Consider the following 115,343-nt stretch of genomic DNA (forward strand, 5'->3'; position numbering starts at 1 on the left):
ACACTCCGGGTGGCGACGTGTTGCTGGCACTTCATATTCTTCCTCATGATATTTATGAGATTCGCGATGGCGACTTATATGGCATGGTTGAAATCGCTCCTTGGCAAGCGGTATTGGGTGGAGAAGTGAAGGTTCCATTACCGGGGGGCGGCGCCGTGAAATTGAAGATTCCAGCAGGAATTCAGAGCGGCAAAACGCTACGTATCCCCGGCAAGGGCTTAAAACGTGAGAATGGTGCGAACGGCGATATTTTATTTGGAATTGAGATTGTTATCCCTGAACCTATCAGCGAAGCGGAGAAAAATCTCTACCGAAAGCTGGCAGACTCCAGCCCTTTCGAAGCCAGAGCTAAACGTCAAAGCACTGGCACCCAGCGGCAGAAGGCGAAAGTGGGTAATTAATAGATAGGTAGAAGAGGTAGAGGTGAGGTGATTTCACTCGTTTGTGATCAACTCTGGTTGGTGAATAAGGTGATTTGAATGCTAGTTGCAGAACAGTAACTTATTTAGCCACTAACTATAAATGAACGTTTCGCTCAAACGGTGAAAGTCGGAACTATGGTGGGAAAAGAGTGCCAAAAGTGCTTTCGAAAGTGCCTTCGAGAGTGCCAAACTGGGATCGATGGTCGAAAAGAAAGGCAAAAATGCCTTAGAAAGCGCTGAATTAAGCTCGTTGGTCGAAAAGAAAGGCAAAAGTGCCTTCGAAAGTGCCGAAATAGGCTCGATGTGCGAAAAAAGAAGCAAAAGTGCCTTAGAAAGCGCCGAATTGGGCACGATGGTCGAAAAGAGAAGCAAAAGTGCCTTAGAAAGCGCTGAATGAGGCTCGATGTGCGAAAAAAGAAGCAAAAATGCCTTAGAAAGTACTGGCGAGGGCTCATTGGTCGAAAAGAGAGGCAAAAGTGCCTTAGAAAGCGCCGGATGGAGATCGTTGGTCGAAAAGAGAAGCAAAAGTGCCTTAAAAAGTGCCGAATTGGGCTCGTAGGTCGAAAAGAACGGTATAAATCCCGTAGAATGAGCGCAAACCAGCCAGTTACTCGAAAAGAGCGGTAAAAATCCCGCAGAATGAGCGCAAACCAGCCAGTTACTCGAAAAGAGCGGTAAAAATCCCGTAGAATGAGCGCAAACCAACTAGTTACTCAAAAAGAGCGGTAAAAATCCCGTAGAATGAGCGCAAACCAGTTAGTTACTCGAAAAGAACGGTAAAAATCCCGTAGAATGAGCGCAAACCAGTTAGTTACTCGAAAAGAGCGGTGAAAATCCCGTAGAATGAGCGCAAACCAGCCAGTTACTCGAAATAAGCGGGATAAATCCCGCTAAATTAACCTATCCCCGACCAAAAAGGCCGATTTAATATAATCACTCTTAAATAGAAAGGTGAGAGAGCTATGGATTTCAATAAATTAACTCAAAAGCTGCAGGAAGCAGTAGCTGCGGCGCAGTCGCTGGCATCAGACAGCGGTCATCAGGAGATCGATAATCTCCATCTGTTAAAAGCGTTGCTCCAGCAGCAAGAAGGATTGCTGCCAAGATTGCTGCAAAAGATGAATATCCCTGTGGCTGAGCTGATGCGCAGCACAGATGAACTGCTTCAACGCAAGCCGAGCATCAGCGGGTCAGGAGCAAGCACGGTAAGGCGTTACGCCTCGCAATCGCTGATTCATCTACTGGAGCAGGCGGAGAAGGAAGCGGCGAAGATGCAGGATGAGTTTGTTTCTGTGGAGCATGCGGTGCTGGCAATGGTGTCGGATTCGAGCGGGGAGAATCGTGAGCTAAGGGATCTTTTTGTCCGCCGTGGGCTGACCCGTGAGAAGCTGATGTCGGTGCTTGCTGAGATTCGTGGACATCAGCGGGTAACCAGCCGGGAGCCAGAAGCTACTTATGAGGTGCTGGAGAAATACGGCCGTGATCTTGTAGCAGAGGTTCGCGCGGGCAAGATTGATCCAGTCATTGGTCGTGATGGCGAGATCCGCCGAGTAATCCGGATTTTGTCCCGTAAAACGAAAAATAACCCTGTGCTGATCGGTGAACCAGGTGTAGGGAAAACAGCCATTGTGGAAGGCTTGGCCCACCGGATCGTGCGCAAAGACGTGCCAGAGGGGCTGAAGGATAAGACGATTTTTTCACTGGATATGAGTTCACTTGTGGCAGGCGCGAAGTTCCGTGGTGAATTCGAAGAACGCCTGCAGGCGGTATTGAGGGAGGTTCGCGAAAGTAACGGCCGCATTATTCTTTTTATTGATGAGCTGCATACGATTGTGGGCGCAGGTAAAACCGAAGGCTCGATGGATGCGGGCAATATGCTGAAGCCGATGTTGGCCCGGGGTGAGCTGCACTGTATCGGTGCCACAACGCTCGATGAATATCGCAAATATATAGAGAAGGACCCTGCGCTGGAGCGCCGTTTCCAACAGGTGCTCGTGAGCGAACCCGATGTAGAGGATACTATCTCCATTTTGCGTGGTCTGAAGGAGCGGTTTGAAGTCCACCACGGGGTCAAAATCCATGACAGCGCCCTAGTAGCCGCAGGGGTATTGTCCAATCGTTACATTACGGATCGATTTTTACCGGATAAGGCGATTGACCTAGTGGACGAGGCTTGCGCCATGATCCGCACAGAGATAGACTCCATGCCGGGTGAGATGGATGAAGTGACCCGCCGCCTGATGCAGATGGAGATTGAAGAAGCAGCGCTAAAAAAAGAAACCGATGACGCCAGCAAACGCCGTCTCGAAATATTGCAGCGCGAGCTCGCTGACCTGAAGGAGAAGCAGCTAGGAATGACGGCGCGCTGGGAGAAAGAGAAGTCGGCCATCCAAGGGATTCGCGACCTCAAAAAACGGCTGGAGCAAGCACGTAAGGATCTGGTCGATGCACAGGAGGAATATGATCTTAATAAGTCAGCCGAACTGAGCTACGGCATTATTCCTGATCTGGAGCGTCAGCTGAAAACAGCGGAAGAAGCGGCACAGCAAGACCAGGATACAAGATTGCTACGTGAGGCTGTTACTGAAGAGGAAATCGCAGATATTGTCTCCCGCTGGACCGGCGTTCCAGTTAGCCGACTGGTAGAAGGCGAGCGGGATAAGCTCCTGCGTCTGGAGGATACGCTGCATGAACGGGTAGTGGGCCAAGACGAAGCTGTCAGCTTGGTGGCCGATGCAGTGCTTCGGGCAAGAGCAGGAATCAAAGATCCGAATCGCCCGATTGGCTCATTCCTGTTCCTTGGCCCGACGGGTGTAGGGAAGACTGAGCTCGCTAAGTCGCTTGCGGTATCTCTTTTTGACCGCGAAGATGGCATGATCCGTATAGATATGTCGGAGTATATGGAAAAGCATAGTGTCTCCCGTCTCGTCGGCGCACCTCCAGGATATGTTGGATATGAGGAAGGCGGGCAGCTCACGGAAGCTGTGCGGCGTCAGCCTTATACTGTAGTGCTGCTCGATGAAGTGGAGAAGGCGCATCCCGATGTGTTTAACATTCTGTTGCAGCTGCTTGATGATGGACGGCTGACTGATTCACAGGGCCGAATGGTTGACTTCAAGAATACAATCATCATTATGACTTCCAATATCGGTTCACCCCATCTGATTCAAGGCACCGATGAAAAAGGTCAGCTCACGGAAGCTGCCAAGGATAGAGTGATGAAGGAACTGAGTGGTCATTTCCGTCCAGAGTTCCTGAACCGGGTGAATGACATTGTAATGTTCAAGCCGCTGACACTGGGTGAGATCGAGAAAATTGTGGACAAACTGGTGGATGGATTGCGTCTACGTCTGGCAGAACGGGAGATCGGGCTGGCATTAACTGAATCGGCGGTGCGTTTTATCGCTAAGGAAGGTTTTGATCCTGTGTATGGGGCAAGACCGTTGAAAAGATTTATCCAGCGCAGCTTGGAGACACGTGTGGCGCGTGCGATTATTGCTGGTGAAGCCGCAGAGGGATCAGTTATTCAGGTGGATGAATCCGGCAACGAGCTGACAGTAACCATTCTGAAGCCAGAAGTCGATGGACCAGAGAGTTCTGAATTGAGTTCTGAATAAAAAAAGGCGTTCACAAAACCCTAATGGTTTTGTGAACGCCCTTTTTATTGTAAGCCTCATTCTACCCAAGGGATTAGATGAGGCTGTTCATCCAAGATGGACATATACTGCTCTTTCCAGCCGTATTTGCCGTCGGGGTCGAGGAGCATATAACGCAGATATTTTTCCAGCCGGAACTCGGCTTTGGACCAACCGAGATGCTTGAGCCGCAGATTGCTTAGCTGATGAGACAGCTCGAAAATATTTTCCGGGAACCGCCCACAGTGCTGTGGGGATTCATTCCATACATAGTTGAAGTCTTCTTTATAGCGAAGCAAAAAAGGGCGGTAGTTCAGATGAGAGCGCCAGTAGGTATCCTCCCTGTAATGGTTCGCGTTCCATAAATCGTAAAGGCGGAAGCAGAACAGATCGACCCCATCTGCATACAGCAAGGAATCTATATTTTCTGCAAAGCTGGCTTCAAAGATCTCATCCGCGTCCAGACTCAGAATCCACTCGGGATTTGTCTTTAGGACTTCCTCCCACTGCTGTTTTCGCAGCTCAATTTCATTGCTGAACTTGGATTCGGTATTATGCACGAGACGAACGGGAATGCCTTCAAGTGCTTCCAGACAGACAGCTGCTGTATTGTCGGTGCTGCCGTCATCAATAATGACAGCCTCATCGATATATTTGCGGTGTTCCTCCAGAACCTGTCGCAGGAAGCGCCCGCTTTCATTTTTTACAACCATGGTAAGGGTTAGCTTGGGACGCTTTTTGGTTATAGGAGCAGCTGCAACCTCATTGGAATTTTCCTCGATGGGTGTGGGTGCCGATTCAGCTTTTACTCCTGTTGTTTCTCTGATGAAATCTTCAACCTTGTTCAAATCACTATCTCTGTACAAATGAAGGGCAGGATAATGGGTGTCAACAAATTGCGGGATGCCAAGGGCCGCGGCACGAATGCAGAAATGGCGATCCTCGCCCCAGTATGATATGTTCCGGATCTGATTGTAGCTCACCCCGGCTTTTATCGCATGCTGGCTAATCAATGTACAAGCGCCGAGACCCCCCACTTCATAGATTCCAGGATTGCGGAGTTTGGCTATGAATTCATGAAATCTGCGGTTGATCTCCTCGGGTTGCAGTTTTTCGCCGGGAAGTATCTCCCACTGATTATATTCGTCATGCATCCAGACCTGCGGCTGAAACATGGTATCGGGCTGCCACTGTGTCCAAAATACCTCTGAAATAATATCTTTGTTCGTCCCTATTAGATGTCTTAGCGTAGCGGGGTGGAGGATGAGGTCTGAGTCGATCAGGAACAGGTAGTCGTAGTTCAGGGTTTGCGCTCGGTTAATCATGAGGTTTTTGAAGTTGGCGACTTTCCAGACTAAATCAGAATTCCAATAGTGAGTCGTATCATTGCGAATGTACGCATCGTTAAAGCCGGAGCTTTGAATAAAAATATGCTCGCCCTTGCTTTTGAATTCCTGGAGCAGCCGGCTGGATTCCTCATCATCATTGTCATCAATCAGATGGAAATCCAGTTCGATTTGCTCGATATTCAAGCGCAGCAGGGAATTCAGAAATTCCCGTAATACATTGGGCTTTTGATGGATCGGGCTGCCGATTAATACGCGTGTCTTATTCATTGCGGCCTCCTTGGGGGACTCTCCCTTTCTTCCGAGAGGTATAGGTATGTTCTCAATATATTTACAGTGAGAGAGTAATAATCCTTATTTCGCAAAGTTCTTATAGTAAATGAGAAATGAGAGTTGGATAAATTGAACTTTTTAGATATATTAATTTTGATGAATCTGCTGTACAATTACCGGATAATTAGATAAGAATGCAGCCAGATGAGTACAGGAATGAGACTATGGATAAATCACCACTAAAAGTTCAGTAGTTAATCAATCTGTTACTGGCCATGAATCCTCGTGCGGATGTGTTCTGGGATGATGGAAAGGGTGAATACCGACCTCTGCTGAATGAGGATGCTGAGGAAATTGATTGCACCGGAAGAGACAGCGAAGACTGAAGCTCATATTGGTGGCTGAACAGAGTTTGATTATTGCGACCCTTGGCATACTGTATTCGGAAGAGTCATTTCAGGTATGGACCATGTGGATACTTTAAGGCGTGGGGATGTCATGAAAAAGGTGGAAATTATCAGTTCCCTCAATATTACATTAATGTGAAATGCTATCCATTGTAATTCCTAGTATCCCGATATACAATATAAAAACAAACAAAGACAATATAGACACGGGGGAGAAACTTATGCGTAGAGGATTATCTGGAGTTATTACTTTGGTTTTGTTAACATTTTTGATTAGCGCGTGCTCCGGGGGAAATAACGCCGCTTCCACAAATACAAATCAGACGCCTACGGCTACTGAAGGATCGACAGCAAGCACTGAACCAAAAGATGGCGGCAACTTAATTATTGGGGTCGCTGCAGATCCTGTCATTCTAAATCCGAACTATGCAGGTGATCGTGTTAGTCTGACGATTGACCAAGCGCTCTACGCGCCATTGTTCCAAGTGAATAACGGAGAGAAGACCTTCTACTTGGCAGACAGCCTGACACTTTCCGAAGATAACCTGACTTATACATTGAAACTGAAAAGTGGACTAACTTGGCATGACGGAGAAAAGCTTACAGCTGACGATGTCGTGTTCACGATTGATAGCATCCTCGATGAGAAGCAAAACAGCATGCTGAGAGCGAACTTATTCATCGGTGATAAACCCGTTAAGGCAGTTAAGGTGGATGATCTGACTGTAGAGTTCAAGCTTCCGCAGGTCAGCCCAGCTTTTGAAGCTACACTAGTGCAAGTATTTCCGATTCCAAAGCATATTTTTGAGAATGAGACGGATCTAGAGAAAAGCACCAAGAATGCTGCTCCGGTTGGATCTGGCCCATTTAAATTTAAAGAATACAAAGCAGGCGAATATGTTACACTCGAGAGATTTGATAACTACTTTGGCGGCAAACCACATCTTGATTCTATAACGTACCGGATTGCTAAAGATACGAATGCTGCGAATCTCGCACTTCAGAATGGTGAGATCAACATTAAGTATCTAGATCCACAGGATGTTGGAACGATTGAGGCTTCGAACAATTTCGAAATCCTGCCTTATAGTGAAGGCCGATTGTCCTACCTGTTGTTCAATGCAAACAGTGATAGAGGTGCTCTTGCTAAAAAAGAAGTTCGTCAAGCCTTGTCTTTAGCCCTAAATCGTGATGAAATCATTCAGGCTGCTTATACTTCTAATGAGTATGCAGACCCGGCGAAGTCCTTTTTGACTCCGGATGCATTGTTCTATACTAATGACGTACCTTCTTTTGATAATGATGTAGAAAAAGCCAAAGAGCTTCTGCAATCGGCAGGGGTTAGCGATCTGAAATTGAGATTGATTGTATCGAGCGGTAATAAAGCTCAGGAAGCCATTTCACTATACGTGCAGCAAAAGCTAAAGGCCATTGGCGCTGAAGTTGAACTGCAAAATATGGATGCCTCGGCATATGGTCAGAAATTCAGTGATATGAATTCAACAGATTTTGAACTTGCGATTGCAGGTTATATTATGGGTTACGATCCTGATGCTTACAGAATTTTGTATACTTCTACTGCAGACTCTAACTACTCGCATTATAATAATGCTGAAGTCGATAAGTTGTTCAATGATGGTGCAGGAGAAGCAGATGTAACTAAACGTGGTGAGATCTATAAGAAGATCCAAGAGATCATTGCTGACGATGCACCGATTTATCCAATTGCTAATACTAAGACTATTGTAGCTGTCTCCAAGAACTACGGCGGTCTAGAAGAAGCAGTCTTGAAGCCTGTCGTTATTTTTGAAGATTTATCGAAAATCTACCTTAAATAAGAACGGGAAAAAATAAGCTGGTCAATCCAGCTTATTTTTTTACCGATATAGAACTGGGAGAATATACGTATGAGACAACTTATCGTCCGAAGATTACTGCAAACCCTGCCGATGCTGTTTTTTGTCTCGGTTGTGTGCTTTGCGATGATTAAGCTGGCTCCGGGGGATCCGGTACTATCCTTCGTTACGCCGAATATGCACGCGGATGATATTGAGCGCATCCGGCATAACCTTGGGCTGGATAAGCCAGCCTACATTCAATATTTTATATGGATCAAAGAAGTACTGCAGGGCAACTTCGGTTATTCCCTTGTGAATCATCAGCCTGTATTGGAGCAAATTCTAGAACGTTTACCTGCAACAGCAGGTTTGATGGGCAGTGCAATCGGCTTAGCCGTTCTGTTGGCGATCCCGATGGGTCTGCTTGCTGGAGCTAACCGGAACCGCTGGGTGGATAAAGTAATTAATTTTTTATCCTATATCGGAATTTCAGTGCCTTTATTTTGGCTGGCCATCTTACTTATGTACTTATTCGCAATTAAGCTGCACCTGCTGCCTATAATGGGGATGCGAACCATTGGTGTGGAATCAGCGGTTGATGTATTGAAGCATGGTATTTTGCCTTGCGCCGTATTGGCGTTTGGATTTCTGGCCGGTTACGTACGATACATCCGCTCTAGTACGATTGGACAGCTAAAAGAAGAATATGTGCAGATTCAATATGCTTTTGGATCCAGCAAGACAACGATTCTGTTCCGTCACGTGCTTAAGCATGTACTGTTGCCAGTAATTACATTGCTCGGGATGTCGATGGGTGATCTGGTGGCGGGTGCAATTGTAACGGAGACGGTATTTTCATGGCCGGGTATTGGCTCTTTAGGGATGACTGCGGTTAAAGGGATGGATTATCCCGTAATTATGGGAATAACTTTGTTCTCTTCTTTAATGCTGATCATCGGCAATCTGGTCGCGGATATTCTATATAGCTTCGTGGACCCACGAATTAAATTAACGAGGTGACCTCATGAATCGCAGTAAATGGAAAAGTGTTGGAGATGAGCTATTTACGAATAAATTGGGTGTCGCAGCCCTCATTACTTTAATCGTCTTCACACTAGGCTCTATATTTGCTTTTTTATCCGGACATGATCCGAATGCAATGGATGTTTTGGCACGTTTGAAAGCACCCGGGGCGGATCATTGGTTTGGTACGGATGATTACGGCCGGGATTATTTTGCCCGAGCTTTGTATGGTGGCCGGGTATCTTTGCTAGTTGGTTTTGCTTCAATGATCATCGCCACGGGTATAGGTGTGACGGTGGGCGTAATCAGTGGATATTTTGGCGGATGGATTGATAATCTATTGATGCGGATGCTTGATGTAGTGATGTCCATTCCATCTTTCCTTGTGCTGCTGCTGCTCAGCGTATTTTTGAAGCCGAGTGTAGGAAACATCATTTTAATCATTGCTCTATTAATGTGGATGAACATTGCCCGTGTGATTCGTGCGGAGACGATGACGATTAAAGAACGGGAATATGTACTGTATGCAAAAGCTTCCGGCCAGAGCAACTTCGGAATTATTTGGCGTCATATTCTTCCGGGGCTAGTACCTGTTGTGATTGTAGGTGCGACGAATAATATCGCTTCCGCGATTATGATGGAGTCGTCCCTAAGCTTCCTTGGGTTCGGGGTACAACCTCCGAATGCCACTTGGGGCAGTATGCTTAACAATGCGCAGGGATATATCGCTCAGGCACCTTATTTGGCATTGTTCCCGGGGTTATTGATACTATTAACGGTTCTGAGCTTTAATGTTCTGGGCGATATTTTGCGGGTTGGCTTTGAACCGAAGCTGATCCGAAGATAGGAGTGTGAAGACATCATGACGGAACGGCTATTGTCTGTTGAGAATTTGAAGGTTTCCTTCCAAACTCGGGATGGAGAGAATCAGGCAGTTCGTGGCGTTAGCTTTCATATAGATGCTGGAGAAACGGTAGGGATTGTTGGTGAATCCGGAAGCGGGAAAAGTGTAACTGCGAAGGCGATTATGTCGTTGATTACACCTCCGGGTAAAATTATCGCTGGAAATATTAATTTTCGCGGTGACAATTTATCTAACCTTTCGGAAAAAGAGTGGAGAAAACTGCGCGGTAACCGTATAGCGATGGTGTTTCAGGACCCCATGACTTCTCTTAATCCTGTGAAAAAAATCGGCCAGCAGCTTACGGAGGTCATCCGGCGGCATCGCGGCTTAAATAAGGAAGCAGCGTTTAAAGAGGCAGCAAGTATCCTGCGGCAGGTGGGCATTAATAATCCTGAGCAGCGGCTGCAGCAGTATCCGCATGAATTCAGCGGCGGGATGCGGCAGCGGGTCATGATCGCTATGGCTCTTTCCTGCCAGCCAGAGCTATTGATTGCGGATGAGCCGACAACTGCGCTTGATGTAACAATACAGGCCCAAATTCTTGATCTTTTTAAAGAGCTAAAAAATAATACCAGTACAGCTATAGCGCTGATCACTCATGATTTGGGTGTGGTGGCTCAGGTATGTACACGGGTTATCGTAATGTATGGTGGACTAGTGATGGAGGAAGGTACGGTGGAGGATATTTTTTATCGCCCACAGCATCCTTACACGAAAGGTCTGCTTCGCTCCATTCCGAAACGTGACGGCAAATCGCGTGAACGTCTAATTCCAATCGAAGGCACACCTCCGGATTTGTTGAATCCTCCTTCTGGCTGTCCCTTTATGGAACGTTGCCCTAATGCTTTTGCCCGTTGCAGTGAACGTCCTCCGGTAATCGAATTATCGCCCGGTCACCGTTCGATGTGCTGGTTAGCAGATGGCGTGCAGGAGACTCCAGCCGTAGCTGGCGTTGAAGGGAGCGGTTCGGTTGAGTGACAATAAGATTCTAGTGGACGTAAATAATCTCAAAAAACATTTCTCCAAAGGCAAGGATATGTGGGGACGCGATACATCGGTGCTTAAGGCAGTAGATGGCGTAAGCTTTCAGATACGACAGGGAGAGACCTTTGGGCTGGTTGGAGAGTCGGGAAGCGGCAAGTCCACGGTTGGACGCTGCTTGCTGCGCTTATATGACTACACAGACGGTGAAGTGTCTTTTGACGGGCAGCCGCTGAGCAAGCTTGGAGAGAAGCAGCTAAAACCTTTTCGCAGACGCATTCAGTCGATCTTCCAAGATCCCTATTCATCACTTAATCCAAGCTTAAGTGTGCTTGATCTGATCAGTGAACCGATGAAAATCCACGGCATCCACGAAGGTGAAGAACGCAAAGAAGCTGTTGCGGCATTGCTGGAAAAGGTAGGTTTAAAAAGAGAACATCTCTACCGCTTCCCGCATGAATTCAGCGGTGGCCAACGCCAGCGGATTTCGATTGCCAGAGCATTGTCCGTAAGACCTGAGTTTGTCGTGTGTGATGAACCGATCTCAGCGCTGGACGTGTCTGTCCAGGCTCAGGTAGTGAACATGCTGGAGGATTTGCAGTCCGAATTCGGCTTGACCTATCTCTTTGTCGCACATGATCTGTCGATGGTACGGCATATTTCTGACCGGATCGGCGTGATGTATGGCGGTCGTCTAGTAGAGGTAGCCGAAAGTGATGAGCTGTACGAGAATCCTATTCATCCTTATACAAAGGCGCTGCTGTCTTCCATCTTGGAGACGGATCCCCGGCGGGCCAATCAGAGAATTATTTTAGACGGATATTCGCAAGAGTATGGCAGAGCTGAGACTTCCACACTACAGGAAGTAAGTCCGGGCCATTATGTTGCTTATGATTTTACGGTATGATTAGACTCTATATATAGATTGGGAGGGATCAGAATGTCAGAGAACTTAAACCGGGTAAAGTTATCCCAGTGGGATGCGTTATTGGTGGAATCACTCCGCTCCTTGGGGTGGTCTGATGAGGATATTCTTCGTAAAGTGGCAGAGGGCGATTTGCCCGTTGACGAGAGCGAATACCAATTTGATTATAAGCAGCTGACTACGTTGCAGTCAGAGCAGCCGGAGTTGTTCGGGCAAGCGGTGAAGACAGGCTATCAGATTAAATACAACACGATTCGTGGGATTCGCAGCTGGATATGGGTAGCTCTGGGCAAAGAAGCGGCTCTGGAGCTTGAGGAAGGTAAGGAAGCCGCTGAGGTGGCTTTAACCTTGGCCGAGAAGGAACGTTTGGCTTCTGTGTTATCCTTCGGTTGGCAGATCGAGAGCGATACGAAGGCAGTGGTTGGAGATACAGCTGTCTACCGGATTGCACCGATTGGACGTTAAGCTGAATAGCTACAGTAAAAAACGATTGTTGCGGGGAAGGACTCCCTGTGCACAATCGTTTTTTTGTTATATTTCTCGCTTAAATGCTTATCTTTAATATACGCTTACCGCTGGGTAAAATACCTCATAGTGTGCAGCCTCAATCCAGCTTCCTGTCTTAAAATCTCTGCCCCGGACAAGCACTTTATCGCTATACACTTCTACATAGAAGCCTTGGCTGCCCTCTTTATGTTTATCTTCATTAGTCCAAAGATAGGCGACAGAAGCAGCATTAAACATCGTTGCGATCTCTCCATCGCCAGGGAACATAGTGTTGTCTACCTCCAGCTCCCAATGGGTATGTCCAGTGAATAACAAGGTCTGAGGGTATCTCGACAGGATTTCTTTTAATTCCGTATCTTGTGTGACACCATACCAATCTTGCGATTCCAGCGATCCGGCTACGGTGTCTTTAAGCGGTTGATGCAGGAAGAGAAAGATAGGCTGATCTGGTGAAGCTTGTTCTCCAAGCTTATGCTCCAGCCAATCAAGCTGTTCAGAAGAAAGATCACAGAATTTGGGCAATCCTTGTTCTGTCCCTAGCATAATAAAATGATAGCCATTGACCCAGTGATCATGATAGGGTCCGGACATTCCGGTCTGTGACGTATACATTCCTAAACGTGATTCCCAATTTCCGAGGCCCACATCATGATTGCCTAAGGTAAAGGTAATCCCGGGCAGTTCGGTTTTGTATTGTTTGAGGATACGAAGCATTTCTTCGTATTCAGCAGGGAAGCCGTGGTCTGTGACATCACCGATATGCATAATCCCGCTGCTGCCTTCCCCATGCGCTGCTATATCACGGAGAGCCAGCTCGAAGTTAAGATTGTACTCATGATTGCGGTCAGCAGTGACATGGGTATCCGTAATGATCTGAAAGGTGATAACTGGTTTATCTTCAGGTGATGTGTTCGTACTCATGTTTGGGCATCCTCCTTCATCTATGAACCTATCCAATACTGTTGCTGTTTGCTAATGCGTCTTGCCGCTAATATTCAGTCCTATGATCCCGACAATGATGACGGCTATCCAAAGTAGTGAGGATAGGGTTAGCTTTTCTTCAAAGAACAGGGTTCCTATGAAGGAAATCAGGATGATTCCCGCTCCTGACCATATCGCATAAGCTACGCCTACCTTAATAGAGGTGAGAGCATAATTCAGGGAGGTGAAGCTGGCTCCATAGAACAGGAACATAAGCACGGAAGGCCAGAGCTGGGTGAACCCTTGAGATATTTTCATTGAGAGGGTCCCTGAGAGTTCGAACACAATAGCCAGCGCCAGAAACATCCATGCCCATATTCCTTCTATTCTCACAGGGAAGTAACCTCAATTCTGAGCTCAGCGTAAGATTGTACAATGAGATCTGCATCCGGGAGAATATGTGTTGAAGCACTAGTACCGTCGCTTTCTGCTAGGCCGATAGCTACCTGTACACCCGCTGCTTTAGCCATTCGCATATCCCCATTAGTATCACCGATAACTGCTGTGTGCGCGGGTTCAACGGCCAACCTTTCGCAGGCAAGCTGCACCATGTCGGGGAAAGGTTTACCCTGATCCACAAGATCTGTTCCAATTACCTCGGAGAAATAATGCCGTATGCCAAGCCATTGGAGATGTTTGTCTGCGGCCTCTGTTTCATCTGCGGTCACCACGGCGAGAGGAATGCCTGCACTCACACACTCATCAAGAAAACGATGAAGTCCCGGAAGGGAGTGAACGGGGCGTTTCTCTTCTAACCTAACATCCGCTTCGAGACGGCATTGATGGACAAGCTCCATGGACTCCGCCCAAGATAAACCTTGCAGATAACCCTGCCATGACAGGATGGCATAGAGGTCACTCATAGTCCCCATAGCCAGGGGGCCGTTCCGATCATAATCGGTAATGCTTCCTTGGGCATTGTGTATAGTTCCCATTAATGCAGGGAGCTGCTCTTCTGCAATCTGTAGCCCTCTTTGCTTCATATACTTCGTGAATCTCTCTAAAAAACATTCGCCCCAGCTGCCCCAGAGGGATACGAACTGGAGCAGCGTACCATCCTTATCGAATAGAATAGCTGCTACAGCGTATCTGCCTTGCGGAGTGATGAGCTCAGACATGAAGTCCACCGCCCTTTATTTTAATTTATCAAGCGCTGCTTGTGCCGTTTCTTGTGCTTCCTTAAGTGCTTGTGCTGCTGGGATATTCTCAATTTGCACCTTATCTGCGGCGATTGTCAACGCATCGTTAATTTTGCCGCCAGTTGGGTCTTGGAAAGGTGCAGAACCATGAGAAGCTTGCATCAATGGGACCCTAATCTGTGGATTACTTTCGCTGAATGACACAAATGCCGGGTCTTGCAATGCGGATTGGCGCACCGAAATATATCCCGTATTAATGGACCAGGACGCAGTATTCTCAGCATTTGTGAAGTAGGTTAGCCATTTCATAGCTGCTTCCTTTTCACTGTCGCTGGCTTTGGATAGAATGCCGGCCATAAGTGCTTGGGCTACGGGTTTGCCCTCACCGATCCCAGCCCAGCCTGGCTGCTCCATAGCCGAAACAATGCTGAAGTCCAAGTCGCCCTGATCGCCGCTGGAGCCGGTGTAGCCTGCGGCTTGACCCTTCATTACATCGTCAATCGTCTTGTACCAATACTCCCAGCCTTGACCGCCGGAATGAATCCGCATGATCTTATCCTCGTGAATCCACTTGCGGAACAAATCCCAGGTTTCAATCCACTCTTTAGAGTCGACCATAACTTGTTTTCCATCCTCACTAAGGATAGTGCCTCCTTTGCTGAGTACGGCATCAATCATGTTCCCTGAACCCCACATAGGCTCCCAACCATAAAGGGTGGTTTTGCCGCCGTCCTTCACTGTCATTTTCGCAGCTGCGGCAGCCAGATCTTCCCAAGTCTTTAGTGTGCTCGCATCAATTCCATTCTTCTCAAAAACATCTTTGCGATAGTACATGACCTGCGTTGTTCCATACATCGGCAGGAAGTATTGCTTACCATCAACCTGGCCCTGATTTAGAAAGGTTTGGACAAAATCCTCTTTATTGAAATCTGGCTGCAGTGCCATAAGCTCGTCTATCGGAGCGAAATATCCTTTACGGGCCCAATCTACATTGGAGGAGAGAGCAGCCGCAGGCACTTTCCCTGTAGCGATAGCTGCTTGCAGCTTCTGTTCGGTTTCCGTGTAGTCTGCCTGCGCGATACCTTTGACAATGACCTCTTGCTGAGAGGTATTAAATTTCTGAATCAGTGCCTCCATATTCTCACCAAGCTTGCCGCCGAGACCATACCAGAATTCAATTGTTACCGGTGCATTTTGTGTGGGTGCAGCCTCTGTGGAGGGGGAGGAAGAAGCTCCATTCGCCGCTGTAACATTGCCTGTATTCGCATTTCCTCCGCAAGCTGTTAACATTGTAAATCCGGCAACCAAAGACAGGGTGGACAGTCTCTTCAATACGTTCATCATCATTCTCCTCTTATTAAAATAGAATTGTTAGCTTATCCTTTGCTGGAACCAGCGGTCATATTGACACTTTGCATGATCGTTTTCTGAGCTAGTAGAAATACTAGCAGCAACGGGGCGATGGTGAATGCGCTAGCGGCCATGATCAGCGGCCATTTTAATCCGTAGGCACCTCCTTGAGTAAAGAAACTACGCAGACCCGCCGAGACTAGCTGTAGATTAGGGTCTTTGGTGATCAGCATCGGCCAGAAATAGTTATTGTACTGATCAATGAAGGTGATCAGGGCTAGCACAGCAAAGGAAGAACGTGTAATGGGGACAAGAATGGTCCACAGAATCCGCATATGTGAGGAACCGTCCACTTCTCCAGCCTCCACCAGCTCATGGGGAACCTGAAGGAAGGCTTGGCGAATTAGAAAGATGGAGAAGACACTTACACAGTTGGATAGAATTAATCCGGCATATGAATCCAGTAGATGGAGCTGGGACAATACCAAATATCCGGGAAGATAAACAGCGGTGGCTGGAACCATATAGCCGAAAAGAATAACGCCTGAGAACAGCCCTCTGAAGCGGAATTTCATATGCGTAAGCGCATAGGCCATCATCCCGGAATTTATGACCTGCAGAATAACAATCGACACAGCGACAAATATGCTATTGCCCATATATCTGAAGAAAGGGGCTTCGTGCCAGGCGGCTGAAAAATTACTCCACAGCGCATCCTTAGGCCAGATTGTGGGCGGAGACTGCCAGATTTCATCATTGGTTTTTAAGGCGCTGGTGACCATCCAATAGAAGGGGAAGGCCATGATCAGTGCAATAGCTGTAAAAAATAGATGGCGGGTCAGCTTGCCCACGCGTACGATCGTTGCATTCATCAGTCGTTCTCCTTTACAGCAGTTGTTATTGATAATGGGTTGTCCGTTTACTAACCTCTAGTGAGATTACGGAGAGCAGCATACATATAAATACCAGAATCATTGCGACACTAGAGGCTTCTCCAATCTGAAAGGCTTCAAAGGCAGACTGATAATACATATAGAGCAAGGTACGTGTTGATCCCGACGGTCCACCTTGTGTAAGTACGTTAATCTGGTCGTAAGCCTGTAAAGCCCCGATGATCTGTACGATGAACAGAAACAGTGTCGTTGGCGAGATTAGCGGTAAAGTAATACGGCTGAATTTTTGAACAGCATTTGCTCCATCCAGTTGAGCTGCTTCCAGCAGATCCGTAGGGACATTGCGTAGTGCCACCAAGTAAAAAATCATCGCCCAGCCTACCGATTTCCATATTGTCACGAGCAGAACGCCGAGCAGCGCCCATTTAGGGTCTTGAAGCCAACCGATTTTTTCTAGACCTAAGAGGTCAAGTACAGTATTGGCAAGGCCGATTTCGGGTTCATAGATCCAGGACCAGACAATGGATACAGCCGCGGTCGGCGTGACCCAAGGGGAGAACAGCAATACCTGATAGAGGGTAGAGCCTTTCAGCTTCCCGTTCATCAGGAGTGCTAGTCCAAGTCCGATCAGAATAACGGGCAGCACACTTCCGGCACAGAATAACAGAGTCACTCTAAGTGCTTTATAGAAGGCAGGATTGCTGAACAGATCCAGATAGTTGGTTAGTCCGACAAAGGTTTTCTCAGGGCTCATGAAGTCCCATTCGGTAAAGCTGAGATAAAATACATAAAGTAATGGCGCTAGCCAAAATACAACGAATGGAATCATTGCCGGCAAGGTGAAGATCACCGGTTTCAACTCCCCTATAAATCTCGAACGTTTCATTATTCTGTCGATACCCCATTCCATCTTCTGTTTTTTGCGGTATAATTCTGAGGAAAGCTCTTCCGTTCAAAAAAAATTGTACACTCATCGAGCGGCTGCGTGGTCAAGTGGACGTAAAGATCGATGCGAGATTATGTAAAAAATTAAGAGATTAGCGCAGGTAGTTGCTATTTTGTGTAAAATAGAAGGGTAGATTCTAAGTGGAATGAAGGTGCAGCTATGAAACAGGTAGCCTTTGGTGAAGAGAATAAAGACTTATCTCCACGCGAGCAGCTGCTGCGTCCGATGATCGATGCGATTGCTCAGACGATGGACCTATATGGTGCGAATTATTCATTCGGGCAGCTGTATGGAATTATGTTCTTTGAAGACCGTCCGATGACGCTTGAAGAGATGAAGAATGTGATGAATATGAGCAAGAGTAATATGAGCTATGGAGTCCGTTCTTTGATGGCCTCCAAGATGGTCACTAAGCTGGAGGAGAAGCGGGACCGAAAGGATCTGTATGCAGTGGAAACAGATTTCTTTCAGACCTTTAAGAACTTTTTTGGGATGAAGCTACAGCGGGAGATTGATGTCATGAAGCACGCTTTAGACGTTGTCATTCCTGAGCTGGAGGGATTGGTTCAAGCCGTAGATACATCTGAGGAGGAGCGGAAATTCTGCCTGAAGGATCTGGAGAAGCTGGAGCATGCCGTCCAATATTATCATTGGCTGCAGCAGTTCGTGGACGAGCTTGGGGAAGAGAATTACTTCGCAGATAAGAGAAGGTCCTAGACCGTCTACAATCACATATAGATGTACATAATTGTATATAGATCTCCATTTTTGCGGGGTGTTCCTTAAGCCGGTTCAGGCTTGAGGTTCGCCCTCTTTTTTATGATAAAGAAACAAAAATAAGAAGAAAATGTAACCAATAGCAGGTGGAACTTCCATAAAATATATAGTTACATAGGGACAAGAAATGTTGTTAAGGAGATTCTGAGATTGAAAACAAAAAAATATATGCTGCTTGTTGTCATAGTTCTACTGCTGAGCCTTGCTGCTATTTTGAATACACAACGTGAACCTTCAACAATAACTATTAACGTAAATGGTCAAATGATAAAGACGATAGCTGCCAATCCAGCCTCGCCTGATGATCTTATGATCCCGAAGGCGGTAGCTGAACAGGCACTAAATACACAAATCGGCTGGCAGAAATCCGGACCTCTTCCAAAAGGTATTTACTACAGAGATCAGGTGGCTGTGCTGATGTATCATCATCTTTCTGAGAAGCCCATGCCACAGTTTCCTTGGGTGTTATCGGTTGATCGGTTTGATGATCAAATGAATCTGCTGAAGCAGGAAGGTTTTCATGTGATCACCATGGCGGAATACCGCGAATTTATGCTGAATAACGGCGCAGTTCCGGACAATGCAGTGCTGCTGACCTTTGATGATGGATATGAGAGTTTCTATAAATTGGCGTTCCCCGTTTTGCAAAAATACGGATATACAGCCGTCAATTTTGTTATCGTATCTACAATAGATCACCCAGATCCGAATAGCGTACCGAAGCTCACTTGGGAGCAAATGCGGGAAATGAAGCATGCTGGGATGGGATTTTATAGTCATACCTATGATTTGCACCATTATGGGATTGTCGATGCCGAGGGCGGGCAGCGGCCAGCTGCAAGTGCCTTGTTATATGTTGATGATGAGAACAGGAATGAGATGAATGTCGAATACTACAGCAGAGTTACACGTGATCTGGCTAAGGCGGAGCAAAGGCTGAAGGAAGAATTGGGCAATACGGATTCGGCGATTGCTTTTCCTTATGGGTCCTACAATGACAGATTGCTGGCTGTTTGTGATTCGCTGGGGATTTCACTGACCTTCAAAATTGAGGATGGGATTAACACCAGAGCGGATCGGAATGCCGCACGAATTAACGGGGGAAGTGAGACACTTACCGCTGCGTTGACGCTTGATCAGATGAAGCATATCGATTTGCCTATGGAATTGACCTTGAACAACCAAAAGGTGAATATGGTAAGGAATTCTCCTGAAATGAGGAAGGGAACCTTGATGGTTCCGTTTCATCAATTATGCAAAGATCTGCATATAGATATGAAATATGATCCGAAACGCCGAATCGTTGAATTGACTCATATGGATGCAGGAGCATGAAAAGTGTCACTTTTATAGATGATGAGATTACAAAAAGTGAGTAAATTCGTCATTTTAGGCGAATCACTAGTTGCTATAAGTGAATTCCTTACTGTAGACTATAAATAGAGTACTAATTGGTAAGCGAATGGAGAGAACTGATGGAATTGTTTAAGCGTTATTACGCAAATTTAACGGTCCGGCGTTTTTTGATTTTAGGATTGGTTGCTCTACTGCTATTCAGTATTAGAGATATGCTTAATTTGGTACTGTTGACGTTTTTGATTGCGTATGTAATGAATAGCTTTCAAGTGCTGCTCACGAAGCGCATTAACAAATATGTAGCAGTTAACAGCAAAGTAATTATTGTTATTCTATACCTTGCCTTAATCGCTGTAGTTGTCATAACCCTCGTTAATTATCTGCCTAAGGTTTTTATACAGATTAAACAGTTAACGAATTTTTTGACCAATTTGACCCCTGAGAACATCCCGCAAAATGATATAGTGCAGTATATATTCGCCCAGCTTAAGGATTTGAACTATCAGTCGTACATGAAAGACGGTATTGAATATGTCTTGAAAATAAGCAATTGGGGCACCAGCTTTGTTTTATCAACTATTTTGAGCTTTGTATTTATACTTGAGAAGAACAGGATCGTTAGTTTCACTTCCCGCCTTAAAGAGAGCAAAATCTCTTGGTTCTATGTAGAGCTTGAGTATTTTGGCAGAAAATTTATCTCCTCTTTCGGAAAAGTGATCGAAGCACAAATTCTGATCGCGTTGTTTAATACATGCTTTACGGTGATCGGACTCTGGATTTTAGGTTTTCCTTACCTTTTCGCATTATCCATTATGATCTTCTTGCTCAGTTTAATTCCGGTAGTAGGTTTTGTTATCTCGCTAATCCCACTTTGTATTATTGGTTACAATATTGGTGGCCTAGTCATGACGATATACGTACTGGCAATGATTGCCGTACTGCATTTTGTAGAAGGCTACTTCCTAAATCCTAAACTGATGTCATCCAAAATGAATTTGCCTATGTTCTATACGTTTATCGTGTTGTTATTCTCTGAGCATTATCTCGGGGTATGGGGTCTGATTCTGGGGATTCCGATCTTTGTATTCTTCCTTGATATTCTGGAGATTAACAGAGAGAACAAGATAGGAACTTAGGGATTCTGTTATAAAATAAGTGTTAAATATACAAAAACCGGCTAAATGGAAGATCCATTTAGCCGGTTTTTTTGTGTGTATGTTACAGCGTCGCTGTATGTATTCCCTTAACCGAAGGAAGTATGGACACTATCTGAAACGATGTCCCTCAGCTCCGCTTTATATGCCGCATACTGCTCGGTTGTTATGCTTCCAGCGGCTAACCGTGAATCCAATTGATCCGTTAGCTGGGCAACCTGTAGATCGATTACAGCTTCAATATCTTGGCCTTGTTCTGATGCAATATCTTGAAGTGACTTACCGTCATATATGGCCTCGTATAGATCCTCGTCCGTTGGCTGGTTAAGTACCTCCAATAATTCGTCTTGATCCGCGACCTCTGCCGTGGACCATTTAACAGGCGAACTTGCATTAGCGGTAAGACTAGTCCAAGCATTTCCGAAAGACATCACTACAACTACCGTTCCGACTATGATCACTCTTTTTATATCCATTAGAGTCCTCTTTTCTTGTTCTGCAATAACTTATCTTGCTTAAGCATCCGTCTAAAGTATCGTTTAAAATGGGTTCTAACTAGTTATATTGTAACCCGCGAAGCTGAACTGAAGCTTAAGCAATATTAAAAATAACCTAAAGATTTAACACGGCTATGATATAGCGATAATACACCGCAGGTATACTTTCCAGATGAGCTTCATTGCATATTTATGCATTGAATCACAATCAAACAAATGGGGAGTGTTCGGAGTTTTGAGAATAACAGCAAAAGCTAAACGTTTATTTTCCAGCATAATTGCCAGCAGTCTGATGTTGGGAATAATGGCTCCAGCAGGGTATGCCGAAGAGCAGCAACTGGAGACAGAGCAGACATCTTCCGAATTAGAGGCGCATTTTGATGAACAGGTTGAGCTCGACACGCTTTTAAGTCAACCGACTGTAATGGCAGATGTGTACGCGGTACCTAATAATCCAGGAGCGCTACTGATTACAGAAGTTGTTCCGGATACTAAAAATGTAAAAGGGACAGATGGAACCTCTGTAGATGGTTACGAGTTTGTTGAGGTCTACAATAATACGGACAAGCCGGTTAATTTTAAGGATTATTATTTCTTTTATAATGACAAAGATACATGGGCACCTAATGGTGATGCTGTAATACCGGCGCATGGAAATATTGTTTTCTGGATTATGAACGGCAATAATCTGAATGTTCCTACGGAGGATTTCATCAAAAACTTTAATCCTTCTGCAGCTTTGCAGGAAGGAGTGAATCTGTTCCGGATCAACGGTGGCGGGGGGATGGCTAACACTTCTGCGCGTAATTTACAAATTAAAAGCAAAGCAGGAGATACGCTAATTGTTTCTGCTTCCTATGGAAAAGAACAGGTGAAGGAGAATAACGGGATCTTCTATCAATATTTGCAAGCAGATAGCTCCGTTATGAACCTCATGGTGAATTCGGGAACGGTTGTGGCTACGCCTGGAACCGTAGAGGCAGAACAAGTGCCTGAGCTAGTTCCTGGGAACAAGCAGCCAGTAATTGAACATATTGCACAGAGTAGTGTCGATCCAGTCGATCTCCCTATCAGTGCGAAGATTACTAATCTGGAAAGCGGGGCAGATGGATCACTACCTGTAGTGAAGCTACAGTATGGCTCTCCTTCTCAGGCGAAAGATACGGTAATCACCATGACCTCAAAAGGTGGGGATGAATATGCGGCAATGATTCCTGCAGCTGCGCTGGAAGAGCCGGAGCTGCATTACAGCATCCGCGTTAATAATGTGACAGAGAGTTATTCTGTTCATGTGAACCTGCCGGCGTTTGATTCGAATAATGTGCCGCCGTTGTTAATCACAGAGCTGCTGCCGAATTCGACGAATGTAAAAGGAACGAGCAGCGACGCTTTTGAATTCATTGAGATCTATAACAATACTGATGCACCAGTTAATTTCAAGGACTACAAGGTCTATTATCGTTATCCTGATAAAGGTAACGCTTCCGATGTGAAGTGGCCTTCGACGCCAGACAACTTTCTGATTCCTGCACAGCAGTCCGTGGTGTTCTGGGTTATTAATAGTGCCAATAGTACTTACACTGCTAATGATTTCAATACAGAATTCAACACAAACTTAATTGAAGGCACCAATCTCTTTTTGATCAAAAGCGATGGTATGGCGAACTCTGGCCGCCGGGCAGTCGTAATCAAAAGTAACACGGAAAAAGAAATTTCCTCCGCGTATTATGATGCTGACCTCACCTACGATGGTGGAGCTAAAGGTGATGACACCAAAGAGAATAAAGCCCTTCTATATAAGTATCCTGTGAATGGGCTGAGCAAAATGCTCAAGATCAGTACGGGGTCAGCCGTTCCGTCACCAGGCCAGACGGATGTAACACAACTTCCAAACACACCGATCCATGTGGAGCCGGATACAGAGAAACCAACAGTAGAAGATCTGACCGGCGTAACGGAGATTGATCAGTCGCTGGGTCTCGATTTGAAGGCTTTTGCTGATGACAATAAAGCTGTTACTTCTGTGGAAGTTAGAGTGTCTTCGGACAAGCAGCCGGAGGCTGTTAGCCACAATCTATCCCAAGACTTCAACGACAGCTTGTATCACTTTAAATTGACCTCTGCGGATTTGATTGGCAGAAATGAAATCCAGTATTACTTTGTTGTTTCTGATGGAACGAATGAAACACAATCTCCAGTAATAAAAGTAAAAGTTACAGGAGGACAGGATCAATCACCCCTTCGTTTGAATGTGAAGGAAGGGCAGTTGATCAATGGCTCCGTGACCGTAAAGGGAACCTCTGCCACCGCTAAGGCTGATGTCTTAGGCTTGAGCATTGACAGTAAGTTACTGGGCAATAACGAGGCATATAATGCACTGGAGAATGATGCCTACTTTGTATTTGAAGCTAAAAATGTGGACTATTATTTTAAAAATGCGATCACGATGGGACCGGAAGAACTAGGAGATGCCAGTATTCTGTATACCTTTATGGACCCGATTACTACGTATACTACATTGACTTTTCCTATTTCTTCTGCCGCTTTAAAAAAGGGTACGGATAATGTGATTTACATTCGGGCGGGCTCTAAATCATCTCCATTTGATCCTCGTCCTGAGGAGAATAAGGATGATTTTGAAGTAAAAAATGTTCGTCTCCTGCTGGCAGATGGTACCGAAATTTGGGACCCGGCTTATGCAGAACGTGATAAGGAAATCAAGATGGGGGACAGCGCAGGTAAGCATGAATCCCTCGGCTTCCAGTTTGATCTAAAAGCGGATTTGTTCCGTTCAAAGGCGTACAACTGGAATACTAAGGAAGCAACTGACGGAGAACATAAAGTAACGCTTACCGAAGGTGGAACGAAAGTATCATCAAACGTAATTGTCGACAACACGCCACCATCCATCAAAGCATCCATAGAAGAAGGACAAACTTACCGTGGCAATTTTGAAATTGCTGCTGAAGTTAAGGATACTTATGCGGGTGTAGATAAGGTCAGCGTGAAGCTGGATGGTAATGTTATTGAACTGCCCTATGCTACTTCATCCGGGAAGTTGTCGGCTGGGGATCATACGCTTTCTATCACAGCCTTAGACAGGATTGGCAATCAGGCAGAAAAGGTCATTACATTCCATGTACCGAATGAGAATCCATTTGCGCCACTGCTTATTTCTCCTACAAACTGGGAGACCGCTGTAGGTACTAATCCGACTTTAAAGGTTAAGGTTGAAGATCCTAATCAGGATAAGATAAACGTTACCTTCTTTAGAGGATTTAAGTACGATGCTAACCATCCGGAGCAAGGCTTTGCTGGGTTTATAAATGCATCCGATACAGAGCCGCCGAAACAATCCGTACCTGCGGGCGAACAAGCGCTTAGCAGTGATGACTACAGTAAAATAAGTGCGGTGGACGGACAATATTTAATTAATGATGCTGTCGATCAATTCCCTTATCAGCGTTATGAAATTAAGCTGGATGAGTCGGTTAAGGCGTCAGATCGTGTAGATATTGAATGGAAAGGGAATTCGTTGCCGGGACGAAAAGTAAGTCTCTACGCATGGAGTCCAGCTCAACAAAAATGGGTACAGCTGGATCATTTAATCGCTGGAACAGAGGATTTTGAGCTGAAATCCACGGTTACAGCTGGAGAATATGCTAATGGAAATAGCATTGCCGTAATGGTTCAGGATGAAATTGCTTCTGTGGCTAAGACAGCACCTACAGTAACACAAGATACGTATGACTTCTCTTTTGTATGGATGTCTGATACACAATATTATTCACAGAGCTACCCTTACATTTACCGTAAAAATGTAGAATGGATAGCTGACAACAAAGAGAGCTTGAACCTGAAATACGTTATTCATACAGGAGATATCGTGGATAAATCCTATCAGGAGTATGAGTGGAAGGAAGCTGACCGGGACATGAAGGTTCTGGAGGAAGCTAACATTCCTTATGGTGTTCTTGCAGGTAATCATGACGTAGGTCATCAAACCGGGGATTACACGAAATTCTGGGAGTATTTTGGAGAGTGGAGATTCAAGAATATGCCGACCTTTGGTGGCTCTTATGACAACAACAGGGGCCATTACGATTTAGTGTCTGCGAACGGAAATGATTTTGTTATTGTATACATGGGCTGGGGATTGGCTGAGGAAGAAATCGAATGGATGAATGAGATCGTTGCCCGTTATCCAGAGCGTAAAGCGATTCTTTGTCTCCATGAATACTTGCTGGTTTCTAATAACCGGGCACCTATTGCGGATAAGATTTTTGAGATGGTTGTGAAACCTAATAAAAACGTAATCGCAGCACTGTCCGGCCATTATCATGATGCTGAGCTTAAAGTAGACGAGCTGGATGATAACGGTGACGGTATTCCAGACCGCAGTGTCTATCAAATGCTGGCAGATTATCAAGGCGCTGAAGAAGGGGGTCTCGGCTATATCCGACTGCTTCAGTTCGATGTTGCTAATAACAAACTTCGCGTGAAGACTTATTCGCCTTATTTGGATGATTATAACTACTATGATGAAGACGAATATCCAGGCAAAGATGAGTTCGTTCTGGATCTGGATTTACAGCCTGTGACTAAACGTGTGGCTACCGACTATATCGGAGTCAAGGTTTACAGCGATCAGGAAATTGCGGCCAATCCACAAGTAGAGAGTGGCGCGGAGACTCAGGTCACTTGGAGTAAGCTGAATCCGGATAGCTACTACCAATGGTATACAAAGGTTGAGGATGATCACTCCGGTAGTGTGCTTTCAGATATCTGGGGCTTTTACACTGGAAAAGAGGATGTGACGCCGACACCAGAGGTGACACCGACACCAGAGGTAACGCCGACACCAGAGGTATCGCCATTGCCAGAAGTGACGCCATCGCCAGAAGTGACGCCTACACCAGCACCAGAGGTGACAACGGCACCTCCGGTAGTTTCACCAGTGCCAACAGTGACTCCAACGCCTACAGCCACACCTGGAGCGGGAAAAGGAAACATTGAACTGGCATTAGGAAGTAATGGGACGTATACAGCTGATCCGTCAGCCTTGAAGAAACTGATAGAGGAAGCTGCTACAGGGGGAAGCCTAAAGATTAGCGCAGGCGGAGCAACCTCGGCTCAAGATCAGATTAGAATTGCTCTTGATGCAGCCGCTGTTCAACAGGCTGTCGATAAGAAGTTGAATTTGAATATTGTTTCATCTAACGTTACCTTGAGCGTACCAACAAGCTCCTTACCAGCCATTCCGGCAGGCAGTGATATGCTGCTACTAAGCATTGATACGAGTATGATATCTGTACAGGCCAATGACGCTGGAATGAGTCCATTCAGAGCTAACGTTACGCTGAACCTCAGTACATCTGCAGGAGGCAAAGAAACGGCTATCCACCAGCTTAAAGGTGCTGTTACGATTACCTTGACGCTGACTAAGGAACAGCTTGCTAAGCTTGATACAGATTTTGCGGGTGTCTATTATGTAAATGGCAGCACGTTGGAATATTTGGGTGGAGTGTTTAAGGATAATACCGTTACCTTCACAACAAATCACTTTTCCTCCTTTGCGGTGCTGGAATACCATAAGCAATTTAGGGATACTGCTGGTCACTGGGCAGAGTCGTATATTTCCAAGCTGACGGCTAAGCATGTGATTAAAGGGATCGACGATACGCATTATGGACCACAGGCGAATGTAACCCGTGCAGATTTTGTTACACTGGCCGTTCGTTCTCTCGGATTGGATGAAGCAAATGGGGCTATCGTACAGAGTGCTTTTGCAGATGTATCTAAAGATGCTTATTATGCACAGTCGATAGACAAAGCTGTCCAGCTTGGATTGATCCAAGGCAGTGATGGCAAGTTCCGACCTAAAGATGCGATTACTCGTGAGGAGGCGGCAGTTGTCCTGCAGAAACTGATGCAGTATAAAGCAGGATTGCAAGCTTCCGTTGCTGCTGCTGCAAGCTTTAAGGATATGAATAGTGTATCTGAGTGGGCGAAGCAAGCGGTAATTGATTTGCAAGCAAAGGGAATCCTTGACGGCAAGGGCGACAATAACTTTGACCCTCGTGGCAAAGTGACCCGTGCTGAAATCGCAAAACTGTTATATGGAATAATCAAATTATAAGATAGGTTGGCAAAGGCAGGCAGAGGTGACTCTGGCCTGCTTTTTGTCTTTTTTGCGTGTAGTCTCCTTTTTCTTCTATGTAAAAAGGAAATTTCCACTATTCATATGATTTTTCATATATAATATTTTTGAATTAATTTTTAATTTTCAGAATCTTTCAAAATAAAAGGTAGATTGCAAGGAGTGCAAGTGAAATTAAATATCTCCAATCTGCCAATTCAGGAGTCGGGTAAAATATATTTACCAGTTAGAGCGTTATTTACCGGCCGTATCATCTTTTATGCAGGTTTATGATGAAGACAGCCATGCGCTTGTACTGGAAAGTGGTCTATAAGCTTCCAAGTTGGAGGGCACCTTTGAGGGTGTTCTTTTTTTGAATATATAAAATACTTACTTGACAGGTAGGAATAAAGGGGTATATGATATCACCAATACTTAAACAGTAATTAAATGAACAGTGAAATAATTCAACTGAGCTGATTGGACCACCAAAGGCTCCCGTACTTTTCCCTTGTCAGGGGTAGGTGCTGGGAGTCTTTTTTTATGGGCTGATTGGGAGAAAGCAGAGGTAAGTAAGCCATGAGCGAACAATATTGGAGACAGCTGGAGGAGACAGATTGGGCATTTCGCAAGGCGGTTCGCAGATTCGTGAAAGAGCGGGATAAGGTCGCCGTAGCAGGCATCTCCTTACCAGGCATGCTGATTCTGCACAAAATCATTCGTGATGGTGAACAAAGGCTAGGAGACTTAGCGGATGAACTAGACTTCACCTCAGGTGCGATTACCGCATTGAGCGATAAGCTTGAGGCGGGTGGATATACCGTGCGCAGACGTAAAGAAGGCGACCGTAGAACGGTAATGCTGGATATTACGGATAAAGGCCGCAAGCTGGCGGAGCAGAACAGCAACATCGGAGAACGATGTATTTCGCTTTTGTTTGAGGGGTTTACGGAGGAGGAATTGGCGCAGCAAAATGACTTTTATCAGCGGATCATTAGCAATTTGGAAGGATTCTCGGATATCCTGCTGAAGCTCGCCAAGGAGAATGCAGAGACCTCTCCAACCCTTGAACAGAAGCCACGAACAACCACCAAAAAAAGTAATTATCTTAGCTACTAAAAATTGAACGTAGGAGAGATGAACGATGGGACATTCAACCATTTATCCAACTGGAGCAACCGTATATAACCCTAACAAAGCCTGGAGTGGCTATACCGTATTTCAAGCTGGTGAAGAAGGTGTTGTACTGATTGATATGAACGGTAAAGAGGTGCATTTGTGGAAGGGGCTGCTTGGATTTCCGGCTAAAATCTTCCCGGGTGGTTATGTGCTGGGCAGCACAGGAAGAAGAGATCCTAAATTCGGAATACAGGATAATGTAGATCTGGTACAGGTGGACTGGGATGGGAACATCGTGTGGAAATATAACAGCTATGAACATATAGAAGATCCGGGTTATGAACCCCTCTGGTATGCCCGCCAGCATCATGACTATCAGCGCGAAGGCAATCCGGTCGGATATTTTGCACCGGGGCTTGAACCCAAGGTAGACAGTGGAAAAACGCTAATTCTTGCTCATAAAAACATCTACAATCCTCAAATCTCCGACAAACAATTGCTTGATGACACGATCCTTGAGGTGGACTGGGAGGGGAATATCGTCTGGGAGTGGGCTCCAAATGAACATTTTGATGAGCTAGGCTTTGATGAAGCGGCCAAAAATGTACTATTTCGTGATCCTAACTCACGCTCTTTCGGAAATCTAGGTGGTGGTGTTGGAGACTGGCTGCATATCAATTCGGCTTCTTATGTAGGACCCAATAAGTTTTACGATGCAGGGGATGAGCGTTTCCATCCGGATAACGTGATCTGGGATGCGCGTGAAGCAAATATTATTGCGATCACGGATAAGCGTACCGGAGCCATCGTTTGGAGAATCGGTCCGGATTACTCGCTGCCAGAAGTGAAGCATATCGACTGGATCATTGGCCAGCATCATGCGCACATCATTCCGAAAGGTTTGCCGGGAGAAGGCAACTTACTTGTATTCGATAACGGGGGCTGGGGCGGTTATGGTCTTCCAAATCCATCTTCTCCTTTTGGGCAAAAAAATGCACTCCGCGACCACTCGCGAATTCTGGAGATTAATCCCGTGACCCTTGAGATTGAGTGGCAATATACAGCAGCAGAAGCAGGTTTCTCTGTCCCAACCGATTCTTATAAATTCTACAGTCCATATATCAGCTCCGCTCAACGGCTTTTGAATGGCAACACCTTAATTACAGAAGGTTCTAACGGCAGACTCTTTGAAGTTACGCCAGAACATGAACTGGTATGGGAATATATTTCGCCATTTACGGACTCCAGAAATACCAACATGGTCTATCGTTCCTACCGTGTGCCTTATGCATGGGTACCACAGCTGGAAACGCCAGTTGAACAAGCGATTGAGCCAATAGACGTAACGCAGTTCAGAGTCCCGGGGTCTGCACCTAAAGGATCGGATTCTGTGGTAAGTGTGGCGACAACCCTGCCATTTGTTGAAGGAGCTGCTTGTGTGGCGACGACGGATGAAGGCAGCAGCCGCAAGGTAAATTAACAAATTTGAGGAGATGTGTCGGTTGAAAAAATCATGGATCAGCTCAAGCTTTCTGCTCTTATCTTTATCAGTGGTTATCCTTTTATCGGGCTGCAGCTCCAAGGGTGACGCGTCTGCCTCTAATGCCGCTAAAGAGGGAGCGGCGAACAGCAAAGAAGAGACATTAAAGATAAAAATTGCTGACATCAATACGAATCCCACTTTTCGGGTGGCACTAGATAAAGGCATCTTTGCCAAACACGGGATTGACGCTGAACTGGTCAACTTTGGTTCCCCTGCGGAAGGTGTAAATGCCCTTTTTATTAAACAGGTGGATGTGGCTTTCGGGGCAGACTTCCCCTTGCTGAATGCAGTGGCGAAGGGCGATTATGCTATTATCGCCTCGGCGGGATTAGCGACTGATGAAGCGTCCACTGAATGGAAATTGTTCGTACAGGACGATATTCAGAAGGCTGAAGACTTGAAGGGGAAGAAGCTGAGTTTCATACGCGGTACCTTCATTCCGTACCTTTGGGATGAATATTTGAAAGAGCATAATGCTGCTCTCAGTGATGTGGAGTTGATAGGACAGGGTGCCTTTGATGAAGCTTATACCGCTTTGAAGCAAGGTGCTGTGGATGGAGCATGGTTTTATGGTTCGGTTCTGAATGATAAGCTCTATGCACTTAAAGGTGTTCATGAACTGACGGATATGTCTAAAACCACGGTTCGATTGGGGATGGGGATTGTAACGGGAAATGATTTTGCGGCTAAGAATCCGCAAGGTATAGCGAATTTCCTAGCAGCGGTGGATGAAGCCGGAGCCTATGCTCAGGCTCACCCAGATGAGGTTGCTGATCTGATGTATAAGGAAGTGAAGCAGCCTAAGGAATCAACGATAAAAGATCTGCCGAATAATCCGTGGGCACTAGGATTTACTCAAGCAGCGTATGACAGTTTGACCAAGCAGAAGACATATATGGTCGACAACGGAATCATTGAGAAGGATTTCGATCTGGATAGCAAACTGAATCTCGAGCCGCTGGCGAAGGCATTGCCAGAAGAGGTTACGTACAAGAAATAGGGGGGTTCAGCATGTCATTACCTGCTAAGCAGCATACCATTCATATTGAGCAGCTCCGTAAAAGCTACAGCGAACCGACTGCTGGGGACGTTCACTACATTATAAAAGATGTAGATCTCGTAATTAAAGGTGGGCAATTCTTCGTTCTGCTCGGGCCGAGTGGTTGCGGGAAATCAACACTGCTGAATATGATCGCCGGGTTTGTCTCCAAATCCGGTGGGCATCTACGGGTGGATAATGTAGAGGTGAATAAGCCTGGCAGAGATCGGGCGGTGGTGTTCCAGCAGGCGGATTCCTCCTTATTCCCTTGGTTAACCGTTCGTCAGAATGTGGAGTTCGGATTGCGGATGAAGAAAATCGCAAAGGCGGAACGGCACACAATATCGGATAGGTTCATCGGGCTTGTTGGGCTGAACGGGCATGAGGAGAAGTTCCCGAAGGAGCTGTCTGGGGGGATGAAGCAGCGTGTTCAGCTGGCTCGGGTGCTGGCGAATGATCCAGCGATTCTGCTGATGGATGAGCCATTTGGTGCGCTGGATGCGATGACGCGCCGAACGATGCAGAAGGAATTGGTCAACATTTGGCGCCAGACACATAAGACGGTGATTTTTGTAACTCATGATATTCAGGAGGCGTTATTGCTGGGGGAACGAATTGGCATTATGTCCGTAGGACCGTCCTCTAATATTACGGATATTTATGATAATACACTGCCGTATCCGCGGGACGTAACCTCACCGGAATTCTACTCGTTATACAATCAAATTCAAGGTCATTTCGAAGAATAGGATAGGGTGAGACAGATGAGAAAATGGGTGGAGAAGAAGTGGGTTTCCGTAACCCTTCTATGGATTACCGCGCTCTGCGTCTGGCAGCTTGGAGCTGTAATCTATGGCCCCGATGTGATCCCCGGACCATGGAGTACACTTAAGGGCGGACGGGAGCTGCTGGAAGACGGAACCTTGCTGCAATATATCGGGATTAGCTTTTACCGGGTGCTCATTGGTTGGGTACTCGGCAGTTTACTGGCGATTCCCGTAGGGCTAATCATTGGGAAGGTGAACTTGATCCGTATTTTTGCGGAGCCTTTCCTGAACTTTATCCGTTTTATCCCGCCGATTGCATTCATTACATTGTTCTTAGTATGGTTTGGTATTGGGGAGCAGTCGAAGATTGCGTTAATTATGTACGCTACCTTTTTTATCGTGGTGCTGAATACTTTAACCGGTGTGATGTCCGTGGAAGAGGACAAAATCCGCTCAGCCCGCAGTATGGGCGCCAGTGAGTGGCAAATTCTGATTCATGTGGTCGTTCCGGCGACGATCCCTTATATTTTTACGGGTATCCGGTTAGCGATGGGCACCTCATATATGGCGATTATCGGCGCGGAAATGATTGCTTCGAACGAAGGTGTAGGTTATCTGATCTGGAATTCCCGGTTGTTTTTCCGTACGGATTGGATCTTTGTCGGGTTATTCTGCCTTGGCTTTATGGGCTTCTTTACGGATCGGCTTTTTGGCTGGTTCGGTAAGAAGGTGCTTTACAGATACGGTGTTGTCAGTGTGGCAGCGCGTAGACGGTAGTTATATTCATACATGTAAAACTGCCTGGAAATGTCGGGCAGTTTTTTACTTGGACTGAAGTTTATACGAATATTTTTTGTCATTGTAATTAAATTGGATGGAATCCAGTGATGAGGGATTAAGAGAATAATCATTTATTTTTTCTTTGTTGCCAGTCAGAAGATTATAAATATAAACTTCGTAACTATAGCTACCATCTGCATTTCCAGGAAGTATGGAAACCGATAGATAAAGTTTTTCTTTTTCATCAACTGCATAACTATAAAATTTACCTCCAGATGAATGGAATTGAGCAATTTCTTTATTAGATGTTGGATCGTCTACTTTCATCACCCAAGCTTGTTCTCGTATCGGCTGAGCTCCATCAGTGAAAATGGAAAAGGTATGATAGAGGATATAATCATCTAATCCAAAAACGCCGCTAACCAACAGAACAGCATCGCCATCATTTAAAGGTAACGTCAATAGCTTCTTGGACTTTTCTACAGCTAGTGATTTTTCATTAGGAGAACTTAAATAGAAAGTGAATGGCTCTGTTGGAAAATAAAATGGATTTGCTTCTGTTCCAGGGGCAATGTTCATTTTTGGGGCTGGCAACCATACGATACCGGCAGAGGTTTTGACAGCGTAGTTGTATTGTTCTGTATTCTGATCACGTAATGGGAGGGTGTAAAGATCACTGTTTATTTGAATGATTTTATTACTTGTATCTGGCGTGTTATTTTTAGGAGGAGTAGCTGCATTGTTGCAAGCTGAGATAAGCAAAGTACATAGAAATAAACCTGTTACCATCTGAATTTTTGTAAACAGCATTTTTCAAGCTCCTCTGAGGGTCATTTCTTATTATGAATAAATACTACTATACATCAGTAAAGTTCTATTTTAGTGTAATTATTGTAATTATTTTCATAAAAACATTTCTAAGGGAAACGGCGGTCATCTAAAAAAGACGACAGGTCGTTTCTTTTTATTTACAAATATTCCTATTCTCCTTAATGCCGCGAAAATAGTACACGCCTATACTGCAATTGGGTGCCTAACAGTTGGAGCATAAAGAGCCCGCAAATAAGAAATAGGAGTGAAGGGGAAATCATGAAAAAAGGGATCAACAATCAATTATCGATGGGTCTAATGTTATCCTTGCTCGTCCTGTTGCTTGCTGCTTGTGGAAATTCGGCCAAGGCTGAAGAAACAACGAATGGAAAGGCTGGCACCAAAGAATTAAGTCTGACTGAGATCGAGAGTAAAGCTAAAGAAGAGGGCAGTATCATCAGTGTAGGAATGCCGGATTCCTGGGCGAACTGGAAAGATACATGGAGTGATATGAACAGTAAGTATGGTCTTACACATTCGGATACCGATATGTCGAGCGCGGAGGAAATTGCCAAGTTTGATGCGGAAAAAGACAAACCAACGGCCGACATCGGAGATGTGGGGATTGCGTTTGGATCGGTTGCTGTGGATAAAGGGGTAACCCAGCCTTATAAAACATCCTACTGGGATGAAATCCCCGATTGGGCTAAGGATAAGGACGGGAATTGGATCGTCGGCTATCAAGGCACCATTTCTTTTCTGACTAACACTAAGCTCGTGGCGAATCCACCGAAGAGCTGGGAAGATCTGAAGAACGGTAACTACAAAATCATCGTTGGTGATGTAACCAAGGCTGCTCAAGCACAGATGGCTGTATTGGCCGCAGCGATGGCCTTTGGTGGCGATGAGTCGAACATTGAACCGGGGATTGCTTTTTTCGAGGATTTAGCTAAAAAAGGACGTCTCTCCAATGCAGAAGCTTCCCTTGCCAACATTGAAAAAGGGGAAGTAGAAGTTACCCTGCTGTGGGATTTCAACGCTTTGAACTATAGAGACCAGATCAACAAAGATGGCTTCGCAGTAGCCATTCCTCAGGAAGGCAGTGTCGTGAGCGGGTATGCCACGATCATCAACAAATATGCGCCGCATCCTAACGCGGCGAAGCTTACACGCCAATACATCCTTAGCGATGAAGGACAGATTAATCTTGCCAAAGGTTACGCTCGTCCGATCCGTGACAGTGTAACGTTGCCGGATGATGTTGCAGCTAAGCTACTGCCAAAAGAGGAATATGTTAACGCTAAGCCTGTTGGTGATTACAAGGTATGGGAAGAGACGGCAAAAACCATTCCTCAATTGTGGCAGGAACGTGTGCTTGTACATTTGAATTAGTATTCATTTCTCCCCAAAAAAGAAGCAGGGCGCCTTCGTCATGATGCCGTAAGGCGCCTTTGTTCTATTCCCGCGACAAGGAGCGAGTAAGATGAAACAAAGAAGCCGCGGTGTGATCCTGGCACTTATTCCATTTGCACTAATGGTGTTAGCCTTTCAACTGGTACCTATACTATCCATGCTGACGGGAAGCTTTCGCACAGCGGACGGAACGGGATTTACGTTAGGCAATTATCTGCATGCGTTGCAAAGTGCCTATTACATGCAGGCGATTAAGAACAGTCTGCTAATCTCCATAATCTCAAGTCTGATAGGGATCATTGTCGGGCTTTTTTGTGCTTATTGCATTACCCGGTTTACCCCGAGAGTACGCGATAGACTTCTGATGCTGTCGAATATGACCTCTAACTTCGCAGGTGTTCCGCTGGCTTTTGCTTATATCATTTTGCTCGGAAATAATGGGGTGTTTACACTCTTATTTAAACAGTGGGGCTGGAGTGTTTTTGCCGATTTTGATCTATATAGCTGGTCAGGTCTAATACTGGTGTATGTATACTTTCAGGTTCCGTTAGCCTTACTGCTTTTGTACCCGTCCTTTTACGGAATTCGTGAGCAGTGGAGAGAGGCAGCGTCCTTACTGGGGGCTGGGCCTTGGCAGTTCTGGAAGACGATAGGCCTGCCTATTCTAACTCCAGCGATCTTCGGCACACTTGGAATTCTTTTTGCTAATGCAATGGGGGCTTATGCCACGGCTTACGCATTGGTTGGCGGAAATTACAATCTGTTGGCGGTACGTATCGGTTCACTGGTTGCCGGAGATGTGGTTACACAGCCACAAATGGGGAGTACGCTTGCTGTTCTGCTTGGTCTGACTACGATTTTGGCGGTTTATCTGAACCATTTAATGGTGCGGCGTGCGGAGAGGTTCGGAACGAAAGCACTCAGTAAACCGGATGTGAAAATCAAAGCTTCCCGGCGTTTATGGACAGCTCGTGAGGAGGCAGGGCAATGAATATACGTAAAGCAGGCTTTGCTCCACGCACCTTCATGCTGCTGCTCATGGTGTATTTGCTGCTTCCTCTTTTGGCAACGGGTATTTATGCTTTTGCACAAGATTGGCAGAATACCTTGCTGCCCCGAGCTTGGACGCTGAATTGGTTTGGGGAAATGTTTGAGGATATTCGCTTTCTGGAGGCGCTTTGGACCTCGCTTTATTTATGCCTGATCAGCGTGGTGCTGAGTCTAGCCGTGATGCTGCCAGCTGTTTTTGTCATCACCCTCTATTTTCCGCGTTGGGAGAGCTTTATGAAAGGTATTGTTGTTTTGCCTTATGCGGTGCCTGGTGTTGTGGCTGCGGTAGGTCTTATTCGTACCTATTCCTCTGGTCCCTTTGATATCGCTGGAACAGCGTATTTATTAGTGGGGGCATATTTTGTGGTCATCCTTCCCTATATGTATCAGGGCATTCGCAATAGTCTGTTAACGGTTAATGCCGTTGAACTGCTGCATGCTGCGGAGCTGCTTGGTGCCCGCCGAAGAACGGCCTTCGTGAATGTGATTTTGCCTAATATATGGCCTGGGGTTATCGTCTCTACACTGTTATCATTTTCAGTTCTATTCGGCGAATTTGTCCTTACGAACATGTTAGTTGGCGGACATATTCAGACGATTCAGGTATATCTATATCAAAGGGTTGGTGAAAGTGGACATTTAGCCAGCGCGATTGCGATCTCTTATTTTCTGTTTATTCTAATTCTTTCGATGGTACTCATGAAGCTCGGTAAAAAGATGGGAGGGGGCGTTAAGGGATGAATGATTATCTAAAGCTGCAGGCTGTACGCAAAATGTTTGGGAATACCTGTGTGTTAGACGATGTTGATTTGGAGATCCGTGAAGGTGAACTTGTGACACTGCTAGGCCCCTCCGGTTGTGGAAAAAGCACATTGCTACGCTGCATAGCCGGTCTTTCAGAGCTGGATGGCGGCAGAATTCTTTTGGAAAATAAAGATCTGGGAAGTTTGCCGCCCCGTAAGCGCGAGGTAGGAATGGTGTTTCAGTCTTATGCCTTGTTCCCCAATCTGACGGTGAGCCAAAATATCGAGTATGGAATGAAAATGCGGGGATTATCGAAATCAGCCCGCCATCATCGCTGCGCGGAATTGCTGGCATTGGTCGATCTGGAGGATAAACGGGATGTATATCCGCAGTCCCTCTCCGGTGGACAGCAGCAGCGGGTAGCGCTGGCTCGTTCTCTAGCGGTGCAGCCCAAAGTATTGCTGCTGGATGAACCCTTAAGCGCACTAGATGCTAAGATACGCAAGAATTTACGTGCAGAAATTCGTGATATCCAAAAAAGGTTTAACATGACGACACTATTCGTGACGCATGATCAGGAGGAAGCGCTGATTCTTTCTGACCGCATCTGTATTATGAACGGTGGCCGGATTGTGCAGGATGGCACACCTGAGGGGTTGTACTCCGCACCACGGACAGAGTTCGTTGCCCGGTTTATGGGCAGTTACAATGTATTGACCCGATCAGAAGTGATGACGTTGTTCCGGGGGATAGATAGCACGAAGGACCGCTTTGCTATTCGGCCTGAGGCGGTTACGCTGCTGCATGAGGGTGCGGGACTTCACGAGGTTGCTGCCGGAGTGCAACTGGTGGATGGCATCATTAAATCTGTCTCCGTGTTGGGCAATATTATTAGGTGTACGGTAGAGGTAGAAGACATTTGCTTAACGGTTGATCTTTTAAATGACGGACGCTGGCTGAGGCTGGTGGAAGGGGCTAACGTCACCTTGGCTCTGAAACCTTCTGAGCTGCTGCATCTGGAACGAGAGGGAGCGTAATAAGATGACTGAAATGAACAATAAACTTATTGTGGTAGTGTTGGACGGACTTAGATATGAGGCCGCACGTGAATATATGGGGTATATGGAGCATTTGGTGGAGCAGGGGAAAATATCATGTCACCGAGTGAAGTCGGAATTGCCTAGTCTGTCACGCCCGCTTTATGAAGTGCTCTTGACGGGGACACCTGTGACCGAAAATGGAATTACGGCTAACCATATTGTGAGACCAAGCCATGAAGAGAGCGTATTCCATCTGGCAGTGACCGCTAATTTGCGTACAGCTGCTGTCGCCTATCATTGGGTCAGTGAGCTTTATAATTCGGCCCCTTTTGATCCGCTGGCTGATCGCCATCAGCACAATGTGATGAAGCCCATTCAGCATGGCAGCTTTTATTTCGAGGATCACTATCCCGACAGTCATGTGTTTGCCGACGCGGTGTATTTACGGAGTGCCTATGATCCGCATTTCCTATACATTCACTCCATGAATATAGATGACGCCGGGCATCGTTATGGCGGCGAGAGTAAAGAATATGAGCTTTCAGTGCGTAATGCCGACGGTCTGCTGGCCACTGTTTTGCCTATTTGGATGGAACAGGGCTATAAGATTATGATTACGGCAGATCACGGAATGAACGCAAATGGGTACCACGGCGGGATAACCCCTTCCGAGCGAAATGTGCCATTATATACGTTTGGGGTAGATGTATTATCTTCAGAAAAAGAGGAAGAAATGCTGCCACAGCTGCGAATGGCTCCTTTAATGTGCCACTGTTTGGGGCTGGCCCCTTCGGCAGCAATGAGTAAGGAGGGCTTGCCTCCACTTGTGCAGAAGCAATCTCATGACAAAGTGGAAGAACCTTTGCCGTTGGTATGAAATAAAATAATTAGCACGAGAAAAATCATATATTTTACCCAATTAGGAGGTTGTTTATTGAGCGCTTCTAAAGCTATGAAATGGATTACGGGTTCCTGTGAAATTATTTTGGCAATTCCAATTCTGGGTGCTGCTATTGTTATTGGCACGGGGTATTCCGTTCTGGGGTTGATGTTTATTCTACATGTGATTACATTGATTTTATCTTCAAGAGACCGTGAGTCTATCTACGGTTCAGTGCTAGGAATTATAACTTCTTTATTGGCATGGATTCCTTTTGTGGGCTGGTTCTTGCACTTAATTACTGGGATTCTGTTGATGGTGAGTGGAGGACAGAAGTCCCGTTATCCGTCGAACCATATCTATCCACAATGATGTAAAATGACTTCAATACAGCCCAATTCGGACGTTTGTCCGGTTGGGCTGTATTCATGTTATAATGAGGGCACATTTTAGCAGTAAGCACAGAGAGGAGGCGCATCCATATGGAAATAACCGCACAAGAAGTAGCAGAATGGATGGTGAAGGAGATTCGTTTTACGGGTACCTTGCATCAGACGGCGGCGATTGAATATGTGAAAGAGAATTTTGGAGAACAATTTGTATTTGTGAATGAGAACGGCAATGCCTCACTCTCCAAAGAAGTGAAGAAAGCTTTCCGGAAACTCCATGGCGGGAGAATTGCTTGGGATCGAGACGGGTTCTTGTGGGCTTGGACCTAGGTTTCGCGCTTAAAAAAATTTATAAACTGTTCAACTTATATAATGAGATAAAAAACGGACCATGCATGTACTGCAATGGCCCGTCTTTTTACATTCTTTGTTAGTTAGATATATTCGGTCATTCCCTGTTCCTTTAGAAGCTCCACGATATCTTTGACTGACTGCGCTTTGTCCTTGGGACAGATTAATAGTGCATCCCCAGTATCCGCAATGATGAACCCGTCTACACCAATGGTCGTGATCAGTCTGCCATTTCCATAGATGATTGAATTATGGGTATCTATCCCCACATGATTTGCTTTTATAATGTTGCCTGCATCATCCGGAGGGAAGATTGAACCCAGTGCATCCCAGCTGCCAATATCATTCCAGCCAAACTGCCCGGAAAGCACGACAACTTCATCAGAGCGTTCTAAAATGCCGTAATCAATCGAAATATTCTGAAGCGTTGGATAGATGGCATTAATAACTTCCTCTTCCTGATCTGTACCCAAACAATCACTGATGGGCAGCATGGTTTTGTAGAGTCGAGGTAGATAACGTTTGAAATTATCAATAATGACAGAGGTCTGCCAAATAAAAATCCCACTATTCCATAGATAATTACCGGATGCCAGATAACTCTGTGCATTCTGAAAGTTTGGTTTCTCTACAAATTCATCTACATCATATACAGCCACTGGGCTTGTCGCAATCGGCGTCTTATCAAAGGCAATATAGCCGTAGCCAGTAGATGGGAAAGTAGGCTTGATTCCGATGGTTACTATTTTGTCTGACTCCATGGCAACAGTACAGGCTTCGTCTAGTGTAAGACGGAATTGTTCCTCATCCGTTATATAGTGATCGGAAGGCAGGACGACCATTAAGGAATTGCCATGAGATTTCTCTATAGATAATGCTGCAAAAAGAATGCTAGCGGCTGTATTTCGCGCCACAGGTTCAATTAGAATATTAGCTTTGAGAACGCTGCTGTGCATAATACTCTCCAACAATACTGCTTGGGTACGATTAGTAACGATAACTGTATTCTCCTGAGGAATAATCCCTTTGAAGCGTTCAATCGTATCGTTTAGCATAATGTCGTTGCCACTAATATTCAGCAGCTGCTTTGGGATTTCTTGTCTGGACAGGGGCCAAAACCGTGTTCCGCCCCCGCCGGCTAGGATCGTAGCATATTTATTCATGATGCATCACCAACCGGGCAATTGTGAAGGATATAATGCTCTCCGAGCCTTGGTTCAGGTTGAGCCCCGCGGCATGGATGCCGTCATAACAAGCACCAGTCTGCGGATCGATCAGAGGGATTGCCAAGGAATTATGCCCTAGATACCAGTTGTAGCATAATTCTGCCTGCGCAAGATAGGCGGGGTCCTCAAGAACAACAGCTGCTTCCCGGCAGGCCAGCAGCATCTCGCAGGCTTCAATGGGCTGTTCATCATAGGGTGCAGCCAGCCCATCACGCAGCAGCCAGCCATGGCTGCCGATCGGTTTATAGTAACCTTTGCTGGAGAAGGTGGTGGAAGCTAGGAAATCCAGGCTTTCCTTGGCGGTCTCCCGCAGGTCTTTATTCCCGGAGATCAGGAAGGCCCGAAGCAGAGCCCAGGGCAGCATGGAATTGCCATAAGTGATGCTGTCCTCGAACCAATTCCAGCCGTGCCCCTTATAGCGGGTATATTGATTATGCAGCCGAACCGCAATATTTTCGATCAGACTCTCAATGGTTGCCCTTGGCAGAAAGGCGGCTTCTTCGGTCGTGTTTTCAGTATGCGGGTATGGAAAAGCATAACCTAATGAGCCCGGTGCTTCGGTAAGATAACTTAGGCCGATGATGGCATAGGCTCCAGCCCGAGGTGAGCCCAAGGCTTCCAGATGCGGCAGTGCCTGATTGATCAAATACCGGCAGGTATTCATCAGGTTATCGGGCAGGGAAGCAGCATGCGACAGGGCGAACCCGAGTGCCCACAAGGTACGTCCCTGGCAATCTTCAGAACCTTTATCCTCTATAAAGGAGCGGTTATAATCCATGAAATTGCGAAAATTGCCGTCCGCTGTCTGGGAATGATAGATAAAAGAGATATACGTATGAATGAGATCGAGTGCCACGGCATCCCGGGAATTCTCGTACATTAAGACCGCAGCAATCAGGGCGCGGGCGTTATCATCGGTAGTGTAGCCCTTGGAACGGTCCGGAACCCCAAACTTGGTATGCTGAAAGATTCCTGTATCGTCCGTGATTCTGCGGAGATAGCCTGGTTTAGCCTGTACTGTGGTGGAGGTTTCCATTAAATCACGCTCCGATCAGCGGACGCCGAGCTCTGGATATGGCTGTGGAACAAGGCGGCATAGATTTTGGCGATTTCGTTCCAGCGCATAGTGAGCCCGAGCTTCAACGTACGGTCTTCCATCGTTTGCACCAGGGCGGGGCTATTCAGCAAGCGCAAAATGCAGGCTTCCAAGGAAGCAGAATCATGAAAATCAGCCAGTAGACCGCGGCCTTCTGCCAACATTTCCTGGGCGTAGCGGTAAGGGGTCGACACGATGACCCGGCCATAACCGACTCCGTAGGCCAGGGTGCCGCTGACGGCCTGATCCTTACCCAGATAAGGAGTCACATAGATATCTGACATGACCAAGGACTCTATTACTTCTTCTTGGGTCAGCAACTTATCGACGAATTGGACATTGTTCTGCAGGTCAAACATTTCTACGAGGTCCGTCAGTTTCTGGCGGTAAACTTCGCCGGATTCCAGCTTGACGACCGGATGGGTCTTGCCCCAGACAATGTAAAGTGCTTCGGGATGGCGCTTGACCACGCCGCGCATGGCTTCGATGCTGTATTCAATCCCTTTGCCGGGACTGAGGAAGCCGAAGGTGGAGAGGATTTTGCGGTCTGGATAACCGTATTGTGCTTTGAGGCTGGAGCGTGAAGCTGTGCTCACTTGAGGGACACCGTGATGGATGAATGTGATTTTGGAAACTGGGATCTCATAAATAGTAGATAAATCAGTAAGGGTTGATTCCGCCATCGTCACGACCTGCACGCTACGCTCGGCCAGACATCGGATGATCTGATGCTGCTTAGGGGAGGGCTTGGTCAACACTGTGTGAAAAACAACAACATACGGAATGTTCAAACGATCGACAAAGGGCAGCAGGTATTCACCGCTTTCTCCGCCGTAGATGCCAAATTCATGTTGGATGACCAACAAATCGGCATCAGAATTGTTGAGGAAATCGGCCGTATCTATATAATCTGCGTAATTATGCTGGTCGATCTGCCGTATTACCTGCTGATCGTAAGCGTAGGTTTCATTGTTGTTTATGGCAATAATCCGGGGCGGGTTGAAGCCGGGAAGGTGGATAAGTTCATCTAGCAGATCCTGTGTGAACGTGGCGATACCGCACTCTCGCGGCAGACTGGTTCCCAGGAACACGATGTTGTGATTACGGACTGTATTTTTCATTCAAAGAGCCTCCCTAATGGTCTTGCGATTGGTCTGGATACAAAAAAAGAAAATAAAGAAGACTTTATTTTCTGAATAGGGAAAGGTATTTGTTTTTTCTGAAATTAGAAATGTTGCAAATTATTTCCTAATCCCACTGTAACATGACCGTTTTATCTTGTCAATTCGATTGACGCCTTGGGGTTAGTGCGGATATATTATTGGAGGAGGTGTAGGAATGCCAGTCATACGCAGTAAACTGAGTGAGGTCATGGAGAGGCATGATCCGAAATTATCGATCCGCAAGCTTGCTAAAGAGATCAATTACCATTTTGATTCGGTACGCCGAATGTATAAGAATGAGATGGTGCAGTATCCAAGGGATCTGTTGCTAAAATTATGTGTATACTTTAATGTCCAGCCCGGCGAGCTGATTGCCATGGATGCGGAAGACAACGATTGGGTGATCGATCGTTCAAATGATTACGAGGAGGACGGCGATGACAAGGAACCCGGCACGGACAGCCACCTGTAAGCAGCTTCTGGATACATATCATGCCGGACGCGGTACAACCACTGTAAATAAAATGACGTTCACGGGTGTTGGGCACCGGGATGTCTATAATATAACCGCCCCGTTTATGTATAACGGGGAAGAGGTACTAATGGGAAGAGTTGAGGAACGGGACAGTGAGTTCTCTCAAGTCTTCTTTTTTACATGCCATGATGGGGTTTGGAGACCTCGTGCGCATACGCATACGTACAATTTACAGGACCCGTGCTGGACCCGGATCAGGGGGGAACTTATTGTCGGCGGGGTGGAAGTGATTACGGCAGCGGATGATCCGCACCGGATTGTCTCCTGGGTGACCCAGTTCTACCGGGGATATCACATCGATTCTTTGACCCACTTTTCTTCAGGTCCCGGCACGATGAAGGATATCCGACTTATCGAGCTTGATAATGGCAGTGTAGGCGTATTTACCCGGCCGCAGGGCGAGCGGGGTGGGCGGGGGCAGATTGGGTTCACAGTGATTCCTTCGCTGGACGAACTAAATGAGCAGACCTTCATTGATGCCGAGGTTTTACATGATCAATTCGTGCCCGAAGAGTGGGGGGGAGCCAATGAAGCTCATCTGCTGCGGGGTGGAATGGTGGGCGTATTGGGCCACATTGCTTGCTTCGATAGTGCCGGAAACAAACACTATTATGCCATGGCTTTTTCGCTGAATCCTGAGACTTATAAGGCAACTCCGGTCAAAATAATAGCAGTCCGCAGTGATTTTCCGGCGGGCCCGGGCAAGCGCAAAGAACTGGAGGATGTCATCTTCAGTGGTGGCTTGAAACGTCTTGGAGGAGGCCGGGCGGTATTGTCTGTAGGGGTGAGTGACGCAGAAGCATATCAGATTGAAATCGCAGACCCATTTGACGAATATGAATCCTAGCGTTCTTCCAGTAAGTTTGACTAGATTATATGGTCATGTTACACTTGGTGTGACAAGAATTTATGGTCAAAGAGAGCGGGAAACCCAATGAATAAGTTTATTCAATTCAACACACGTAAGACTGACACCAAGTCCAACATCAATCAGGCGCGTAAGCAAGGACGTATTCCGGCTGTATTATATGGTATTGGTAAAGAGACTCTGACGTTGGAAGTGAATGAAAAAGAACTTCTGGACATTCTCAAAAAGAATCCGCGCGCAATTCTGCAAGGTAAGGTATCGGAAGAGCTAGAGGTTCCGGTCGTGGTTCAGAACATTCAGAAGGATACCCTGTCCGGCAAAATTCTGCATATTGATTTTCAACATGTAAATATGAAAAAGAGCATGGACAGCAAGGTGACTATTCATTTTGCAGGTGAAGCCGTAGGGATTAAAGCAGGCGGCACGCTTCAGGTTGAAATTTATGAAGTGGAAGTTCGCTGTATGCCTGAAGATCTTCCTACCTCCATGGAAGTGGATATCAGCGGACTGGATATTGGCGACCAGTTGCTCGTCTCTGATCTGATCTTCAAGGACGGTATTGAAGTTTTGACCGAACCGTCAACCGTAATGATCCAGATCAAGACTGTGCATGAAGAAGAGGAAGAAGAAGCGGTAGTAACTCCAGCTTAAACATATATTTTTATAAAAAAGGCAAGTTTCCAGGGAAGAGGAAACTTGCTTTTTTTGCGTTGAATCATACAGGAACTTCTCGTTGGTCCTTTGCCATAGGGGAACTACATAACGGGCAGGGCTTTGAGGTTAAATGATCCTCAGCTCCGCCCGCTTTCATGCGTGTCCAGCCAGGACAGGTACTGCTTGTACAATTCCATACCGCAACGACATGGGTTCTTGTCGCAGTTGTCCGGCTGGTAGGTAAGGATCTTGTTGTCACTGTTCTGCTCACCGTAGTCGTTGCTGTGGAAGAAACGGCAGAGCGGAAGGCTGATAACATGAAGCGGGAGACCTCTGCTTTTTTGCCCCGATGCCTCGCAGGTGAACTGATAAATAGCTCTTCCCGGGCTCTAGTAACAGCTACGTAAGCCAGTCTTCGCTCCTCTTCCAGGGCAGCCAAGCTTGAACTTCCACTATTTGCAGCGGCCAGCTTGCGGTCCTTGAGCCGGTCGCCCTCCAGGGCGGAGCTATGCGGGAGAATTCCTTCAGAGGCTCCAATCAAAAAGACCACAGGAAACTCTAATCCCTTGGATTTGTGAATGGTCATAAGCGCGATCCGATTCCCTTGTTCTTTGGTGCCCGGCTGACGATTATGTTCATTACGTTCCGTAACATTATCTATGAAATCCAAAAAGGCAGGAATACTATCAAATCGCTCTGCAGACGATTCTAGTTCATCTAGCATTTCTTTTAACGTTTCGCGATGCAAGGTTGCTTGATGCCGCTCATTCGCTTCGATGAAATAATCATAGAATTGCGTGCGGATCTGGCGGATCGCTTGGACTGGGGTTAACTCGCGCATATTGCGAATTAGATCCAGCCGCTCTCTAAGCTTAGTGCCCTTGAAATCCTCCATGCCGGGCATGGACAACAGATGGATTAGTGGGCCTTGCTTTGGTTGTCTGGCTTCCATCTGCCGGATGTGATTCATACCTTTTTCACGGTTCATATATAGAGTAGGCAGGATGTTCTCCATAGCCGCAAAATTCCGCCGATTCACGGAGAGACGCATATGATCCACGACCGGGGAAATTAGCCAGTGTTCGTACAGTAATTGGCCTTCTCCATAATCAATATAGGGAATATCGCGTAAAAGAAGTAATTCCAGAACGGCCCGGTTGCTGCTGGACGCTCTATATAACATGGCGAAGTCGCTATATTCTCTTTTGCCGCTCGAAACCTCGTTTAAAATATGCTCAACCATCTGCTCAGCTTCCTCGTCTGCTGTCTGCGGACGCATATACCGGGGCTGACTCCCGCTGCCTTTGGCAGCTTGCAGGGTTTTGGAACGCCGGCGCGTATTGTGCCGGATAATACCGTTACCGAGTCCGACTATAGCTGGACCAGAACGGTAATTAATATCAAGTGTAATAACCCTTGCTCCCGGGTACAGCTTCTCGAATTCCAGAATGAATTCACTGCGTGCCCCGTTGAAGGAATAAATCGTCTGGTCATCGTCGCCAACCACCATTAGATTATGCTGCGGGTGAGCAATCATTTTGACTAACTCGTACTGCAGGGCATTGGTATCCTGAAACTCATCCACCATCACGTATAGATATCTCATCTGCAATTCCTGCAAAAGCGTAGGACGCTCCTTCAGCATCCGATAGGCGATTAAGAGGACATCGTCGAAGTCGATTTTGAAATTGTCTAGTTTCCATTGTTCGTAGATTTCCAGAATGGATTTCATTTCTTTTTCAGCGGTGGTTCCTTCAGGCAAGCCTTCTACGGTACCCATGTTCATCTTGCAGGAAGAGAGCAGGGAGAGTAGCGTTTCCGGTGGATAGGCATCTTTAGGTAGCCCTAGCTCACGCATGATTTGTTTCAACAGGATGTGCTGGCGCCGCGTCTCACTGAAAATCTCTTGCTGCAATCCTTGTCTGCGCAAGAAAAATAAGAAAAAGGAATGAAACGTGCGGGCCTGCAGCCGCGCGACGTCCGCTGGGCCTACTCCCGGTAATAGGGCGATCCGTTCGCGCATTTCCGCCGCAGCTTTACTCGAAAAAGTCAGCAATAGCAGCTGACTTGGCGAGACACCGCGCACGGACAACAAATAACCAGTTCGGCAGATCAGAACCGAGGTTTTGCCGGAGCCTGCGCCGGCCAGTGTTAGAAGCGGCCCTTTATGATGCCGTACCGCGGAAATCTGCGGACGGTTGAGCAGGATGCCGCCTTCTTCCAGCCTGCGAAAAAAAGCGGAGTCCTCATCCTCCCGCTTCACCAGCTCTTGGCTTGTCTGCGCTGAGGCCACTGCCGCTTGCGGGATCCGCTCACCAGTAGCTCCCAGTGGGATATTATGAAATAAAAGCTTATTCAATAGATTCACCTTCATTATTTCTGTATAGAGTGGTCTCAACAAATCTAGTTCTATGATGTTTGAGTTCATCTTAAAATGTGCCGAAAATTTAGCCAATCTACAATATACCATCCCAGGCTTTTTACTGCACAGGAAAAGTGTTGGATATTGAGCCAGTAAAAATATGGGGATTGGTGTGGGAGTGGGACACAACGGTGGTATAAATCCCGTAGATAGGCTGGAATGTGACTGCGTGGGCGGAATGTACGGTATAAATCCCACAGATAGGCTGGAATGTGGCTGCGTGGACTGAATGTACGGTATAAATCCCACAGATAGGCTGGAATGTGGCTGCGTGGACTGAATGTACGGTATAAATCCCGTAGATTAGCTGGAAAGTGGCTGCGTGGGCGGAATGTACGGTATAAATCCCGTAGATTGGATGGATTGTGGCTGCGTGGGCGGAATGTACGGTAAAAATCCCGTAGATTGGATGGAAAGTGGCTGGGTGGGCGGAATGTGCGGTATAAATCCCGTAGATAGGGTGGAATGTGACTGGGTGGGCAGAATGTGAGGCAAAAATGCCCTAAATAAGGGCGAATCCGCCTCCGTAAGCGAAAAGAGAAGCATATATACCCTAGAAATGAGCAGAAGAGGAGCAGCGACGTGGAAGAGAGGCAAAAATGCCCTAAATAAGGGCGAATCCGCCTCCGTAAGCGAAAAGAGAGGCATATATGCCCTAGAAATGAGCAGAAGAGGAGCTGCGACGTAGAAGAGAGGCAAAAATGCCCTAAATAAGGGCAAATCCGCCTCCGTAAGCGAAAAGAGAGGCATATATGCCCTAGAAATGAGCAGAAGAGGAGCTGCGACGTAGAAGAGAGGCAAAAATGCCCTAAATAAGGGCAAACCCGCCTCCATAAGCGAAAAGAGAGGCATATTTGCCCCAGTAAACGGTGCCGGGTGCAGGTCGGTTTCTATTTTTATAATATAAAAATTTCTGCCCCGCGCATCGCAGGCTTGTCCAGCGCATATTTGCCACTCTCCTGAACAATTCTGTGATGCCCATTCCCTTTTCCTATCATGCTCATATCCTAAAGCAAAAACATGATATGGAGATGACCCTATGCCCTCGCCCAGTAAGGCCCGCATCAGACATGCCGTTACTATAGATGTACTGATTCCCGCGATTGAAAAAGATTTACAGACCCTTCCCCATGTGATTGACGCTGTTAGAAAGCAGGTTAAGCATCCCATCGGCCGGATATTAATTGTTGCTCCCAAAAAGAAACGGATGATTGAGTTCTGCCGCACAAAAGGCTGTACCTTTATTGACGAGAATACGGTGCTGCCGATTACGAAAAAAGACATTCATTACCGCTCACGCACCTGGGAACGTTCCGGCTGGCTATTCCAACAGCTGCTGAAGCTGAATGGCGACAAGCTCTGCACGGCGGATTATTTTTTGGTCATTGATGCCGATACCGTTCTGATCACCCCCCACCATTTTCGGGCCAATGGCAAGACACTCTTTTACAGCCGGAACTGGAGCCAACCACAGTATTTTGTAACCTATAGGAAACTCATGGGCCGCAAGGTGACCGCAAAATCATCATTTGTGACCCATTACATGCTGTTTGAACGCAGTCAATTGGCTCAAATGAAAAGAGAGATAGAAGCAAAACACCAAATGCCTTGGTATCGAGCTATTTTACACAGTATGAACCGCTCCAAGCAATTTGCCTTTTCTGAATTCGAAACCTATGCCAATTACCTGTATTCGAAGAATCGCGAGGGAATGAAGATTCAAAAAGCGCGTAATAAAGGTCTCCATATGAATGCAGGACAGCTATCCAAGCAGAAAGTGAATCAGCTGGCTGAGAAGTATAGATCATTGTCTTTTCATAAACGAAAGGGGTATGTGAGAATACCGGGGGCTAAATCCAGCGCAGGGGGGCGATAGGGTTGCAGATCGTACTCCTTTCAGGGGGATCGGGGAAGCGGTTGTGGCCGCTATCAAATGAGATCAGGTCAAAAGCTTTTTTAAGGCTGCTTCCAACAGAAGCTGGCGGTGTGGAGTCGATGATCGAACGGGTATGCAGAGGGCTGGAAGAAGTAGGTTTGTTGGATTCAAGCTGCATTGTGACTCATCGCAGTCAGGTGGAGATTACTCGCAAATCCGTTGGTGCTCAAGTCCCTTTATTAGCAGAGCCGCAGAAACGGGGGACTTTTACTGCAGTAGCTCTGGCGGCGAGTTATCTGCATTCTGTGAAGGGTATGGACTCAAAAGAGATCGTAGTGGTCATTCCGGTGGATTCGTATGTGGAGGCTTCTTTTTTTAAGCAGCTTCATCAATTTCCGAGTGTGCTTGCCGAATCACAAGCGGACATTGCTTTGATTGGTGTTTTACCTGAATTTCCTTCTACACAGTTCGGTTATATTCTGCCGGGTGAAGGGTCTGGGGTAGGGGGGACGTCTTTTTTAAATGTTAAGCAGTTTGCAGAGAAACCGAACGAATCGACAGCCGTCGAGTTCATTTCTCAGGGAGGACTGTGGAATTGCGGCGTGTTTTCCTGCTCATTAGGGTACTTGCTCTCAAGTATGGTGGAACGGGATCTTCCAGTAGATTACATGGAATTTATGGAGCATTATGATCAATTGCCAGAACGAAGCTTTGACTATGAGGTGCTAGAACACACGCGGCGAGCGGTAGTCATCCCCTATATTGGGGTGTGGGCGGATATTGGCAGCTGGGATGCACTTGTTCCCCATTTGCAAGGAAGAGTAATTGGCAGTGGGAGTATTTCTGAGGATTCAAAAGGTACCCATTTGATCAACGAACTCTCTTGTCCTGTGCATATCATCGGCGCTCCTGGTTTAATCGTGGCGTCGGGGCCAGATGGCATTTTGGTTGCTGGGATAGAGCAGGCAAAACGAATTAAGCAGAAGCTGGAGGGCCATGCGGCGAAGCCGATGATTGAAGAAAAACGCTGGGGCACATCACGCATTTTGGACTTCTCTCGTACGGCGGCAGGTATTGAGGTTACGACCTCTAAAATAACCATTTTGGCAGGCGAGCACACCAGCTACCATTTTCATCGGCATACTAAAGAAGTTTGGTCTTTTCTTTCTGGAAATGGAGAATACCGGATGAATGGCCATCTTCATGCGGTTGCCGCCGGGGACACGGTCACGGTACCTGCTGGTACGAAGCATGGACTGCGGGCCATTACAGCGCTCGAATTGATTATTATTGAACTGTTGGAATTTCCTGAGGTGGATGACTACGTACGAGTGTCTGCCGAATGGGAGGGGGAGGACAGCTTCCTTGATGATTTGGGATGAATGGAAAGGTAGTTCGCTTTAACCCGGAGGCAGTTGTAGACATGGGGAGATTGACCGGCTGAAGTGAAATAGATGTATTCAGTGCAACTATTTCGTGGAGTAGCGAATCCCTTGCGATTTAGATGTAGTTTGTACAGTTAAAAATCGCGAATTTTTGCGTTTTGAATAGATTTGCTGAATATAAGTGTACAGAGTGCAATTAAATCCGAATTAGCGCCTAAAAGAGGGCATTTAACTGTACGAAGTACAACTAATTATTAAGAGGACGGAGATGCAATAGGCAAGCCACAGTAAGCTACAGGCAAGCCACAGTAAGCTACAGGAAAGCGATAAGTAAGCTATAGGTAAGCCACAAGCTAAACCACAAGCTAAATCTAAACCTAAAGTGTGATGGAAGCCCCCTACCTAGCAAAAATAAACCCACAAATAGCACCGTGAGCAGAACTGCCCACGGTGCTATTTGTGCATCCGCTGCTTTATGCAGAAATTATTCTTTAGAATTTCTTTTCAAAAGATGCTCAATTCCTGCCGCGACTCCGTCTTCCTCATTACTGGTGGTGATGAATTCCGCCATTTCCTTAAGAATTGGCGCTGCGTTAGCCATAGCAATCCGGTAGCCGGCCTTCTCGAACATCGGCTGATCGTTATAACTGTCGCCCATGACAGCTACATCCGCTAGCGGGATACCATAATGGTCAGCAAGCATGGTTACACCGGAGCCTTTGTTGGCCTCCTCATGGTTAATCTCGATATTATTTACATGGGAGGCGGTAATAATTAAGCCCGGAATAGCTGCGAAGCGGGTGGAAGCTTCCTTGAGCAGCTCTCGGTTTAGAGAAAAAGCCAATGTTTTATAAATAACATTTTCCTCCTTGCTCCACACCTCTTCCATACTCTCCACATAGGTAACCGCTGCTTGTTGAAACTGTTGATCGATCATTGCTTTCAGCAGCCAGCTGACTTCTTCAGGAACTTCTTCATCGCTTAGTGCAGATAATTTCTCTAACCGTACACGTTTGTTCAGCTCTACATAAACGTTATCCTCAGTGTATACCTCGTAATACAAGTCCGGAATTTCGTTCATCCAGCGCAGGGCGGGAATGATGTCTGCTTTATTCAGCGGCGTGCTTGCCGCGAGGGTGCGATCAGATAATGTGACGACTGCGCCATTTAGACTGACTACAGGACATTCCAGATCCGCTAGCCGAAGCTGACGTTCTGCATCCATAAAAGAGCGGCCTGTGGCAATGATAACAATGTGACCTAGTTTCTGAGCTTTTATAATAGCTTCGCGGTTTTTTGGACTGATGTTTCCTTCTTCGTTCAGTAATGTTCCATCCATATCTAAAGCAATCAGCATATTGTATGAGCTCCTTTTCCAGGTAAAGTGGTACTTTTTAAGGGGTATTGAAACGTTACTTGTATCTTATCATTAATATTCTGAAAACCAAAAACCATTTTCATGCAACTGTACAATAATGAACGTCCAACAAGAGATAAGAGGTTTTTACAGTATATTTTTAGATAATAGTTCAGTCGTGGTACAATAGTTATCAAACTAACCGACTAGCCGAATCTATCGTCAGCTTATGTTCGTGGAACGTGACCCGACGGTATTTTTCCTGTGTAAGGACATCGGCAGCTGCTTATGTAAAGGGGACTATTTATGAGATCCAAAAACTTAGCCACCATGTCACTCGCCTTTATGGCATGTGGGTTTCTGATTACACTGTTTCTACCTGAAAACCTAGCCGTGATTCTACTGAGAGGTGGTTTCGAAGCCGGTTTGGTAGGGGGGATTGCCGACTGGTTCGCGGTAACGGCGCTGTTCCGCCATCCGATGGGGCTACGTATTCCACACACCTCACTACTGCTCAAGAATCGCGATAAGATCATCCAATCACTAATCACCGCGATGGAGACTGAGCTTCTTAACAAGGAAAGCATTGAGAACAAGCTGCGTAAGTTTGGCTTTATATCAATGGGCTCCAAGCTACTGACAAAGTTCTTTAGTAAAAAGAAGGCAAGAGTACAAATATTGGAGCAGCTTGGCGAATTCGTGTCTCGTCTTCCGGTAGAGAAGGCAGTACCGTTTCTGCAAAAGGCAGCCTCCGAATATGTTCGTGAAGCTGAGCTTGGCGTTGCGGCTGATAAAATAGTTACTAAGTTAATGAATGACGGTAAAGATGTAGCTGCTCTGGACTATGCGCTGGAAGGGGTGTCTACTTGGAGCGGACGTCCTGAAACGAAGGCTATGCTGGGCAAGATTGCCAGCGAGAAATTGGCTGAAGTGAAGCTTGGCGGACTTAAAGGTATGGCTTTTCAGGCTTTTGTCGGGTTTATGGATGCAGATATGCTTGGTGAAATGCTGCAAGGTATGTTGCAGTCCGGTATCCGCGATTTTCGGGAAGAGGATAGCCCATACCGTGAAGAGATTATCCGCGAGATTCGAGTGGCCCTGTTCCAGATTGTTAATGACGAGGCTAGACTGGCTTCATTAAAAGAATGGGCAATAAATGAGCTTGAAGGCGAAGCAGCAACCGCATTTCTGCATACGCAATTGGAGAACATTCGCAGCAAAGCAATTTCCCTATTGGAGGAAGATCGGGCGGCTGGCGGACGCAAGCTGTTCACGCTCTATACCCTGCTTGTACGTCGTATTGGCAAGGAACAAGAATGGATCAGCAGCTGGGAAGAGCGGATTCGCGCTTCGCTAATTGCCTTTGTAGAGGCTAACCACTACAGAATAGGTCTTTTGGTAAAAGAGAATCTGGACAGCATGGATGACGCTAGTCTAGTGAATATGCTGGAAGATAAAGTGGGTAAAGATCTGCAATGGATTCGTGTGAACGGAGCTTTATGCGGGTTTGTCGTAGGGCTTGTGCTTACAGTTATTCAATTGATTTGAATGAAACTTACTATTTATTGTAAAATAAGGAAAAAAGAAAAGCAGCGATTCTCCCGTGAGGGAGGATCGCTGCTTTTTGTTGTTGCTCATGGCCTGTCTGCATCGTGGAGTAATAATCCTCCTCTGAGGCTTATGGACCGATATGACGTTATTTGTTAGTTCTTGGCTCTTGGAACATGCTTGCGGACTCCACTGGCGTTATTCCTATGGATGACGTTCATATGGGGCATTTTTCATGCCAATAGGGGTTATAGGGTCCTTAGCATTGCAAATGAGGGATAAAGCTGCGTTTGGGGTCAGCTGTGTCCGATAGCTACCTTGTATGCGCATATGTTACCTAATTCATACGGAGATTGGTGTTTAGCTCAAGCAAGCTCAAAAAGAAAGGGACCCAGCAGCCAGTTGATGGCTTAGGAGGCCCCTACTTTGGGTGAGTCTACAATTGCATTCCATCTGCAAGAGTTCTGTACCCTTGCTGTGGTGTTGCAGAAGCTTGATACAGCTGTTCTAAATGGTTTGCGGTTCGCTGCCAATTGAAGGCTTCAAGCGCATCTGCTCTCCCTTGTGATCCGATGGTAACTGCCAATTGTGGATGGCGGGCTATCCGCAGCAAATGCCGGGCAAAGGGTAAAGCCTCGCGATATCGTTCTACCAGATAACCGTTATGGCCAGAGGCGACAATCTCTCGGATGCCCCCATTATTAGAAGCGATAACAGGTAGACCGGAGGCCATAGCTTCTACATTAACAAGGCCGAAGGATTCATGATTCTGGGAAGGGCATACAAAGCAGTCTGCCGCCTGATAAAGGGTGTGTATATTCTCATGAGCCACATTTCCTAGAAAAGTAACAGACACTCTCAGCCGCCGTGCAAGGAGCTTCAACTGCCGTATGTACGACGGTTTGCCTTTGCCGGCGATGACCAGATGAGCGGGGAGGTGTTTGTTTAAATGCGACATAGCACGTATTAATATAGGCACCCCTTTGCGGGGGATAACCCGACCAACGAACAAAACGGTAAAGGTCTGCGGGAGTCTGTAGAAACTACGAAGCTGTTGTTTTTCAGATATCTGCACAGGGGTAAACCGGTCAAGATCAGCTCCCAATAAGACAATATGAATCCCTGTGGTCAGTTTCGGGAAGCGGCGATCCAATCTTCGCTGTAAGGAGTGGCTGTTGGCAATGATCAGATCCGCTTTTGCCAAGGCATTGGCCACTTTATCTGTACCCGGTGTGAAGGTAAGCGAGTGCAGGAACAGAAATACCGGGATATGAGGAAGCTGCTTCTTTACAGCAGACATAAGATGGGGGCGATTATCAACCTGAATGATGTCAAAGGATTCTTTCTGAATGTATTCTAATACCGAAGTAAGATAATGGGCTGGGGTGCTTGCAGGCAATCGGATAATTCTGACCTGCTCCAATATAGTGGCAGCAGGTAGTCCAGGTACCTTCCGACTTACAATGGTTACCTTATGTCTCTCCGCCAGTCTTCTGGCAATGGCCCAAATGCAGATTTCTACAGAACCGTCTCCCGGAACTGGGAACTGCTCCGGTGCAATGATACAAATGTGCATGGTTTACGCCTCCTTTTATCCGCTAATGGATATCCTCTTCCACCATATGCAACACAGTAAACAGTAGATACATCCGAAAGCGGAGAGGGCGTTTCACTCATGCCATTTGTACAGTTGCAGCATAAAATACTAAGGCTTACTAAGGCCGTGATTATTTTTTGAGGGACAGGGGAGAGGACAGTTGGGAAAGAAGTTAAAGTCTGCATTGACCAGCAAATGGATTAAAACCAAGGTGCTCATGCGAAGCGCTGAAATTTCACCGTTGATTCCCGAAACGATAAAATTCAGTAAAGTCAATCTGAAAGCTATGCTGCTGAAATATGGAATGGTTTATGTTAAACCGGAATACGGTACCTATGGCAATGGTGTGATGAAGGTTGAGCAGAGTAGAGAGGCTCATGGAACAGAATATAAGTACCAAAGTGGAACAAGACTCAAAACCTTTAGAACCTTCGATGCCTTCCATTTATCTTTAAAGAAAGCGACGCGTGGACGTAGTTACCTGATCCAGAGAGGAATAGTTTTGCTAAAGCACGGGAAACACCGCTTTGATATCCGTGTGATGGTCCAGCTCAGCCCGCAGGGCAAATGGGAAACTACCGGTCTGATCGGTCGGGTAGCTGAGAAAGGTAAGATTGTTACCAACTATCATAGCGGCGGCAAACTAACTGCTATGGAAAAGCTGCTGTCTCCTTATCTGAACGAAGCTCAGCAAGCGCAAATGCTTAAGATCCTGAGAAAGCTAGGAGAAGATACCGGACGTTTCTACCATAAGAAATATCCTGGGTTTAGACAGATTGGTGTCGATGTAGGATTGGATAGATCCATGACGCCTTGGATTATTGAAGTGAATACTAGTCCGGACCCGTATATTTTTAAACATCTTTCTGATAAAAGCATGTACCGCAAAGTAATGGCTTACCGCAGAGCGAATGAGAAGAAAAAGTCCGTTAAATGATCTGTTTCCTCGTATTTGCAATGACAGCAGAAATCTTTTGTTCTAATTCTATGATTTTTTGCTTGTGTGTTGCGATTTGGCGGTAACCGGAGACGAGTGAGGACAGAGACTGAGTGGTTAATGTAAGGTTTTGCTTGCGAATCGCTGCTTTGAAGTCACTCCAATCTGCGGAAATCCGTTTATTCAATGAGGTGACTACGCTTTTGTTTGATTTAATTGAGACCTGTGGACTATCAATGCCAGACAAGGTTTTGCGGGCATAGGTTATCTTTCGGGTACGTGTCTGTTTCGCTGCATTCAACTGATTCTGTCTGTCGCTAATTTCTTTGCGTGCCAACTGAACCAGGATCTTCATAGCATCACCTTGGGCTTGTAATACGGTATTCAAAGTCTTGTTTTTAAGACCCTTGGCGATCTTGATACGCTTATTAAGCGCATTGTACTGGTCGAATAAGGGCTGATAGTGCTGTTTGCAGCTCTTAACGGTAGCCTCCAGTTGAGCTACGGTTTCTAAATCAATCTCTTTAATTTGCTTACGTACTGCAATCAGTGTTTGCTCATTATTATAGTGAAGGGTTCGGATCTGCTCCTCACGATTATTGTATTGCATCTTTAAAGTAGATAAATCATTGTACAGATTAGTCATCTTTATCCTTGTAGGACCGTCGGCAGTCGCAGCTGTTAGATCAAAAGCCGCTTGAATAGAGGGTGTTAATTCAGTCGTTGCTGCAGCAAAAGCTTCCGTTGATGTGCTTAACGATAGCAGGATCACCAGTAGTAGTAAGGGGAATGACTTTAGTGCGTTCATTAATTCGCTCCTCCTTTTGTCCGTATCCCTGAAGACAACAAAAAAGCACCCGTAGCAAAGGCAAAAGCCTTTATTACGGGTGCTTCCATCGTAATAGGTCACGAACGATATATTTATTCTTAAATATAAGTTGTTTATTTGCTAGCGTCAATAATTTAAATTTAAATATTTCCAATTTAAAATAATGCGCTAGACATTTCTTTCCCCAGTTCTCTTATCGTATACTGACATAAGAAGGTATGGGAGCTTTAGCACTAGCAACAAAGGAGGTCTGGCTTAAATGGGCAGCTCGGTAGAATTTAACGCAATTCTGGATCATGCATTTATGAGGTCTCCAGAAGGAATGGCCGTACTGTTTTCGAATAACGGCGATTTCAACTGGATAAAAGTCAATCCGGCTTTTTGCAATCTACTTGGCTTTACGGAGGCCGAGTTTCTTGCCGGGGCTCTTTTTACAGAATCGGAAAATAGAGAGGCACATTCAAAAGAGCTCTCCTATAGATTAGTAATGGACGAGCTTCAGAAATCGCCAGCGGGCAGCTGGAAGAAGGAACATTGTTTTTTAAACAAAGAAGGTCAACCCGTTTGCCTGTCTCTCATGTTCTCTGGATTAGGAGCAGAAGAAGGACAAGCCCCTTCGTATATTATAGTATACGCCGAGGATATTACGGAACTAAAGATCGCAGCTCAGGAAACGGTGGATCATCGGGATCAGCAGCAGCAAATGGAAGAACAAATTCGCCAAAGTGAACGCAATTATAGATTGATGTCTGAGAATTCGCTGGATTTAATCTCGCGTCATGCGGTCAAAGACAGTGTTTTCTTATATTGTTCTTCGGCTAGCCGTACCCTGCTTGGTTATGAACCTGAAGAGATGGTTGGGACAAGCGCCTATAATTATCTTCACCCCGATGATCTAGTTATGATGCAAGGTTTAATGGAGCAGAGCCGCAGCTCTGGCGTTATTCCGGCTGTAGCTTACCGCTACCGCCATAAGAATGGCACCTATGTCTGGTTCGAGTCGAGCAGTCGTTATACCTATGATGATGAGGGAAATGTCTTGGAGATTATAGCGATTGGGCGGGAAATTACGGAGCGCAAGCAGTTCGAGTTCAAGCTTAAGGAGAGCGAGCAACGGTATAAATCATTGTTTGAATACAATCCATCTGCTGTGTACTCTATGAATTTGCATGGAGACTATTTGACTGCCAATGCGAATTTGGAGAAGTTGACCGGGTATTCGCTGGAGGAACTGATCGGAATGTACTTTGGCCCCATTGTGCATGAGAAGGACATAGAGAAGACGTTGTATCATTTTAACTTAGCCGCCCAGGGTTATCCTCAAAGCTATGATCTAACGCTTATTCATAAAGACGGACACTTTGTAGAAATTAATACTACCAATATTCCGATCATTGTAGATGACCAAGTAGTGGGTGTGTATGGGATTTCCCGTGATATTACAGAGCGCATCCGTTATACAGAACAAATTGAGAAGCTTAGCAATGAGTATACCCTTATTTTAAATGCGGTTTCAGAAGGCATCTTTGGACTCGATATGGAGGAGAAGGTGACGTTCATTAACCCTGCAGGTTTGCAAATGCTGGACTATGAACATGATGAAATTATGGGCCATCCTTATTTGGATCATATTCAGCAAATAGCGCTTGATGGGAGCCATTATCGGCCGCAGGAATCTCCACTGATGAAGGCTATTAAGTCAGGTGTATCTTATCAGAGTAAAGATGCGGTCTTGTGGCGTAAGGACGGTTCTAGCTTTCTTGCGGAGTACCAGGTAACCCCTCTATTTGATAAAGGGGAGCCGAAGGGTGTTGTTGTAGTGTTCCGGGACATCACGGATGAGAAGGAAATCATTCGGGCGAAGGAATCCGCAGAAAAAGCAGACCAGGCTAAGTCTGAGTTCTTAGCTATTATGAGCCATGAAATCCGTACGCCGATGAACGGAATTGTAGGGATGACGGATCTCCTGGCGGAGACGGAGCTTGATGAAGAACAGCTTGGATATACTGACATTATTAAGGAGAGCAGCAGCTCGCTCCTATCTATTTTGAATGAAATACTGGATTACAGCAAAATTGAAGCCGGAAAAATGATGATTGTAAATGAGCCCGTGCAGCTTCAAGCCGTATTGGACAGCGTAATCGATCTATTTACAGCTAAGGCTTTGGAGAAAAATATTCAGTTATCATGCAGCATGGCACCTGGAGTCCCGCCACTGATTATGGGCGATGCCGGGCGGTTGCGTCAGATATTGGTCAATCTGGTCAGCAATGCAATCAAGTTTACAGATCGGGGCAGTATCAGTATTTACGTAGAGCAGAAGCTGTCCGCAGATCAAAAGAAATTAACTTTGAAATTTAATGTTAGGGATACGGGGATTGGCATTCCTCTAGAGAAGCAGCATCGGCTGTTTCAGTCCTTTTATCAGCTGCATTCCTCGTTTAATCGCAAATATGGCGGGACCGGATTGGGGCTGGCGATTTGTAAAAAGCTCGTTGAGCTGATGGGCGGAGCTATCGCTGTAGAGAGCAGTGAAGGAGAGGGCTCTAATTTCTATTTCACGCTGCAGATTAATCCTGATAGTAGTAAATCTGAGATAAATGTGGAAGATACAGTGCAAACAGAAGAACGGGAGACAACAATGGAAGGGGCAGCAGCTGCAGAAGGAGAATTGGATGCCGGTGCAAATGTAATTCTACTTCCGGAGGCAACTCCACATTGTACTCCTAAGTCTAGCCCTTTAAGAGGGGATCTATCCGAATGAAGCATGGACAGCCTCGGATTAGCAAGAAACTGCCTGCGGAGCCATATACACAGTGGGAGGTTGGGGTCGAATCCCCGTCCTCTGCATGTGGCCCAGCTACGATGGCAGCGTTAGCGGAGTATTGGAACACCCATTTAGGAGCGGACTTTATTCGGGGCAAAGGTCATTTTCCTTCCAAAGCCGCTCATATTAATTACATATACAGCCATCACGGTGGAAGACCTTGGGGGATGAGTGTGCGCCGTTTTACCAAAGGACTGAAGAACTATATCCATTCAGTGATTTTACCTAAGGATCAGCAAAAGTTACTTATTACTACGTTTAATGATTTTGAAGTATATAAAACAGAAATTGATGCCGGCCGGCCTGTGGCTGTTAAATTAGATAAGTGGTTTCGTCTGCGGTGGAGAGGTGAGTTTACTTACGATTACCATTGGGTACTAGGTATAGGATATGAGGGATTTGAGGACGGAGAGCGTGCTACCCTGATTGTCCACGATAATGGTGTGCGGTACAAGGACGGTAGAGTCACTCTAGGGAAAGAACGGCGTATTCCGTATTTTGCGAATAAAGACATTATTACGATGGTCGGGCTAGATATTGCAGCTGCATCGAGGTAGAGGGATTGTCCTGACAAAATAGCTTGAAAAATTTGAGTCCAAACGTTTGCACTACTTAGACGATCATACTATAATCCAGTTAATAACTGGAAAAGGGGATAGGTGCTTTGTCCGTACAAAGGGAAATGAAGGAACCCATTTATTATGGGGATCCTGCGGCTACTAGAGGGATTTCCGTGTTTGCTCAGGAGTTTGATCAGTTATTCAGCTATGATGGGGACGATCTTGGCCTAACGTACTCACCGGGGAGTTCAGCTTTTTGTTTATGGGCGCCCACCGCTCAAGAAGCGGAGCTGGTACTCTATAATTCATGGCAGGGAGCAGCAGAGTGTAAGTATTCTATGATCCGTGATGTCCGGGGAACGTGGAGAATTACAGTTGACGGTGATTTAGATGGCAAGTTCTATACCTACCGAGTACGTCTTGGAGAACAGTGGAATGAGGCGGTTGATCCTTATGCACGTGCTGTAGGAGTGAACGGTGATAGGGGAGCTATTTTAGATTTACGCAAAACAGATCCGGAACGGTGGACGGAAGATAAGCCACCCTTGGATGATCCTGTGGATGCCATCATTTATGAGCTTCATTTGCGAGACTTATCCATTCATCCAGCAAGCGGTATGACCCATAAAGGACAATATCTTGCTTTGGCGGAAGAAGGAACCCGCGGACCGGAGGGTATTCTCACTGGACTCGATCATATCGCGAACCTCGGTGTAACCCATGTGCAGCTATTGCCTGTCTATGATTATTCTACAGAGAGTGTAGATGAGACGAGGCTGGATGAACCGCATTATAACTGGGGTTATGATCCGAAGAATTATAATGTGCCAGAAGGCTCCTATGCTACAGATCCATATGTGCCTGGACTGCGTATCCGGGAACTAAAAACAATGATTCAAGCACTTCATGATCGCGGTCTCCGCGTCATTATGGATGTGGTTTACAACCATGTGTACGATGGCTATCGCGTGAATTTCACCAAGCTGGTTCCCGGCTATTATTTGCGTTACAAGCAAGACGGAAGCCTGTCGGATGGCTCTGGCTGCGGGAATGACGTGGCTTCAGAACGCTTGATGATGTCCAGCTTCATCGTGGAATCCGTAGTTTATTGGGCCAAAGAATACCATATCGATGGTTTTCGTTTTGACCTGATGGGCTTGATTGACCTCGACACGATGGAGGAAATCCGGCGTCGTCTGGATGGGATTGACCCGTCCATCATGACGATTGGTGAAGGTTGGATGATGGGGACGGAGTTGCCGATGGAGCGGCTCGCTCATCAGAAGAATGCTGCGCTTCTGCCGGGAATCGGACATTTTAATGATGATTTCCGGGATGCCATTAAAGGGAATATTTTTCTGCATGATCAACCGGGTTTCATCAGCGGAATGATGGGACTGGAGCTTGCGATAAAGGCAGGGGTCGCGGGAGGCATTGCTTATGCCCCAGGCATTGGACAATTTGCCGTGGAGCCTCAGCAAACCGTCAATTATGTGGAATGTCATGATAATCATACGTTATGGGATAAAATATTACTGTCCACACAAGGGCAGACGGACAAACAGCGTCAATCTATGCATAGGTTAGCTTCTGCGATAGTGTTCATGAGTCAGGGAATCCCCTTTGTCCATGCGGGTCAGGAATTTATGCGCACGAAAAACGGGATAGAGAACAGCTATAAATCCTCGGTGAAGATCAACCAATTGGATTGGGAACTGTGCGCTGCTCATCAAGATGATGTGGTTTATCTGAAGCAGCTAATTGCCTTGCGTAAAGCACATCCGGCTTTCCGTATGCGAACGGCAGATGAGATTCGGAATCATCTAGTATTTGAAAAAGCACCGGTAAGTTCGGTAGCGTATACATTGCGTGGCCATGCTGGAGGCGATGCGGTGAAGCATATCTATGTGCTTTTTAATGCTAATGTAGAACAGACGACTTTGGTTCTGCCACAGCTTGGTGCATGGAAAACAGTTTTTGGAGCCGATCTTGTGCAGAATCTGACGGGTAATAAGCTAACTGTAAGCGGGATTGGAATGGTAGTGCTGACGGTGGACTAGATGTTTTTTTACAGATAATTCTTCAAAAGCATGCAGTGTATTGTGCTCAATGAGTGCAGTACTCCGCGTGCTTTTTTGTGTGGAACTTTCTTTTGAATGGATGCTCTTATTTTACATAAAAAGGTGACATTACTCATTTTCGTTAAAGATCTAGGATGCTAATATTAAGGCATTTACTTTGGCGCTTTAGAGTGGCATAACAGCAGAAAGTGACAGAGAGTACTTTTCTTTGGTGAGAGGATGAAAGAGATGGGGAAAGCAACCGGATTTTTAGAGTTTGAACGACAGACACCCTCCGAGTGTGAGGCATTGGAGCGAATTAAGAATTGGAATGAATTCTCGATACCTATGGATGAAGAAAAGCTGCGCGAGCAAGGGGCGCGTTGTATGGATTGCGGTACGCCATTTTGTCATGTAGGACGTCTGTTGTCTGGTATGGCTTCCGGCTGCCCTTTGCACAACTTGATTCCTGAATGGAACGATATGGTCTATCGTGGAAATTGGGAGATAGCGCTGAAACGTCTGCATAAGACTAACAACTTTCCTGAATTTACAGGCCGTGTCTGTCCCGCTCCTTGCGAAGGCTCTTGTACGGTAGGGATGAATGGCAAACCTGTCACCATTAAATCTATTGAGAAGTCGATTGTAGATAGAGGTTTTGCAGAAGGCTGGATTGTGCCTGAGCCGCCGCTTCATCGCACGGGTAAAAAGGTAGCTGTAGTGGGTTCAGGTCCGGCGGGGCTTGCCTGTGCGGCACAGCTTAATAAGGCAGGACATACGGTGACTGTGTATGAACGGGCGGACCGGATTGGCGGACTGCTTACCTATGGTATTCCCAACATGAAGCTGGATAAAAAGACTGTACAGCGCCGGGTGGATCTGCTTGCAGCTGAGGGCATTACCTTCGTAACTCGAACAGAGATCGGCCGAGATCTCCCAGCATCACAGCTCAAGGCAGAGCATGATGCTGTAGTACTGTGTGGTGGATCTACACAGGCACGTGATCTGCCGATAGAAGGACGCGATCTGCGTGGGATTCATCAAGCTATGGAGTTTTTAACGCTGAATACAAAGAGCCTACTGGATTCAGGGCTTGCCGATGGGGAATATTTATCAGCAGCAGGTAAGGATGTAGTTGTAATCGGCGGTGGGGATACTGGAACAGACTGTGTAGCCACTTCGATCCGTCACGGCTGCCGCAGTGTGACTCAGCTTGAGATTATGCCACAGGCGCCGCTGACACGTCAGTCTAACAATCCTTGGCCGGAATGGCCAAAGGTGCTTAAAGTGGACTATGGTCAGCAGGAGGCCGCTTCACTGTATCAAGAAGATCCGCGCCGTTATCTGGTTTCGACGAAACGGTTTGTCGGCGATGAGGGCGGGCAAGTGCAGGAGCTGCGTACAGTGCGCATTGAATGGACTCATAATGAACAGGGACGAATGGTACCGGTCGAAGTGCCGGGCAGTGAGGAGACCCTGCAAGCGCAGCTGGTATTACTGGCTTTGGGATTCACAGGACCCGAAGAAACTATACTGGGCGAGCTTGGGGTGGAACGCGATGAGCGGGGGAACGCCAAAGCAGAGTTCGGAGCACAAGCAACCAATGTAGAAGGTGTGTTCACAGCAGGCGATATGCGGCGCGGGCAAAGCCTTGTAGTCTGGGCTATTGACGAAGGGCGCCAGACTGCGCGCGAAGTAGACCGCTTTTTGATGGGATCCTCGAATTTGCCGTGAGTGTTAAGATATAGCGGGCAGGGCGTTCCTTTGGGAACGTCCGCTTTGCGTTGTGGTATGTTCAAGGTTAAGATTATTGTCTAAGCGCATATTTACTTAAGTTAAGTTGAAAAGGAGAATACATGATGAAGTTAATGTTTATTTCCGACATTCACGGATCTTTATTTTGGCTGGAACGGGCTTTGGAAAAGGTAGAAGAAGAGCAGCCGGACAGTCTTATTATTCTAGGAGACTTTTTATATCATGGTCCAAGAAATCCGCTGCCGAAGGAATATAACCCACAAGAGGTTGCTAATAAGCTTAATGCATATAACAAAAACAAGCCGATAACCGCAGTACGTGGAAACTGTGACGCCGAGGTAGACCAAATGCTGCTGGAATTCCCGATGATGGGCGATTATATAATGCTTTTGCACGAAGGCAGACGGATTTACGCTACACATGGTCATGGCTTTAGCATTGAGCATTTGCCGGCGCTTTCCGAGAAGGATATTTTTATTCAGGGACATACCCATATACCAGTTGCCGATGTAAAAGAGGGAGTGTATGTGCTGAATCCCGGCTCCATATCGCTGCCTAAAGAGAATAATCCGAATTCCTATGCTGTTCTAGAGGGCGGGGAATTTATCGTTAAGGATTTTGAAGGCAATGTGGTAAAAAAGATTACCGTATAGTGAGAGGGATCGTTTAAAGGAACTCCTGAAGATTGAGAGATTGAATAAGGGAGACAATGCCAAAGGACAACATTACCAATCCGGATAGTTTGTTGAACATGAGCTGTTTCGACCGTCCTAACATTATGTTGGTTCTGAACAAAGCAGTGCTCCCTGTCAAACCCATCCACCATAATGCGGAACCCAGAAAGACGCCACTAACTAGAAACGGCATATTGGAGCTGCTATGAGACAGAAGGACGCCAGATGCGCTGAATATGCCAAGGAAAAAAATAATCGTCATGGGATTGGACAGCGTCAGCAACAGCGTTACTATGTATGAATTCAGTGAGCTTTTTGGGGAATTGGGTGCTGTGCTGTCTGTGTCTGGGGGTTCTAACAGCGACTTCATGCCAAGATAACAAATAAACAACCCGCCCAAGGCTTGCAGTACCGTTTTATAATCAACCAAAAAAGCGGTGAGGGCGGATAAGCCGAATCCGGCGATACTACCATAAACTGCGTCAGCTGTGGCCGCTCCCAAGCCGCAGCATAGGCCAGTTTTGAAACCTGAGCTTAAGGTTTTCTTGATGCATAAGATGCTGATAGGACCTAAAGGAGCCGCAATAGAAAGCCCCAGCAGCATTCCTTTTGCCATCCACTCCCAAGGCATAAGGCTTCACTCCTTTTATCTATTCTTCTTTTAACGTGGACAAAATAAATACGGTATTTGATCTTACAATGTCATGATTGGCCTTGAGTGTATGCGTTATAAAACCCTCCAATTCGGATAAATCCGGTAGACCCACCTTCAAGAGATAGTCGTATTCCCCCGAGATATGATGACATTCCAGTACTAGCGGCGATTGAATAATGGTTGTGCGGAAGTGTTGGGTTTCAACTGAGCCGTGCAGCTGCACGAAAATATATACCAATAGGGTTTGTCCTATTGCCTTACGGTTTAACTTGACCGTGAATTGATCAATCACTCCGTTATTCTCCAGTTTACGAATTCTTTCAGTGATGGAAGGCACGGATAAATGAACGATTTTACTAATTTCGGAACTGGTCATGCGGCCGTTGCTTTTCAGTAATTCCAAGATTTGAAGATCGATGTCATCCATTGCAACCCACTCCTTTAAGCTAATTATATAAAATCCATTAGAAATGAAAATAGAATCACTAAAATAAGTAAAATTATTAAATGATATCCTGATTTATATTAAAATAATTAAATTTAGCTTCGTTGTAACGGATGGAACTTAAATTTTTTAACTGCAAAATGGGGGCTGCGCACAAAAAAAATTCCTTCCAACATTATTAATGTCCCAGGGAATTGAGCACTAGAACATATTATTGTATGATGAGGAAGGAGTTTTAGGGGTAGAACTGGCTCCAAATATATTAGTAAAGGTAGTTAACACATGAATCCTAAAGATTTGAACTATACAATGCCACCGGAATGGGGCAAGCATGAACGTACTTTTATCTCCTGGCCGGTGCAGGAATCTATGTGTTTCCCGGACAACCACGAGTCAGTGTGCCAAGGTTATGCTGACATTATCACAGCCATCGCCGAGTTTGAACCGATCACGGTTATTGTGAACCCGGAGGATGTGGAGCGGGTAGAACATTTGGTCGGCGGACCGAATGTAACGCTGCTGCCTATTGCGCATAGCGATGCTTGGCTGCGTGATAACGGACCTACCTTTATTGTTAATAAAGAAGGACAAATGGCAGGTGTGAACTGGAAGTTTAATGCTTGGGGCGGTAAATATTCACCTTGGGATTTGGATGACAAAGTGGCTCCGCAGATTCTGGAGCATGCGCAGATCACCCGTTTTGATGCACCGCTTGTGATGGAGGGTGGCTCGATTCATACGGATGGAGAAGGCACTTTGCTTACTACAGAAGAGTGTCTGCTTAACCTAAACCGCAACCCGGAGCTGAAGCGCGAAGAGATCGAAGAGTACGTGCGGAACTATACAGGTACAGAAGCTATTATCTGGCTGAGACGTGGCCTTAGTGGCGATGAAACCGATGGTCATGTCGATAATATTGCTTGTTTTGCTGCACCAGGCAAAGTTATTATCCAGGTCTGTGAGGACCCGCAGGATGAGAACTATGAGATTACGCAAGAGAATCTGCGTATTCTGGAGAACACTACAGATGCCAAAGGGCGTAAGCTGGAGATTATCAAGATTCAGCAGCCACCACGGGTCGATCATGACGGCAGTCGTCTGACGCTCAGTTATTTGAACTTTTATTTCGTGAACGGCGGAATTATCTTGCCTGTGTTTGGCGGCACCGCGACAGAAACGGATACACTTGCTGAGAAAGTGCTGGCTGGTTTGTTCCCGGATCGCAAGATTCGTACAGTTAACGGAATGGCCGTTATCACCGAAGGCGGAAATGTCCACTGCACTACGCAGCAAATGCCTGCACAGCTATAATTGAAGGAAACTAGACGTCCAAAGGGACATTTATATACAAGGAGGACAGATACTTGAGAAATGTAAAAGTAGCTGCGACACAAATGAGTTGTTCCAGCAATATTGAGGAGAATATCAGCAAAGCCGAGACATTGGTCAGAGAAGCGGCAGCACAGGGTGCGCAAATTATTTTGCTCCAGGAGCTGTTTGAGACCCCGTATTTCTGTCAAAAAGAGAAAGCTGATTATTACGCATACGCAACAGAGCTTGAGCATAACAAGGCGATTAATCATTTCAAAGCAGTAGCCAAGGAGCTGCAAGTGGTACTGCCGATTAGTTTTTATGAGAAAAAGAATTACGCGCGTTACAACTCACTTGCTGTAATTGATGCTGATGGAACGGTGCTGGGCAAATACCGCAAGAGTCATATTCCAGATGGCCCAGGTTATGAAGAGAAGTTCTACTTTAATCCGGGAGATACTGGCTTTAAGGTATGGAACACTCGTTATGCCAAGATTGGTGTAGGCATCTGCTGGGATCAATGGTATCCAGAAGCGGCTAGAGTAATGAGCCTGATGGGAGCAGAAATTCTGTTCTATCCAACGGCTATTGGGTCTGAACCGCAGGATGGATCGATCGATTCCAAGGATCATTGGCAGACCTGTATGCTTGGACATGCAGCTGCGAATCTTATTCCAGTCGTGGCTTCCAACCGTATTGGTGAGGAAATTGATGAGGATTCGAGCATTAATTTCTACGGCTCATCGTTCATTGCAGGTCCTCAGGGCAATAAAATCGTTGAGGCTGGACGTGAGGAGCAAACTGTGCTGGTAAGCGAATTCGATCTGGATGCTTTGGAAGTTGGCCGGATCGAGTGGGGAATCTTCCGTGACCGCCGGCCGGATCTGTATAAATTGATCGGTTCTTATGATGGAGATATCACACTTTAATAGGTTTAAAGTTAAATATGCTAAAGGCATTGCTAGAGAGAATACAATCTCTGGCAGTGCCTTTTTGTGTTTGATGAATTTTTTTGAGAGTGATGTACGCATAAAACGTATAAAATAATAATATTGTGTTATATAACCTTACATAATTCAGAAAAGTTAATTGTCATGAATCCTTTAATCTGTTAAAATCTCTTTAAGTTATTTCCGAAAATAGGGGGAATGGGGATATGAAAATAAAAAGTCGTGTTTTAATGTCAGTTTTTATATCATTTGTGGTGGTTGCATTGGTAGGTTGTGGAGCAAATAACAGTAAAGCTGATAACGAATCCTCAGCGGAGAAAATTAAGTTTGCCAGTGATGCCAGCTACGCTCCTATGGAGTATATGGACACGGATAAAATCAAAGGATTCGACATCGATTTCATTAAGGCAGTTATGGAAGAAGCGGGAATAGACTATGACGTAACGAACACAGGCTGGGAAACGATGCTGCAAAGTGTGAAGCAGGGAACGGAGTATCAAGCAGGGCTATCTTCAGTATCGATTACGGATGAACGTAAAGAAACCTATGACTATTCCATCCCTTATTTCGAATCTACCAATATGATTATGGTTAAAGAAGGCAGCGACATCAAAAACGCACTTGATCTTAAAGATAAAGTAGTTGCAATACAAGGGGCCACAACTGCAGATGACCTGATGAGCGGAATAATGGGTGTCGACAACCCTAACTTGAAACGTTTTGACAGCAATGCGGTGGCATTGATGGAACTGAATGGCGGAGGAGCCGATGCGGTTGTAGCGGATATTGCCATTGTACGTGAGTACATGAAAAACAATCCTAAGCAGAAGCTGGTGGGGATTGTAGACACGGAGAACTTCGGAGCGGAATATTACGGCATTCTTTACCCTAAGGGCAGTGAGTTAAAAGCGAAACTGGATCCGGCTATTAAGAAGGTATTGGAAAACGGAAAGTACGCGGAAATCTACAAAACTTGGTTCGGCGAAGAACCTAACCTGGATAGCTTATTGAAGGAAAAATAAGGAAAAAACCTAATAAGCATGCGTAATGATAGCTATTGCGCATGCTTATTTTTTTAAAGAGAGATGACACAAAGAAGAGAAGGGGAGAGTCCTATGGATTTTAGAATGGACATTATCATTCATTATTTGCCCGTCCTTTTAAAAGGGACACTGCTGACTATCGGTATTTCTGTAGTTTCTATTTTATTTGGCTCTATTTTGGGACTGGGGATCGGATTTGGCAAAATGGCCCCAAAATGGTATTTGCGCTGGCCTTTTCATTCATATATCAATTTTTTTCGAGGAACACCATTGTATGTGCAGATTCTGATTGTTCACTTTGGAGTGATTCCCCCGCTTTACGGCAAAACCAATGCCCTAATTACTGCGTTTGTTGCTCTGTCGCTTAATTCGGCTGCTTATTCGGCTGAGATTTTTCGGGCAGGCATTCAGTCGGTTGATCGTGGGCAACGGGAAGCGGCTATTTCACTGGGGATGACTAGTCGGCAAGCGATGAGATTTATTATTTTACCGCAAGCGATCAAACGGATGGTTCCGGCTTTTGGTAACGAGTTTATTGTGCTTGTGAAAGACTCCTCTCTTCTGGCTTTGGTGGCTGCACCGGAAATAATGTATTGGACCAACACGATGAAAGGGCAATATTTGCGGATATGGGAGCCTTATTTGACAGCGGCACTTATTTATTTCATTCTTACCTATTCTCTTAGCAAGCTGCTGAATTACGTTGAACGGAGGCTGAAATAGGATGGAGCCTATGATTTCAGTACGGAACTTACATAAATCATTTGGAACAAACACGGTGCTGGCCGACATAAGTATCGATATTTTCAGTCAGGAGGTAGTGGTGGTTATTGGGCCGTCCGGATCGGGTAAATCCACCTTTTTGCGTTGCCTTAATTTACTGGAGCAGCCGCAGGGGGGCGAGATTGTAATTGAAGGCACTTCTTTGATGGCGGCGAGTACGAAGATTAACGATATCCGTACAGAGCTTGGGATGGTATTTCAGCAGTTTAATCTATTTCCTCATATGAAGGTTATAGAAAACATTATGCTGGCGCCGGTTCAGGTGCGTAAATGGTCTCCGGATAAAGCGCGGCAAAAAGCGCTTGAGCTGCTGCAAAAAGTAGGTCTAAGTGAAAAAGCAGAGATGTATCCAGCCTCATTGTCTGGGGGGCAGGCTCAGCGGGTAGCAATTGCAAGGGCGCTGGCTATGGAGCCCCAAATTATGCTCTTTGACGAACCAACCTCAGCGCTTGACCCGGAGATGGTGGGGGAAGTGCTGGCGGTGATGAAGGAACTGGCCCGTGAGGGGATGACGATGGTCGTGGTGACACATGAAATGGGCTTTGCGCGTGAGGTGGGGGATCGGGTGCTGTTCATGGAACAAGGTGAGATTGTGGAAGAAGGAAGTCCGGAGCAGCTGTTCGGAAATCCTAAGCAAGAACGGACACGATCCTTTCTATCAAAGGTGCTGTAATTTTGTGGAAAGTAGAATCTTGTTATTTTATCAGGTATATTAGAAGAGTAACGGTTATTTCAGGGATTTATATGCAAAATCTGTCGGAACGTGGAGAGGAGGCTCTTGGGATATCTTTTGTTATCATAATCTAGCAGTGATAGAGGGAGAATACGATGAGCACATTTAAAAACTGGTTGAATACAGCCAAAAGCGGACTTACAGATCAAGTGAAGAAATTCAAAAATAAAGATTTCATGAATGCGGTAGTTGCAGGCTGCGCTTTGGTCGCTGCGGCGGACGGTAAAATAGAAGAAGCAGAGAAAAACAAAATGGCCGGCTATATGAATATGAGTAATGAATTGAAGGTATTTGACATGAGAGATGTCATTGCTCAATTCAACTATTACGTAAGTAACTTCGAATTTTCACCAGAAATAGGAAAACAAGAAGCTTTGAAAGCGATCGCTAAGTTTAGCGGCAAACCAGAAGCGGGCCGTCTGATCGTGGGTGTATGCTCGGCAATTGGATCAGCTGATGGTGATTTTGATGATTACGAAAAAGCAGTTGTGCGGAATATTTGTGGCGTCTTAGGATTAAACCCTAGCGAATTCAGTTTATAAATTAGGTGAAGTCATAGATAAAAGTTCGTTGAAACGTAATTTATTCTTTATCGTATCACTGATATAACACCTAAAAGCTAGACTAACAGATAATGATTTTTATCGGAAACGGAGGTACGTTGATTTGGCTGGAATTAATCTGGTAAAAGGTCAAAAGATTGATTTGACTAAAGGTAATGCGGGCTTGTCCAATGTAATTGTGGGCTTAGGCTGGGATCCAATTGAAGCCTCGCGGGGATTCTTTGGAGTCAAGAAACAGGCGAATGTCGACTGTGATGCCTCAGCACTGCTATTAAATGAGGATGGTAAGCTAACTAAGAAGGGTAACCTGATCTGCTTCCACAACAAGCAAAGTCCTTGCAACTCGGTCATTCATTCCGGAGATAATCTGACGGGTGAAGGCGACGGAGATGACGAGCAAATCATGGTTAATTTGAAAGCCATTCCTGCCGATGTTCACAAGGTTCTGGTTGTCGTTAACATTTACGATGCGGTGAATCGCAAACAGGATTTTGGAATGATCAAATCAGCGTATATTCGGGTAATAAATGCTGCCGGGAATAGTGAGTTGATTAAATTCAACTTGTCAGACAACTACACAGGTTTTACGGCACTTATTTGTGGAGAGCTTTACCGCCAAGGTGGAGAATGGAAGTTCGCTGCAATTGGTGAAGGCAGCCACGCCGCTCATATCAATCAACTTGCAGAACGCTACGTATAATCCAAATATAAGAAAAGAGGTATGTAATCATGGCAATTAATCTATCCAAAGGTCAAAAAATCGATTTAACGAAAACAAACCCAGGTCTATCCAAAATCACAGTAGGTCTTGGTTGGGACACAAATAAATATGACGGCGGAAAAGATTTCGATTTGGACGTATCCGTCTTTTTGACCAATGCTAGTGGTAAAGTTGATAAAGAAACCAACTTCATTTTCTTCAATAACAAGCAAAATGAGAATGCTTCTGTTGTTCATACCGGAGATAACCGTACAGGTGAAGGCGATGGTGATGATGAGCAGGTTCAAGTGGATCTTCAGAACATCCCTGCTGATGTAGACAAAGTAGCTTTTACTATTACAATTTATGATGCTGAAGCAAGAAGCCAAAACTTTGGACAAGTCTCCCGTTCCTACGTACGTATCGTAAACGATCTGAACAATGAAGAATTGATTCGTTTCGACCTCGGTGAGGATTTCTCTATTGAAACTGGTGTTGTTGTAGGCGAATTGTATCGTAACGGTGCAGAATGGAAGTTCAATGCTATCGGCAGTGGCTACAAAGACGGCTTGAGCGGTTTGACTCGCGACTACGGCCTGCAATAAATTTCATTCTGCATGCTAAAGATGAATTGAATTCATAAATGAAAGAAGGTTTTGTCAGTGACGATCAGTCTCTCTAAAGGACAACGGATTGATCTTACCAAGACTAATCCGGGTTTGACGAAGGTAGTAGTAGGGTTGGGCTGGGATACTAATAAGTATAGCGGCGGCCAAGATTTTGACCTTGATGCCTCAGCCTTTTTACTGCATGAAGATGGTAAGGCCAAGGGCTCCGATGATTTTGTATTCTACAACAATCCTTCGGGTGGCGCAGGTTCCTTGACTCATACGGGGGATAACCGTACAGGTGAGGGTGACGGAGATGACGAGCAGATTGTTGTTGATTTCAGCAAAATCCCTGCTCATATTCAGCGCATCGGAATAACGGTAACGATCTATGATTATGAAACTCGGGCACAAAACTTTGGACAGGTTTCCAATGCTTTTGTACGTGTAGTAGATGCTTCTAATGATCGTGAAGTGCTTCGCTTCGATTTAGGTGAAGACTTTTCAACTGAAACAGCTGTTGTATTCTGTGAGTTCTACCGCAATGGTGCGGATTGGAAGTTCCAGGCGATTGGAAGTGGCTTTGCCGGCGGTCTAAGCGCTTTATGCAGAAACTATGGACTGGACGCGCAATAACATCCAAGTGGGCGGGGTCATTACCGATCCTGCCCTTTTTATAAATATTTAGAGCAGTACAGACTCCACTTTGTGGGGTTCTTTTTTACAAAATTATTAGTTGGTTTACTCCATTTATAAAGGTGGCGTAAGAATGAGTGTTAACGTAGTCAAAGGGCAAAAAGCTGATCTGACCAAAGGCAATGCTGGACTTCATTCTATAATCGTAGAGATCGGCTGGCATGCTCCGGCTGCTCTGGAGATTGATAGCTCTGCTTTCCTGCTTGGATCAGAGGGTAAAGTAAGTAAAGACGAGGATTTAATATTTTATAATAATCCAGCCACATCTTATATTAGGTATAAGGATGTGCCAGGATTCAATGACCGCAAGCAATTCGAAGTTCAATTGGATAAGATTCCTTCCGATGTGATGAAGATTGCCTTTACGCTTACCATTTATGATGGGGAGAAAAGGGGTCAAAGTTTTGGGCAAGTTAGTCAGGCCTATTTTCGGATTCTCAATCAAGTGACAGGTGCGGAACTGCTCCGATGTGATCTCGACAATCTTTTCTCCGTGGAAACGGCCATTGTGGTAGGGGAATTATATAGATATAACAGTGAATGGAAGTTCAGTGCCATTGCAGCGGGGTTTGCCGGAGGTTTGAAAGAGATATGCAGCAACTTCGGTATTGAAGCGAATGAGGAGCCTGCTCCTGCTGCTCCACAGCCGGAGGTTAAGCCGCAGATTCCACCACAAATCTTCGCAACGCCGCCTGCGCAGCCAGTGAAACGTGAAGAGAGCTCTCCAGCCACACCCCCGCCTTCGCCAATGAATCTCAACTTGAAGAAAATCGAGCTGAAGAAAAAAGGCGATTCCATCAATTTGAAAAAATCAGCCAGTGGTGATTTAGGGGAAGTGTTGATTAATCTCAACTGGAACCAGAAGCAGGGCGGACTCTTTAGTCGTAAAAATGGCGTAGATCTAGATCTTGCTTGTCTGTATGAACTGAAGAATGGCAGTAAAGGAGTGGTACAAGCGTTGGGCAATGCCTTTGGCTCATTGAATCAACCTCCTTATGTCATGCTTGATGGGGATGATCGGACAGGCTCCGTAACTACTGGTGAGAATTTGCGTATAAATGGTATCAAAATTTCCGAGATTGAACGCATTCTAGTGTTTTCCTTTATTTATAAAGGGGTAACCAACTGGTCGGAGGCCGATGGGGTTGTCACCATCAAACAAGGCGGAGGACCTGATATCATTGTAAATTTGGACGAGCATAACAACCGTAAAGGGATGTGTGCCATTGCGTTATTCCGGAATGTAAGCAATGAAACATTTAGTGTTGAACGGCTGGTGCAATATTACAGTGGTCATCGTGAGATGGATGAAGCCTATGGCTGGGGGCTGCGCTGGGTTGCGGGCAGCAAATAATCGATTTTACCGGAGGCGCAAAGTGTAATGGATTGGTTCGCAGATTTTTTTAGAAATATTAGTGAGAATTACGGGCATTTTTTCTCATGGAGTGATGTAGTAGGTACACTCTCTGATCCTGTGAGCTGGGGGATTATCGGGAGCTTAATTCTACTAGAAGGTTTGCTCTCTGCAGATAATGCGCTTGTGCTTGCCGTTATGGTTAAGCATCTACCTAAGGAGCAGCAGAAAAAGGCGCTTTTCTACGGTATCTTAGGGGCTTATTTGTTCAGATTCCTGGCCATTGGACTAGGGACATTTCTTATTAAGTTTACTTTGGTTAAGGTTCTTGGTGCACTGTATCTCTTTTATATCGCATATAAAGGTTTATTTAAAGGTAGTGGCGAAGAGCATACGGAGAATAAAGGCACTTCTTTTTGGAAGACGGTTCTCCTTGTTGAATTAATGGATATTGCTTTCAGTATTGACAGTGTTATTGCAGCATTTGGACTTAGCGATCAGGTTTGGGTTCTCTTTATGGGTGGTATCTTAGGGGTTCTGATGATGCGCGGAGTGGCGCAGGTATTCTTGAAGCTTATTGATAAATTCCCTGAATTGGAACAGGCAGCGTTCCTGCTTATCGCCATTATTGCGGGTAAGATGCTAGCGGGTGCTTTTGGTTTTGAATTGCCGCATGTCGTATTCTTTACAATCCTTATAGCGGTATTCGTGGGTACGATCCTCTATAGTGCTAGACGTAAGAAAAAAGATGCCCATAAAAGTGCATGATTAAAAAAGTAATTGCATCATAGAGAAGTCGGAGCCGATCATGCAAGAATAGAAACGCCTGCTTCTTTCAGGTAATCGTATATGTTATAGCGTAGGCCTTCACTTATATTTGAGAGAGCCAAGATGCCATCCCCAAGGGAGAGTATTGCCGGTTCTGACACTCTCTATGAGGAGAGGTCTACGCTTGTTTTGCTTGGCTTCGCAAAACTATAAGGGGGAACCGATTTGAGATACTTCGATTACCTGACGAAAGAACAAGAAATCTCTTTGTTTTACACTCCGCCTATCTCATTTGATCATACCACGAACAAGGAACTGCTAGCCTACGCTGTCGGCGCTGCCCTCTATATGCCGGCTACCCGTGCAAGTGTTGCAGAAGACATCATTAAGCTCAAGAATGCAGGTCTAGTGACGGTTATTATAGATCTGGAGGACGCAATCGGAGATGACCAGGTTGACAATGCAGAGGAGTCTATTATCCAGCATCTTATTTACCTAGCTGCTTACGCAGAAAATGAGCTGGATTCATCGAACAGCCTCCCGCTTCTTTTTATACGAGTACGTAACCCGGACCAACTCCGGCAAATGATTTTCCGCTTGGGATCCTTGGTAACGATGTTAACAGGGTTTGTATTTCCTAAGTTCTCTGTGGACAATGGAATTCAATATTTTGAAACGTTAGCTGAGTACAACAATACGCGTGGTTATAATGATCCTGTGCTTTACGGGATGCCAATCTTGGAAACTGCACCTATTATTTATCGGGAAAGTCGAGTGGACAGTCTGCTATCTATCCGTGATTTACTCCGTAATTACCGTGAACTTGTCTTAAACGTCAGAATTGGGGCAACGGATTTCTCCAGCCTGTTCGGACTGCGTCGCAGTCCTGATGTTAGTATTTATGATCTTACTCCTATCCGTGACTGTATCTCGGACATTATCAATGTGTTTGGGCGGGTTGAAGAGGGATATGTGATCTCAGGACCTGTCTGGGAGTATTTTGCGAATAAAGGTCATCGAGTTCTCCGGCCGCAGCTGCGGCAGACGCCATTTGAGGATACTTACGGCAAAAACGGCCGTGATATGCGGAATAGCTATATCTCGAGCAGTGTAGACGGGCTAATTCGCGAGGTTATTTTGGATAAAGAGAATGGAATTGTGGGTAAGACGATTATTCATCCTTCTCACCTCAGACCTGTTCAGGCGATGTATACGGTGATGCATGAGGAATACGTCGACGCTTTAAGCATTGTAGAAAGTAATGATGGCAGTCTGGGCGTGTTTAAGAGTCAATATTTTAATAAAATGAACGAAATTAAGCCCCATCTGAATTGGGCAAGACGAATTTTACTACGATCTCAAATATACGGGGTGTTACATGAACAACAGCATTTTGTCGGATTATTACCCGAAAACGAATTTACGCACGTATAACATAGTCGAGAACCTGCAAGTGAATGTAACCGAAACCTTTAACCCCTTTCATATGCCTCTGGATTCTTTATTTTCTATGGCGGCGCGAATTAATAAAAAACGAACTTTTCTGTTTGTCAGTAAGGTGCTTGGCAAGCATATCCCCGTCGATCCGTATACTTCACTTCTAAGCGGAGCAGCGTTGGCGCTGCTGTTATATCAGGAGATGAACGGCGATTCCGTGGATAGTGATCGTATGACAAAGTTATTGGATATGGCGGTTCATGGGCTGATTCATCCTGAATTTGCTAAGGAAGCCTATCAACATTTACTAGCGGCCCGGCTGGTTTTGCCCAAGCCTGTGGTTTTTATTGGATTCGCAGAAACGGCAACTGCACTGGGTCACAGTGTGTACAACATCTTTGCTGAGCAGGCATCCTATATTCATACTACGCGTGAGCATATTCCTGATTTGGAGTCTGTTGTAAGTTTTGTAGAAGAGCATTCCCATGCAGTTGATCATCTATGTTATGCCTTGGATACCGAACTCTTATCTGGGACAGAGCCCATTATATTGGTAGATGACGAGATTACGACCGGGAAAACCGCGATCAATACAATTCGAGATATTCAGTCAAAATTCCCGCGGGAGGAATATGTGGTAGTCTCTCTTCTGGACTGGAGAAGCGGCAGCAATCTTCAACACTATAGTGAGCTTGAGCAGGAGCTGGGGATTCGCATTAAGTCGTTATGTCTGCTGCAAGGGAATATTGAAGTGATAGGTTCACCGGTGTTTAATAAGGATACTGAGCAGCTGGATAGAGAGGCCATTTTTGAGTGTGAGGTTGTAACTACTTATGCTCAAGATGGAATGGAACGACTGGAGGTATCCTCTATCGATTCCTATGGTGAGATCAACACAGCGCCGTATATGAAATATAGTGGACGGTTCGGAATGGAGTCACAGGATAATCTGGAGCTTGATCAGGGTGTGAAACGAATAGCTGAGCAGCTGCGGCAATTGCGTAGAGGACCGAAAGCCTTGGTAATGGGTGTAGGAGAATTTATGTATCTTCCGATGAGAGTGGCGGCGGAAATGGGGGAAGGGATTGCTTACCAGTCTTCCACTAGAAGTCCAATCCACCCTGAGCGTCGGCCGGATTATGGGGTACATAGTGCTGCTGCGTATCCTTCAGCTGGTGATCCGGAAATCACAAACTTTATTTATAATATAGCTCCTGGTCAATACGATGATATATTTGTGCTGATTGAGCGTGATGTACCGCATGAGCGTATGAAACCTATGCTTGATATACTGAAGAAACTGGCCCGCCATAAAGTGCATCTTATTGTACTGACCTCGGAAAGAAGAAGTGGAGGCCCTACCTATGAAGGGAACAGTAACTGAAGAAATTCTAAACAGAAGTATAGCCGAACCGGTTCTGCTAGGCAGCTATTCTCCGTCAGATGTTATATTTTTGCTTAAGGATCTGAGCGATGTTTCACTGGAGCGGGCGACTGACGAAAGAGAGGCCGCCATTCAATCAGGTGTACACTACTCTGAGATGCTGCCCGTGGAATATCAGCCTACTGAGCAGTATATTGAGTTATTTCACGAGACGCTGGAGCAATCTGCGGAGAAGGTCGCTCTAGCAGTAGCGGTAGTCTCTGAGATGATTGTCGCTCAACGGGGACTTGATACGGTGTTAGTCTCTTTGGCAAGAGCGGGAACACCAATTGGTGTACTGATTAAGCGTTATATCCAAGAGCGATATGATGCTGATCTGCCGCATTATAGTATCTCTATCATTCGGGGCAAGGGGATTGATGAGAACGCAATCCTCTATATTCTGCAAAAGCATGGGCTTGACGCTGATTTGCAGTTTGTCGACGGATGGACGGGGAAAGGGGCTATTCGCCAGGTATTGATTGAGGCGTGCAACAGCCTATATGAGAAATATGGCATTCGGCTAAATGATGACCTGGCCGTATTGGCTGATCCCGGGAACTGTTCAGGCACGTTCGGGACTAGAGAGGATTATCTTATTCCTAGTGCATGCCTCAATTCTACGGTGTCAGGATTGATGAGCCGGACAGTGCTGCGCGATGATTTAATCGGTCCGGAAGAATTCCATGGGGCTAAATTCTACAAGGAATGGCTCGATACGGATGTATCTAATGTATTCATTGCGGCGATCTGCCCGTATTTCTCCTCCGTTGCGGAAGAAGCACAAGCGATTGCTGAACAGATGCAGCAATCCCCGCCAGAAATTACATGGCAGGGCCTGCGTGATATTCAGAGTATTCAAGAAGTGTTCGGCATAGATAACATCAATTTGGTCAAGCCCGGAGTCGGAGAAACAACCCGAGTGCTGCTGCGCAGAGTACCATGGAAGATTCTTGTCGATACTATGGATAATCCAAATCTTCGTCATATTATTCTCTTAGCAGAGGATAGAGGGGTTCCAGTAGAAGTATTCCCTGGACTCACCTACTCCTGTTGCGGGATTATTAAGCCGCTGAGAGGTGAGACGGAATGATCTATGCCAGTGATTTGGACCGAACGTTAATCTATTCCTTAAATGCAATCGGTGTCCCGGAGAATACTCCGGGCCTGGTTCCTGCGGAGGTTGTGGATGGCAAGACGGTTTCATACATTTCGCAAAAAGCATTGGCTGATCTGATGGAGCTTACTTCCCGTATTATCTTTATGCCCGTTACAACACGTACAATAGCGCAGTATAAGCGTATTAATCTGTTTCAAGACACGATTATTCCAGACTACGCGATTACTAGTAATGGCGGGAATATTCTGATTGGTGGCGAAGTAGATAAGAGCTGGAGAGCTTCGGTGGGCAGGCTTGTTCAAAATGAATCGGCTGCGGCAGAAGAAGTTAGAATGCACGTTAGGTCTGTAGTGCACGAGGAATGGATCATTAGTGAGCGGTATTGTGATGATTTATTTTATACTTTTGTAGTAGTGCGTGATTTATTACCTATGGATGAGATCACGAATCTGGCAGAGCAATTATACGATTTGGGCTGGCGGGTATCCTTACAAGGACGCAAGCTATATGTCGTTCCTGCCGCTGTGAATAAAAGTGATGCGATTGTTCATGTGCGCCGGACGGTTCGTTCAGAACCGATGGTAGCATCGGGAGATTCCTTGTTGGATAAGAGTTTACTAGAAAGTGCGGACTATGCGATTGCTCCTTGTCATGGAGAAATATTTGCAGAGCAGCAGAGTGGTCTTGTAAAATCAAGGTATCCCTTTACGAAGCAAGCGGGTGTTTTTGCTGGTGATGAAATTCTACAGTATGTAAACATGATCTATAATAACTTAACCGTATTGGGAGTTGGGCCACTATGAAAAAGGTAAACATTTATTTCAATCGCTGGTTTTCCGTCGCTTACCATTATATGAATCTCATCCGCAATAATGAGGATGGCGTTCCTGTACAAATCTTCGCCACGCATCCTGATATTCACCATATGTCCCTTCAAGGTGCTGATGTTGCTGGGACTGAACCAGCACTGACTGGAATAGAATATGTTCAATTCTGCGTGGATTTCTGTCGCCGCAATGAGATCGATATCTTCATTCCACGGTTACATATGCTGGATATAGCTTTGCATGCTGCTATGTTTGATGCGATTGGCACCAAGGTTCTGGTCTGTAGAGATTTGGACTTATTGGAGACCATCATGGATAAGGGGAAGTTCTACGAAAGTGTTAAGGAAACAGGGATTATGACAATTCCTGATTATCATGTGGTGAGTACAGCAGAGCAGTTCAAAGAGGCTTATCATGATCTTGTAGCCAAAGGACACCACGTATGCTTTAAACCCACGGAGACAGAGGGAGGCCTTGGCTTCCGTATCATTGATAACACACGTAGTCCTTTACAGGAGCTGTTTGGTCATGTAACTCCGCTGATATCCTTCGATGAGGCCTATCGTATTCTGGGAAGTGAACCTACATTCCCTGAACTTATGGTGATGGAATTGCTGGAAGGTTATGAATACAGTATAGATTGCTTGTCAGATGAGAATGGCAGGCTGTTAGCGGCTGTACCCCGTCGTAAAGCTGGCGGTCGTCTGCGGCTGATGGAGCATATTCCGGAGCTGGAGGAGATCGCTTCCCGGGTAGCAGAGGTATATAAAATACCTTTCAATTTCAATATTCAAATGAAGTATAGTGGTGGAATTCCTAAACTGCTGGAGATTAACCCCCGGATGTCTGGAGGTCTTCATATTTCTTGTCTGTCTGGAATTAACTTTCCATACCTGGCTGTCAAAAGTGCACTCGGCGGAGAGGTCCAGCCTGCGGAGTTCGGCGATAATGTGCTTGCCAGCCATGTAGAGCAGCCGCTAATTATGAAAATAAACGGCGAATCCGTAATTCCGGATCCCGTGAATTGAGCGTTCGCAATCTCGCTCACAAGAGGTGAGAAAAATTAAATTTAAATCGAAAGTGTTGCTGTATGCCGGTATTGGCTATGTTGTCGCTGTATTGACGAGTTCTTTTTTGCCTGAGTTACTCTCCTTGCTGTTGCCTGTAGCGGGTGCAGCGGTAGGGGTTCTTGCAACGAGAAGTCCAAGAACCAACCTTCCGGCTGAGGTGCTGCCAGCAGGTCCAGAGACGTTGCCTGTTGCTCCAGCTCCCTCTGCAAATGCTCCGCAATTACCTAGTGCGGCAAATAATGCTGCACCAGGTAATCCGGGCAATAGTGGTAGAACTGAGGCCGAACCAACGAAGATTGGACCGGAATTTGCTCCAGTAGTTGAGTACCTTAGCATTCTGGAAGATATGATTATCTCCGAGGGGCAGAAGGATACACTGGACAATGAAATTGTCGAGAAATCACTGGCGCTTTTTGCGAGACTTCAACGTGTAATTCCGCTGCTGCAGGAGCTCAATAATGGCGATATTAATCATACGGTCCGCAGATTGATTCTGAAGGATTTAAATGGTGTGATTAACCCATTTTTGCGCCTAAGTGGTGAAGCGAAGACGAAGAATCGGAGAACGCTGCTGAACGGTCTAAGAGATGTTGATTCCAAAATATCGGATATTGCTTCGACGATCGAACATAAAGACCTGATGGAACTTCAGACGAAGGCGGAACTGATTCATCAGCGGTATAGCAGTTCCGAATTATAGGAGGGAAACCCATGTCCACGCAGTTGATCCAATTAAAAAAAGAAGATGAACAAAAGGTAGTCGAAGAAGCCGCACAATTGATCGAGAAGGTATCCCAGACAGATACAGTCACGTTGGATTCTTTAATGGATGATATCGGGAAGCTTGGGGTGAAGACGCAAGAAAAAGCAGGCCAAACCCTCAAGCTGTTGGATCGTCCGGTAAATGACCTGATGTCCGGCAAACGTGTTGAAGTGCCTAACATGATTATGAAGCTGCGGAATGAGTGTGAAAATCTGCAACAGAGTAAGAATGTTAGCTTTTTCGGCAAAATGCTGCGGAAGAGTCCGATGAAGAACTATGTGTACAAATATCAGTCTGTCCGCACAAATATTGATGCGATTGTTACTGGTCTACGCGACGGCAGAGATACCCTCGAAGAGAGTATTGTAAATATGCGCCAGCTGAAACGTACCTCTATGGAGGAGATCTATAACCTTCAAACCAAAATTGCCTTCGGCAATAAGCTAAAAGAGCTGTTCGAGGTGGAGATTGCGAAGCCTGAGAATGAGTTCCGTAAAGCTTATCTGGAGCGTGGTCTGCGTAAAGTGATGGTTCGTATTCAGTCCATGACAGAGATGATTCTGCTCTACAATCAAGCGATTGCTGCTACAGATATCATCAATGACAATAATGATAAACTGATCGATTCCGTAAATAATGCGATTGATAAAACTTCTAATCTGATTACAGTGTCGGCAATGATTGCGATGTCGCTGGCCGATCAGGAGAATGTTATCAACGCTGTAGAAGCAACAAATAAGACGATTGAAGATCAGTTTAAAGAAAATGCACGCTTGCTGCGTACGACTACAGAAAAAACGACCGAGCTTCTATCCAAACCTTCCATGTCTATGGAAGCCGTGAATCAAGCGATCGGCGATCTGCTTAGCGCATTGGATACTTCGGAACAGTCAAACCGTCGTATTATCGAAAGCTGCCAGGATTATACATCCAAAATGACGACGATCAATACCCAACTGGGCAATCGTCTAGGACTCAATGAAGCGGACAAGCCTGAGGCGCTGAAACAAGGTGAAGCAGAGAGCCAACTGAGCAGCTTCTTGAACTAATTGTTTTAAAAAAAGTCCGTAAAAATATAGCAGAGCAGTGAGCCTTCATTTCTGGGGGTTCGCTGCTCTGCTTTTTTTTGGATATGAAGTAGCTTGCTTCAACTACATAGGCGTAAACGTGATCTAATCAAATGAAGTTTACTGTAGCCAAACATAAAGCCCTATTCAAATACATAAGTTGTCACAAGACTACATGTGGAGGAAGTGGGGATAGGCTATGGTTTTAGGCTGTTTGATACTCGTGCTTATCATCGTCGCCAGCAGTGAAAAAGCAGAAGCCATTGCTAAAATGAATGAAGACAATTAGCAAGAGGTAGCTTCGCTTCCCCGTAAGTATTCAGGGATTTTTTGCCGCGAGTTGGTTCAAGTAATTTCCAGCGGGTTATTGGGTATAATAACGCAAGGCTGTCGATTAGCCCATAATCAGCTGGAAATACCAAAATCCCTAAGGAGGTCACATGGAGAACGAGGCACTGCTTCAGGTTGAACAATTAGCACTTAAGAAACAGAAGATATTCCGGCAAAGCGTAATGCGCTATATTGCCAGAGCCATGCTGGCCAGTATGTTTATCGGATTCGGTGTAATTGTAGCATTTAAGACAGGCAACTATTTCTTTATGGAGCAATCCCCCTTTGCATATCCAATGGCTGCGATTACTTTCGGAGCGGCTATTATTCTAATTTCTTTTGGTGGTGGGGATTTATTCACCGGAGATACTTTTTATTACACATACACGGTACTAAGACGGAAAATGAAATGGTCTGAGGTTGTCCGCATGTGGATCATGAGTTATATCGGTAATATTCTTGGGGCTGCCGTTTTTGCCTTGCTGATTTTTTTGACAGGACTGTTCTATAGCTCAGATGTAAACGGTTTTTTGCTATATGTAGTGGAGCATAAGATGGAAGCCCCGGCAGGTCAGCTTTTCTTTCGGGCTATTCTTTGTAACTGGCTCGTTTGTATGGCTTTTTTTATACCGATGAATATGAAAGGCGATGGGGCCAAAATGTTCGCCATGGTCTTATTCGTATTCTGTTTTTTCATCTCCGGCTATGAACATAGTATTGCCAATATGTGTACCTTTGCGATTGCGCTTGTACTTGATCATCCCGGAACGGTATCGTGGTATGGCGTGGTGCATAACCTTGTCCCCGTTACGATCGGCAATTTAATTGGCGGTGGCGTACTGATGGGGGTAATGTATTATTATGTAAATAAACCTTTTTTGGATGACACTAAGCATTAACAGAAAAATAGAAAATAATAATCCTCCAAAACTTCGCTCTTTTATAGGGTTGGAGTTTTTTTGTGCAGAAAGTTATTTTTTAACATTGGGATTATTTGATTTTTAAGGATTGAAAAGGATTAGAGGAAGAGAGGTAGAATACATAATTATGCAATGCAAAATTGAAGATTCATACAGAATGGGGTAAGGGCTTTGGATGAGACAACAGGGATACTGACGGATGAGACCATTATTAAGGCTTCCAATCAGCATTGTATTGACCAAGGAATTGATCCTGAGCAACCGCCTGTCTTTGCAAAGGGATATTCTACTGATGAATTGGGGGCACAGCTTAGCGCATATAGTGAAGTGATTGAGGTTATCGAATTTTTTGTCAAAAAATTTCTTTCCTCAGTCAAAGGGAACCCGATCCTAGTTACGATTTCGGATGATGCAGGTTATCTATTGGCGTTCCAAGGAGATGCGACGATTATTGATCTCGTAGGACAGGTAGGCATCAAAGAAGGCGTGCAGATGAACAAAGAAGTGGGTACCAATTCAATCGCTTTAGCCCTTGAATATCAGAGGCCATTCCAGCTGACAGGACGAGACCATTTCCATCATATTTTGCATCATTTAGTATGCTGTACAGCTCCATTTTATAAAGAAAATGGACAAGAGATTTTAGGTACAATTTCATTTATGGCAGATATAGATGTAGCCCATCCCCATTTGCTGCCTCTGCTCTGTACGATGGCTGACTCGATTGAACGTGAGATTTTGTTGCGAAGAGGGAATTCTCAGCTGCAATTATTAAATCGGATTTTGCTAGAGACCAATTACTTAGGGGTAATCATAACAGATCAATTCGGAACAGTCGTGAATATAAATGAGAACGGTTTAGCCATGCTTCATTTGGGTGGTGAGCATCAAGAGTCTGTTGTTGGAACTAGTGTCTTTGAAATTAGGAATGTGGGCGCATACTTTCAACATGTCATCATACATCATGTCGCATGTGCTGGGTTAGAAGTGATTCAGGAGAAAAACGGGTTGTTCGAGCATTATATGTTAGATGTACTACCCGTTTACGATGCGAATGGTTACTTAGCGCGTGTGATTGGAAGTTTGCGCAACATCACGGAGATGAAAAGAACGGAAGAAGTGCTGCGCAATACAGAAAAGCTAGTGGTCGCAGGACAACTGGCCATGAGCATTGCACATGAGATCCGCAATCCCCTGACTACGGTGAAAGGGATGCTTCAACTGGCTAATAAAGATTCACGTCTGCTGCATTATGATCTCATTATGTCAGAAGTGGAAAGAATGAATCTCATTGTGAGCGAGTTTCTTATTCTGGGTAAACCGCAGGCTGCGCATTATATGACTGAACAATGTAGCACGATCCTGCTGGAAGTATTGAATATCTTCGCGATTCAGGTGGAAATGAATAATATAGCGTTAAATACAAAGATCCATTATGATGCTGAGATCGAATGTGACCGCAATCAGATTAAGCAGATTTTCCTCAATATCCTAAGAAATTCAATGGAAGCTTTGCCTTTTGGCGGGAGCATTACAGTGACTCTTGATGTGAAGGATGAATTCCAGGTGATTACCTTCACCGATAATGGAGAGGGTATGAATAAGGAAGTTCTGGAGAAATTAGGAGAGCCTTTTCACACGACCAGAGGCGATGGAAATGGACTTGGCTTCATGATTGTCAAAAAAATCGTGACTGCCCACAGAGGATATGTGGCAATAGCTAGTGAAGAGGGAGTAGGCACGGCCGTTACAATTTATCTTCCGATGGCACATTCATACCACAAATGAAACAGCAATAATTCATAATTAAAAAGACTCTTCCGCCCATATAAGCGAAAGAGTCTTTTTGTATATCCATTTGCATCTAATGGTGAGGAATTACCACTTAGAGCCACCCGATGAATTTCCACCGGATTTGCCGCCGCCACCGCCCCAGGAAGAACCACCGGAGGATTTGCCGCCACTGCCGCCACCACCCCAGGAAGAGCCGCCGGAGGAACGTCCCCCACCGAATCCGCCTGAAGAAGGAGGACCAGAGGACATCCGTTTACGGGCTTGCGCACGCCGCTGTTGCTCTCTCATCATGGCTAGCTGGGCAAGCCGTTCTTCCTCTTCTTTTTGGCGAACGATTCGGTTCGCTTCATTCACAAAGGAAGTGATCTGAGCGCCATAAGCGTGGCCAATCGATTCTAGTTCCTCCAGGTTGTAAGGCCGGGATGACAACCGTTGCTCCAACTGGCTATATTCCGGCAGTAAGGATAACTCAAAGCGGATTCTGGAAGACAAGCCTCTGCTGTGCAGCATTCGCTGGGTCGTCTCTACCCGACTTTGTCCTTCGGAGAAGAGACGTTGTACTTTATCCAGTCTTTCATTTAATGCATTTAGACTTTCAGAGACGCCGTCATATTGCCGGCCAGCTTCATCCTGCAAGGACAGCAAGCGCTCCAGCGCATCGTGGGCCTTGTCATATTCGCCCCGTTCATCACTGGTCCAGTTCTCAATTTGCGCCACTTCACCTGCGCCTTCCCGAAGACGTGTGCTCCACTCCGTCAGAATGTTCTCTACGCTAACTATATGCTGTTCTTCGAAATGTACACGTGCTTCTGTAATTCGGGCCTGCAGCTCGTCTCGCCGCTGCTTCAAGTGGCTCCATGTGGTGCGGAATGTCTCTAGATCTCTGCGGTTATTCTGCCGCAGCAGTGCTTGCTGCTCTGTCATAGCAACAGCTTCATCCAGAAGCAGATCTAGACTGGCGCCGATTCTGCGCACCTCATCCATATCTCCTATACGCAGCGGCGCTTCAAGAGTCAACGATTCTACGCGGGCTTGCTCTAGGTGGTCATATGGCTTAACCTTCATATTGTGCAGTGAATTCTGTTCAATGATCCCGGTGATTTTGGCACGTGCCGCAGCTAATACCGTAGGAAATTTGTTTAGCTTATCATCATAGAGATCAACATCCTTCAGATCCTGTTCGATTTTTTCCTGACGTTCCTGTGCATCCTCGGTAACCTCTTGTGCAGCAATGGGATCAAAAAGCTCCAATTGGTCTGCCTTAGCAGTTTCCTCCGCAAGCTCTTTAAGTTCCTCTACAATTTCTTGAAGCTCATACCCGGTTTCTTTAACTGCACCTTGCAGCTGTTCTTCAAGCTCTGGCGTATCCTCTTTCAGCTCTGTAATACGCTGTTTGACATTGCGGTCAGCTTCGCTAATGACAGCTATGTGTTTCTCTTCCTCTTCAAGCGCTGTGCGGAAGGCAGCTTCGGTCTGCTGCAATTGTTTCACGGCTGTCTTGAGGGCAGCCAAGCGATAAAATGCTGGCTGAACGCCTTGACCTTCGCTTTGTAGTGCGGAGATTTCAACGAGCTTGGCGGACAGCCGCTTGGAAATACCTTCGACTAGTTCTCCCGTCTTCCCTTGAACGATCCCTTGAAAAGGGTTTAGCGATTCCAGTGCCCGATTTGCCTGGACCATTAAATTAGATAACTGTTTCTGTTGCTCGCTAAGCTGCTTGCGTCGACGCAGACCTGTAACCATTACAAAGAGTAGAAGGAGGATTAGAAGGGCTCCGATAAGAATCGCTGCAATCATAAACATGGAGCTGCTGGAGCGGTTTACATCATTCCCGACCCCGGCTGCGCTCCCGCTTCCTGCGGTTCCTCCAGTATTGCCGGCACGATCTCCGATGGAATGGATGGCATTAATCAAAGCCTTTGTCCCGCCAGCGAAGTCCCCTTTTTTGGCATAAGGAATGAAATAGGTGTCGAGCAGTTTTTGGATGGCTGAACTTCCCGAGGACCCTCCCTGATTCTTAGACCAAGTATTTAACGAGCTTTGAAAGCCTGGATTTAAGAAATTTAGCTCAATGGACTGGTCACCAGCGGAGATCAGCAGTAGAAGATCCCGCGTGGACAGTTTCCACGAGTCGTAAACCTTGTCTGCATACTTATCAGCTGGAGTACCGTCTGTGGAATCTACAGTGAGTACATGGATGGTCATGAGTTCTCCAGTAGCGGTAGCAGAAATAGACGCGGCTTCTGCGGAACTGAACATTTCAGCGTTATCGGTAACAAATCCCTGCTGTGCAGGAATTCCAGCGGCGTATGCACCAGGTACCCATAACAGGCTGAGCATTAAGAATAAAGCTATATACTTTTTCAAGCTGACACGCTCCGATCTGAAGGACTTTTTATTCAATATATTATGCTGATAATTATACTATATCATTAACCATCAGGTGACCTGGAGATACTCCAATTATTATATAGTTATGTCTGCATACCAACAAAAAAAGCCATGCCCCCAAATAAGGGAACACGGCGTATACTCGGAAGCATTATCTTGTCGGCAGACAGAGAATGTATTGCAATCTGGATTTAATTTCTTTTTGCCATTTCAAATCTCCAACTTTAACGGCAAGATTGAGCAGATCCAGATAATCGTCAACCTGTAATGTTGTTCGGGTAGAGGTAACGTTCATGGGTGATCAGTCTCCTTTTAACTTAAATATAGTAAATTGAAATTATTAACGCTTATAATAATGATAATCATTATCATCGTTTATCGTTATTGCTATTATCCACATTTTCTATGTAAAAAGCAATATAAAAATCAAGACTTCGTAACTTTTATCATTTACAAATAAAAGAGTCCATCGAAAGATGGGGATTTGCGTATAATGTGTGGTTTTAGGAAAGAATTAGCAGGAATCTTACCATATTTTGTCGAATACTTTTTAGAATAATGCTTTAAATTCTAAATTTTAGCAAAAAGGGGAATTGGGCAATGAAGCGGTGCACAATGTTGCTTCTGATTATTTTTCTGCTTTTGCTCGTACCTCCTACAGCCGCTCACGCCGAAAGAGAGGATATAAGGTACCAAGTAGAACTGGAATATCCACCTTATAAATATGTAGAAAACGGGTATTTGACCGGGTTTGATATTAATTTGAGCACGATGATTTTTGAGAAGCAGGATTACCTTATTCACTACAGTACTGGGCAATGGGATGAAGTATACAGTCGGCTGATTCAAGGAGATATTGAGATAGCAGGTCTTATGGCAATTACGGAGTCGCGTAACCAAGAGGTGTTATTTTCAGATCCAGTTATTAAGAATTATATTTCCATCTATGCAAGGCGAGAGCTTGAGGATGAGATCGATTTAAAGACGTTGGGAAGTTATAAGATTGGGTTAGGGAATGGGCAGTATTCTGCAACCGTGCTGAACAGCAAGGTGGGGATTACAAATTACATAGAATATGCAACGACTCCTGAAGCTTTGAAGGCTTTAGAAAATGGGGAAATCGACCTTCTATTTGAGAATCAGGAAGTGATTGATTATCTGATTGCAGAGCAGAAATTGAAGGGGAGTATTATCAAAAAAATGAGCAATCTCTACCCTAGGGATGTCGCTTTTGCAATAAGTAAATCCTCTCCGGAGCTAGTGACTTATGTTAACGAGAGATTGGATCGCCTGCATCGTTCAGGTGCTTTTGAAGAGCTGTATCAGCACTATTTCTTCGTTCATTCGGATTATTATAAAGTTATGATGCGCAATAGATTTATTGTGGGAGCCATTATTCTGCTCGGCCTTCTGATCATTAGTGCGGTTTTGCTAAAAATGTATATTAATCACTTACGGCGGGCGGTTTATTCGGAACAGCAATTTTTTGAGGATGTAATAGAGCATAGCGGTATGGTAGTTTGGGCCGTGCAGGCGGATAAAAAGGTAGTTCGGTTTAACAATTACGCTGAGCGAATGACGGGCCTATGCGAGAATGAAGTAGTGGGCAAAAACATTGAGGATATAGAGGGGCTGACAGGCAGTACGGCGGCTATTCGGAATCTGCTGGAAAGGGCCGTACAGCTTGACTATGTTGATAATATCGAGCATAAACTTCCGGACAATTCGCCAGCAGCGCGGTATTTTTCATTTCGGACCACCTTGTTGAAAGGATTGGATAAGCAGGCAGCTGATATTTTTGTGCTTGTAGGAGTGGATATCGATGAGCGCAAACAAAATGAGCTAAGGCTTCAGCAAAGTTATGAGGAACTGGAAGCTACTTACGAAGAGCTGTCAGCGACAGAGGTCGAGCTACAGGAGCAATTTGCTAAGCTGCAAGTAGGTGAACGACGGTTCAGTCTCGCGACAGAGGGTTCTGGTGCATACATGTGGGAGCTTGATTGGGAGACAGGACTGTATAATCTATCGGATCGCTGGTACAAGCTCATGGGCTATACGGAGGATGAAATCAATTCTTTCGAAAATGGGGTGCTTAGTATTATTCATCCCGATGACCAGCCATCATCCCAAAAGGCAAGACATGATCATCTGGCAGGTTTAACACCTATCTACGAGACGGAATACCGCATGCGGACCAAAGATAATCAGTTCGTCTGGTTTGAGGTAAGTGGTAAAGCTATCGTTGATCCAAAGAATGAAGTTGTGTTATTTATCGGTTCACTGATTGATATTAGTAAGCGGAAGCAGGTAGAGCTAAAGCTGAGCAACAGTTATCAGGAGCTTGAGGCAACCTATGAACAGCTTACAGCCACACAGCAGGAGCTTGTAGAGCAATACGATATGCTGGTGGAGAATCAAAAACACATGCATCGTCTAGCTTATGTGGATGAGCTTAGTAATCTACCCAACCGTGTATGTCTACTGGAATCTATGGAGAAATATCTGCAATGTTCAGGAGGCAAGGCGGCGCTGTTGTTCGTAGATACCGATAATTTTAAATACATCAATGATACCTTAGGGCATAAATCCGGTGATGTTCTTATTCAGAAGGCTAGCAAAAGGCTGCAGTCGGTGGTGCGGGAAGGAGATATGCTCTCTCGGCTCGGCGGGGATGAATTCGTGATTTTTATTAAGGATATAGAAAACCACGAGGATGTGCTAGACCTGGCGGAGCGTATCATGAGAGCGTTCAGGCAGTCCTTTTTAATCGGAGAGAGTTATTTGTACGTTTCCGTAAGCATCGGAATTTCCTTTTATCCGGAAGATGGTGAGACCACCGAGCAAATCTTAAAAAATGCGGATGTCGCTATGTACCGGGCAAAAGAGGATGGTAAGGGGACTTATGTGGTATATGACAAATCTATGCATACTGCGTTTAATGAACGGATGAATATAGAGAAACATTTGCGCAGTGCCATGAATAATAATGAGTTTGAGTTATATTATCAACCGCAGGTGGATATCCAGTCTGGATTAATCTCTGGTTTTGAGGCTTTAATTCGCTGGAATAGTCCAACGCTGGGCTTTGTATCTCCACTTTCCTTTATCAAAATCGCCGAGGATTCCAGGCTGATTATTTATATTGGAGAATGGGTGCTTAGGGAATCGTGCATCTTTATGAAGGGCATTCAAGATCGTATGGGCATTCCTTACAAGATATCAGTTAACATTTCCATTATTCAACTATTGCAGGATGATTTCGTCGAGATGGTGCAGGAAAGTCTGGCTGAAAGTGGGCTAAAGCCTAGTTGTCTTGAACTGGAAATCACCGAGTCTATTTTTATGGAATCGTTTGAGAGTATCGTGAATAAGCTTCAATTCCTCAAATCCCAAGGCATTCGTATTGCGCTGGATGATTTCGGAACGGGATACTCATCTCTTAGTTATTTGCAGCAATTGCCGATTTCTACGCTTAAAATGGATAAAACCTTTATCGATTCGCTTTCGGAAAAAGCTTACAGCCAGTCTTTTGTGCAGACCATTATACAGCTGGGCCACAATATGGGGCTGGAGGTCGTTGCGGAGGGAGTGGAAGAGATCAGCCAGCTGGATTTCCTCAGAAAATCGGGCTGCGATAAGGTACAGGGATATCTGGTTAGCAGACCTGTTCCGAAGCAGGAAGTGGTGGAGCTTTTGGAACCGCAGAAGCGTTACGGAATATAGCAGTGGATACACAGCCCTCATCACAAGGTGGGGGTTTTTGGTATGAAATGCTTCTGAAATTAAGGCTTTGCAAAAGAAAACAAGCTCCGACAGATAAACAGTGTCTGTGGAGCTTGTCACTAGCTGATGACAATTTTGTTCTTCCCGGTGTTTTTAGCTTCGTAAAGTGCATCATCAGCCTGCTGAAAAGTAGAATTTTTGGAGTCTGCACCTGTGTAATCATGCATCCCGATACTGACGGTTATGCTTTTCCCTTCCATTTCGGCAAAAGGGGTATCGGCGACTTTGGCTAGAATTTGTTGCATGATTTCATAGGATTGTTCAAAGGTTTTGGTTGTCAGAATGACAATGAATTCCTCGCCCCCGTACCGCGCGGCGAAATCATCAGGACCGATATACTCGAGCAGGATCGCTGCGATTTTTTGTAATACGATATCTCCAACGGAGTGTCCATAGCAATCATTTACTTTTTTGAAATTATCGATATCCATAACGGCAAGCTGCATGGAGAATGGATTACTCTGCTGATGCTCGATTAGCCAACCCAAATATTCGTGAAAAGTCTTGTGATTATACAGATCAGTCAGGGGATCTATCTTAGATAGACGATCCATGATTATATTCTGAATGCGTAATTCCTGTTCTGACTTGACGGAGTTCTGCAGGGATTGCATCAAATCACGTCCACGAACGATTACTGCAAAACCTGCCAAAGCAGTGCCTGCAAAAATAAGAGCGATAATGATTGTTTGGGTGATCGGGAAGTACTCGTGAATGGATGTCTTGGTGAATAAAATGATCGTGTACAGTAGAGAAATAGCAGAAGTGGCTATCATATAACTGCTCTTCAGATAGATCATCGAGACTAGTAGCGGGAACAGCATAATTAATGATTTAACATGCAACTCATCGCTGAGATTGACGATAATCAAAACCGCAAATAGATGGCTTGCAACCGTAATGGCGAGTTGGGCCCACAGAGGCCTCCATCTATAGATTACTTCTAGAATAATGATCAAACTCACTATGATGGAATCAGAAATCAACGAGTGCTCAATATAATCGTTCCTGGTTGGGGTTTCCGGACGCTGGCTCCATAAGGATAGAGAAACAATGAACTGAATACTTAAATACACAATCAGGATGATCCAGAATGAATTGAGAAGCACACGATTCCAATAGGTCTGACGAGGAGTTTGAGGTGTGGCGCGCATAATGTGATCCTCTTTTCCAGTGGCAATATGCTTATATATTCGACAATAAGCTCAGGTTTCCTCTTGATGGCTTTCTTGGAAGCGGGAGATCAACAAGCATCTTTATAAGGTGAGATTGCCCGGCCCGGGGAATGATTGATCGAAAAGGAATACTATAGAAAGTATTTCCTTTAATTAACTCTGCTGATATAATGTTAGAATACATAACATCAATCGAGTGGAGTGGAAGTAAAGATGCAGATCCGTCGAAACCAGATTTTCGTAGTCGTCCTGTTGCTTCTTGTCAGTGTGTACAGCTTATTGATTGATATGCTCTGGATGCATAAGCTGGTGATTATTCTGCTTATGGGTTCTCTAGGATGGTTCTCGCTGAATACATCCCGCTACGGTTATCGCAAAGAAGCGCTGCTGAAGGATTCACAGAACAAAGTGGAGCTTCTTGGCAATGAGATTGTAGTTACCTCGGATCGGCTGCATGGTGCGCTTGAAGAAATCAGCCGCCATACAGAGCAGCTGCAGCAGACAGCAGATTATTCACACGCGTATGAAACGGATTTAAGGATTCGCAGCAACGAAGCTAAAGCCAATATTGAAGGGGCCTATCAGACGATGGGCGGTGTAGCCTCAGTTACAGCACATATCGAAGAATTGACGGAAAAACTAGGCTCGAATATGCAATATGCTCGGCAAGGAATGACAGCAATGGTAGATTCCCTGAGCATTGCAGATGTGGTGATGAAGGATCTGCAAACACAGAGTGGGGACATGTTAGCTAAGTTTACTACCCTGAGTAATCATATTGCGATGGTAGAGGAGATCAATACATTGATTAACTCCATTGTGAATGAGACCTCGTTGCTCGCGCTGAATGCTTCTATTGAAGCGGCCCGGGCCGGTGAACAGGGCCGCGGATTTGCAGTAGTGGCCAGCCGGATTCGGCAGCTGGCTGATCAAAGCAAGAGCTCGGTAGACCGCTCCTCAGGCATCTTGCTTGACATTAATAATGGAGTACAGCAGGTGCTGGAATCCGTTACGAAAGAGCAAGTCTCAGTGGAGCGTGGGGTGAACGAGGTCGGCACGGTTAAGCTTCGACTCGATGATATCGCGTCGAGAGTAGATGAAGTAGGCAGCGCCGTGACGGAAACAATCGATGCTGCCGCGAAACAGGGCAAGCTGATTGTAGAAGTGACAACGGAGCTGAGCGGTGCGGTGGCTATCGTGAATGAGACGATTGCCAATGTAGACCTTACGCTGGAGCAGGTGACACGGCAGCGGGACCAGATTGGGCAGCTGAACGAAGTCAGCGCCAATCTGTTAGCGGAGTCGCAATCCTTGCAGCAATCGGTTACTAGCATTGCGGGCAGAGCGGAAATTGAGATGAGCCAATATGCAGCCCGGCTTCAGGAAATGCAGAGTCTCTTGGAGACGATTTCCGCCAAGGAAGAACTTTACGCTCCAGATACTGAAGTTCATCAAGGTGTTTTGAAAGCTTACATTAAGAAAATTCCAGATGTACAAGCCATTTGGTCCAATCGGACGGATGGAACCTTTATCTACTCCGAGCCAGCGGCTGGCCTGTTGAATGCTAAGCGGCGTGATTGGTGGAATGGGGCCGTGAATGAGGGTGAATATGTCTCTAAACCTTATGTATCCGCGATTACGAAACGTTCTTGTATTACATTATCTAGAGCAATCCGGAATCGTCAGGGAGATGTAGTAGGCGTGGTTGGTATTGATTTAGCGGTGTAATAAAACAACAGCAGCAAGCCCTTCTGTAGCAGAGGCTTGCTGTCTTTTTTATTCCGATGCTAACACAACTTAGCTTTAGGTAGCGCTGACCTGCAATTGCTTCCACGTTGCCTGCCAGTTTTTTTGTGCAATTCGTTTTTCATAAATAGGGAGTAAGTTCGGATTATTGTTGAAATGAGGGGTAGCCCGTAACACTACATTAATAACATCTGCAATCCCATGCGGAGCGGTTAGGATAACCTTACCGTATTCATCTAAGGAAAGCCCAAGCGCTGTAGCTGTTTCCGGAAACTTGGAGATGGCATCTACAGATGACGTATAGGGCGCAAGGTTGTTAATGGTATGCATTCTTGCTTCATTCTTAACGGACCATGGCACATGGGGATTTAAATTTCTTAGTTTTGCCTCCCATTGCTTTTCCACTTCCTCATGAAGATTGCTGCCGTCATAATAAATAACATCAATATCTGGTAAAGGGGTCCGCTCTTCAAAGCCATGTAAGGTATCCCAGATTTTTGAACGTACAAACCCAGCACAAACCCACCAGTCAGGTAACTGTAGCGATCTGGCATTTTCTAAAATATCCATCATCCAGGGGTCATTATGTACAAGCTGAATGATATCTGCCTCGTGTTCTATCTTGTGCAAACTGCCACCTCCGAATATTCATGCTTCCAATCTGTTAATATCATACAACAAGAGTTTCAATAGAGGTATAAAGGGACAGGCTGAATGGACAGAGGCATGAACTATCTTTATAATGAATCGACATCGAGACCTTTGGAGGCGGTGACCGTGCAATATACGTTTACTATATTACTGCAATTGTTGGAAAGAGCTGCGTTATTGCTGATGTGTCTGTTTGTATTGACTCGTCTGCCGCGGTTTAAAGAGGTTTTTCAAAAAGGGAGTTACGCTCCGCAAGAGCTTGCTATTGCGACGATGATCTTCAGCTTATTTGCCATTTTCGGCACTTATAGCGGGATTAATGTGGAAGGTTCGCTTGTGAATGTACGAATTATCGCCATCGTATCTGGCGGGATTTTGTTCGGGCCATGGGTTGGACTTATAACAGGCATCATCTCAGGGGTTCACCGTTTTCTGATTGATATCGGAGGGGTAACCTCTCTTCCTTGTCTGATTACGAGTATCACCGCGGGCATAGTGTCTGGGATAATCTATCGCCGCACCTCTGGTGAACGTCGCTGGATAGCAGGGATTTTGGCGGGAATGGCCTGTGAGGCACTGACGATGCTGCTCATTCTAGCGATGGCTCAGCCGATGTCGCTGGGTGTGGATATCGTGTCCAAGATCGCTTTTCCGATGATTATGAGCCAGATTAGTGTCGGCCTGATTGTTGTGCTAGTGCAGAGCGTGGAAGGTGAGAAGGAACGGATCGCGGCTAAGCAGTCCAAGCTGGCGCTTGATATTGCCAATAAGACCTTGCCGTATTTTCGCAATATTAATCAGGAGTCGCTGCACACCATCTGCCAGATCATCAAAGAGGATATCGGTGCAGACGCTGTAGCGATTACGGATACTCGGTTTATTCGTGCCTATGTTGGCGTGGGTGAGGAGGATTATGAGACAACTAACGATATTATCAGTGAGGAAACTAAAGTAACGTTGTCCAGTGGTGAAATTACCATCCGTAACGATGATAGTGATTACGTGAATCCGCAGATCAAGTCGCTGATCATTATTCCTTTGAAGGAAAAGGGTGAGGTAACGGGAGCGCTCAAAATCTATTACACCAAAGCCCACAAGATTACCTATTCGCTTCAAGCTATGGCCGTGGGTCTGTCGCAAATGATCTCTACCTTGATGGAAGTGTCGCGGGTGGAAGGCATTAAGGAAATGGCGAACAAAGCGGAGCTGAAGGCACTGCAGACCAGCATTAACCCGCATTTTTTGTTCAATGCACTGAATGCGATTGCGTCCTCGATTCGAATTAACCCGGATAAGGCACGCGAGCTGATTGTGAATCTGTCCGGTTATATGAGATACAATCTGGAGCTTACCGATGAATTCATTGATATCAAACGAGAGCTACAGCAGGTCCAGCAATACGTAGAGATCGAAAAGGCGCGTTTTGGAAGCCGGCTTAACGTGCTTTATGATATTGATGAGGTTCAGGTTCGAATTCCGAGTCTGATCATTCAGCCGCTTGTAGAAAATGCGATTATACATGGCATACTGAAGGTAAGAGGGACAGGAACAGTAACGATTTCTGTAAAAGACCAAGGGGATACCGTACGGGTGGGCATTCGCGATACCGGAGCTGGCATCAGCGAGGAAACGATAGAGAAGGTCTATACTGGCGATATGCCGGAGAATAAAATCGGGCTGTTTAATGTACACCAACGGGTAAAGCTGATCTATGGGACTGGACTTACCATTCAGAGATTGGATAAAGGGACGAACATCTTTTTTGATGTTAAAAAGGAGGACCAATGAGAGCGATCATTGTAGAAGATGAAGAGCTGGCAAGACAGGAGCTGGCTTATTTAATAGAGACGCACAGCGGGATCGATATAACGGCACAGTTTGAAGATGGGCTGGACGCGCTTAAATTTTTGCAGAGTGATACGGTAGATGTGATTTTTCTGGATATTAATATTCCCTCCATCGATGGGGTGCTTTTGGCACAAAATATCAGTAGATTCTCGGTAAAACCCTACATAGTGTTCATCACTGCGTATAAGGAGCATGCTGCTGAGGCGTTTGAGATTGAAGCTTTTGACTATATTCTTAAGCCTTATAGCGAGGTACGCATCAAAGCCATGCTGCACAAGCTGGAAAATGCATTTGCCAGCCGTGGACGACAGGGGGAAGAAGAGCGTAATCCGGTCAGTGACAAGGTTAATCTGTGGAAAAATGAAAAGATTATCGTAGTGAATGCCGACGATATTTATTACGCCTCCGCGCAGGAAAAAAGTACAAGTGTGATGACTAAAGGTGAGGAATACAGCATGGCACTTAGTATTAGCGATTTCTTTCAGCGGCTGCCGCAGGATCGTTTTTTTCGCTGCCATCGTTCCTATATTGTTAACCTGTCCAAGATCAAGGAAATCATCCCGTGGTTCAACAATACGTATTTGCTGCGCCTGCATGATTTAGGTTTTGAAGTGCCGGTAAGTCGTAGTAAGGTAAAGGAATTCAGGCAGATTATGCGCTTATAAATGCAATTCATTCTTCATTTCCGTCATCTCATGCCGGATTTCTCTCAACATCGGCTGGTTTAGCTACAATAAAGAGGCGATAGAAGCTCTTGTAGCAGACAACGAGAGAGAAAGAAGGAAAAGACCATGACTACGACAATGGACAGCAAAAGCACCAAACGGTGGCTAATCGTATTAGGTACAGTAATTATGCAAATGGGCCTAGGTACCATCTATACATGGAGTTTATTTAATGCGCATCTGGTAACAAAATTTGGCTGGGAGCTTAACTCCGTTTCGATTACTTTTTCTATAACGAGCTTTGCACTCGCTTTCGCGACTTTGTTCGCAGGGAAGCTGCAGGATCGTTTCGGGCTTCGCCGTTTGACTGCTACTGCTGGGATTGTGCTCGGACTAGGATTGATTCTTAGCTCTCAAGCCAATTCACTCTTCATGTTCTATTTATTGGTTGGGGTGATCGTTGGTTTTGCGGATGGGACAGCTTATATCACTTCATTATCTAATTTAATTAAATGGTTTCCGAATAATAAAGGTTTAATCTCCGGCGTGTCCGTTGGTGCTTATGGAACGGGGAGTTTGATCTTTAAATATATTAACGGCGGGTTGATTGACTCAGTGGGTGTGTCTAATACATTTATGTATTGGGGTTTGATTGTTATGGGCATGATTGTAATCGGTTCCTTGCTCGTAAGAGAAGCTCCGGTTCAAGCGGCCCCAGCACCAGCGGGTTCAACGACAGCTACAGTAATGAGTTCACCGAAAGACTATACGGTCAAAGAAATGCTGCGGACAAAAGAAGCTTATCTGCTATTTATCATTTTTTTCACCGCTTGTATGTGTGGTCTGTATTTGATCGGTATTGTAAAAGATATCGGCGTGCAGCTGGCTGGACTTGATGTACAGACAGCAGCTAGTGCGGTGGCTATGATTGCGATCTTTAATACAGCGGGACGTTTAATTCTGGGTGCTTTATCTGACAAAATGAGTCGCTTGAAGCTGGTAGGCGCATCGCTTGCTGTAACTGCGGCGGCTATGCTGACCCTCAGCTACGCGACCCTGAATTTCGGACTTTTCTTCACTTGTGTAGCAGCCATTGCGTTCTGCTTTGGCGGGAATATCACGGTGTTCCCCGCCATTGTCAGCGACTTCTTCGGACTGAAAAATCACAGTAAGAACTACGGAATTGTTTACCAAGGTTTTGGTATTGGTGCCCTTTCCGGTTCGTTTATCGCCGTCTTCCTAGGCGGATTTAAACCAACCTTTGTTATCTTTGGCCTCTTGTGCCTGCTGGCCTGCATCATCGCGATTTCTCTGAAACCGCCAGTGGCGAAGTCGAAAGAGAAAAAAGCGCTGCGTCTCAAAGCAACGGAACGTACGGCTTAAGATGTAATTGAAGCTAGAACCAGGCAGTGATTCTCCCGTTAGTGGAGAATCGCTGCCTGGTTCTTTTGATTTGTAGTGGCTTGCTGAGCTGTGACTTGTTTGGGCGGATTATCTTCAATTGGGAGAAGGAGTTTTGCTGGGATCTGAGAAGTAACTGCATTCTGTGCAACTATTCCGTATGAAATAGTGAATCTTCGGATTTTAGTTGTATTCTGTACAACTAAAATCTCGAGATGTTGCTTAGAGGCGAAAAAACCAAGGAAATAGTTGCACCAAATACAGCTATATCTAATGGTGGCGTGATGCGTGAAAAAATAGTTGTATGAAATACAGTTAAACGTGACTACCCCAGCACCAGCCCCAGCACCAGCCCCAGCCCCAGCACCAGCCCCAGCACCAGCCCCAGCACCAGCACCATCAGTACCTACATCACTACGAGCACCTACACCAGTACCTGCATCTATCCCAACATGTGTGTGCTTGCACCATCGCTTTTGCTATCCCTTTCCCTTCGGCTCTCTTTTGCGTCTAAACATTGCCTCTGTTACTGCTCAATATAGTTACTTAGAGGGTAGATAGATTTGTCGGACGCACAGCGGATTTTTTGTAACTAGGTAAGCAAGTACATCAATAGGAAAATGTGGTCGAAGCAGTGTTGGATATGGCCTGATTCTTGCGGAACTCGGATGGGGACATCCCGCTAAGTTTATTGAATATGCGGTTGAACTGGGAGAAGCTGTTGAATCCGGATTGCCCGGCGATCTCGGAAATCTTCAGGCGGGTGTAGATCAGCAATTGCTGGGCATTACGGACCCGGGTCATCTGAATATATTCTGTCAGCGTGGAGCCGGTAATTAACTTAAATTGGTGTGATAAATAATAGGAGCTGATAAAGAACTCTTTAGCGAGGAAATCAAGGGACAACTCGCTGTTGTAATGGCTATGGATGTATGCGGTGATCGAGTAGATTTTTTGCATAATGGCATTTCCAATCTCCTCTGGGACATAGCTGTTCTGGTCTCTACGCTGGTATAAAGCACAGAGAAACTGTTGGAAAAGGCTGTGAATCAGTACTGGATTTAACGGTGAAGTGCTGTGTGATAAGGTGAAGATAGCGTTAAGAGGATCAAATACGGCTTTGCGCAACTCTTTTGGCAAACGGTAGATCGGTATTTCTTCCCAAAATGAGAGAAACATACTTTTGTAAGCGTTCTCTAAACCGGGTATATCTTTGGGCATGGCGAAGTTTATGATCAGCCGCTTAAACGGCGGCCCTTCCGGATATTGTGTCTTATGCATCCGATAAGGACGCAGGAGCACGATGTCATACTGCTGGAGGGCGCAGACATTCCCATCGATAATATGAGTGGCTCGGGAATCCATTAAGATATGAATCTCGTAAAAATCATGAAAATGCTGAAACTCCATATTGATATCGTGAGAACGCTGGTCATAATCAAAATAATAAAAAAGGGGATCTACGGGCGTGTTGATACGTACGCTATACCCTTGTTCGTACAGTAAGTCGCTTTCAAGCAAATGCTCTCACCGCCTTATTCTGTAATATGCACTTATTATAGGTTCAGAAAAGCAAGATTTGCAATATATGAGGGTTATTACAGCAAATATAAAGTAGTTTTTGTATGGAATGGTTTGATATATTACGGGTGAATGGAACTACCCAACATGAGGGAAGACCCAAAATAGCAGGTGAAGGGGCGGGAAACAGATGAACAACAGCCGGATTAGTAAAGTTGAGATCATTGAAAAGCTGAACCGCGTGACGGATAAGCTGCTGAAGCTGGAGCGGCCGGAAAACGAAGCCGAACTGCAAAATTTAGGGGAGGATGCGGGACGACGGGGGTATTTTGCCCGTGATTTTGGCATGGAGGAATGGGATTGGCCGCAGGGAGTGGGGCTTTACGGACTTCAAAAGCTTGAGCAGCATTTCAAGGATGAGCGTTATCAAGAATATGCCAAGCTTTGGATGAGCAAGCAACTGGGCAAGGGACTGCCGAGCCGGAATATCAATACAACAGCGCCGTTGCTGTCATTAATGGAACTGAAGGAAGCGGAGGAATTAAGCCTGGAATGGGTGCAGTGGTTGATGCATGGCCTGCCGCGGACGGAGGAGTCTGGTTATCAGCATGTCACAACAGGAGCGAGCAAGGATGAAGTTACGCTCAATGATAATGAAATCTGGATTGATACGTTATTTATGGCTATTTTGTTCACGGCAAAAATGGGTGTGAAATACGATAATTCCGCATGGCGGCAAGCGTCGCTTTACCAACTGTTGCTGCATATCAAATACCTTTATGATAAAAAGACGGGGCTGTTTTTTCATGGCTGGCATTTTGGCGGCCGGCATAATTTCAGTGAAGCCTTCTGGTGCCGGGGCAATAGCTGGTTTACACTCGGCCTGCCTGAATACCTGGAGTTGATGGGGCCGTATCTGGACAGTGGAGTGTTTGAATATCTTCAACAGATCCTGAACGCACAGGCAACAGCTTTATTAGCCTGCCAGAGCGGAGACGGATTATGGCATACGCTGCTGGACGACTCTAGCAGTTATACTGAAACGTCAGGCTCAGCAGCTATCGCAGCGGGTATTTTGCATAGCGTACGCAGGGGGTTGTTGCCGGAATCGTATGCAGATCATGCCCTGAAAGCGATCCGGGCGGTGCTGGACAGAATTGACGATGAAGGCACGGTGCTTGGTGTATCCGGCGGCACTCCGATTGGTGCTGCAAAAGAAGATTATAAGGAAATCATTATTGCCCCTATGGCCTACGGGCAGGCCATGGTTTTAGTCGCACTAGGTGAAGCGTTACATTACTGTTGAGGAGGAGTAGATAGCTAAGGAGAGAGTTAAAAAAGCTGGAGAAATATTTGCTTGTAACTTCACTTGTGCTTGGAGTATACTATTTTCGGGATGGTTAAGCGCTTACCTCAAAGGAGGATAAGCAAATATGGTAAATCCGATCGTAGTTGGCATTATTGGGGCAGGCAGAATTGGCCGGCTTCATGCAGATAATCTGCGTGTGATGCCGTCGTTTAAGTTGAAATCCATTGCGGAGGCTGTGGTAAGTGAGGAATTGCTGGTCTGGGCAGAGAGCCGGAATCTTGGCTCTGCATTTGTGAATGGGCAAGACATTCTGAATGACCCTGAAATCGAGGCTGTGTTTATCTGCACACCTACGGATACCCACGCCTCTTGGATTGAGCTAGCGGCCCGGGCTGGAAAACATATTTTCTGTGAAAAGCCGATCAGCCTGTCGTCAGAGTTTACCCACCAGGCACTGAAGATAGTGGAGGATGAGGGTGTATTGCTACAGGTCGGATTCAACCGGCGAATGGACCCTAGCTTCCGCAAACTTAAGCAACTGGTTCAATCAGGAGAGCTAGGCAGTCCACATATTGTGAAGATCACATCACGTGATCCGCAGCCTCCGGGTGAGGCTTATGTGCGGTCTTCCGGCGGGATGTTTATGGATATGACGATTCACGATTTTGATATGGCCCGTTATCTGATGGGTGAGGAAGTAACAGAAGTTTATACCCGAGGTGCCAATCTCGTTGATCCGATGTTTGGGCGCTGCGATGATGTGGATACAGCTGTCATCACGCTGACCTTTGCCAGTGGCGCAATCTGCGTCATTGATAACAGCCGTAAGGCTGTATATGGTTATGATCAACGCGTGGAGGTGTTCGGTTCCTGCGGCTCAGCCACCGCCGATAACTGCCGTCCAACAACTGTAGAAGTTTCAACCGCTGCTTCGGTCACACGCGATCAACCGCTTCATTTCTTCCTCGAGCGGTATAACCAGGCTTTCGTGGAAGAGGTTGCCGCATTTGCCCGGGCAATCCGCCTGCAGGAGCCTATCATTTGCAGCGGGCCTGACGGGCAACAGGCGGAACGGATTGCCGAAGCCGCTAAGGAATCCTATCTTACCGGGCTTCCGGTCAAGTTGTCTTCTTGTGCCGGAGAGGGAATATCGGCGACACAAGCTTTGTAAGCGGATGCAGATGCTGAAGATGGGGGAGGTCTGTGAAGATGTCCAATCTAATCATAAAAGCCGGAGCACCCGGCAAAGATGGACTTGTAGCGGCAGTGAGCAAGGAGAGCGCTAGATGGGAATATGTCGGTTTTGAAGTGTACCAGCTGCAGGTTGGGGATACGCTGAGCCGCAGCGCGGAAGGGAATGAAATCTGTCTGGTGCTGCTGGCGGGCAAGGCGGATGTGAGAGCAGGCGCCCAGTTGTTCGCCGGGATCGGTGAACGTATGTCTGTATTTGAGGATTTGCCGCCGTATGCGGTGTATATTCCGGCGGGAGGGCATTATGAAGTTACGGCCTTGACGGAGCTGGAACTTGCGGTTTGCCTTGCACCAGGAACGGGTAAATATGCGCCGCGTTTGATCGCTCCGTGCGATACTGTGGCCGAAGCACGCGGTTCTGGCAGTATGTCACGGCGAGTGGTCAACATTTTGCCTGAGCAGAGTGAAGCCGAGAGCCTGCTGGTCGTGGAAGTACGTACGGGTGGCGGCAATTGGTCCAGCTATCCTCCGCACAAGCATGACTGTGACAATCTACCTGCTGAGTCTTACCTGGAAGAGACATACTACCACCGGGTTAACCCGGCTCATGGTTTTGTAGTGCAGCGGGTGTATAATGACGATCGCAGCCTTGATGAGACGATGGCCGTGTCTGACCGCAGTATTGTATTGGTTCCGGAGGGCTATCATCCTGTATCGGCTCCGCCGGGTTATGATTCTTATTATCTCAATGTGATGGCAGGTCCGGTCCGCACATGGGTTTTTCATAATGATCCGGAACATGAATGGCTGTTCGAGATGCAGCAACACCAGAAGGATAAGAAGAAATAGTGTAGCAGCACGCACGAAAAGGGGGCTTCCGCAAGGCGGAGGCTCCTTCTTTGTGTCGATGTATTGACCAAATGATCGCCACAGTAAGAGAGTCTCTTGCACCGCTGAATAGACACTGTCAGAAGAGTTCCTTATAATCTAGGTATAGGATTGTACGAACGTAAAGGCGGGCTCACTAACGATGAAACCTACGATATATGATGTGGCACGGGAAGCGGGAGTCTCCATCGCTACGGTGTCCAAGGTGTTGAACAAGAACGGGAGAATTAGCGATAAGACACGGGAGAAGGTTCATCGGATCATGGAGGAGCTGAATTACCAGCCGAGTCTGGTGGCCTCTGCGCTGACGAGTCGCCGAACGGGAACGATTGGGCTGATGATTCCCGATATTTCCAACCCTTTTTTTGCTGAGGCGGCCCGAGGTATTGAGGATTACGCTCAGGAGCAGGGAAGCGACTTGATTGTATGCAGTACTGACCGGGATGATGAGAAGGCGGCCCGGTATATCTCACTGCTCCTGCGTAAACGGGTGGACGGTATAATCATTGCTTCTCATACAGGGAATCCAGATATGGTCCGCCGCCTGCTGGCTGATCACGTACCGCTTGTGTTATTTTCGGCTGATATCCGGATGATGGAGAGCAACAGCGTCACGGTGGATGACTATAAGGGAGGCTATCAGGCGACAGAATATCTGTTGTCCCTGGGCCATCGCAGGCTCGGCATTATCTCTGACAATTTACCGGGGAGTAAGCTGCGCGTGGAAGGCTTTATGGATGCGCTCAAGGCAGCGGGTGTTGGCTTTGACAATCCGGCTAATCTCACGCATACCTCAGCCACACTGGAGAACGGCCGCAAAGCGGCTGCCGCGATGCTGGCTCAGGCGCAGGAAGACCGGCCGACCGCCATATTCGCCTGCAACGATCTGCTCGCGATTGGGATATTGAAGGAGGCGCGCAGCGCAGGCTTGTCAATTCCCCGTGATCTGTCCGTAGTGGGTTTTGACAATACAATGCTGGCTGAAATTTGCCATCCCACCTTGACCAGCATTGCTCAGCCTCTGCGTGAGATGACGGAACAGGCGATGATTCTGCTGAACGAATCTATCGACAATCCCGATAGTCCTAAGCGCAAGATCATGCTGATGCCGGAACTGATAGTCCGCCATTCCACCGGACCGGCACCGCATTAGGAAGACACAAACTCTACAAACGGAGTAAGAACGCCGACTCCTATCTGAAGACCTGTACTTCGCTTAGCGGCGAGGGACAGGTCTTTTCTTTGTTTTTTTCTGATACATGGGTTCAGATCCAAATTCGTTTAAGTTCAGGATTGCCAAACTCCAATTTCTAAACTATACTAATGGAAATTAGGTTAAGCGCTTAACCCATCCCCCGATGATTGTTGTATCTCATTAATCTATTTTACTGAAGTTTTCTCAAGGAGGCGTCATAATGAACGGTTTACAGTTCGATCCTGCACGACCGCTGGATTTAATCGCTGTCGGTCGGCTCTGTATTGACTTGAACGCTAATGAAACCGGAAGACCAATGGAAGAGACACTGACGTTTACCAAATATGTCGGCGGCTCTCCCGCCAATATCGTAATTGGAGCAGCACGGCTAGGGATGCGCACTGGCTTTATCGGTAAGATATCCGATGATCAGATGGGCCGTTTTATCCGAACTTATCTGCAACGGAATGGCATTGACGATAGCCAGGTGCGCGTTGACCAGACTGGTGCAGTGACTGGGCTTGCTTTTACTGAAATAAAGAGTCCTCAGGAGTGCAGCATTCTGATGTACCGGGATCATGTGGCTGATTTGCTGCTGAGTACGGAGGAGATCTCGGAAGAGTATATTCGGAAGTCCAAGGCACTGCTGATCTCAGGTACTGCACTGGCACAAAGTCCGTCCCGTGAGGCTGTGTTTGTCGCTTTGGAGTTCGCCCGCAAGCACAATGTTACTGTATTTTTTGATCTGGATTATCGCCCCTATACTTGGAAGTCAGCCGCAGAAACAGCGGTCTATTATAATCTGGCAGCTGAGAAATGCGATTGTATCATTGGTACCCGTGAGGAATTTAATATGATGGAGAGCCTGTACAATGTGACAGATGCAGATGACGAAGCAACAGTTAACCGCTGGTTCTCGCACCAAGCAAAGCTGGTCGTTATCAAGCGTGGCGGGAGTGGTTCAATCTCCTACACGGCGGATGGGCAGAAGCATCGGAGTGGTATTTTTCCCGCTAAAGTATTGAAGACATTTGGAGCCGGAGATTCTTACGCCTCAGCCTTCATTCACAGTCTAATGCGGGGAGAAAGCGTCGGTGAGGCCATGCGCCGCGGCAGCGCGTCGGCATCCATTGTCATCTCCCGCCACAGCTGTTCGGATGCCATGCCAACCTTGGACGAATTGGAAGCGTTTTTATTGTCTAACGAGGAAATCACTTCAGGTGCAGAGTAAGTAGGCAGAGGTTGGAGAGGACACAACTCAAACAACCCCAGATCGAATAGCTATGCAAGATTAGATTAGATTAGATTAGATTAGATTAGATTCGCGGGATCGCATTAATAGAGATGAAGGAGTGAGTAGAATGGCACAGCAAACCGTGCAAGTGCTGAACAACTATATTGACGGGCAGTGGGTAGAGGCGGCTACGGAGCACTCAGAAACGGTATACAATCCAGCGTCTGGAGAGGAGATGGCAAGGGTTCCGCTGTCCAGCAGAGTCGATGTTGATCGGGCGGTGGCTGCGGCAAAGGCGGCTTTTGCAGGCTGGTCCAAGACACCGGTACCGCGCAGAGCGCGGATCTTGTTCAAATATCAGCAGCTGCTGGTGGACCATTGGGATGAACTGGCGAAGACGATCACGCTGGAGAATGGAAAAAGCTTCAAAGAGGCCTACGGAGAGGTGCAGCGCGGCATTGAGTGTGTGGAATTTGCGGCAGGTGCGCCGACGCTGATGATGGGCCGGCAGCTGCCCGACATCGCGACAGGCATCGAGTCTGGGATGTATCGCTATCCCATCGGTGTAGTCGGCGGGATCACACCGTTTAATTTTCCAATGATGGTGCCTTGCTGGATGTTCCCGTTGGCCATCGCCTGTGGGAATACCTTTGTGCTGAAGCCCTCCGAACGCACACCGCTGCTGGCAGCGCGTTTGGTCGAATTGCTAGAGGAAGCCGGGCTTCCGAAAGGTGTGCTCAATCTGGTTAACGGTGCGCATGAGGTGGTAAACGGCCTGCTGGAGCATCCTGATGTGAAGGCGATTTCCTTCGTTGGCTCACAGCCGGTGGCCGAATATGTCTACAAGAAGGGAACGGCGTGTTTGAAGCGGGTTCAGGCGTTGGCAGGGGCGAAAAATCATTCTATTGTGTTGGCAGACGCAAATCTTGAGGCTTCAGCAACACAGATTGTCAACGCAGCCTTCGGCTCGGCGGGAGAGCGCTGTATGGCTTGCTCCGTGGTAACGGTGCAGGAAGAGGTTGCTGATGAGCTGATCTCCATCCTCCTGCGTGAATGTGAGCAGATGACCATCGGCGATGGTTTGGACGACGACACGTTTCTTGGGCCGGTTATCCGCCAAAGTCATAAAGACAAAACGGTCGCTTATATTGAACAAGGCGTGGCCGAGGGCGCTAAGTTGCTAAGAGACGGCCGGACGGATGCTGCGGTGCAGGGACAGGGTTATTTTATCGGCCCAACGTTGTTTGATGGAGTGACCCGGGAAATGAAAATCTGGCAGGAGGAAATTTTCGCGCCTGTCCTGGCAGTGATCCGTGTCAAGGATGTAGAAGAGGCGATTGAAATTGCCAATACCTCTCGTTTTGCCAACGGGGCTTGTATTTTTACGAATGACGGCGGGAAAGTGCGCTATTTCCGGGAAAATACCGAGTCAGGCATGTTGGGTGTCAATGTCGGAGTGCCAGCCCCGATGGCCTTTTTCCCTTTCTCCGGCTGGAAGGATTCCTTCTATGGCGATCTGCATGCGAATGGAAGCGACGGGGTTGAATTTTATACACGCAAAAAAGTCGTCACTGCCCGCTGGCAGTAACAAAAACGGCGAAAGGGAGGTTTCACGTGGATACGATTAGATTAACGACGGCGCAGGCGCTGGTGAAATTTCTGAACCAGCAATATGTGGACTTTGGCAATGGACCGGAGCGTTTTGTACACGGTATATTCACCGTTTTCGGCCATGGCAATGTACTTGGACTGGGGCAGGCACTTCAGGAAGCGCCGGGTGAGATGACGGTCTATCAGGGGAGGAATGAGCAAGGAATGGTGCATGCGGCGACTGCCTTTGCCAAGCAGAGCCGCAGACGGCGAATCATGGCCTGCACCGCTTCGGTAGGACCGGGTTCAGCCAATATGCTGACAGCCGCTGCCACTGCGACGGCGAATCAGATTCCCGTGCTGCTGCTCCCCGGCGATACCTTTGCCACCCGTCAACCGGATCCGGTACTTCAGCAAATGGAGCATACCTACAATCTGTCGATAACGGTCAACGATGCCTTCAAAGCGGTGAGCAAATATTGGGACCGGATTTATCGGCCAGAGCAGCTGATGACAGCATTGCTGAACGCGATGCGTGTGCTGACTGATCAGGCAGATACCGGAGCAGTCACGATTGCGCTGCCGCAGGATGTGCAAGGGGAGGCCTGGGACTATCCACTTGAGTTCTTCCGCAAGCGCATCCACCGGATCGTTTCCCGTACTCCGCATCCGGATGAGCTTGCTGCAGCAGCTGATCTTATTGCCAGCAAACAGCGACCTCTGCTGGTCTGTGGGGGTGGAGTCCGATATGCGGATGCAGGGAAGGAATTACGTGCGTTTGCGGAGAAGTTCGCTATCCCATTCGGTGAGACACAAGCTGGAAAAAGTGCCGTGGCAAGCGACTGTGCCTACAATCTCGGTGGCATAGGAGTTACCGGGAATGGCTGTGCTAATACGTTGGCCGCAGAAGCGGATCTGGTGATCGCTGTGGGTACCCGGTTTACGGACTTCACGACAGGTTCGAAGAGTTTGTTCGCCCATCCCGAGGTGGAGTTCCTGACAATTAACGCTTCCCTCTACCATGCCTCCAAGCTGGATGCACTGGCTGTGGTCTGTGATGCTGCCGAAGGTCTTAGAGCGCTGTCTGCTACGTTGGAGAAGCGCGGTTACCGCACCGCTTATACAGATGAAATTGTAGTGGCAAAAAAGGCATGGGAAGTGGAAAGAAAGCGTCTATCTGACGTGGAGTATACGGTGAATCAGGAGGCAGATCGTCCAGATCTTTCTTCAGTTTCCTTCGTGCCGGAAGTTGCCGGACATCTTGACGAGAAGCTATCTGAATATGCGGCGAAGTTGAACACTTCGCTGGCGCAAACACAGGTACTCGGGATCCTCAATGAATATCTTCCGAAAGACGCCATTGTGATAGGAGCCGCAGGCAGCTTACCGGGCGACATGCAGCGGATGTGGAATTCCACTGTGCCGGATACTTACCATATGGAATATGGCTTTTCGTGTATGGGGTATGAAATCTCCGGTGCACTCGGTGTGAAATTGGCGGAGCCGGACCGGGAGGTATATGCATTGGTGGGCGATGGCAGCTATCAAATGCTGCATTCGGAACTAGTGACGAGCCTTCAGGAGAACAAGAAGATCAACGTCATTCTGCTGGATAACATGGGGTTCGGCTGTATCAACAACCTGCAGATGGAGCAAGGACTGGATAGCATGGCGACTGAATTCCGCTACCGGGGCCCGGAAGGTCAGCTGAGCGGCGAACTGATAAGCATAGATTATGCAGCAAGTGCCGCGGGATATGGAGTGAAGACCTTCCGTGCGTCAACGGCTGAGCAGCTGCGTGACGCTTTGAGGGAGGCTCTGCTGCAGGATCGTTCCACCCTAATTGACATTAAGGTGCTGCCCAAGACAATGACACATGGTTACGGAGCCTGGTGGAATGTTGGTGTTCCAGAAGTGTCCGGCAGTGAAGCCGTTCGGGCTGCCTACGAGCAGAAGCTTGAACAGCTTGGAAAGGCCCGCAGTTATTAGTATTAGTAATACTGTGAAACGGAAGGGGTAGAATCGATGATGTTCAAAGAACATGCGGTCAAGCTGGCGATTGCTCCTATCGCTTGGACTAATGATGATATGCCTGAACTGGGAAAAGACAATACCTTTGAACAGTGCATTAGCGAAATGGCGCTTGCCGGGTTTCAGGGAAGCGAGGTGGGCAACAAGTATCCACGCTCTCCGGAACGGCTGCACCGGGCACTGGAGCTTCGTGGACTTGAGATTGCCAGCGCTTGGTTCAGCGCATATCTGACTGTGCGGCCATATGAGGAGACAGTGGAGGCTTTTTGCGCGCATCGTGATTTTTTATATGAGATGGGTGCGAAGGTGATTGTCGTCTCAGAGCAAGGGCGGAGTATTCAGGGACAAATGGATACGCCGCTATTTGCTAATAAACCTGTATTCACAGAAGCGGAGTGGGCCGCACTTGCCGATGGACTGGGTGGGCTTGGCCGGCTGGCTGCTGAAAAAGGTATGGCGCTTGTATACCATCATCATATGGGGACAGGGGTGCAGACTGGGGCCGAAATTGCTAAGCTAATGGAGCTCACGGAACCGGAAGAGGTGTCTCTGCTGTTCGATACCGGGCATCTAGCCTTTGCGGGTGAGAATCCCTTAGAGGTACTGCGCATCCATTTACCTCGGATTAAACATGTCCATTTGAAGGATATACGTCCGGAGGTTGTTCAGCGTGTGCTGCGGGATCAGCTCAGTTTTCTCCAGGCTGTAAAAACGGGCGCATTCACCGTACCTGGCGATGGATGTATATCCTTTGCGGAGATTTTCAGCGAATTGGCAAGTTACTCTTATACGGGATGGTTTGTAGTGGAAGCGGAGCAGGATCCGGCACTTGCCGATCCGCTGGAATATGCGATCAAGGCGCGCCGTTATATCAGAGATCTGAGTGGTTTATAGGCCGAGGAGGGCTACCACTTGGTGCTTGGCGGCTGCTCGGACAGATCTATATGCGGGGGTTCACGGCTATGGCTGTGCGCACCTCGCCTTTTTAATGAGCAGGTGTAAAATACGAATGGCTTCGTTGGTCGGGCTCATGTTGTATGTGTTATAATGGCAGCAAATTAGGCGGAAGAGTTTCCATTTCCATGATGGTGCAGCCAAATATCTATGAACTACTCGTGCATTAACGGCTGAACCGTGGCCGGGTATCCTAACGGTTGTACAGAGGGGGTTATCTATTGTTCCGTTCCTGGTATCGCCGATTGCTGCTGTCCTATTTTCCTATTTTTTTGCTTACTGTGACGATACTGATTTTTGCCTCTTTTGTATTTATTAATGATATTTCACGAATGGAAACCAAAAAAGCGGACCGTATCACCGCCAGCTATCTTATGGATAATGTGGACCGAACGATCAAGGAAGCTGAACTGTCAGTGCTGGAGGCTGCTGAACGCAGCGATGCTTATAAACGTTATTTTAACAATCAAGGCCAGATTGATATGGCGACCGTCTACGCTGTTGCCCAGAATCTACGCAACCTGACGCGTGAATCGCCCTATATTCAGTCCATCTATCTTTATGACAAGAGAAATGAAAGCGTTTTAACAGAAACTGGATTAAAGGACCTTTCAGGATTTGTAGACGAGGATTGGATTGGCCGCATCACCTCCGGCTCTTTATCGGAAGGCTGGCAGCCTGTTAGGGAATACAAAGATGAATTTCAGCGCACGTCTATACGTGTGCTTACCATAAATAAAGGTATGCCGCTGCCCTTCGGTTCGGAGGGAGTGCTCGTAATTAATCTCAAAATGAGCGGAATGGAACAGATCGTCGACGGTATGGTCAATGAACAGTTGTCCTTTCTGACCATATTTGGCGCAGATGGACAGGTGGTCTATCAGGCGCATTCGGACAGTGAAGGTGCCAAGAATGGGAAGCAGTTGAACACTTTATATATGGAAAGGCTTGGCTGGACGTTTTCCAGCGGGATCAAAACGGGCAGTCTATTCAGCTGGGTGTCAGTGATTTCTTACCTTTGGGTAGCTATTGCCTTAGGTACGGTTGTGTGCGCGATTTTTTACCTGATCTATGTTACGCGGCGGAACTATAAGCCAATTCAGGTGATTATGAACCGGATTGAAGGTCATCAAATTCGCAAGCTGGACCAATCCAGCGACAGACCGGACGAAATGATGCTCATTGACGGGGTGCTGGAAGATCTAATCAACCATATGACGGATTATGATAAGAAAAGCAGAGAGAATTTGCTGTTACAGCGCAGCAAGCTTTTCAACGATCTCTTGCAAAGCGAGCGGTTGGACAATGTCGTCCAGCGGATGGAAGAGCTGTCGCCGCTCTCCGGAGCTCATTCCACATCCCGCTTTATGGTTGTGCTAAGCGAAATCAACCGCTACGACAAGGTTTTTCAAGATCGTTATACAAGGGGCGATCAGAACACGCTTAAATTTGCCCTGATGAATGTCTTTCAAGAATTGGCGCGGAGTGCGGAATTGCAAGCTTGGGCGGAGTGGATTGGGACTGACCGGGCGGCAATTCTCTTCCTGACCACAGGAAGTGATGAAGAGATGGCAGAGAAAATCCGTGTATTCGCTGAGGACTGCCGCACCTGGGTGGAGCAGAACTTGCGCCTCTCCTTAAGCTTCGCTATCGGGCCAGTGGCGGCTGGGCCAGGGGAGATCCGGGATTCCTATGCGGCAGCGGAGAATGTGATGCAGCACAAGCTTTTAATGCACGAAGACATCGCTTTAACGGAATTTGGAGAAACGCGCCAGCCGCTTCTTGAGACATTCAAGTATCTACAAATGATTGCCGAGTTTGTTAAGCAGTTCCGGATGTCGAGCGGCCAATGGCGGGAACTGCTGGAAGGTGTTTTTGATGGTTTTAAACAGGATTATTTACAAGATGATGATATTCGCTCTCTAATTCAGGCCATGTTACAGATGTTGAGCCGGGAAGTGGCTGTCATGTCTGAGCAGCTGCAGGATGAGCTGTCAGCAGAAAATGCGGAGAAGCAGCTGAAGCGGCTGGAAGAGGCAGAATCCATAGATGAAATGAAGGGGATTTTGTTTGAGTATTTGACTGATTTATTCCGTACTTATGTTTCTGTCAGTGAAACTAAAAGCTACCGGGCGATGGTAACCGAGATGAAGAATTATATTGAAGAGAATTTTACAAATCCCGATCTTTCCCTAAAGCATTTGAGCGACCGGTTTCAGGTATCCGGCAAATATGCCAGCTATCTATTTAAAACAGAATTTAAAATGAAATTTGTTGATTTTCTTACAGAGCTACGCATGAAGGAAGCCGAAAAGCTTTTAGTGGAAACGGAATGTTCGCTGCAGGATATCGCACTCCAGGTGGGATATGCGAATGCAATTACATTCGGCAGGGTATTCAAACGAGTATTAGGAATCACGCCGGGTGACTACCGTTCTTTAAAGCGCGGGCGCGGGACCTCCAGACTATAGCTGCCGACTTTATTAATCCAATAGCACGTGAACAATAGTTTTTATAACCGCATCTGTGCACGCCAACCTCTATGATGAGGGCGCGAACACCGATGCGGTCTTTATTTTCACACTTTTGAAAGCGGTTTATTCTACGAAAATGGTTGTATGGATAAACCGGAAGTCCGATTTTGCTGGGATATGAGCATCCGAAAGAGGTTTATTGTCAGACTGCCGAAATTCATGAAATACTGTGGGCATCCAGAACAACAAGCGACCCAGTAGCACGGCAGTAAAAAGCATCACGTGATATGGATTCCGCTGGGGATGGATAGAGTTAAGGCTAGGGGATCATAAATACACCATTAAAGCCTGCAAGGGCGAAGGGGATGGAAAAATGACAGTGAACGTACATCAAGGAGTTCTGAAGAAAGCAATCGGGATCGGATTAACCGCAATAATGGGCGTTTCTCTGCTAGCAGGCTGTTCCAATGATTCTAAAAACAACACAGCATCCGAGGGTGTCGCAGCCGGCGAAAGTGCCAAGCGCGTTACATTAAAGGTGGAAGTGTTTGACCGCGGCAACAGCCCAGCCCCTCATACCATTACCAATAACTACTTAACTAAACTAGTGCAGGAAAAGTTCGGAGATCCGAATAACATTGATGTAGAATTTGTACCTATCCAGCGTTCTGAGGAAGTTACCAAGCTGAATGTTTTGATGGCGAGCAATACGGATGTGCCCGATATCGTATTTACGTATGATTCCAGTGTGTTTTATCGGTATGCCCAGCAAGGTGGCTTGACTGATGTCGGAGAAATTCTCGATGAATATGGCCCGAATCTGAAAAAGTTTATTGGCGAGGATACGCTGGCGTTCGGCCAGCTTGAAGGTCAGCAGTATGCGATCCCTGGTAAACGGGCGATCACAGGCCGTTATAGCTCCTACATCCGTCAGGATTGGTTAGATAAATTAGGATTGCCTGTGCCAACGACGACCGATGAGCTGTACACTACTTTGAAAGCGTTTAAAGAAAAGGATCCGGGCAATCTCGGCAGCAAAAACATCCCGATGGGCATGGCACTTGCACCAGCCCAATTCGAGACGTTGATTTTCTCTTTCATGAAGCCGATCAGCGGCGATCTGACCTACAGCCAACGTTATGAGCTGCC

The 115,343-nt window shown here is 46.2% G+C and carries 96 protein-coding genes and 1 pseudogene (2 of these 97 only partly in view); 73 read left to right on the forward strand and 24 right to left on the reverse strand.

The window, feature by feature from the left end:
* A protein-coding gene (locus tag MHB56_RS15845; protein ID WP_175618984.1) for a DnaJ C-terminal domain-containing protein crosses the window boundary here: on the forward strand, nt 1–401 show its end. 598 nt of this gene lie to the left of the window's left edge; the window shows 401 of its 999 coding nt (coding positions 599–999); its start codon lies beyond the left edge, outside the window; its stop codon occupies nt 399–401.
* A gap of 111 nt (nt 402–512) precedes the next feature.
* Here MHB56_RS15845 and MHB56_RS15850 read toward each other — a convergent pair whose 3' ends face one another.
* Nucleotides 513–1,127 (reverse strand): hypothetical protein, encoded by a 615-nt coding sequence (locus MHB56_RS15850; protein ID WP_341143738.1) that lies wholly within the window; start codon nt 1,125–1,127, stop codon nt 513–515.
* 257 nt (nt 1,128–1,384) lie between these two features.
* Between MHB56_RS15850 and clpB the strand changes: the two genes are divergently transcribed.
* A complete protein-coding gene (gene clpB, locus MHB56_RS15855) occupies nt 1,385–4,039 on the forward strand; it encodes an ATP-dependent chaperone ClpB (protein ID WP_341143739.1) in 2,655 nt (884 codons plus the stop codon).
* Nucleotides 4,040–4,095: 56 nt separating this feature from the next.
* On the opposite strand, the gene MHB56_RS15860 is transcribed toward clpB, so the two are convergent.
* Nucleotides 4,096–5,673 carry a glycosyltransferase family 2 protein gene (locus MHB56_RS15860; protein WP_341143740.1) on the reverse strand — a complete coding sequence of 526 codons (1,578 nt, stop codon included), beginning with the start codon at nt 5,671–5,673 and terminating at the stop codon, nt 4,096–4,098.
* 435 nt (nt 5,674–6,108) lie between these two features.
* Between MHB56_RS15860 and MHB56_RS15865 the strand changes: the two are divergent.
* The 7 genes and pseudogenes from MHB56_RS15865 to MHB56_RS15895 form a co-directional block, all read left to right on the forward strand.
* Nucleotides 6,109–6,222: pseudogene (locus MHB56_RS15865) on the forward strand (peptidylprolyl isomerase); the annotation flags it as partial.
* A gap of 82 nt (nt 6,223–6,304) precedes the next feature.
* Nucleotides 6,305–7,921 carry an ABC transporter substrate-binding protein gene (locus MHB56_RS15870; protein ID WP_076127005.1) on the forward strand — a complete coding sequence of 539 codons (1,617 nt, stop codon included), beginning with the start codon at nt 6,305–6,307 and terminating at the stop codon, nt 7,919–7,921.
* Between the two features lie 69 nt (nt 7,922–7,990).
* Entirely contained in the window at nt 7,991–8,941 is a 951-nt protein-coding gene (locus MHB56_RS15875; protein WP_076127007.1) for an ABC transporter permease, read from the forward strand.
* A 4-nt stretch (nt 8,942–8,945) separates the two neighbouring features.
* Nucleotides 8,946–9,791: an ABC transporter permease gene (locus MHB56_RS15880; protein ID WP_036687295.1), complete on the forward strand. Its 846-nt coding sequence runs from the start codon at nt 8,946–8,948 to the stop codon at nt 9,789–9,791.
* A 15-nt stretch (nt 9,792–9,806) separates the two neighbouring features.
* Nucleotides 9,807–10,826 (forward strand): ABC transporter ATP-binding protein, encoded by a 1,020-nt coding sequence (locus MHB56_RS15885; protein WP_076127008.1) that lies wholly within the window; start codon nt 9,807–9,809, stop codon nt 10,824–10,826.
* Nucleotides 10,819–11,736 (forward strand): ABC transporter ATP-binding protein, encoded by a 918-nt coding sequence (locus MHB56_RS15890; RefSeq protein WP_280753353.1) that lies wholly within the window; start codon nt 10,819–10,821, stop codon nt 11,734–11,736. The genes MHB56_RS15885 and MHB56_RS15890 overlap by 8 nt, the downstream gene beginning before the upstream one ends.
* Before the next feature lie 33 nt (nt 11,737–11,769).
* On the forward strand, nt 11,770–12,219 hold the full coding sequence (locus MHB56_RS15895) for a hypothetical protein (protein WP_248549165.1): 450 nt from the start codon (nt 11,770–11,772) through the stop codon (nt 12,217–12,219).
* A gap of 93 nt (nt 12,220–12,312) precedes the next feature.
* Here the strand turns inward: MHB56_RS15895 and MHB56_RS15900 are convergent, their stop codons facing one another.
* From MHB56_RS15900 to MHB56_RS15925, 6 genes are read right to left on the reverse strand one after another with little or no spacing between them, the layout of a single operon-like run.
* The gene (locus MHB56_RS15900; protein ID WP_248549164.1) at nt 12,313–13,182 is read right to left on the reverse strand and encodes a metallophosphoesterase family protein; all 870 of its coding nucleotides are present in this window, start codon (nt 13,180–13,182) and stop codon (nt 12,313–12,315) included.
* Between the two features lie 51 nt (nt 13,183–13,233).
* Nucleotides 13,234–13,575, reverse strand: a complete 342-nt coding sequence (locus tag MHB56_RS15905; RefSeq protein ID WP_248549163.1) for a DMT family transporter — start codon at nt 13,573–13,575, stop codon at nt 13,234–13,236.
* Nucleotides 13,572–14,360 carry an HAD family hydrolase gene (locus MHB56_RS15910; RefSeq protein WP_339189171.1) on the reverse strand — a complete coding sequence of 263 codons (789 nt, stop codon included), beginning with the start codon at nt 14,358–14,360 and terminating at the stop codon, nt 13,572–13,574. The genes MHB56_RS15905 and MHB56_RS15910 overlap by 4 nt, the downstream gene beginning before the upstream one ends.
* 15 nt (nt 14,361–14,375) lie before the next feature.
* Complete coding sequence (locus MHB56_RS15915; RefSeq protein ID WP_339189173.1) at nt 14,376–15,722, reverse strand: ABC transporter substrate-binding protein; 1,347 nt, start codon at nt 15,720–15,722, stop codon at nt 14,376–14,378.
* Nucleotides 15,723–15,757: 35 nt separating this feature from the next.
* Complete coding sequence (locus MHB56_RS15920; protein ID WP_076127021.1) at nt 15,758–16,603, reverse strand: carbohydrate ABC transporter permease; 846 nt, start codon at nt 16,601–16,603, stop codon at nt 15,758–15,760.
* A 25-nt stretch (nt 16,604–16,628) separates the two neighbouring features.
* On the reverse strand, nt 16,629–17,510 hold the full coding sequence (locus MHB56_RS15925) for a carbohydrate ABC transporter permease (RefSeq protein WP_341143741.1): 882 nt from the start codon (nt 17,508–17,510) through the stop codon (nt 16,629–16,631).
* Nucleotides 17,511–17,729: 219 nt separating this feature from the next.
* On the opposite strand from MHB56_RS15925, the gene MHB56_RS15930 reads away from it, so the two are divergent.
* From MHB56_RS15930 to MHB56_RS15940, 3 genes are all read left to right on the forward strand, one after another.
* Complete coding sequence (locus MHB56_RS15930; protein WP_341143742.1) at nt 17,730–18,287, forward strand: GbsR/MarR family transcriptional regulator; 558 nt, start codon at nt 17,730–17,732, stop codon at nt 18,285–18,287.
* Nucleotides 18,288–18,497: 210 nt separating this feature from the next.
* Nucleotides 18,498–19,682, forward strand: coding sequence for a polysaccharide deacetylase family protein (locus MHB56_RS15935; RefSeq protein ID WP_248549159.1), 1,185 nt, complete (start codon nt 18,498–18,500; stop codon nt 19,680–19,682).
* 140 nt (nt 19,683–19,822) lie between these two features.
* Nucleotides 19,823–20,839 carry an AI-2E family transporter gene (locus MHB56_RS15940; protein ID WP_076101160.1) on the forward strand — a complete coding sequence of 339 codons (1,017 nt, stop codon included), beginning with the start codon at nt 19,823–19,825 and terminating at the stop codon, nt 20,837–20,839.
* A 107-nt stretch (nt 20,840–20,946) separates the two neighbouring features.
* Here MHB56_RS15940 and MHB56_RS15945 read toward each other — a convergent pair whose 3' ends face one another.
* Nucleotides 20,947–21,333 (reverse strand): hypothetical protein, encoded by a 387-nt coding sequence (locus MHB56_RS15945; RefSeq protein ID WP_038568262.1) that lies wholly within the window; start codon nt 21,331–21,333, stop codon nt 20,947–20,949.
* A gap of 256 nt (nt 21,334–21,589) precedes the next feature.
* Between MHB56_RS15945 and MHB56_RS15950 the strand changes: the two genes are divergently transcribed.
* From MHB56_RS15950 to MHB56_RS15975, 6 genes are all read left to right on the forward strand, one after another.
* On the forward strand, nt 21,590–27,493 hold the full coding sequence (locus MHB56_RS15950) for an S-layer homology domain-containing protein (protein WP_341143743.1): 5,904 nt from the start codon (nt 21,590–21,592) through the stop codon (nt 27,491–27,493).
* Nucleotides 27,494–28,072: 579 nt separating this feature from the next.
* Nucleotides 28,073–28,612 carry a MarR family winged helix-turn-helix transcriptional regulator gene (locus MHB56_RS15955; protein ID WP_036687318.1) on the forward strand — a complete coding sequence of 180 codons (540 nt, stop codon included), beginning with the start codon at nt 28,073–28,075 and terminating at the stop codon, nt 28,610–28,612.
* A 25-nt stretch (nt 28,613–28,637) separates the two neighbouring features.
* Nucleotides 28,638–30,092, forward strand: coding sequence for an aryl-sulfate sulfotransferase (locus tag MHB56_RS15960; protein ID WP_076192518.1), 1,455 nt, complete (start codon nt 28,638–28,640; stop codon nt 30,090–30,092).
* A 13-nt stretch (nt 30,093–30,105) separates the two neighbouring features.
* The gene (locus tag MHB56_RS15965) at nt 30,106–31,155 is read left to right on the forward strand and encodes an ABC transporter substrate-binding protein (RefSeq protein WP_445667745.1); all 1,050 of its coding nucleotides are present in this window, start codon (nt 30,106–30,108) and stop codon (nt 31,153–31,155) included.
* An 11-nt stretch (nt 31,156–31,166) separates the two neighbouring features.
* A complete protein-coding gene (locus tag MHB56_RS15970; protein ID WP_076220059.1) occupies nt 31,167–31,943 on the forward strand; it encodes an ABC transporter ATP-binding protein in 777 nt (258 codons plus the stop codon).
* 15 nt (nt 31,944–31,958) lie between these two features.
* Nucleotides 31,959–32,738, forward strand: coding sequence for an ABC transporter permease (locus MHB56_RS15975; RefSeq protein ID WP_036687327.1), 780 nt, complete (start codon nt 31,959–31,961; stop codon nt 32,736–32,738).
* Between the two features lie 45 nt (nt 32,739–32,783).
* Here the strand turns inward: MHB56_RS15975 and MHB56_RS15980 are convergent, their stop codons facing one another.
* Nucleotides 32,784–33,551 carry a hypothetical protein gene (locus MHB56_RS15980; protein WP_341143745.1) on the reverse strand — a complete coding sequence of 256 codons (768 nt, stop codon included), beginning with the start codon at nt 33,549–33,551 and terminating at the stop codon, nt 32,784–32,786.
* Nucleotides 33,552–33,830: 279 nt separating this feature from the next.
* Here MHB56_RS15980 and MHB56_RS15985 point away from each other — a divergent pair, with 279 nt between their 5' ends.
* From MHB56_RS15985 to MHB56_RS16015, 7 genes are all read left to right on the forward strand, one after another.
* Nucleotides 33,831–34,943, forward strand: a complete 1,113-nt coding sequence (locus MHB56_RS15985) for an ABC transporter substrate-binding protein (protein WP_280753347.1) — start codon at nt 33,831–33,833, stop codon at nt 34,941–34,943.
* 91 nt (nt 34,944–35,034) lie between these two features.
* A complete protein-coding gene (locus MHB56_RS15990; protein WP_248549155.1) occupies nt 35,035–35,955 on the forward strand; it encodes an ABC transporter permease in 921 nt (306 codons plus the stop codon).
* Nucleotides 35,952–36,755: an ABC transporter permease gene (locus MHB56_RS15995; protein WP_076186152.1), complete on the forward strand. Its 804-nt coding sequence runs from the start codon at nt 35,952–35,954 to the stop codon at nt 36,753–36,755. The genes MHB56_RS15990 and MHB56_RS15995 overlap by 4 nt, the downstream gene beginning before the upstream one ends.
* A complete protein-coding gene (locus MHB56_RS16000; protein ID WP_248549154.1) occupies nt 36,752–37,795 on the forward strand; it encodes an ABC transporter ATP-binding protein in 1,044 nt (347 codons plus the stop codon). The genes MHB56_RS15995 and MHB56_RS16000 overlap by 4 nt, the downstream gene beginning before the upstream one ends.
* A 4-nt stretch (nt 37,796–37,799) precedes the next feature.
* On the forward strand, nt 37,800–38,675 hold the full coding sequence (locus MHB56_RS16005) for an alkaline phosphatase family protein (RefSeq protein ID WP_248549153.1): 876 nt from the start codon (nt 37,800–37,802) through the stop codon (nt 38,673–38,675).
* 57 nt (nt 38,676–38,732) lie between these two features.
* A complete protein-coding gene (locus tag MHB56_RS16010) occupies nt 38,733–39,050 on the forward strand; it encodes a hypothetical protein (protein ID WP_036687337.1) in 318 nt (105 codons plus the stop codon).
* Nucleotides 39,051–39,160: 110 nt separating this feature from the next.
* Nucleotides 39,161–39,397 (forward strand): DUF6953 family protein, encoded by a 237-nt coding sequence (locus MHB56_RS16015; RefSeq protein ID WP_036687339.1) that lies wholly within the window; start codon nt 39,161–39,163, stop codon nt 39,395–39,397.
* Nucleotides 39,398–39,501: 104 nt separating this feature from the next.
* Here MHB56_RS16015 and MHB56_RS16020 read toward each other — a convergent pair whose 3' ends face one another.
* The 3 genes from MHB56_RS16020 to MHB56_RS16030 are packed head-to-tail and all read right to left on the reverse strand — an operon-like array spanning nt 39,502 to nt 42,861.
* Nucleotides 39,502–40,581, reverse strand: a complete 1,080-nt coding sequence (locus MHB56_RS16020; RefSeq protein WP_036687341.1) for a mannose-1-phosphate guanylyltransferase — start codon at nt 40,579–40,581, stop codon at nt 39,502–39,504.
* Nucleotides 40,574–41,680, reverse strand: coding sequence for a glycosyltransferase (locus MHB56_RS16025; protein WP_248549152.1), 1,107 nt, complete (start codon nt 41,678–41,680; stop codon nt 40,574–40,576). The genes MHB56_RS16020 and MHB56_RS16025 overlap by 8 nt, the downstream gene beginning before the upstream one ends.
* On the reverse strand, nt 41,680–42,861 hold the full coding sequence (locus tag MHB56_RS16030; RefSeq protein ID WP_248549151.1) for a glycosyltransferase family 4 protein: 1,182 nt from the start codon (nt 42,859–42,861) through the stop codon (nt 41,680–41,682). The genes MHB56_RS16025 and MHB56_RS16030 overlap by 1 nt, the downstream gene beginning before the upstream one ends.
* Before the next feature lie 217 nt (nt 42,862–43,078).
* On the opposite strand from MHB56_RS16030, the gene MHB56_RS16035 reads away from it, so the two are divergent.
* The 3 genes from MHB56_RS16035 to MHB56_RS16045 all read left to right on the forward strand — a co-directional run bounded on the left by MHB56_RS16035 (nt 43,079) and on the right by MHB56_RS16045 (nt 44,957).
* Nucleotides 43,079–43,375, forward strand: a complete 297-nt coding sequence (locus MHB56_RS16035) for a helix-turn-helix domain-containing protein (protein WP_051491502.1) — start codon at nt 43,079–43,081, stop codon at nt 43,373–43,375.
* Complete coding sequence (locus tag MHB56_RS16040; RefSeq protein ID WP_339170837.1) at nt 43,341–44,285, forward strand: DUF1861 family protein; 945 nt, start codon at nt 43,341–43,343, stop codon at nt 44,283–44,285. Before MHB56_RS16035 ends, MHB56_RS16040 begins: the two co-directional genes overlap by 35 nt.
* A gap of 87 nt (nt 44,286–44,372) precedes the next feature.
* Entirely contained in the window at nt 44,373–44,957 is a 585-nt protein-coding gene (locus tag MHB56_RS16045; RefSeq protein ID WP_076101172.1) for a 50S ribosomal protein L25, read from the forward strand.
* Between the two features lie 64 nt (nt 44,958–45,021).
* Here MHB56_RS16045 and MHB56_RS16050 read toward each other — a convergent pair whose 3' ends face one another.
* The gene (locus MHB56_RS16050) at nt 45,022–47,319 is read right to left on the reverse strand and encodes a UvrD-helicase domain-containing protein (RefSeq protein ID WP_248549149.1); all 2,298 of its coding nucleotides are present in this window, start codon (nt 47,317–47,319) and stop codon (nt 45,022–45,024) included.
* A gap of 394 nt (nt 47,320–47,713) precedes the next feature.
* Here MHB56_RS16050 and MHB56_RS16055 point away from each other — a divergent pair, with 394 nt between their 5' ends.
* From MHB56_RS16055 to MHB56_RS16065, 3 genes are all read left to right on the forward strand, one after another.
* Nucleotides 47,714–47,872, forward strand: coding sequence for a hypothetical protein (locus tag MHB56_RS16055; RefSeq protein ID WP_248549148.1), 159 nt, complete (start codon nt 47,714–47,716; stop codon nt 47,870–47,872).
* A 549-nt stretch (nt 47,873–48,421) separates the two neighbouring features.
* The gene (locus MHB56_RS16060; protein ID WP_248549146.1) at nt 48,422–49,258 is read left to right on the forward strand and encodes a DUF6492 family protein; all 837 of its coding nucleotides are present in this window, start codon (nt 48,422–48,424) and stop codon (nt 49,256–49,258) included.
* A 2-nt stretch (nt 49,259–49,260) separates the two neighbouring features.
* A complete protein-coding gene (locus MHB56_RS16065; RefSeq protein WP_341143746.1) occupies nt 49,261–50,640 on the forward strand; it encodes a sugar phosphate nucleotidyltransferase in 1,380 nt (459 codons plus the stop codon).
* Between the two features lie 487 nt (nt 50,641–51,127).
* On the opposite strand, the gene MHB56_RS16070 is transcribed toward MHB56_RS16065, so the two are convergent.
* Nucleotides 51,128–52,000, reverse strand: a complete 873-nt coding sequence (locus MHB56_RS16070) for a Cof-type HAD-IIB family hydrolase (protein WP_076124725.1) — start codon at nt 51,998–52,000, stop codon at nt 51,128–51,130.
* Nucleotides 52,001–52,306: 306 nt separating this feature from the next.
* On the opposite strand from MHB56_RS16070, the gene MHB56_RS16075 reads away from it, so the two are divergent.
* On the forward strand, nt 52,307–53,548 hold the full coding sequence (locus MHB56_RS16075) for a DUF445 domain-containing protein (RefSeq protein ID WP_076282373.1): 1,242 nt from the start codon (nt 52,307–52,309) through the stop codon (nt 53,546–53,548).
* 436 nt (nt 53,549–53,984) lie between these two features.
* On the opposite strand, the gene MHB56_RS16080 is transcribed toward MHB56_RS16075, so the two are convergent.
* On the reverse strand, nt 53,985–55,124 hold the full coding sequence (locus tag MHB56_RS16080; protein WP_076282372.1) for a glycosyltransferase family 4 protein: 1,140 nt from the start codon (nt 55,122–55,124) through the stop codon (nt 53,985–53,987).
* 181 nt (nt 55,125–55,305) lie between these two features.
* Between MHB56_RS16080 and MHB56_RS16085 the strand changes: the two genes are divergently transcribed.
* Nucleotides 55,306–56,082: a YheC/YheD family protein gene (locus MHB56_RS16085; protein ID WP_232061115.1), complete on the forward strand. Its 777-nt coding sequence runs from the start codon at nt 55,306–55,308 to the stop codon at nt 56,080–56,082.
* On the opposite strand, the gene MHB56_RS16090 is transcribed toward MHB56_RS16085, so the two are convergent.
* A complete protein-coding gene (locus MHB56_RS16090) occupies nt 56,075–56,890 on the reverse strand; it encodes a hypothetical protein (protein WP_076220534.1) in 816 nt (271 codons plus the stop codon). The genes MHB56_RS16085 and MHB56_RS16090 overlap by 8 nt on opposite strands.
* A gap of 280 nt (nt 56,891–57,170) precedes the next feature.
* On the opposite strand from MHB56_RS16090, the gene MHB56_RS16095 reads away from it, so the two are divergent.
* The 5 genes from MHB56_RS16095 to yfcE all read left to right on the forward strand — a co-directional run bounded on the left by MHB56_RS16095 (nt 57,171) and on the right by yfcE (nt 64,766).
* Nucleotides 57,171–59,675 carry a PAS domain S-box protein gene (locus tag MHB56_RS16095; protein ID WP_339189200.1) on the forward strand — a complete coding sequence of 835 codons (2,505 nt, stop codon included), beginning with the start codon at nt 57,171–57,173 and terminating at the stop codon, nt 59,673–59,675.
* Nucleotides 59,672–60,295 (forward strand): C39 family peptidase, encoded by a 624-nt coding sequence (locus MHB56_RS16100; protein ID WP_076124714.1) that lies wholly within the window; start codon nt 59,672–59,674, stop codon nt 60,293–60,295. Before MHB56_RS16095 ends, MHB56_RS16100 begins: the two co-directional genes overlap by 4 nt.
* 107 nt (nt 60,296–60,402) lie before the next feature.
* On the forward strand, nt 60,403–62,358 hold the full coding sequence (gene pulA, locus MHB56_RS16105) for a type I pullulanase (protein ID WP_076302294.1): 1,956 nt from the start codon (nt 60,403–60,405) through the stop codon (nt 62,356–62,358).
* A gap of 249 nt (nt 62,359–62,607) precedes the next feature.
* Nucleotides 62,608–64,092, forward strand: coding sequence for a glutamate synthase subunit beta (locus MHB56_RS16110; RefSeq protein WP_076302295.1), 1,485 nt, complete (start codon nt 62,608–62,610; stop codon nt 64,090–64,092).
* 125 nt (nt 64,093–64,217) lie between these two features.
* A complete protein-coding gene (gene yfcE, locus MHB56_RS16115; protein WP_076185584.1) occupies nt 64,218–64,766 on the forward strand; it encodes a phosphodiesterase in 549 nt (182 codons plus the stop codon).
* Nucleotides 64,767–64,779: 13 nt separating this feature from the next.
* Here yfcE and MHB56_RS16120 read toward each other — a convergent pair whose 3' ends face one another.
* The gene (locus MHB56_RS16120; protein WP_076302296.1) at nt 64,780–65,418 is read right to left on the reverse strand and encodes a LysE family translocator; all 639 of its coding nucleotides are present in this window, start codon (nt 65,416–65,418) and stop codon (nt 64,780–64,782) included.
* Nucleotides 65,419–65,437: 19 nt separating this feature from the next.
* Entirely contained in the window at nt 65,438–65,869 is a 432-nt protein-coding gene (locus tag MHB56_RS16125) for an Lrp/AsnC family transcriptional regulator (protein WP_076124705.1), read from the reverse strand.
* Between the two features lie 300 nt (nt 65,870–66,169).
* Here MHB56_RS16125 and MHB56_RS16130 point away from each other — a divergent pair, with 300 nt between their 5' ends.
* From MHB56_RS16130 to MHB56_RS16225, 20 genes are all read left to right on the forward strand, one after another.
* Entirely contained in the window at nt 66,170–67,198 is a 1,029-nt protein-coding gene (locus tag MHB56_RS16130; RefSeq protein ID WP_076302297.1) for an agmatine deiminase family protein, read from the forward strand.
* 53 nt (nt 67,199–67,251) lie between these two features.
* The gene (gene aguB, locus MHB56_RS16135) at nt 67,252–68,127 is read left to right on the forward strand and encodes an N-carbamoylputrescine amidase (RefSeq protein ID WP_076124702.1); all 876 of its coding nucleotides are present in this window, start codon (nt 67,252–67,254) and stop codon (nt 68,125–68,127) included.
* 227 nt (nt 68,128–68,354) lie between these two features.
* On the forward strand, nt 68,355–69,170 hold the full coding sequence (locus MHB56_RS16140) for a transporter substrate-binding domain-containing protein (protein ID WP_076302298.1): 816 nt from the start codon (nt 68,355–68,357) through the stop codon (nt 69,168–69,170).
* A 93-nt stretch (nt 69,171–69,263) separates the two neighbouring features.
* Complete coding sequence (locus tag MHB56_RS16145) at nt 69,264–69,914, forward strand: amino acid ABC transporter permease (RefSeq protein WP_076124698.1); 651 nt, start codon at nt 69,264–69,266, stop codon at nt 69,912–69,914.
* 10 nt (nt 69,915–69,924) lie between these two features.
* Nucleotides 69,925–70,647 (forward strand): amino acid ABC transporter ATP-binding protein, encoded by a 723-nt coding sequence (locus tag MHB56_RS16150; protein ID WP_076276053.1) that lies wholly within the window; start codon nt 69,925–69,927, stop codon nt 70,645–70,647.
* Between the two features lie 155 nt (nt 70,648–70,802).
* Nucleotides 70,803–71,249 (forward strand): tellurite resistance TerB family protein, encoded by a 447-nt coding sequence (locus MHB56_RS16155; protein WP_076124697.1) that lies wholly within the window; start codon nt 70,803–70,805, stop codon nt 71,247–71,249.
* Between the two features lie 124 nt (nt 71,250–71,373).
* Nucleotides 71,374–71,970, forward strand: a complete 597-nt coding sequence (locus MHB56_RS16160) for a TerD family protein (RefSeq protein WP_076124695.1) — start codon at nt 71,374–71,376, stop codon at nt 71,968–71,970.
* 29 nt (nt 71,971–71,999) lie between these two features.
* Nucleotides 72,000–72,575 (forward strand): TerD family protein, encoded by a 576-nt coding sequence (locus MHB56_RS16165; RefSeq protein ID WP_036687420.1) that lies wholly within the window; start codon nt 72,000–72,002, stop codon nt 72,573–72,575.
* Nucleotides 72,576–72,632: 57 nt separating this feature from the next.
* On the forward strand, nt 72,633–73,214 hold the full coding sequence (locus MHB56_RS16170) for a TerD family protein (protein WP_036687422.1): 582 nt from the start codon (nt 72,633–72,635) through the stop codon (nt 73,212–73,214).
* A 133-nt stretch (nt 73,215–73,347) separates the two neighbouring features.
* Nucleotides 73,348–74,628: a TerD family protein gene (locus MHB56_RS16175; RefSeq protein ID WP_076124694.1), complete on the forward strand. Its 1,281-nt coding sequence runs from the start codon at nt 73,348–73,350 to the stop codon at nt 74,626–74,628.
* Between the two features lie 27 nt (nt 74,629–74,655).
* Entirely contained in the window at nt 74,656–75,396 is a 741-nt protein-coding gene (locus MHB56_RS16180) for a TerC family protein (protein WP_036687425.1), read from the forward strand.
* A 225-nt stretch (nt 75,397–75,621) separates the two neighbouring features.
* Nucleotides 75,622–76,830 carry an HpcH/HpaI aldolase/citrate lyase family protein gene (locus MHB56_RS16185; protein ID WP_232061116.1) on the forward strand — a complete coding sequence of 403 codons (1,209 nt, stop codon included), beginning with the start codon at nt 75,622–75,624 and terminating at the stop codon, nt 76,828–76,830.
* Entirely contained in the window at nt 76,775–78,217 is a 1,443-nt protein-coding gene (locus MHB56_RS16190) for a phosphoribosyltransferase family protein (RefSeq protein WP_081386325.1), read from the forward strand. Before MHB56_RS16185 ends, MHB56_RS16190 begins: the two co-directional genes overlap by 56 nt.
* Complete coding sequence (locus MHB56_RS16195) at nt 78,198–79,349, forward strand: cysteine protease StiP family protein (RefSeq protein WP_076124692.1); 1,152 nt, start codon at nt 78,198–78,200, stop codon at nt 79,347–79,349. The genes MHB56_RS16190 and MHB56_RS16195 overlap by 20 nt, the downstream gene beginning before the upstream one ends.
* Nucleotides 79,346–80,179 (forward strand): HAD family hydrolase, encoded by an 834-nt coding sequence (locus MHB56_RS16200; protein WP_339170865.1) that lies wholly within the window; start codon nt 79,346–79,348, stop codon nt 80,177–80,179. Before MHB56_RS16195 ends, MHB56_RS16200 begins: the two co-directional genes overlap by 4 nt.
* The gene (locus tag MHB56_RS16205; RefSeq protein ID WP_076185601.1) at nt 80,176–81,231 is read left to right on the forward strand and encodes an ATP-grasp domain-containing protein; all 1,056 of its coding nucleotides are present in this window, start codon (nt 80,176–80,178) and stop codon (nt 81,229–81,231) included. The genes MHB56_RS16200 and MHB56_RS16205 overlap by 4 nt, the downstream gene beginning before the upstream one ends.
* A 34-nt stretch (nt 81,232–81,265) precedes the next feature.
* Entirely contained in the window at nt 81,266–81,973 is a 708-nt protein-coding gene (locus tag MHB56_RS16210) for a hypothetical protein (protein ID WP_076185690.1), read from the forward strand.
* Between the two features lie 11 nt (nt 81,974–81,984).
* Nucleotides 81,985–83,085 (forward strand): toxic anion resistance protein, encoded by a 1,101-nt coding sequence (locus MHB56_RS16215; protein WP_036687432.1) that lies wholly within the window; start codon nt 81,985–81,987, stop codon nt 83,083–83,085.
* A gap of 458 nt (nt 83,086–83,543) precedes the next feature.
* Entirely contained in the window at nt 83,544–84,332 is a 789-nt protein-coding gene (locus MHB56_RS16220; protein WP_341143747.1) for a formate/nitrite transporter family protein, read from the forward strand.
* Nucleotides 84,333–84,524: 192 nt separating this feature from the next.
* A complete protein-coding gene (locus tag MHB56_RS16225) occupies nt 84,525–86,141 on the forward strand; it encodes an ATP-binding protein (protein WP_076124686.1) in 1,617 nt (538 codons plus the stop codon).
* Nucleotides 86,142–86,231: 90 nt separating this feature from the next.
* On the opposite strand, the gene MHB56_RS16230 is transcribed toward MHB56_RS16225, so the two are convergent.
* A complete protein-coding gene (locus MHB56_RS16230) occupies nt 86,232–88,514 on the reverse strand; it encodes a TPM domain-containing protein (protein WP_341143748.1) in 2,283 nt (760 codons plus the stop codon).
* 175 nt (nt 88,515–88,689) lie between these two features.
* Complete coding sequence (locus MHB56_RS16235) at nt 88,690–88,833, reverse strand: hypothetical protein (RefSeq protein WP_167348483.1); 144 nt, start codon at nt 88,831–88,833, stop codon at nt 88,690–88,692.
* Nucleotides 88,834–89,138: 305 nt separating this feature from the next.
* Here MHB56_RS16235 and MHB56_RS16240 point away from each other — a divergent pair, with 305 nt between their 5' ends.
* A complete protein-coding gene (locus MHB56_RS16240; protein WP_076275967.1) occupies nt 89,139–92,261 on the forward strand; it encodes an EAL domain-containing protein in 3,123 nt (1,040 codons plus the stop codon).
* A gap of 119 nt (nt 92,262–92,380) precedes the next feature.
* On the opposite strand, the gene MHB56_RS16245 is transcribed toward MHB56_RS16240, so the two are convergent.
* Nucleotides 92,381–93,475 (reverse strand): GGDEF domain-containing protein, encoded by a 1,095-nt coding sequence (locus MHB56_RS16245; protein WP_341143749.1) that lies wholly within the window; start codon nt 93,473–93,475, stop codon nt 92,381–92,383.
* Nucleotides 93,476–93,709: 234 nt separating this feature from the next.
* Here MHB56_RS16245 and MHB56_RS16250 point away from each other — a divergent pair, with 234 nt between their 5' ends.
* Nucleotides 93,710–95,224, forward strand: coding sequence for a methyl-accepting chemotaxis protein (locus tag MHB56_RS16250; protein ID WP_341143750.1), 1,515 nt, complete (start codon nt 93,710–93,712; stop codon nt 95,222–95,224).
* Between the two features lie 75 nt (nt 95,225–95,299).
* Here MHB56_RS16250 and MHB56_RS16255 read toward each other — a convergent pair whose 3' ends face one another.
* Entirely contained in the window at nt 95,300–95,815 is a 516-nt protein-coding gene (locus MHB56_RS16255; protein ID WP_076124758.1) for a nucleotidyltransferase family protein, read from the reverse strand.
* A gap of 261 nt (nt 95,816–96,076) precedes the next feature.
* On the opposite strand from MHB56_RS16255, the gene MHB56_RS16260 reads away from it, so the two are divergent.
* The 3 genes from MHB56_RS16260 to MHB56_RS16270 all read left to right on the forward strand — a co-directional run bounded on the left by MHB56_RS16260 (nt 96,077) and on the right by MHB56_RS16270 (nt 99,789).
* Nucleotides 96,077–97,681 (forward strand): sensor histidine kinase, encoded by a 1,605-nt coding sequence (locus MHB56_RS16260; protein WP_303047248.1) that lies wholly within the window; start codon nt 96,077–96,079, stop codon nt 97,679–97,681.
* Nucleotides 97,678–98,406 carry a LytR/AlgR family response regulator transcription factor gene (locus tag MHB56_RS16265; RefSeq protein WP_076275969.1) on the forward strand — a complete coding sequence of 243 codons (729 nt, stop codon included), beginning with the start codon at nt 97,678–97,680 and terminating at the stop codon, nt 98,404–98,406. Before MHB56_RS16260 ends, MHB56_RS16265 begins: the two co-directional genes overlap by 4 nt.
* 138 nt (nt 98,407–98,544) lie before the next feature.
* Nucleotides 98,545–99,789: an L-lactate MFS transporter gene (locus tag MHB56_RS16270; RefSeq protein ID WP_076124755.1), complete on the forward strand. Its 1,245-nt coding sequence runs from the start codon at nt 98,545–98,547 to the stop codon at nt 99,787–99,789.
* Nucleotides 99,790–100,416: 627 nt separating this feature from the next.
* Here MHB56_RS16270 and MHB56_RS16275 read toward each other — a convergent pair.
* Nucleotides 100,417–101,328, reverse strand: a complete 912-nt coding sequence (locus MHB56_RS16275; RefSeq protein ID WP_076282358.1) for a helix-turn-helix transcriptional regulator — start codon at nt 101,326–101,328, stop codon at nt 100,417–100,419.
* Between the two features lie 190 nt (nt 101,329–101,518).
* Between MHB56_RS16275 and MHB56_RS16280 the strand changes: the two genes are divergently transcribed.
* From MHB56_RS16280 to MHB56_RS16325, 10 genes are all read left to right on the forward strand, one after another.
* The gene (locus MHB56_RS16280) at nt 101,519–102,634 is read left to right on the forward strand and encodes a glycoside hydrolase family 88/105 protein (RefSeq protein WP_341143751.1); all 1,116 of its coding nucleotides are present in this window, start codon (nt 101,519–101,521) and stop codon (nt 102,632–102,634) included.
* A gap of 127 nt (nt 102,635–102,761) precedes the next feature.
* Nucleotides 102,762–103,808, forward strand: a complete 1,047-nt coding sequence (gene iolG, locus MHB56_RS16285) for an inositol 2-dehydrogenase (RefSeq protein ID WP_076219004.1) — start codon at nt 102,762–102,764, stop codon at nt 103,806–103,808.
* Between the two features lie 38 nt (nt 103,809–103,846).
* Nucleotides 103,847–104,677 (forward strand): 5-deoxy-glucuronate isomerase, encoded by an 831-nt coding sequence (gene iolB / locus MHB56_RS16290; RefSeq protein ID WP_341143752.1) that lies wholly within the window; start codon nt 103,847–103,849, stop codon nt 104,675–104,677.
* A 181-nt stretch (nt 104,678–104,858) separates the two neighbouring features.
* Nucleotides 104,859–105,869 (forward strand): LacI family DNA-binding transcriptional regulator, encoded by a 1,011-nt coding sequence (locus tag MHB56_RS16295; protein WP_076185622.1) that lies wholly within the window; start codon nt 104,859–104,861, stop codon nt 105,867–105,869.
* 262 nt (nt 105,870–106,131) lie between these two features.
* Nucleotides 106,132–107,142, forward strand: a complete 1,011-nt coding sequence (iolC, locus tag MHB56_RS16300) for a 5-dehydro-2-deoxygluconokinase (RefSeq protein WP_248549135.1) — start codon at nt 106,132–106,134, stop codon at nt 107,140–107,142.
* 130 nt (nt 107,143–107,272) lie between these two features.
* On the forward strand, nt 107,273–108,733 hold the full coding sequence (locus tag MHB56_RS16305) for a CoA-acylating methylmalonate-semialdehyde dehydrogenase (RefSeq protein ID WP_341143753.1): 1,461 nt from the start codon (nt 107,273–107,275) through the stop codon (nt 108,731–108,733).
* 26 nt (nt 108,734–108,759) lie between these two features.
* Nucleotides 108,760–110,724: a 3D-(3,5/4)-trihydroxycyclohexane-1,2-dione acylhydrolase (decyclizing) gene (gene iolD, locus MHB56_RS16310; RefSeq protein WP_341143754.1), complete on the forward strand. Its 1,965-nt coding sequence runs from the start codon at nt 108,760–108,762 to the stop codon at nt 110,722–110,724.
* A gap of 39 nt (nt 110,725–110,763) precedes the next feature.
* Entirely contained in the window at nt 110,764–111,660 is an 897-nt protein-coding gene (iolE, locus tag MHB56_RS16315) for a myo-inosose-2 dehydratase (RefSeq protein WP_076307985.1), read from the forward strand.
* A gap of 281 nt (nt 111,661–111,941) precedes the next feature.
* Nucleotides 111,942–114,191 (forward strand): helix-turn-helix domain-containing protein, encoded by a 2,250-nt coding sequence (locus MHB56_RS16320; RefSeq protein ID WP_248549132.1) that lies wholly within the window; start codon nt 111,942–111,944, stop codon nt 114,189–114,191.
* 376 nt (nt 114,192–114,567) lie between these two features.
* Nucleotides 114,568–115,343 carry the 5' portion of an extracellular solute-binding protein gene (locus MHB56_RS16325; protein ID WP_280753318.1) on the forward strand. 835 nt of this gene lie beyond the right edge of the window, so only the first 776 of its 1,611 coding nucleotides appear in the window; it begins with the start codon at nt 114,568–114,570; the stop codon falls past the right edge of the window.

Source organism: Paenibacillus sp. FSL H8-0315 (assembly GCF_038005365.1).
GTDB classification, from domain to species: domain Bacteria; phylum Bacillota; class Bacilli; order Paenibacillales; family Paenibacillaceae; genus Paenibacillus_AQ; species Paenibacillus_AQ odorifer.

Coding starts and splice junctions, on each gene's coding strand:
- clpB (WP_341143739.1), top strand. CDS start 1,385: ATGGATTTCAATAAATTAACTCAAAAGCTGCAGGAAGCAGTAGCTGCG.
- MHB56_RS15860 (WP_341143740.1), bottom strand. CDS start 5,673: ATGAATAAGACACGCGTATTAATCGGCAGCCCGATCCATCAAAAGCCC.
- MHB56_RS15870 (WP_076127005.1), top strand. CDS start 6,305: ATGCGTAGAGGATTATCTGGAGTTATTACTTTGGTTTTGTTAACATTT.
- MHB56_RS15875 (WP_076127007.1), top strand. CDS start 7,991: ATGAGACAACTTATCGTCCGAAGATTACTGCAAACCCTGCCGATGCTG.
- MHB56_RS15880 (WP_036687295.1), top strand. CDS start 8,946: ATGAATCGCAGTAAATGGAAAAGTGTTGGAGATGAGCTATTTACGAAT.
- MHB56_RS15885 (WP_076127008.1), top strand. CDS start 9,807: ATGACGGAACGGCTATTGTCTGTTGAGAATTTGAAGGTTTCCTTCCAA.
- MHB56_RS15895 (WP_248549165.1), top strand. CDS start 11,770: ATGTCAGAGAACTTAAACCGGGTAAAGTTATCCCAGTGGGATGCGTTA.
- MHB56_RS15900 (WP_248549164.1), bottom strand. CDS start 13,182: ATGAGTACGAACACATCACCTGAAGATAAACCAGTTATCACCTTTCAG.
- MHB56_RS15910 (WP_339189171.1), bottom strand. CDS start 14,360: ATGTCTGAGCTCATCACTCCGCAAGGCAGATACGCTGTAGCAGCTATT.
- MHB56_RS15915 (WP_339189173.1), bottom strand. CDS start 15,722: ATGAACGTATTGAAGAGACTGTCCACCCTGTCTTTGGTTGCCGGATTT.
- MHB56_RS15920 (WP_076127021.1), bottom strand. CDS start 16,603: ATGAATGCAACGATCGTACGCGTGGGCAAGCTGACCCGCCATCTATTT.
- MHB56_RS15925 (WP_341143741.1), bottom strand. CDS start 17,510: ATGAAACGTTCGAGATTTATAGGGGAGTTGAAACCGGTGATCTTCACC.
- MHB56_RS15930 (WP_341143742.1), top strand. CDS start 17,730: ATGAAACAGGTAGCCTTTGGTGAAGAGAATAAAGACTTATCTCCACGC.
- MHB56_RS15940 (WP_076101160.1), top strand. CDS start 19,823: ATGGAATTGTTTAAGCGTTATTACGCAAATTTAACGGTCCGGCGTTTT.
- MHB56_RS15945 (WP_038568262.1), bottom strand. CDS start 21,333: ATGGATATAAAAAGAGTGATCATAGTCGGAACGGTAGTTGTAGTGATG.
- MHB56_RS15955 (WP_036687318.1), top strand. CDS start 28,073: ATGAGCGAACAATATTGGAGACAGCTGGAGGAGACAGATTGGGCATTT.
- MHB56_RS15960 (WP_076192518.1), top strand. CDS start 28,638: ATGGGACATTCAACCATTTATCCAACTGGAGCAACCGTATATAACCCT.
- MHB56_RS15965 (WP_445667745.1), top strand. CDS start 30,106: ATGTGTCGGTTGAAAAAATCATGGATCAGCTCAAGCTTTCTGCTCTTA.
- MHB56_RS15970 (WP_076220059.1), top strand. CDS start 31,167: ATGTCATTACCTGCTAAGCAGCATACCATTCATATTGAGCAGCTCCGT.
- MHB56_RS15975 (WP_036687327.1), top strand. CDS start 31,959: ATGAGAAAATGGGTGGAGAAGAAGTGGGTTTCCGTAACCCTTCTATGG.
- MHB56_RS15980 (WP_341143745.1), bottom strand. CDS start 33,551: ATGCTGTTTACAAAAATTCAGATGGTAACAGGTTTATTTCTATGTACT.
- MHB56_RS15985 (WP_280753347.1), top strand. CDS start 33,831: ATGAAAAAAGGGATCAACAATCAATTATCGATGGGTCTAATGTTATCC.
- MHB56_RS15990 (WP_248549155.1), top strand. CDS start 35,035: ATGAAACAAAGAAGCCGCGGTGTGATCCTGGCACTTATTCCATTTGCA.
- MHB56_RS15995 (WP_076186152.1), top strand. CDS start 35,952: ATGAATATACGTAAAGCAGGCTTTGCTCCACGCACCTTCATGCTGCTG.
- MHB56_RS16000 (WP_248549154.1), top strand. CDS start 36,752: ATGAATGATTATCTAAAGCTGCAGGCTGTACGCAAAATGTTTGGGAAT.
- MHB56_RS16005 (WP_248549153.1), top strand. CDS start 37,800: ATGACTGAAATGAACAATAAACTTATTGTGGTAGTGTTGGACGGACTT.
- MHB56_RS16015 (WP_036687339.1), top strand. CDS start 39,161: ATGGAAATAACCGCACAAGAAGTAGCAGAATGGATGGTGAAGGAGATT.
- MHB56_RS16020 (WP_036687341.1), bottom strand. CDS start 40,581: ATGAATAAATATGCTACGATCCTAGCCGGCGGGGGCGGAACACGGTTT.
- MHB56_RS16025 (WP_248549152.1), bottom strand. CDS start 41,680: ATGGAAACCTCCACCACAGTACAGGCTAAACCAGGCTATCTCCGCAGA.
- MHB56_RS16030 (WP_248549151.1), bottom strand. CDS start 42,861: ATGAAAAATACAGTCCGTAATCACAACATCGTGTTCCTGGGAACCAGT.
- MHB56_RS16035 (WP_051491502.1), top strand. CDS start 43,079: ATGCCAGTCATACGCAGTAAACTGAGTGAGGTCATGGAGAGGCATGAT.
- MHB56_RS16040 (WP_339170837.1), top strand. CDS start 43,341: ATGACAAGGAACCCGGCACGGACAGCCACCTGTAAGCAGCTTCTGGAT.
- MHB56_RS16045 (WP_076101172.1), top strand. CDS start 44,373: ATGAATAAGTTTATTCAATTCAACACACGTAAGACTGACACCAAGTCC.
- MHB56_RS16055 (WP_248549148.1), top strand. CDS start 47,714: ATGTACGGTATAAATCCCGTAGATTGGATGGATTGTGGCTGCGTGGGC.
- MHB56_RS16060 (WP_248549146.1), top strand. CDS start 48,422: ATGCCCTCGCCCAGTAAGGCCCGCATCAGACATGCCGTTACTATAGAT.
- MHB56_RS16070 (WP_076124725.1), bottom strand. CDS start 52,000: ATGCTGATTGCTTTAGATATGGATGGAACATTACTGAACGAAGAAGGA.
- MHB56_RS16075 (WP_076282373.1), top strand. CDS start 52,307: ATGAGATCCAAAAACTTAGCCACCATGTCACTCGCCTTTATGGCATGT.
- MHB56_RS16080 (WP_076282372.1), bottom strand. CDS start 55,124: ATGCACATTTGTATCATTGCACCGGAGCAGTTCCCAGTTCCGGGAGAC.
- MHB56_RS16090 (WP_076220534.1), bottom strand. CDS start 56,890: ATGAACGCACTAAAGTCATTCCCCTTACTACTACTGGTGATCCTGCTA.
- MHB56_RS16095 (WP_339189200.1), top strand. CDS start 57,171: ATGGGCAGCTCGGTAGAATTTAACGCAATTCTGGATCATGCATTTATG.
- MHB56_RS16100 (WP_076124714.1), top strand. CDS start 59,672: ATGAAGCATGGACAGCCTCGGATTAGCAAGAAACTGCCTGCGGAGCCA.
- MHB56_RS16110 (WP_076302295.1), top strand. CDS start 62,608: ATGGGGAAAGCAACCGGATTTTTAGAGTTTGAACGACAGACACCCTCC.
- yfcE (WP_076185584.1), top strand. CDS start 64,218: ATGAAGTTAATGTTTATTTCCGACATTCACGGATCTTTATTTTGGCTG.
- MHB56_RS16120 (WP_076302296.1), bottom strand. CDS start 65,418: ATGCCTTGGGAGTGGATGGCAAAAGGAATGCTGCTGGGGCTTTCTATT.
- MHB56_RS16125 (WP_076124705.1), bottom strand. CDS start 65,869: ATGGATGACATCGATCTTCAAATCTTGGAATTACTGAAAAGCAACGGC.
- MHB56_RS16130 (WP_076302297.1), top strand. CDS start 66,170: ATGAATCCTAAAGATTTGAACTATACAATGCCACCGGAATGGGGCAAG.
- MHB56_RS16140 (WP_076302298.1), top strand. CDS start 68,355: ATGAAAATAAAAAGTCGTGTTTTAATGTCAGTTTTTATATCATTTGTG.
- MHB56_RS16145 (WP_076124698.1), top strand. CDS start 69,264: ATGGATTTTAGAATGGACATTATCATTCATTATTTGCCCGTCCTTTTA.
- MHB56_RS16150 (WP_076276053.1), top strand. CDS start 69,925: ATGATTTCAGTACGGAACTTACATAAATCATTTGGAACAAACACGGTG.
- MHB56_RS16155 (WP_076124697.1), top strand. CDS start 70,803: ATGAGCACATTTAAAAACTGGTTGAATACAGCCAAAAGCGGACTTACA.
- MHB56_RS16165 (WP_036687420.1), top strand. CDS start 72,000: ATGGCAATTAATCTATCCAAAGGTCAAAAAATCGATTTAACGAAAACA.
- MHB56_RS16175 (WP_076124694.1), top strand. CDS start 73,348: ATGAGTGTTAACGTAGTCAAAGGGCAAAAAGCTGATCTGACCAAAGGC.
- MHB56_RS16180 (WP_036687425.1), top strand. CDS start 74,656: ATGGATTGGTTCGCAGATTTTTTTAGAAATATTAGTGAGAATTACGGG.
- MHB56_RS16190 (WP_081386325.1), top strand. CDS start 76,775: ATGAACAACAGCATTTTGTCGGATTATTACCCGAAAACGAATTTACGC.
- MHB56_RS16195 (WP_076124692.1), top strand. CDS start 78,198: ATGAAGGGAACAGTAACTGAAGAAATTCTAAACAGAAGTATAGCCGAA.
- MHB56_RS16200 (WP_339170865.1), top strand. CDS start 79,346: ATGATCTATGCCAGTGATTTGGACCGAACGTTAATCTATTCCTTAAAT.
- MHB56_RS16205 (WP_076185601.1), top strand. CDS start 80,176: ATGAAAAAGGTAAACATTTATTTCAATCGCTGGTTTTCCGTCGCTTAC.
- MHB56_RS16215 (WP_036687432.1), top strand. CDS start 81,985: ATGTCCACGCAGTTGATCCAATTAAAAAAAGAAGATGAACAAAAGGTA.
- MHB56_RS16220 (WP_341143747.1), top strand. CDS start 83,544: ATGGAGAACGAGGCACTGCTTCAGGTTGAACAATTAGCACTTAAGAAA.
- MHB56_RS16235 (WP_167348483.1), bottom strand. CDS start 88,833: ATGAACGTTACCTCTACCCGAACAACATTACAGGTTGACGATTATCTG.
- MHB56_RS16240 (WP_076275967.1), top strand. CDS start 89,139: ATGAAGCGGTGCACAATGTTGCTTCTGATTATTTTTCTGCTTTTGCTC.
- MHB56_RS16245 (WP_341143749.1), bottom strand. CDS start 93,475: ATGCGCGCCACACCTCAAACTCCTCGTCAGACCTATTGGAATCGTGTG.
- MHB56_RS16250 (WP_341143750.1), top strand. CDS start 93,710: ATGCAGATCCGTCGAAACCAGATTTTCGTAGTCGTCCTGTTGCTTCTT.
- MHB56_RS16255 (WP_076124758.1), bottom strand. CDS start 95,815: ATGATGGATATTTTAGAAAATGCCAGATCGCTACAGTTACCTGACTGG.
- MHB56_RS16260 (WP_303047248.1), top strand. CDS start 96,077: ATGTGTCTGTTTGTATTGACTCGTCTGCCGCGGTTTAAAGAGGTTTTT.
- MHB56_RS16265 (WP_076275969.1), top strand. CDS start 97,678: ATGAGAGCGATCATTGTAGAAGATGAAGAGCTGGCAAGACAGGAGCTG.
- MHB56_RS16270 (WP_076124755.1), top strand. CDS start 98,545: ATGGACAGCAAAAGCACCAAACGGTGGCTAATCGTATTAGGTACAGTA.
- MHB56_RS16280 (WP_341143751.1), top strand. CDS start 101,519: ATGAACAACAGCCGGATTAGTAAAGTTGAGATCATTGAAAAGCTGAAC.
- iolG (WP_076219004.1), top strand. CDS start 102,762: ATGGTAAATCCGATCGTAGTTGGCATTATTGGGGCAGGCAGAATTGGC.
- iolB (WP_341143752.1), top strand. CDS start 103,847: ATGTCCAATCTAATCATAAAAGCCGGAGCACCCGGCAAAGATGGACTT.
- MHB56_RS16295 (WP_076185622.1), top strand. CDS start 104,859: ATGAAACCTACGATATATGATGTGGCACGGGAAGCGGGAGTCTCCATC.
- iolC (WP_248549135.1), top strand. CDS start 106,132: ATGAACGGTTTACAGTTCGATCCTGCACGACCGCTGGATTTAATCGCT.
- MHB56_RS16305 (WP_341143753.1), top strand. CDS start 107,273: ATGGCACAGCAAACCGTGCAAGTGCTGAACAACTATATTGACGGGCAG.
- iolE (WP_076307985.1), top strand. CDS start 110,764: ATGTTCAAAGAACATGCGGTCAAGCTGGCGATTGCTCCTATCGCTTGG.